The 110,802-nt window shown below is 67.1% G+C and carries 102 protein-coding genes (1 of these 102 only partly in view); 37 read left to right on the forward strand and 65 right to left on the reverse strand.

The features are described 5' to 3' along the window. Positions 1-197: 197 nt before the first annotated feature. Positions 198-1,742 (forward strand): trimethylamine methyltransferase family protein, encoded by a 1,545-nt coding sequence (locus tag GV832_RS14110; protein ID WP_168775531.1) that lies wholly within the window; start codon positions 198-200, stop codon positions 1,740-1,742. Positions 1,743-1,858: 116 nt separating this feature from the next. On the opposite strand, the gene GV832_RS14115 is transcribed toward GV832_RS14110, so the two are convergent. Beyond that, entirely contained in the window at positions 1,859-2,167 is a 309-nt protein-coding gene (locus tag GV832_RS14115; RefSeq protein ID WP_168775532.1) for a DUF6477 family protein, read from the reverse strand. Between the two features lie 210 nt (positions 2,168-2,377). Between GV832_RS14115 and GV832_RS14120 the strand changes: the two genes are divergently transcribed. Continuing rightward, the gene (locus GV832_RS14120; RefSeq protein WP_435531765.1) at positions 2,378-3,496 is read left to right on the forward strand and encodes a DUF6456 domain-containing protein; all 1,119 of its coding nucleotides are present in this window, start codon (positions 2,378-2,380) and stop codon (positions 3,494-3,496) included. 119 nt (positions 3,497-3,615) lie between these two features. Here GV832_RS14120 and GV832_RS14125 read toward each other — a convergent pair whose 3' ends face one another. Then, complete coding sequence (locus GV832_RS14125) at positions 3,616-4,542, reverse strand: hypothetical protein (RefSeq protein ID WP_227754427.1); 927 nt, start codon at positions 4,540-4,542, stop codon at positions 3,616-3,618. Between the two features lie 123 nt (positions 4,543-4,665). Here GV832_RS14125 and lipA point away from each other — a divergent pair, with 123 nt between their 5' ends. Further along, on the forward strand, positions 4,666-5,613 hold the full coding sequence (lipA, locus tag GV832_RS14130) for a lipoyl synthase (RefSeq protein ID WP_168775534.1): 948 nt from the start codon (positions 4,666-4,668) through the stop codon (positions 5,611-5,613). Positions 5,614-5,727: 114 nt separating this feature from the next. On the opposite strand, the gene GV832_RS14135 is transcribed toward lipA, so the two are convergent. The 4 genes from GV832_RS14135 to hpt form a co-directional block, all read right to left on the reverse strand. Further along, on the reverse strand, positions 5,728-6,330 hold the full coding sequence (locus GV832_RS14135) for a glutathione S-transferase family protein (protein ID WP_168775535.1): 603 nt from the start codon (positions 6,328-6,330) through the stop codon (positions 5,728-5,730). Further along, positions 6,327-7,214 (reverse strand): cytochrome c, encoded by an 888-nt coding sequence (locus GV832_RS14140; RefSeq protein ID WP_168775536.1) that lies wholly within the window; start codon positions 7,212-7,214, stop codon positions 6,327-6,329. The genes GV832_RS14135 and GV832_RS14140 overlap by 4 nt, the downstream gene beginning before the upstream one ends. A 75-nt stretch (positions 7,215-7,289) precedes the next feature. Next, positions 7,290-7,448: a hypothetical protein gene (locus tag GV832_RS14145; protein WP_168775537.1), complete on the reverse strand. Its 159-nt coding sequence runs from the start codon at positions 7,446-7,448 to the stop codon at positions 7,290-7,292. Beyond that, positions 7,445-7,984, reverse strand: a complete 540-nt coding sequence (gene hpt, locus GV832_RS14150) for a hypoxanthine phosphoribosyltransferase (RefSeq protein WP_168775538.1) — start codon at positions 7,982-7,984, stop codon at positions 7,445-7,447. Before hpt ends, GV832_RS14145 begins: the two co-directional genes overlap by 4 nt. Before the next feature lie 116 nt (positions 7,985-8,100). Here hpt and GV832_RS14155 point away from each other — a divergent pair, with 116 nt between their 5' ends. Next, positions 8,101-8,541, forward strand: coding sequence for a type II toxin-antitoxin system RatA family toxin (locus GV832_RS14155; protein ID WP_168775539.1), 441 nt, complete (start codon positions 8,101-8,103; stop codon positions 8,539-8,541). A 375-nt stretch (positions 8,542-8,916) separates the two neighbouring features. Here GV832_RS14155 and GV832_RS14160 read toward each other — a convergent pair whose 3' ends face one another. Continuing rightward, positions 8,917-9,978: an anhydro-N-acetylmuramic acid kinase gene (locus GV832_RS14160; protein ID WP_265332516.1), complete on the reverse strand. Its 1,062-nt coding sequence runs from the start codon at positions 9,976-9,978 to the stop codon at positions 8,917-8,919. Positions 9,979-10,060: 82 nt separating this feature from the next. Between GV832_RS14160 and tyrS the strand changes: the two genes are divergently transcribed. Then, positions 10,061-11,311: a tyrosine--tRNA ligase gene (gene tyrS / locus GV832_RS14165; protein ID WP_168775541.1), complete on the forward strand. Its 1,251-nt coding sequence runs from the start codon at positions 10,061-10,063 to the stop codon at positions 11,309-11,311. 185 nt (positions 11,312-11,496) lie between these two features. On the opposite strand, the gene GV832_RS14170 is transcribed toward tyrS, so the two are convergent. Both GV832_RS14170 and GV832_RS14175 read right to left on the reverse strand, forming a co-directional pair. Beyond that, positions 11,497-11,637: a hypothetical protein gene (locus GV832_RS14170; RefSeq protein WP_168775542.1), complete on the reverse strand. Its 141-nt coding sequence runs from the start codon at positions 11,635-11,637 to the stop codon at positions 11,497-11,499. A gap of 231 nt (positions 11,638-11,868) precedes the next feature. Further along, complete coding sequence (locus GV832_RS14175) at positions 11,869-12,309, reverse strand: iron-sulfur cluster assembly scaffold protein (RefSeq protein WP_168775543.1); 441 nt, start codon at positions 12,307-12,309, stop codon at positions 11,869-11,871. A 96-nt stretch (positions 12,310-12,405) separates the two neighbouring features. On the opposite strand from GV832_RS14175, the gene hisI reads away from it, so the two are divergent. Then, the gene (gene hisI / locus GV832_RS14180) at positions 12,406-12,771 is read left to right on the forward strand and encodes a phosphoribosyl-AMP cyclohydrolase (RefSeq protein ID WP_168775544.1); all 366 of its coding nucleotides are present in this window, start codon (positions 12,406-12,408) and stop codon (positions 12,769-12,771) included. A gap of 5 nt (positions 12,772-12,776) precedes the next feature. On the opposite strand, the gene GV832_RS14185 is transcribed toward hisI, so the two are convergent. Next, positions 12,777-12,986, reverse strand: a complete 210-nt coding sequence (locus GV832_RS14185) for a hypothetical protein (RefSeq protein WP_168775545.1) — start codon at positions 12,984-12,986, stop codon at positions 12,777-12,779. Positions 12,987-13,229: 243 nt separating this feature from the next. Between GV832_RS14185 and GV832_RS14190 the strand changes: the two genes are divergently transcribed. The 3 genes from GV832_RS14190 to GV832_RS14200 all read left to right on the forward strand — a co-directional run bounded on the left by GV832_RS14190 (position 13,230) and on the right by GV832_RS14200 (position 16,235). Beyond that, positions 13,230-13,865: a protein-L-isoaspartate O-methyltransferase family protein gene (locus tag GV832_RS14190; RefSeq protein WP_168775546.1), complete on the forward strand. Its 636-nt coding sequence runs from the start codon at positions 13,230-13,232 to the stop codon at positions 13,863-13,865. A gap of 61 nt (positions 13,866-13,926) precedes the next feature. Continuing rightward, complete coding sequence (locus GV832_RS14195) at positions 13,927-15,321, forward strand: TolC family outer membrane protein (RefSeq protein ID WP_227754428.1); 1,395 nt, start codon at positions 13,927-13,929, stop codon at positions 15,319-15,321. Positions 15,322-15,443: 122 nt separating this feature from the next. Then, positions 15,444-16,235, forward strand: coding sequence for a hypothetical protein (locus tag GV832_RS14200; RefSeq protein WP_168775547.1), 792 nt, complete (start codon positions 15,444-15,446; stop codon positions 16,233-16,235). Positions 16,236-16,542: 307 nt separating this feature from the next. Here GV832_RS14200 and GV832_RS14205 read toward each other — a convergent pair whose 3' ends face one another. Further along, positions 16,543-16,869, reverse strand: a complete 327-nt coding sequence (locus tag GV832_RS14205) for a DUF6280 family protein (RefSeq protein WP_168775548.1) — start codon at positions 16,867-16,869, stop codon at positions 16,543-16,545. Positions 16,870-17,124: 255 nt separating this feature from the next. Here GV832_RS14205 and GV832_RS14210 point away from each other — a divergent pair, with 255 nt between their 5' ends. Next, the gene (locus GV832_RS14210; RefSeq protein ID WP_168775549.1) at positions 17,125-17,940 is read left to right on the forward strand and encodes an inositol monophosphatase family protein; all 816 of its coding nucleotides are present in this window, start codon (positions 17,125-17,127) and stop codon (positions 17,938-17,940) included. On the opposite strand, the gene GV832_RS14215 is transcribed toward GV832_RS14210, so the two are convergent. Next, positions 17,937-18,716: a gamma-glutamyl-gamma-aminobutyrate hydrolase family protein gene (locus GV832_RS14215; RefSeq protein ID WP_168775550.1), complete on the reverse strand. Its 780-nt coding sequence runs from the start codon at positions 18,714-18,716 to the stop codon at positions 17,937-17,939. The two genes, GV832_RS14210 and GV832_RS14215, sit on opposite strands and share 4 nt — an antisense overlap. 143 nt (positions 18,717-18,859) lie before the next feature. On the opposite strand from GV832_RS14215, the gene GV832_RS14220 reads away from it, so the two are divergent. Beyond that, complete coding sequence (locus GV832_RS14220) at positions 18,860-19,924, forward strand: DmpA family aminopeptidase (RefSeq protein ID WP_168775551.1); 1,065 nt, start codon at positions 18,860-18,862, stop codon at positions 19,922-19,924. 123 nt (positions 19,925-20,047) lie between these two features. On the opposite strand, the gene GV832_RS14225 is transcribed toward GV832_RS14220, so the two are convergent. Further along, the gene (locus GV832_RS14225) at positions 20,048-21,223 is read right to left on the reverse strand and encodes a pyridoxal-phosphate-dependent aminotransferase family protein (RefSeq protein WP_168775552.1); all 1,176 of its coding nucleotides are present in this window, start codon (positions 21,221-21,223) and stop codon (positions 20,048-20,050) included. A gap of 121 nt (positions 21,224-21,344) precedes the next feature. On the opposite strand from GV832_RS14225, the gene GV832_RS14230 reads away from it, so the two are divergent. Both GV832_RS14230 and ygfZ read left to right on the forward strand, forming a co-directional pair. After that, a complete protein-coding gene (locus tag GV832_RS14230; protein ID WP_168775553.1) occupies positions 21,345-22,031 on the forward strand; it encodes a fused DSP-PTPase phosphatase/NAD kinase-like protein in 687 nt (228 codons plus the stop codon). Positions 22,032-22,040: 9 nt separating this feature from the next. Next, positions 22,041-22,778 (forward strand): CAF17-like 4Fe-4S cluster assembly/insertion protein YgfZ, encoded by a 738-nt coding sequence (gene ygfZ, locus GV832_RS14235; protein WP_168775554.1) that lies wholly within the window; start codon positions 22,041-22,043, stop codon positions 22,776-22,778. A 72-nt stretch (positions 22,779-22,850) separates the two neighbouring features. Here the strand turns inward: ygfZ and GV832_RS14240 are convergent, their stop codons facing one another. The 5 genes from GV832_RS14240 to radA all read right to left on the reverse strand — a co-directional run bounded on the left by GV832_RS14240 (position 22,851) and on the right by radA (position 27,731). After that, on the reverse strand, positions 22,851-23,522 hold the full coding sequence (locus tag GV832_RS14240; RefSeq protein ID WP_168775645.1) for an SDR family NAD(P)-dependent oxidoreductase: 672 nt from the start codon (positions 23,520-23,522) through the stop codon (positions 22,851-22,853). Between the two features lie 229 nt (positions 23,523-23,751). Then, positions 23,752-24,114, reverse strand: a complete 363-nt coding sequence (locus tag GV832_RS14245; RefSeq protein ID WP_168775555.1) for an iron chaperone — start codon at positions 24,112-24,114, stop codon at positions 23,752-23,754. A gap of 136 nt (positions 24,115-24,250) precedes the next feature. Then, positions 24,251-25,717: an amidophosphoribosyltransferase gene (gene purF, locus GV832_RS14250; protein WP_168775556.1), complete on the reverse strand. Its 1,467-nt coding sequence runs from the start codon at positions 25,715-25,717 to the stop codon at positions 24,251-24,253. A 65-nt stretch (positions 25,718-25,782) separates the two neighbouring features. Continuing rightward, positions 25,783-26,364 carry a CvpA family protein gene (locus GV832_RS14255; RefSeq protein ID WP_168775557.1) on the reverse strand — a complete coding sequence of 194 codons (582 nt, stop codon included), beginning with the start codon at positions 26,362-26,364 and terminating at the stop codon, positions 25,783-25,785. 11 nt (positions 26,365-26,375) lie between these two features. Beyond that, positions 26,376-27,731 carry a DNA repair protein RadA gene (gene radA / locus GV832_RS14260; RefSeq protein ID WP_168775558.1) on the reverse strand — a complete coding sequence of 452 codons (1,356 nt, stop codon included), beginning with the start codon at positions 27,729-27,731 and terminating at the stop codon, positions 26,376-26,378. Between the two features lie 127 nt (positions 27,732-27,858). On the opposite strand from radA, the gene GV832_RS14265 reads away from it, so the two are divergent. Next, entirely contained in the window at positions 27,859-29,031 is a 1,173-nt protein-coding gene (locus GV832_RS14265) for a calcium-binding protein (protein ID WP_168775559.1), read from the forward strand. Here GV832_RS14265 and GV832_RS14270 read toward each other — a convergent pair. Further along, the gene (locus GV832_RS14270) at positions 29,000-29,422 is read right to left on the reverse strand and encodes a paraquat-inducible protein A (RefSeq protein ID WP_168775560.1); all 423 of its coding nucleotides are present in this window, start codon (positions 29,420-29,422) and stop codon (positions 29,000-29,002) included. The genes GV832_RS14265 and GV832_RS14270 overlap by 32 nt on opposite strands. A gap of 128 nt (positions 29,423-29,550) precedes the next feature. On the opposite strand from GV832_RS14270, the gene GV832_RS14275 reads away from it, so the two are divergent. Continuing rightward, positions 29,551-30,690 carry a calcium-binding protein gene (locus tag GV832_RS14275; RefSeq protein WP_168775561.1) on the forward strand — a complete coding sequence of 380 codons (1,140 nt, stop codon included), beginning with the start codon at positions 29,551-29,553 and terminating at the stop codon, positions 30,688-30,690. Here the strand turns inward: GV832_RS14275 and GV832_RS14280 are convergent. The 5 genes from GV832_RS14280 to GV832_RS14300 all read right to left on the reverse strand — a co-directional run bounded on the left by GV832_RS14280 (position 30,687) and on the right by GV832_RS14300 (position 36,351). Further along, positions 30,687-31,454: a DNA repair protein gene (locus GV832_RS14280; protein WP_227754430.1), complete on the reverse strand. Its 768-nt coding sequence runs from the start codon at positions 31,452-31,454 to the stop codon at positions 30,687-30,689. The genes GV832_RS14275 and GV832_RS14280 overlap by 4 nt on opposite strands. Before the next feature lie 129 nt (positions 31,455-31,583). Then, positions 31,584-32,330 (reverse strand): ABC transporter ATP-binding protein, encoded by a 747-nt coding sequence (locus GV832_RS14285; protein ID WP_168775562.1) that lies wholly within the window; start codon positions 32,328-32,330, stop codon positions 31,584-31,586. After that, complete coding sequence (locus tag GV832_RS14290; RefSeq protein ID WP_168775563.1) at positions 32,327-33,103, reverse strand: MlaE family ABC transporter permease; 777 nt, start codon at positions 33,101-33,103, stop codon at positions 32,327-32,329. Before GV832_RS14290 ends, GV832_RS14285 begins: the two co-directional genes overlap by 4 nt. Continuing rightward, positions 33,100-34,146: an alanine racemase gene (gene alr, locus GV832_RS14295; RefSeq protein WP_168775564.1), complete on the reverse strand. Its 1,047-nt coding sequence runs from the start codon at positions 34,144-34,146 to the stop codon at positions 33,100-33,102. Before alr ends, GV832_RS14290 begins: the two co-directional genes overlap by 4 nt. Positions 34,147-34,248: 102 nt before the next feature. Beyond that, positions 34,249-36,351 (reverse strand): OmpA family protein, encoded by a 2,103-nt coding sequence (locus GV832_RS14300; RefSeq protein ID WP_168775565.1) that lies wholly within the window; start codon positions 36,349-36,351, stop codon positions 34,249-34,251. A 172-nt stretch (positions 36,352-36,523) separates the two neighbouring features. On the opposite strand from GV832_RS14300, the gene GV832_RS14305 reads away from it, so the two are divergent. Then, positions 36,524-37,519, forward strand: coding sequence for a glycosyltransferase family 2 protein (locus GV832_RS14305; protein ID WP_168775566.1), 996 nt, complete (start codon positions 36,524-36,526; stop codon positions 37,517-37,519). 197 nt (positions 37,520-37,716) lie between these two features. After that, positions 37,717-38,703: a phosphoadenosine phosphosulfate reductase gene (locus GV832_RS14310; RefSeq protein WP_168775567.1), complete on the forward strand. Its 987-nt coding sequence runs from the start codon at positions 37,717-37,719 to the stop codon at positions 38,701-38,703. Between the two features lie 3 nt (positions 38,704-38,706). Here the strand turns inward: GV832_RS14310 and GV832_RS14315 are convergent, their stop codons facing one another. Then, entirely contained in the window at positions 38,707-39,090 is a 384-nt protein-coding gene (locus GV832_RS14315) for a lysozyme inhibitor LprI family protein (protein ID WP_168775568.1), read from the reverse strand. Positions 39,091-39,191: 101 nt separating this feature from the next. Between GV832_RS14315 and pyrC the strand changes: the two genes are divergently transcribed. Both pyrC and GV832_RS14325 read left to right on the forward strand, forming a co-directional pair. Next, entirely contained in the window at positions 39,192-40,217 is a 1,026-nt protein-coding gene (pyrC, locus tag GV832_RS14320) for a dihydroorotase (protein ID WP_168775569.1), read from the forward strand. Between the two features lie 70 nt (positions 40,218-40,287). After that, on the forward strand, positions 40,288-40,968 hold the full coding sequence (locus GV832_RS14325; RefSeq protein WP_168775570.1) for an orotate phosphoribosyltransferase: 681 nt from the start codon (positions 40,288-40,290) through the stop codon (positions 40,966-40,968). A 317-nt stretch (positions 40,969-41,285) separates the two neighbouring features. Here the strand turns inward: GV832_RS14325 and GV832_RS14330 are convergent, their stop codons facing one another. Continuing rightward, entirely contained in the window at positions 41,286-44,294 is a 3,009-nt protein-coding gene (locus GV832_RS14330; protein WP_168775571.1) for a valine--tRNA ligase, read from the reverse strand. 249 nt (positions 44,295-44,543) lie between these two features. On the opposite strand from GV832_RS14330, the gene GV832_RS14335 reads away from it, so the two are divergent. Beyond that, on the forward strand, positions 44,544-45,230 hold the full coding sequence (locus GV832_RS14335) for a winged helix-turn-helix transcriptional regulator (protein WP_168775572.1): 687 nt from the start codon (positions 44,544-44,546) through the stop codon (positions 45,228-45,230). A 30-nt stretch (positions 45,231-45,260) separates the two neighbouring features. Here GV832_RS14335 and GV832_RS14340 read toward each other — a convergent pair whose 3' ends face one another. Next, a complete protein-coding gene (locus GV832_RS14340; RefSeq protein WP_168775573.1) occupies positions 45,261-45,692 on the reverse strand; it encodes an Lrp/AsnC family transcriptional regulator in 432 nt (143 codons plus the stop codon). A gap of 222 nt (positions 45,693-45,914) precedes the next feature. Between GV832_RS14340 and GV832_RS14345 the strand changes: the two genes are divergently transcribed. Next, entirely contained in the window at positions 45,915-47,060 is a 1,146-nt protein-coding gene (locus GV832_RS14345; RefSeq protein WP_168775647.1) for a type III PLP-dependent enzyme, read from the forward strand. Between the two features lie 42 nt (positions 47,061-47,102). Here GV832_RS14345 and GV832_RS14350 read toward each other — a convergent pair whose 3' ends face one another. The 3 genes from GV832_RS14350 to gltX all read right to left on the reverse strand — a co-directional run bounded on the left by GV832_RS14350 (position 47,103) and on the right by gltX (position 51,129). Continuing rightward, complete coding sequence (locus GV832_RS14350) at positions 47,103-48,290, reverse strand: hypothetical protein (RefSeq protein WP_168775574.1); 1,188 nt, start codon at positions 48,288-48,290, stop codon at positions 47,103-47,105. A 67-nt stretch (positions 48,291-48,357) separates the two neighbouring features. Then, positions 48,358-49,644 carry a citrate synthase gene (locus GV832_RS14355; protein ID WP_168775575.1) on the reverse strand — a complete coding sequence of 429 codons (1,287 nt, stop codon included), beginning with the start codon at positions 49,642-49,644 and terminating at the stop codon, positions 48,358-48,360. A 96-nt stretch (positions 49,645-49,740) separates the two neighbouring features. After that, positions 49,741-51,129 carry a glutamate--tRNA ligase gene (gene gltX / locus GV832_RS14360; RefSeq protein WP_168775576.1) on the reverse strand — a complete coding sequence of 463 codons (1,389 nt, stop codon included), beginning with the start codon at positions 51,127-51,129 and terminating at the stop codon, positions 49,741-49,743. Here gltX and GV832_RS14365 point away from each other — a divergent pair. Continuing rightward, on the forward strand, positions 51,113-53,347 hold the full coding sequence (locus tag GV832_RS14365) for a ComEC/Rec2 family competence protein (protein ID WP_354001967.1): 2,235 nt from the start codon (positions 51,113-51,115) through the stop codon (positions 53,345-53,347). The two genes, gltX and GV832_RS14365, sit on opposite strands and share 17 nt — an antisense overlap. 472 nt (positions 53,348-53,819) lie before the next feature. On the opposite strand, the gene lexA is transcribed toward GV832_RS14365, so the two are convergent. The 6 genes from lexA to GV832_RS14395 all read right to left on the reverse strand — a co-directional run bounded on the left by lexA (position 53,820) and on the right by GV832_RS14395 (position 59,932). Next, positions 53,820-54,524 carry a transcriptional repressor LexA gene (gene lexA, locus GV832_RS14370; RefSeq protein ID WP_168775577.1) on the reverse strand — a complete coding sequence of 235 codons (705 nt, stop codon included), beginning with the start codon at positions 54,522-54,524 and terminating at the stop codon, positions 53,820-53,822. A 92-nt stretch (positions 54,525-54,616) separates the two neighbouring features. After that, a complete protein-coding gene (locus tag GV832_RS14375) occupies positions 54,617-55,798 on the reverse strand; it encodes a molybdopterin molybdotransferase MoeA (protein ID WP_168775578.1) in 1,182 nt (393 codons plus the stop codon). Between the two features lie 80 nt (positions 55,799-55,878). Next, the gene (moaC, locus tag GV832_RS14380; protein ID WP_168775579.1) at positions 55,879-56,355 is read right to left on the reverse strand and encodes a cyclic pyranopterin monophosphate synthase MoaC; all 477 of its coding nucleotides are present in this window, start codon (positions 56,353-56,355) and stop codon (positions 55,879-55,881) included. Continuing rightward, on the reverse strand, positions 56,352-57,158 hold the full coding sequence (gene trpC / locus GV832_RS14385) for an indole-3-glycerol phosphate synthase TrpC (RefSeq protein ID WP_168775580.1): 807 nt from the start codon (positions 57,156-57,158) through the stop codon (positions 56,352-56,354). The genes moaC and trpC overlap by 4 nt, the downstream gene beginning before the upstream one ends. Then, complete coding sequence (locus GV832_RS14390; RefSeq protein ID WP_168775581.1) at positions 57,155-58,750, reverse strand: ABC transporter permease family protein; 1,596 nt, start codon at positions 58,748-58,750, stop codon at positions 57,155-57,157. The genes trpC and GV832_RS14390 overlap by 4 nt, the downstream gene beginning before the upstream one ends. A 12-nt stretch (positions 58,751-58,762) precedes the next feature. Further along, entirely contained in the window at positions 58,763-59,932 is a 1,170-nt protein-coding gene (locus GV832_RS14395; protein WP_168775582.1) for an ABC transporter substrate-binding protein, read from the reverse strand. A gap of 511 nt (positions 59,933-60,443) precedes the next feature. Between GV832_RS14395 and GV832_RS14400 the strand changes: the two genes are divergently transcribed. The 3 genes from GV832_RS14400 (at position 60,444) to clpX (ending at position 63,211) form a co-directional block, all read left to right on the forward strand. Further along, complete coding sequence (locus tag GV832_RS14400) at positions 60,444-61,067, forward strand: CDP-alcohol phosphatidyltransferase family protein (protein ID WP_168775583.1); 624 nt, start codon at positions 60,444-60,446, stop codon at positions 61,065-61,067. Positions 61,068-61,198: 131 nt separating this feature from the next. Next, complete coding sequence (locus tag GV832_RS14405) at positions 61,199-61,831, forward strand: ATP-dependent Clp protease proteolytic subunit (protein ID WP_168775584.1); 633 nt, start codon at positions 61,199-61,201, stop codon at positions 61,829-61,831. A 114-nt stretch (positions 61,832-61,945) separates the two neighbouring features. Then, positions 61,946-63,211 carry an ATP-dependent Clp protease ATP-binding subunit ClpX gene (clpX, locus tag GV832_RS14410; protein WP_168775585.1) on the forward strand — a complete coding sequence of 422 codons (1,266 nt, stop codon included), beginning with the start codon at positions 61,946-61,948 and terminating at the stop codon, positions 63,209-63,211. A gap of 409 nt (positions 63,212-63,620) precedes the next feature. Here clpX and GV832_RS14415 read toward each other — a convergent pair whose 3' ends face one another. From GV832_RS14415 to mazG, 3 genes are all read right to left on the reverse strand, one after another. After that, positions 63,621-64,568 carry a nucleoside hydrolase gene (locus GV832_RS14415; protein ID WP_168775586.1) on the reverse strand — a complete coding sequence of 316 codons (948 nt, stop codon included), beginning with the start codon at positions 64,566-64,568 and terminating at the stop codon, positions 63,621-63,623. A gap of 187 nt (positions 64,569-64,755) precedes the next feature. Next, positions 64,756-65,751: a Fe(3+) ABC transporter substrate-binding protein gene (locus tag GV832_RS14420; protein WP_168775587.1), complete on the reverse strand. Its 996-nt coding sequence runs from the start codon at positions 65,749-65,751 to the stop codon at positions 64,756-64,758. A gap of 148 nt (positions 65,752-65,899) precedes the next feature. Continuing rightward, positions 65,900-66,709 (reverse strand): nucleoside triphosphate pyrophosphohydrolase, encoded by an 810-nt coding sequence (gene mazG / locus GV832_RS14425; RefSeq protein ID WP_435531766.1) that lies wholly within the window; start codon positions 66,707-66,709, stop codon positions 65,900-65,902. Between the two features lie 79 nt (positions 66,710-66,788). On the opposite strand from mazG, the gene GV832_RS14430 reads away from it, so the two are divergent. Continuing rightward, on the forward strand, positions 66,789-67,949 hold the full coding sequence (locus GV832_RS14430; protein WP_168775589.1) for a M20 aminoacylase family protein: 1,161 nt from the start codon (positions 66,789-66,791) through the stop codon (positions 67,947-67,949). Further along, positions 67,946-68,719 carry a DUF6636 domain-containing protein gene (locus tag GV832_RS14435; protein WP_168775590.1) on the forward strand — a complete coding sequence of 258 codons (774 nt, stop codon included), beginning with the start codon at positions 67,946-67,948 and terminating at the stop codon, positions 68,717-68,719. Before GV832_RS14430 ends, GV832_RS14435 begins: the two co-directional genes overlap by 4 nt. Here GV832_RS14435 and GV832_RS14440 read toward each other — a convergent pair. The 3 genes from GV832_RS14440 to kynU all read right to left on the reverse strand — a co-directional run bounded on the left by GV832_RS14440 (position 68,716) and on the right by kynU (position 72,335). Beyond that, on the reverse strand, positions 68,716-70,188 hold the full coding sequence (locus GV832_RS14440; protein WP_168775591.1) for a calcium-binding protein: 1,473 nt from the start codon (positions 70,186-70,188) through the stop codon (positions 68,716-68,718). The two genes, GV832_RS14435 and GV832_RS14440, sit on opposite strands and share 4 nt — an antisense overlap. Positions 70,189-70,274: 86 nt before the next feature. Next, positions 70,275-71,030: a L,D-transpeptidase gene (locus tag GV832_RS14445; protein WP_168775592.1), complete on the reverse strand. Its 756-nt coding sequence runs from the start codon at positions 71,028-71,030 to the stop codon at positions 70,275-70,277. Positions 71,031-71,144: 114 nt separating this feature from the next. After that, positions 71,145-72,335, reverse strand: coding sequence for a kynureninase (gene kynU, locus GV832_RS14450; RefSeq protein ID WP_168775593.1), 1,191 nt, complete (start codon positions 72,333-72,335; stop codon positions 71,145-71,147). Between the two features lie 222 nt (positions 72,336-72,557). On the opposite strand from kynU, the gene GV832_RS14455 reads away from it, so the two are divergent. The 4 genes from GV832_RS14455 (at position 72,558) to GV832_RS14470 (ending at position 79,060) form a co-directional block, all read left to right on the forward strand. After that, complete coding sequence (locus tag GV832_RS14455) at positions 72,558-74,132, forward strand: Re/Si-specific NAD(P)(+) transhydrogenase subunit alpha (RefSeq protein ID WP_168775594.1); 1,575 nt, start codon at positions 72,558-72,560, stop codon at positions 74,130-74,132. A 12-nt stretch (positions 74,133-74,144) separates the two neighbouring features. Beyond that, positions 74,145-75,593, forward strand: coding sequence for an NAD(P)(+) transhydrogenase (Re/Si-specific) subunit beta (locus tag GV832_RS14460; protein ID WP_168775595.1), 1,449 nt, complete (start codon positions 74,145-74,147; stop codon positions 75,591-75,593). 345 nt (positions 75,594-75,938) lie between these two features. Next, complete coding sequence (locus GV832_RS14465; RefSeq protein WP_168775596.1) at positions 75,939-77,210, forward strand: DUF3422 family protein; 1,272 nt, start codon at positions 75,939-75,941, stop codon at positions 77,208-77,210. 62 nt (positions 77,211-77,272) lie between these two features. Continuing rightward, positions 77,273-79,060 carry a calcium-binding protein gene (locus tag GV832_RS14470; protein WP_168775597.1) on the forward strand — a complete coding sequence of 596 codons (1,788 nt, stop codon included), beginning with the start codon at positions 77,273-77,275 and terminating at the stop codon, positions 79,058-79,060. Positions 79,061-79,099: 39 nt separating this feature from the next. On the opposite strand, the gene GV832_RS14475 is transcribed toward GV832_RS14470, so the two are convergent. The 5 genes from GV832_RS14475 to GV832_RS14495 all read right to left on the reverse strand — a co-directional run bounded on the left by GV832_RS14475 (position 79,100) and on the right by GV832_RS14495 (position 84,835). Then, positions 79,100-80,014: an ABC transporter permease gene (locus GV832_RS14475; RefSeq protein ID WP_168775598.1), complete on the reverse strand. Its 915-nt coding sequence runs from the start codon at positions 80,012-80,014 to the stop codon at positions 79,100-79,102. Further along, a complete protein-coding gene (locus GV832_RS14480; protein WP_168775599.1) occupies positions 80,007-81,014 on the reverse strand; it encodes an ABC transporter permease in 1,008 nt (335 codons plus the stop codon). Before GV832_RS14480 ends, GV832_RS14475 begins: the two co-directional genes overlap by 8 nt. Before the next feature lie 87 nt (positions 81,015-81,101). Further along, positions 81,102-82,805, reverse strand: coding sequence for a peptide ABC transporter substrate-binding protein (locus tag GV832_RS14485; protein WP_168775600.1), 1,704 nt, complete (start codon positions 82,803-82,805; stop codon positions 81,102-81,104). Positions 82,806-82,809: 4 nt separating this feature from the next. Beyond that, complete coding sequence (locus tag GV832_RS14490; protein WP_168775601.1) at positions 82,810-83,853, reverse strand: ABC transporter ATP-binding protein; 1,044 nt, start codon at positions 83,851-83,853, stop codon at positions 82,810-82,812. Beyond that, positions 83,846-84,835 (reverse strand): ABC transporter ATP-binding protein, encoded by a 990-nt coding sequence (locus tag GV832_RS14495; RefSeq protein ID WP_168775602.1) that lies wholly within the window; start codon positions 84,833-84,835, stop codon positions 83,846-83,848. Before GV832_RS14495 ends, GV832_RS14490 begins: the two co-directional genes overlap by 8 nt. Positions 84,836-85,063: 228 nt before the next feature. Between GV832_RS14495 and GV832_RS14500 the strand changes: the two genes are divergently transcribed. The 3 genes from GV832_RS14500 to GV832_RS14510 all read left to right on the forward strand — a co-directional run bounded on the left by GV832_RS14500 (position 85,064) and on the right by GV832_RS14510 (position 88,522). Next, positions 85,064-86,416 (forward strand): NAD(P)/FAD-dependent oxidoreductase, encoded by a 1,353-nt coding sequence (locus GV832_RS14500; RefSeq protein WP_227754431.1) that lies wholly within the window; start codon positions 85,064-85,066, stop codon positions 86,414-86,416. Positions 86,417-86,612: 196 nt separating this feature from the next. Next, positions 86,613-87,764, forward strand: coding sequence for a M20 aminoacylase family protein (locus GV832_RS14505; RefSeq protein WP_168775603.1), 1,152 nt, complete (start codon positions 86,613-86,615; stop codon positions 87,762-87,764). Positions 87,765-88,180: 416 nt separating this feature from the next. Continuing rightward, the gene (locus tag GV832_RS14510) at positions 88,181-88,522 is read left to right on the forward strand and encodes a DUF1304 domain-containing protein (RefSeq protein WP_168775604.1); all 342 of its coding nucleotides are present in this window, start codon (positions 88,181-88,183) and stop codon (positions 88,520-88,522) included. Positions 88,523-88,576: 54 nt separating this feature from the next. On the opposite strand, the gene speD is transcribed toward GV832_RS14510, so the two are convergent. The 5 genes from speD to rocF form a co-directional block, all read right to left on the reverse strand. Continuing rightward, positions 88,577-89,005 (reverse strand): S-adenosylmethionine decarboxylase, encoded by a 429-nt coding sequence (speD, locus tag GV832_RS14515; RefSeq protein ID WP_168775605.1) that lies wholly within the window; start codon positions 89,003-89,005, stop codon positions 88,577-88,579. Then, a complete protein-coding gene (locus GV832_RS14520) occupies positions 89,002-89,436 on the reverse strand; it encodes a PACE efflux transporter (protein ID WP_227754432.1) in 435 nt (144 codons plus the stop codon). Before GV832_RS14520 ends, speD begins: the two co-directional genes overlap by 4 nt. A 200-nt stretch (positions 89,437-89,636) precedes the next feature. After that, positions 89,637-90,341 carry a hypothetical protein gene (locus tag GV832_RS14525; protein WP_227754433.1) on the reverse strand — a complete coding sequence of 235 codons (705 nt, stop codon included), beginning with the start codon at positions 90,339-90,341 and terminating at the stop codon, positions 89,637-89,639. A 47-nt stretch (positions 90,342-90,388) separates the two neighbouring features. Beyond that, positions 90,389-91,384 carry a GTP 3',8-cyclase MoaA gene (gene moaA, locus GV832_RS14530; protein WP_227754434.1) on the reverse strand — a complete coding sequence of 332 codons (996 nt, stop codon included), beginning with the start codon at positions 91,382-91,384 and terminating at the stop codon, positions 90,389-90,391. Positions 91,385-91,586: 202 nt separating this feature from the next. Continuing rightward, entirely contained in the window at positions 91,587-92,501 is a 915-nt protein-coding gene (gene rocF, locus GV832_RS14535; RefSeq protein ID WP_168775608.1) for an arginase, read from the reverse strand. A 475-nt stretch (positions 92,502-92,976) separates the two neighbouring features. On the opposite strand from rocF, the gene GV832_RS14540 reads away from it, so the two are divergent. Together GV832_RS14540 and GV832_RS14545 are read left to right on the forward strand one after the other, a co-directional pair. Then, the gene (locus GV832_RS14540) at positions 92,977-94,950 is read left to right on the forward strand and encodes a heme lyase CcmF/NrfE family subunit (RefSeq protein WP_168775609.1); all 1,974 of its coding nucleotides are present in this window, start codon (positions 92,977-92,979) and stop codon (positions 94,948-94,950) included. After that, entirely contained in the window at positions 94,947-95,393 is a 447-nt protein-coding gene (locus tag GV832_RS14545) for a cytochrome c-type biogenesis protein (RefSeq protein ID WP_168775610.1), read from the forward strand. Before GV832_RS14540 ends, GV832_RS14545 begins: the two co-directional genes overlap by 4 nt. 75 nt (positions 95,394-95,468) lie before the next feature. Here GV832_RS14545 and GV832_RS14550 read toward each other — a convergent pair whose 3' ends face one another. The 9 genes from GV832_RS14550 to GV832_RS14590 all read right to left on the reverse strand — a co-directional run bounded on the left by GV832_RS14550 (position 95,469) and on the right by GV832_RS14590 (position 106,225). Further along, a complete protein-coding gene (locus GV832_RS14550; protein WP_168775611.1) occupies positions 95,469-96,518 on the reverse strand; it encodes a DUF1513 domain-containing protein in 1,050 nt (349 codons plus the stop codon). 1 nt (position 96,519) lies between these two features. Next, the gene (locus GV832_RS14555; protein WP_168775612.1) at positions 96,520-97,482 is read right to left on the reverse strand and encodes an imelysin family protein; all 963 of its coding nucleotides are present in this window, start codon (positions 97,480-97,482) and stop codon (positions 96,520-96,522) included. Further along, positions 97,482-98,984 (reverse strand): di-heme oxidoreductase family protein, encoded by a 1,503-nt coding sequence (locus tag GV832_RS14560; protein WP_168775613.1) that lies wholly within the window; start codon positions 98,982-98,984, stop codon positions 97,482-97,484. Before GV832_RS14560 ends, GV832_RS14555 begins: the two co-directional genes overlap by 1 nt. A 59-nt stretch (positions 98,985-99,043) precedes the next feature. Then, the gene (locus tag GV832_RS14565) at positions 99,044-100,291 is read right to left on the reverse strand and encodes an imelysin family protein (protein ID WP_168775651.1); all 1,248 of its coding nucleotides are present in this window, start codon (positions 100,289-100,291) and stop codon (positions 99,044-99,046) included. Positions 100,292-100,570: 279 nt separating this feature from the next. After that, entirely contained in the window at positions 100,571-101,350 is a 780-nt protein-coding gene (locus tag GV832_RS14570) for an inositol monophosphatase family protein (protein ID WP_168775614.1), read from the reverse strand. Between the two features lie 174 nt (positions 101,351-101,524). Beyond that, positions 101,525-102,418: an ROK family protein gene (locus GV832_RS14575; protein ID WP_168775615.1), complete on the reverse strand. Its 894-nt coding sequence runs from the start codon at positions 102,416-102,418 to the stop codon at positions 101,525-101,527. Then, positions 102,418-103,437, reverse strand: coding sequence for a ligand-gated ion channel (locus tag GV832_RS14580; RefSeq protein ID WP_168775616.1), 1,020 nt, complete (start codon positions 103,435-103,437; stop codon positions 102,418-102,420). Before GV832_RS14580 ends, GV832_RS14575 begins: the two co-directional genes overlap by 1 nt. Before the next feature lie 285 nt (positions 103,438-103,722). Beyond that, positions 103,723-105,189: a caspase family protein gene (locus GV832_RS14585; protein WP_168775617.1), complete on the reverse strand. Its 1,467-nt coding sequence runs from the start codon at positions 105,187-105,189 to the stop codon at positions 103,723-103,725. A 7-nt stretch (positions 105,190-105,196) separates the two neighbouring features. After that, positions 105,197-106,225: an OmpA family protein gene (locus GV832_RS14590; protein ID WP_227754435.1), complete on the reverse strand. Its 1,029-nt coding sequence runs from the start codon at positions 106,223-106,225 to the stop codon at positions 105,197-105,199. Between the two features lie 212 nt (positions 106,226-106,437). Here GV832_RS14590 and GV832_RS14595 point away from each other — a divergent pair, with 212 nt between their 5' ends. Then, positions 106,438-107,892, forward strand: a complete 1,455-nt coding sequence (locus tag GV832_RS14595; protein WP_168775618.1) for a caspase family protein — start codon at positions 106,438-106,440, stop codon at positions 107,890-107,892. 611 nt (positions 107,893-108,503) lie between these two features. Here GV832_RS14595 and GV832_RS14600 read toward each other — a convergent pair. The 4 genes from GV832_RS14600 to GV832_RS14615 all read right to left on the reverse strand — a co-directional run. Beyond that, positions 108,504-109,820, reverse strand: coding sequence for a DUF4384 domain-containing protein (locus tag GV832_RS14600; protein ID WP_168775619.1), 1,317 nt, complete (start codon positions 109,818-109,820; stop codon positions 108,504-108,506). Further along, positions 109,817-110,218 (reverse strand): ExbD/TolR family protein, encoded by a 402-nt coding sequence (locus GV832_RS14605; protein ID WP_168775620.1) that lies wholly within the window; start codon positions 110,216-110,218, stop codon positions 109,817-109,819. The genes GV832_RS14600 and GV832_RS14605 overlap by 4 nt, the downstream gene beginning before the upstream one ends. Before the next feature lie 76 nt (positions 110,219-110,294). After that, positions 110,295-110,717: an ExbD/TolR family protein gene (locus tag GV832_RS14610; RefSeq protein WP_168775621.1), complete on the reverse strand. Its 423-nt coding sequence runs from the start codon at positions 110,715-110,717 to the stop codon at positions 110,295-110,297. Between the two features lie 12 nt (positions 110,718-110,729). After that, positions 110,730-110,802, reverse strand: partial view of a MotA/TolQ/ExbB proton channel family protein gene (locus GV832_RS14615; RefSeq protein ID WP_168775622.1) — the final stretch only. It continues 548 nt past the right edge of the window; only the last 73 of its 621 coding nucleotides appear in the window; its start codon lies beyond the right edge, outside the window; the stop codon is at positions 110,730-110,732.

The following is a 110,802-nucleotide window of genomic DNA, read 5'->3' on the forward strand; positions in this document are numbered from 1 at the left end:
TGCCGCCCCCCGAGCCCCCCGCCTGGAGGAGCCCGCGGGGCCCCTCCAGACCTCCCGCGGGATATTTGCGCCAAGTTGAAAGGAAGGGTCGGTTTTGATCGGTGGATATGTCGCTTTTGAGCCTTAAGCGCCGCATTTGCCGGGCGAAGGGGCGCGGTTTGGGCGCATAACGGCGGCAAACGGATCTGGAGGCTTTCATGAACGAACAAGTGGCAGGACGGCGGGCGCGCGGCGGTGGCGGGGCCTCGCGGCGGGCGGAACGGACGGCGGTTTCGTTCGAAACCGCGCGGTTCATCGAACGCAACATCCCGAACTTCGAGATCCTGAACGAAGAAGCGCTGCAGATCATCGAGCACAATGCCGAGACGATCCTGGAAGAGATCGGCGTCAACTTCGTCGAGAACGAAGCGGCGCTGCAGCGCTGGCGCGATGCCGGGGCCGATGTGCGGGGCGAGCGGGTCCATATCCCCCGGGGCCTGGCGCGCAAGCTGTGTTCCACCGCGCCTTCGAGCTTTACCCAGCATGCGCGCAACCCGGCGCGGAATGTGGAAATCGGCGGGCGGAACCTGGTCCTGGCCCCGGTCTATGGCCCTCCCTTCGTGCGCGACATGGAGGGCGGGCGGCGTTATGCCACCATCGCCGACTTCCGGAATTTCGTGAAATTGGCCTATATGTCCAAGTGGCTGCACCATTCGGGCGGCACGGTCTGCGAGCCGACCGATGTGCCGGTGAACAAGCGCCACCTGGACATGCTGCTCGCCCATATGACGCTGTCGGACAAGCCCTTCATGGGCTCGGTCACCGCGCCCGAGCGGGCGGCGGATTCGGTCGCCATGGCGAAGATCTTGTTTGGGTCGGATTTCGTCGATCAGAACACGGTGATGACCTCGCTCGTGAACATCAACTCGCCCATGACCTTCGACGGGATCATGATGGGCGCCTTGGAGACCTATGCGGCGGCCAACCAGGCCTCGATCGTCTCGCCCTTCATCGTGGGCGGGGCCATGGCGCCGGTGACGGTGGGCGGCACGCTGACCCAGGTGCTGGCGGAAGTGCTGGCGGGCGTTTCGTATTCCCAGCTGGTGCGGGCGGGCTCGCCGGTCATCGCCGGGGCCTTCGTGACCTCGATCGACATGAACTCGGGCGCGCCGACCTTCGGGACGCCGGAAGCCAGCCACATCACCTATGGCGTGGGGCAACTGGTGCGGCGTCTGGGCCTGCCCTACCGCTCGGCGGGGGCCTTCTGCGGGTCGAAGCTGCCCGACGCCCAGGCGGCTTACGAATCGGCGAACAGCCTGAACATGGGGCTTTTGTCGGGCGTGAACTTCATGCTCCATGCCTGCGGCTGGCTGGAGGGCGGGCTGGTCTCGTCTTACGAGAAGTTCGTCATGGATGCCGATCAGCTCGGCACCCTGCACCACATGGCCAAGGGCATCCTGATGGATGAAAACGGCCAGGGTATGGATGCGATCCGCGAAGTGGGTCCGGGCGGCCATTACCTCGGCTGCGAACACACCCAGGCCAACTTCAAGACCGCCTTCTGGCGCACCGATCTCCTGGACTACAAGCCCTTCGAGACCTGGGCCGAAGAGGGCTCGCGCGACACGATGCAGCTGGCCAACGAGCGCTGGAAGAAGATGCTGAACGACTATGTCCAGCCCGAGCTGGATGTCGCCAAGACCGAGGCGCTGGAGGCTTTCGTGGCCGAGCGCAAGGCTTCGGAGCCTGACGCCTTCATCTAAGCGATGTTTGAAAATGAAAAGGCCCGCCGGTTCCCCAAACCGGCGGGCCTTTGCTTTTTCGAACCCGGATTGTCGCGAGGGTGGCGACAATCCGATTGTTGTGCGATCTGCGACAATCAGACCAGGCGCAGGTCCGGCGGGTTGCGCGGCAGAAGGCTGACCTCGGCCATCAGGGCGATCATCACCTCGATATGGCGGGCGACCGAATAGCCGGCATCGCCGCGCTGACGGGTCTCTTCCATGCGCTCTTCCTCGGACAAGAGCTTGGGAATCGAGCGGTCGGGCGCCGGTTGCCCGTCGATCAGCCGCTTCAGGTCGCGGTCGCGGCGGTATTCGGCCAGGCCCAGACGGGCGGCGCGAATCAGCAATTGCGGCCGGCGCAGGTCGGCCAAGAGGGTGCGGAAATCGGTGCGGTTCGCAGACATGGGCAGCACTCCGTTTCGAATCTGGATACAATCACTCTGCCACAACTCAACCTGGCGTTGCGCAACCGCCGTTTCAACCGTGCGATGGTTACCAAGATGTTTAAGATTTCGAAACAATTATAGCGAAAGTCTCAGATTTTAACTCTTGGGTAACCAATGCCACTCACGGTTGCAGAAGTGCACAAATCGAACATGCGGTTGGAAGGGCCCATGACGGAAATGACCCAGATGCAAAATCCGAGCCTCCGTCCTGACCTGCCTGCCTGGGTGCCGGGGGCCGTGCGCCTCTACCTGGACCACACCGAACAGGGCCTGTCGTTTCGTGCCATTGCGCGCCGCGACGGCTGCCATGCCTCGACGGTCCTGCGCCAGGTGCGCCGCTACGAAGGGCGACGCGACGATCCCTTGCTGGATGAGGCGTTGTCGGCCCTGGTCAGGGCGGATGGAGAAACCCCCTGTTCAGCCATGAAGGAAGACCCCATGTCCGCCCCGATCCGCCACCAGACCCTTGATGACAAGCAAATCGCCCGCGAGGGCCTGCGCGTCCTGCGCCGCCTGGCCGAACCGGGCTCGGTCCTGGCCGTGGCGCCCGACATGGAAAAGGCTGTGGCCATGCGCGAGTTTCCCGATGGGCGCAGCGCGCGGACCGGGGTCGTGGACCGTGCCTTCGCCCAGGCCTTCGCGCTGAAGGACTGGATCTCCATCCGCAAGGCGGGGCGGGTGACGAGCTATGAGCTTTCCGCCGTGGGGCGCATGGCCCTGAAGCGGATGCTGGAGACGGAGGAGGGCACCAAACAGGGCCTGGCCGAGGCGCCCATGGTCTTTGGCCACCAACACCGCGAATGGGCCGAGCGCGAGATCGCGACCGAGGAGGGTCCGCGGCGGATGCGGTATAACCTGGCGGAAAGCCCGGTGGCGGTGCTGGGGCGGCGCCGCGACAAGGATGGCAAGGTCTTCCTGACGCCCGAGCTGGTCGATGCGGCCGAACGCCTGCGCGAGGACTACGAGCTGGCGCAGATGGGCCCCCGCGTCGCGCAGAACTGGGAGCGCTTCCTGACTGGCTCGGACCGGGGCGGCTTCCGCTCCGATGGCCTGGCCGAGGGGCCCCGCGCGGCACGCGACCGGGTGGCGGCAGCGCTGCGCGACCTTGGCCCCGGCCTTGGCGATGTGGCTTTGCGGGTCTGCTGCTTCCTCGAAGGCATCGAGGCGGCCGAGCGCCGGATGGGTTGGGCCGCGCGCTCGGGCAAGATCGTCCTGCGCATCGCGCTGATGCGCCTGCGCCGGCATTACGACGAGACCTATGGCCGCTCGGGCCCGCTGATCGGCTGAGGGTGAGGCCCCGGGTCAAGCCCGGGGCACCGCAGCACTCCGGCGCCCCGGGCTTGACCCGGGGCCTCGGCGGCAGGGACGGGGGGGGGCAAGGACGGGGGGCTTTGCCCCCGTTTCACTTACTTCGCCGACACCGCCTTTTTCAGCTCGGTGCCCACCTTCTTCAGCTCGGCATCGGCCTCGGTGACGATCTCGGGCAGGCCATCGACCAGCTTCAGGATCTTCTTGGCGTCCTTCAAGAGCGCGATCTCTTTCTTGAACTTGTCGCGTTGCGCCTTGGCCTCGGCCAGGAGCTTGCGCATCCGGGTCACATCGGTGTTGGCTTCCTTCACCAGCTGGGCCGCATTGCGCAGGTCCTCCTTCAGCGCTTCACGGGCCCCGGCGAGGGCCTTGGCCACCTTCTTGCGCAGCGCCTCGAGCTCGGCCGCGCGGTCCTCGAAAGCCTCGGCGCTGAAGCCCTCCTTGTCGGCCTCCTTCTCGCGCTGCTTTTCCGCCTCGCCCGAGCCCTTCTCGAGCTCTTTCTCGACCACATGTTTCAGCCAGGCCGGGTATTGCTTGGGAAAGGCCACGAGGAACTTGTCGACTTTGAAGCGGAAGGTCGCGGCCTCGTGCAGCTCTTTGCGGGTGGCCTCGATCTTGTCCACCATCTTGGCCTTGGGCGCAGGCGCCTTGCCGCCGCTGGACTTCAAGAGCTTGGCCACGGCATCCGAAAGCTTTTCGACCGTGTCGCCCAGGACCTCGCATTCCTTGCAAAAGGTGCTCAGCGTCTTGACCTCGGTCGTGATCTCGCGGCAATCGGCGTCCAGATCAGACTGGGCGGCCACGACGGGCTTGTGGACGGACAGCTCCTTCAGCGTGTCGCCCTTGACCCCCGCCTTGATCGCGCCCTGGATCGCGGCGCGGAAGGCTTTTTCGTGCTGGTCCAAGAGCTTGTCCCGGGCCGTCACGATGGCAAACAGCTTCTTGGCCTGGGCCAGGCCATAGACTTTGAGCTTCATTTCCAGCTTCGCCCAGTCGCGGTCGATCTTGCTCCAGTCCTCGGCCATGGTCACCTCCATCCTTGTCGATCATGCATGGCAGCCAGTCACTGCACGGAACACCTTTTCGTCTCATGGGTCAAAGGCTATGTAACGGGGAATTATCGCGGGCCTTTGGCCGGAGGAGTGGTGATGCGTGACCTGACGAAGCCCGAAGAGCGCCACCCCGAAAAGGCGCATCGCGCCGACAATCCCCAGCCGAAGAAGCCGTCCTGGATCCGCGTCAAGGCGCCGACCTCGGAGGGCTACAAGCAGACCCGCGACATCCTGCGCGAGAAAAAGCTGGTCACGGTCTGCGAGGAAGCGGGCTGCCCGAACGTCGGCGAGTGCTGGAGCCAGGGTCACGCCACGATGATGATCATGGGCGAGATCTGCACCCGCGGCTGCACCTTCTGCAACATCGCGACCGGCAAGCCCTCGTCCCTGGACGCTTTCGAGCCCGGCCGCGTTGCCCATGCCGTGGCCGAACTGGGGCTGAAGCATGTCGTTGTGACCTCTGTTGACCGCGATGACCTGGAGGACGGCGGGGCCGATCACTTCGCCCAGACGATCCGGGCGATCCGTCACCGGTCTCCCAACACCACGATCGAGGTCCTGACCCCCGATTTCCTGAAATGCCCGCCCTCGGCGCTGGAGGCGGTCGTGGCCGCCCGTCCGGATGTCTTCAATCACAACCTGGAAACCGTCCCCGGCCTTTACGCCGAGGTCCGCCCCGGCGCGCGCTATTTCCACTCCTTGCGGCTCTTGCAGCGGGTGAAGGAGTTGGACCCCACGATTTTCACCAAATCCGGCATCATGGTGGGCCTGGGCGAGGATGCGCCTGCGGTGAAACAGGTCATGGACGACATGCGCTCGGCCGATGTCGATTTCCTGACCGTGGGCCAGTATTTGCAACCGACGCCGAAACACCACGCGGTGGCGCGCTTTGTCACGCCCGAGGAGTTCAAATCCTATGAGACGGCGGCCTGGGGCAAGGGCTTCCTGATGGTCTCCGCCACGCCGCTCACGCGGTCAAGCTACCACGCGGGCGACGACTTCGCCCGGCTCAGGGCCAACCGGATGGCGGCGCTCGGGCGGTAAGGGGTGGCGGGTTGAAACCCGCCCTGGACCAGCGCAACCCATGAAGACGAGGCGGAACGTTTTTGGCCGCCCGATGGATCGGGTAGGGCGGGTGTCAACCCGCCCCTCTGCTGGTCAACTGGGCGGCAGGAAGGGCTGCGAGATCTCGGCAAAGACGGGCAGCGCCTCGGCGCGGGCGGAAAAGGCGGCCAGGCGCGGGGGCAGGGACAGGCCATGGGCCTCGGTCACAAAGCGCAGGGCGCAGGCCACCGCGATATCGGCATGACCGAGCGCGCCGAACCACCATTCCTCCGGGCAATCCTCCTCCAGCGCCGCCAGGACCTGACCCAGCTGCGCCGCACAGCGCGCCTCCCAGACCGGGGAGGTCACCTCATGCAAGCGCCGCTCGTAGAACAGCGAGACGGCCTTTTCCGCCAGCCCCGTGCCCAGCGTTGCGACTTTCAGCGCCCGGTGCCTTGCGGGCTCGTGGCGGGGGAACATCACCAGGCGCTTGTTCACCCGGTGATCGAGGTAATCCAGGATCATGTGGCTGTCAGTCAGGACGAAACCGTCCTCAAGCACCAGGGTCGGCACCCGCATCAAGGGGTTGAGCCGCGCAATCTCGGGCCCGTCGCCAAAGACCGACAGGGGGCGGTGTTCGAACGCCATGCCGTAAAGCTTCAGCGCGATGCCGACGCGGCGCACGAAGGGGCTGTCATATTGGCCGATCAGGATCATGGGCTGACCGCCGGAACGGCTTTCAGATAGGCGACCAGGGCCTTGACGTCGCTTTCCGCCAGATGGCCCATATTGTCCACCACATGGGCCATGGCCCCGCCGACAAAGTCGAAATCGGGCGTGGCCCCGGTGGTCAGATAGGTCAGGATCTCGTCCTCGGACCAGTCGAGCCCGCCCGGGGTGATGTTGGGCACCTTGGCCCCGGCCTCGATCACCCCGCCGCCCAGCCATTTCGCGGTATCGAGCCCGCCAAGCCCGTTGCGCGGCGTATGGCATTCGCCGCAATGGGCCATGGCCTCGGCGATATAGCGGCCGCGCTCGACCTCGGGGGTCAGGTTGCCGGTCAGCACATAGGAGGGGTTGCCGAACAGGAGCTTCCAGCCGCCCAAAGACCTGCGGATGTTGAAGGGAAAGCCCACCTCATGCGGCTGGCTCGCCACATCCGAGGCCGGAAGCGTGCCGATAAAGGCATGGAGGTCGACGATGTCCTGTTCGGTCATCTTGGCATAGGCCACGTAGGGCATGGCCGGGTATTCGTGGCTGCCATCGGGCAGGACGCCATCCTGGACGGCATGGATGAACTGCGCCAGCGTCCAGTCGCCGATCCCCTCTTTCGAAGGAGAGATGTTCGGCGCAAGGAAAGTCCCGAAGGCCGTGGCGAATTTCTGCCCGCCGGACAGCAGCCTCACCGCCTCGCCCTTGGCCTCTGGCGCCGCATGGCACGAGGCGCAGCCCGAGGCCCAGAAGACCGTCTCGCCATGGGCGGGGTCGGGGGTCAGGGCCTCGGCCGTGGCGGTGGCGCGGGTCGTGGGGGCGGTCAGGAACCAGCCGATCGCGGCCCCCATCACGGCCAAGGCAAGCAGGCGGCGGAAAAGTCGACCCATGGAAATCTCCTGTTTGCGCCAGCCTGACATGGGGCGCGGCTTCGGGCAAGCCATGCTCACGCGGGCGTGACGGCCTCAGGGCCCGGGCCTGCCGTTGACCCGCAGCGCCTCGGGCCAGAACCGGATCGTCTCGATCCCGACCAGCAAAAGGCAAAGGCCCACAGTCACCGGGACCACGGCCACGCGCCCGGGCGGGCGGCAGAGCCATGTGACCATGCGCCGAAAGACCGTCATTCCGAGAAGCGGACCTTGCCGATATGGGGCAGGTTGCGGTTCCTCTGGGCGAAGTCGATGCCATAGCCCACGACGAATTCGTCGGGGATCTCGAAGCCGGTCCAGTCGGCGCGGATCTCGACCTCGCGGCGCGAGGGCTTGTCCAGAAGCGCGCAGATCTTCAGCCGCCGGGGCTCCCGCGACATGAGGAGCCGCTTGACATGGGACAGGGTAAAGCCCGTGTCGATGATATCCTCGACCACCAGCACATCGCGCCCCGCGATTTCTCCGCGCAGGTCCTTCAGGATCTTGACCTCGCGCGAGGAATGCATGGCGTCGCCATAGGACGAGGCTTCCAGGAAATCGACCTCGCAGGGCAGGGGGATTTCGCGGATCAGGTCGGCGATGAAGATGAAGGAGCCGCGCAAGAGCCCCACGACGACCAGCTTTTCCGTGCCCTTGAAATGCTCGGTGATCTCGCGGGCCAGCTCTTCGACCCGGGCCGCGATGGCCTTGGCAGAGATCATCTGGTCGATCACATAGGGACGCTCTTGCATCTGGGCTCTTTCCTTTGCACCGGGGGAAATTGCGCCCCCGCTTGCGGGAGGGCCTTGATTTCCGTCTGGGCACAAGACAAATCCCGCCTGACCCCGCCTTTGCAAGGGAAAAGAACATGCGCCACGCCGAGGAGAAGTTTCTCCCCCACACGCCTGCCCAGATGTTCGACCTGGTGGCCGATGTGGCGCAATATCCGCAGTTCCTGCCCTGGACCGCCGCCGCCCGCATCCGCTCGCAAAAGCCAGTCCCGGGCGGCGAGGTGATGGAGGCCGATCTCGTGATCTCCTTCAAGCTCTTCCGCGAGAAATTCGGCTCACGCGTCACGCTCCTGCGCGAGGAGGGCCGCATCCTGACCGAGTATATCGACGGCCCCTTCCGGCATCTGAAATCCGAATGGCGTTTTGCCGAGGCTCCGGGCGGCTGCAAGGTCGCCTTCGAGGTGGATTTCGAGTTCCGCAACGCGATCCTGGCGGGCGTCATCGGCCTGGTCTTCAACGAGGCCATGACCCGCGTCGTCCGCGCCTTCGAGGCGCGCGCCAAGGCGCTTTACGGCTGAGGGGAGCGCGGGCGGAAAGCTGCGCCTCCGGCGGGAGGATTTCAGCCAATTTGAAAGGGCAGGGGGCGCCGATTGCGAGGCGACTGGGGTTGTCCTGGTCCGGCTGAGGGGAACGCTTGGGGGAAAGCTGCGCCTCCGGCGGGGATACTTGGGCCAAATTGAAAGGGCAGGGCGCGGAACCCTTGCGACTGGGGGCCAATCCGGCAAGCTGATCGCGTCGATCTCCCGGCGTCCTGGTTTCATTGGTCCAGAAATATCCCGGGGTGAGGCCGCAGGCCGAGGGGCAGCGCCCCTCTCTTCCCCGGGCGCCGCAAGCGCGCGGATTTGGGAAGCGGGCTCTCGTTTCGCTGCGTAGCCCGGGGTATACCCCGGGGCCTAGTCCGGCCAGCTGATCTGCCCCCCGCCGACCGAGGCGCGGACCCCGGTGGTCATGGGACCCGAGGTCGGCAGGCCGCGCCGCACGCGGGCCGCCAGGTAGGCGAAGGCCTGGGCCTCGAGCATGTCGCCGTTCAGCCCGGTGGCGTCGATATCCTCGACGCCGGGAAGCTTTGCCCGGAGCGCCGCCATCAGGGCGGCGTTCAGGCGGCCCCCGCCCGCCACCAGAAGCCGCGAGATCGGGGCGGGGAAATGCTCGGCCCCGCGGGCCACGGCCTCGGCGGCGGCCTGGGTTAGGGTGGCGGCCGCATCGGCATCGGAGAGATGGGCCACCCAGGGCAATAGGTCGTGAAAGGCGTTGCGGTCCAGGGACTTGGGCGGCACCTTGAAGAAATAGGGCGAGGCGAGGAACCGGGCGATCACCTCTGCGTCGGGCCTGCCCGAGAGGGCCAGCGCCCCGCCCTCGTCCAGGGCCTGACCGCGCCGCTCCTGCATCAGGTCATTGACCGGCGCATTGGCAGGCCCGGTGTCGAAGGCCAGGAGCGCGCCGGGCGCCTCGGGGGAAGTCAGGCGCGGATCGACCCAGGTCAGGTTGCCCACGCCCCCGAGGTTCAGGAAGGCCAGGGGTTCGGTCGCGCCCAGTCGGCGGCCAAGCGCATGGTGGAAAAACGGCACCAGGGGCGCGCCCTGGCCCCCCAGCGCCACATCTGCGCTGCGGAAATCCCAGACCACCGGCAGGCCGAGCGCACTGGCCAGGACCTGGCCATCCCCGGCCTGGTGCGTCCCCCGCCCGCCGGGATCATGGGCCAGTGTCTGGCCATGAAAGCCCACCAGCGCCACGTCCGCGAACCGGCTGGCCACCTCGACATGGGCGGCCTCGACCACCTCGGCCGCCGCGCGGACCGGGGGATCGCCCGGCCAGGCCCCAAAGCCCGCCGCGATGGTCGCCCGCTCGGCCTCGGCATAGGGGCGAAAGGCATGGGGGCCGAAATCCAGCACCCTGATGCCGTCGGTCAGCACCATGGCCGCATCGACCCCGTCCAGCGAGGTCCCCGACATCATCCCCAGAACCCAGAGCGGTTCGTCCTTTTCCTTCACCTGCGCCCCCGCTATACGACTTCGGTCAATAATGCATGGGGGAGCCATGACCTACCACCCGAAATCCGACTTCCTGCGCGTGATGATCGAGCGCGGCTACCTGGCCGATTGCACCGACTACCAGGCGCTGGACGAGGCCTTCAAGGCGGGGGTCGTGCCGGGCTATATCGGCTTCGACGCCACGGCCAAGTCGCTGCATGTGGGCTCGCTCATCCAGATCATGATGCTGCGCTGGCTGCAAAAGTGTGGCGGCAAGCCCATCGTCCTGATGGGCGGGGGGACGACGAAGATCGGCGACCCCTCCTTCCGCGCCGACGAGCGCCCGCTGCTGACCGATGACCAGATCGGCGACAATATCGCAGGCATCAAGCGCGCCTTCTCGCCCTACGTCACCTTTGGCGAGGGGCCGAACGATGCGGTCATGGTCAACAATGCCGAATGGCTGGACGGGCTGAACTACATCGGCTTCCTGCGCGACATCGGGCGGTATTTCTCCGTCAACCGGATGCTGTCCTTCGAATCGGTGAAGTCCCGGCTGGATCGCGAGCAGTCGCTCTCTTTCCTCGAGTTCAACTACATGATCTTGCAGGCCTATGACTTCCTCGAGCTGAACCGCCGCTACGGCTGCCTGTTGCAGATGGGCGGCAGCGATCAATGGGGCAACATCGTCAATGGCGTGGACCTGACGCGGCGGGTGGTCGAGCACGAGGTCTATGGCCTGACCTCTCCGCTTCTGACGACCAGCGACGGCAAGAAGATGGGCAAGTCGCAAAACGGCGCGGTCTGGTTGAATGCCGAGATGCTGAGCCCTTACGAGTTCTGGCAGTTCTGGCGCAACACGACCGATGCCGACGTGGGGCGTTTCCTGAAGCTTTACACCGAGCTGCCCCTGGACGAATGCAACCGCCTGGGCGCGCTTCAGGGCTCCGAGATCAACCAGGCCAAGATCGCTCTGGCCAATGCGGTCACGGGGCTCTTGCATGGGGCGGAGGCTGCGGCGGCGGCGGAGGCCACGGCGCGCGAGGTCTTCGAGAAGGGCGGCGTGGGCGATGACCTGCCCACCCTGCACCTGACGGTGGCCGAGGTGGCCGAGGGGATCACGCTCGCGCAGCTTTTCGTCCGGGCGGGCCTGGCGCCCACCGGGAAAGAGGCCAAGCGGCTGATCCTCGATGGTGGGGCGCGGGTCAATGACGAGATCGCGCTGGATGCGGGCCAGCGGTTCGGGGCAGGGGAGCTGGCCGATCCGGTCAAGCTGACCGCGGGCAAGAAGCGTCATGCCTTGGTGGTTCTGGGCTGACCTGTCGAGAGAGACCTGCGCAAAGACATGGAACGCCAAGGGGGGACCCTTGGCGTTCTTGCTTTCCCGGTTGGCGTCGCCCTTGGGCCGACCCCCGGGGAGGGTTTCACACCCTCCCCGGACCCCTCCCGTGGGAGTATTTGAGCCAAGTTGAAAGGGAAGTGGCGCCTGGTCTTGGGGGAGGTTCAGGGGCCGAAGAGGCGCGTGAGGTCGCGCGACAGGGCGGGCCAGGGTGAGAGGCGGGCGCGGAGTTCGGGCGAGGGGGTCAGGCTCTCGACGAAGCCCGCGCTGACGAGGCGCTGGAGGTTGTGGCCTTTGCCGGCCATGGCGGCGTCCAGCCTTCCGAGGAAGGCTTGCACCCCGGGCGGGAAGGGGGAAGCCGGGTTTAGGGACTGGGCAAAATCCCCAAGGAAGATATGGGGATAGAGGCCACCATTCCAGTTTTCGAATTGGGCGCGCTGGAGGTCAATGGGCGCGCAGGAGGTCCATGGCGCGCTCTTCCGCCTCGGCGCTGGCCCCGATGAAGGCATGGGCCTCGGCCAGGAAGCGGGTCTCGATCACGCGGCTTCGGCGGCCTCGATGGCGGCGATGGTGGCCTCCAGCGCCAGAAGGATCGAGGCGTGGCGGTTGCGATAGTCGCGCGCGGGCAGCAAGACCTCGTAGTCGTCGAAGGGGGCGGAGGGGGGCGGGCCGCCCTCTTTCAGCATGGAGGTCAGCTGGGTGCGGGCGGCTTCCAGCTCGGGCCGCGTGCGACCGAGGACCCTGGCCCCAAGGATCGCCGCAGAGGCCTGTCCCAGCGCGCAGGCCCGCACATCCTGGGCGAAGGCCGCGACCTTGCCCTCCTGGATCGTGACATCCACGGCGATGGTCGAGCCGCAGAGCGGCGAGCGCTTCTTGGCGCTGCCCTGGGGGCTGTCCAGCTTGCCCAGATACGGGATATCGGCCGCCAAAGCGAGGATACGGCCGGAATAGAGGGAGACGAGGTCGCTGTCGCTCATCTGGGGCGTCCTGAGGGGTTGATGATCGCTGGCCATGGTCAAGGCGGCGCTTTGACCTTAGATAGCCCCTGTTCCCGCCCGCGCCAAGGAGAGCCGATGACCAAATCCTTCGATCCCGCCAGCCTGACCTATGACGCGAACGGCCTTTTGCCCTGCATTGCCCAGGACCATGCCACGGGCGAGGTCCTGATGCTGGCCTGGATGAATGCGGCCTCGGTCGCGCGCACGCTGGAGACCGGCAAGGTCACCTATTGGTCACGCTCGCGTCAAAGCTTCTGGGTCAAGGGCGAAAGCTCGGGTCACCACCAGGCCCTGGTGGAACTGCGGCTCGATTGCGACCGCGATTGCCTTTTGGCGCTGGTCACCCAGGAGGGACCGGCCTGCCACACCAACCGGCGGTCGTGCTTTTACACCGCCATAAGGCAGGGCGAAGAGGTCGAAATCCTGGCGCCGATGGTCTGACGCCTTCAGCCCCGGTCCTGCCGCAGCCGCTGCATGGGCCAGCCGGGGCGCAGGGTCGCGACAGGCTCGCCCGACAAGAGCGCGGCCTCGCGCCGTTTGAGGCGGGCAATCTCGCGGCGGATGTCGGAAAGTTCGGTCGCGACGCGATGGGGAGAGAGGCTTTCGGCCCAAGGCGGGGCGGAGGGGGAGGGGCTGTGCGGGGTGACCTGGGTCATGGTGGGCTCCGTTCTGGACCAGGCAAGATTGGCACGCCAAGATTGGCACGCAGGGGTTAACCAAGTCTTTGCGCCCGCGCCCTGCCGAAAATTCGAACACTTTCCCGCAACTTGGCGCCCGAAGCCCGGCTTGCCCGCGCCAAGGCCTGTTGCCCCCTCGCGGCACTTGTGGCAAGACGCTGACAGCGGGTCGGGACCTTGTCCGGCCCTTCCCAGTTGTCGCAGAACATCCGGATGCCTCAGATGACCGATTTTGCCTCCCGCCGCGTGACGATGGTCGACACCCAGGTCCGCCCGCAGGACGTGACGAAGTTCCCCATCATCGCCGCCATGCTCTCGGTCCCGCGTGAGGCCTTCGTGCCCGAAGCGGCGAAAGAGGCGGCCTATGTCGGGCAGAACCTCAACCTTGCGCCCGGCCGTGTCGTGCTGGAGCCGCGCAGCCTGGCCAAGCTTCTGGACGCGCTGGATGTCGAGCCCGGCGAGCGCGCGCTCGTCGTGGCGGCGGGCTATGGCTATTCGGCTGCCGTGCTGGCCGAGATGGGGGCAAAGGTCACCGCGCTGGAAAGCGATGCCGCCATGGCCGAGGCTGCCAGCGCGCGGCTTGGCTCCGGGGTCCAGGTGGTCACCGGGCCGCTGGCCCAGGGCGTCAAGGGCTCTTACGACCTGATCCTGATCGAGGGCGGCATCGAAACCCTGCCCGAGGCTTTGGCCGCACAATTGAACGAAGCGGGCCGCGTCGGCGCAATCTTCATGGAAGGTGCCCTTGGCATTGCGCGGATCGGGCTTAAGTTGGATGGCAAGATCGGCTGGCGCCAGGCTTTCAATGCGACGGCGCCTGTCCTGCCCGGGTTCGAAGCCCGTCGCGGGTTCGTGCTTTAAACAGGGTCGACCAAGACCCGGGCAGGTTGGCGCCGCGACGGGAAGCCGCCGGGTGCCTCAGATGAGGTGGATGATGCGCAAGCTCGTGGCAAGATTGATGATGGGGGTCGCGCTGATGGCCCCCGCGATGGCCTGGTCCGAAAGCCTGAGCGATGCCTTGGTCGCGGCCTATCGCAACTCCCATCTCCTGGAGCAGAACCAGGCCGTGCTGCGCGCCGCCGATGAAGACGTGGCGACCGCCGTGGGCTCGCTCTTGCCGGTGTTGAGCTTCCAGGCGAAATACGGGTTCTCGCGCAATTCGGACCCGAGCTTCTTTTCGGCAGCGGAATCGACCTCGGGCAGCCTGACCCTTGCGCTGAGCCAGACGCTCCTGGATTTCGGGCGCGGCAAGCTGGGCGTCGAGATCAAGGACGAACTGGTCCTCGCTGCCCGCGCCTCGCTGGTCAATGTCGAGCAACAGGTGCTGCTGGACGCCATTTCGGCCTATGTGAACATGTCCCTGCAGACCGACCTGGTCGCGGCGCAGCAATCCAACGTCCGGCTGAACTCCGAAGACCTGAAGGCCGCGCAAGACAAGTTCGACGTGGGCGAGGTCACCAAGACCGACGTGGCCCTGGCAGAGGCGCAACTGGCCTCGGCCAAGGCGGCCCTGGCCTCGGCCCAGGGCAATTTCAACATCGCGCGTGAGCGTTACAAGGCCGCCATCGGCCATTACCCCGATGCGCTTTCCCCGGTGCCCAATGCCAAGATCGCGGTCCGCACCGTCGAAGAGGCGCGGGCCCTGGCGCTGCGCAATCATCCGGTGATCGAGCAGGCGGGCCACCAGGCCAAGGCGGCCGATCTGGGCATCGAACTGGCCAAGGCGCAGTTCCGGCCCGAGCTTTCGGGCACGGTCTCTATCTCGCGCAGCCTGGATGAAGAAGGGTTCTTCAACTCCAATGAGAATCAGTCGCTTGGCCTGACGCTGGACCAGACGATCTATGCCGGGGGGCGGCTCTCTTCGGGGCTGCGTTCGGCGGTGGCCTCGTCGCAGCAGGCCCATGCGGCGCAGTTGCAGACCGGGGTCCAGGTGTCCGAGGCCGTGGGCAAGGCCTGGTCGAACATCCTGGTGGCCAATGCCTCGCTGATCGCCAACCGCGAGCAGATCCGTGCCGCCCAGGCCGCCTATGACGGGGTCAAGCAAGAGGCCGACCTTGGCAGCCGGACCACGTTGGACGTGCTGTCGGCCGAGCAGACCCTCTTGTCGGCCAAGGCGGCCGCGCTGCAAGCCCAGGCGAATCTCTCGGTCAGCCAATATGCGCTTTTGTCGGCGATGGGGCTTCTGACCGCCGAAGACCTGCGCCTTGGCGTGCCGACCTTCGACCCGGAGGCCTATTACAACGCGGTCAAGACGGCGCCTGCGACCTCGACCCGGGGTGCGAAACTTGACAGAATTTTGAAGACTCTCGGCAAATAAAGCGCAATCTGCGTGGAAAATTAACCAAAGCCGGGCTTAGCTTGAAGGCGGGGTCCGGCTGTCCTATTCTGGCGGCAGGCTCCAGAGTGGGCGAATGAACAGGCGACGGGCGAGGCTAACCCATGTCGGATGCAAAGACGGCGGCTGAGATCGAGGATATCCTTTCGTCGATCCGGCGACTCGTCTCTCAAGACCGCAAGCAGGCGACAGCTCAGCGCCCGCAGATCCTGTCGCGGCTGGTGGTCGAGGATCGGTTGATCCTGACCCCCGCGCAACGGGTCAAGCCTGCGCCGAGCCGTCCGGTCGCCACCGTCACGCCGCTGAAACGGCCCGAGGCGCCCTTTTGGCCGGAAACCGCCGAATCGGTCGCTCCGCGCCCCGTGGACGAAGCGCGCGTGGTGAAGCCGGCCGAGGCACCGAAGCCGCAGGTGGCCCCGGTCGCAAGCCCCGAGCCCTTGGGTCGTCTGCATCTGAAGCCCGCCCCGGTCGAGGCGAAGCCCGCCGATGCCCTGGCCTGGGAGGCCGAGATGGGCGATGCCGCCCCCGACCTCGCCAGCCTCGACTGGTCCAGTTTCACCTTCGCGCGCCGCCCCATGGCCGAGACCTATGCCGCCCGCAGTCGCGCGGCCGAGCGCCTGGTCGCAAGTCAACCTGCGCGGAGCGCGCCCAAGGTGCAAGAGGTCCCGCCGACCGACCTCTCCGCCCCGCCCTCCGCCGCCGAAGAGGCAGAGCCGGTCGAGCCCATCCTTCAGGAAGAGGACAGCATCTTCTCCGAAGAGGTCTTGCGCGAACTGGTCCGCGACCTGATCCGCGAGCAGTTGCAAGGCGACCTGGGTGAGCGGATCACGCGCAACATCCGCAAGCTGGTCAAGGCCGAGATCGCCCGTGCCATCTCGGTCCAGTCGCTGGAATAGGGGCAGGGTGCCCGCAAGCCCTGTTGCACCGCCCAAGGCGCCCGAGAGGGCGCCTTTTGTTATCCATCAAGCCTTTGGATGCTTTCCTTCATGGTTTCTTTAGGCTGCGGGGTCCAAGCCACGGCTTGGCGCCATTGGACATGACCTGTCCGAGAGCGCTGCAAGGGATCTTCCGTTAGGCAAGGCGCGGCGTTCCGGCAGGGATCCCGCTCTCGGAACAGCCCCCGTTTTGCCCAAGCCCATTCGCCACAATAAAAAACGCGCCCCAAGCGGGGCGCGTGAAACGGCAATCTCTGTGGCGCAGCCCTCAGGCGGCGTCGGCATGTTCCAACTCGGCGGCGTGACGACGCTCGCTCTCTTCGCGCGAGAGGGCGACCGAGGTGCGCACGCCCTTGGCCACGAATTCCATCAGACCCTTGACCACGCGCTCGTTCGGGTCGATCCCGGCGCAGGACAGCACTTCGCGCCCATCGCGCGAGCGCGCCCAACGGGCGATCTGGTCCGGGCCATTGCCATATTTTTTGTCATCCGCGATCGCATCGTCCAGGGCGGCAAGCACGACGGCGGCAAAAAGCTTGCGCGCGCGCTGACCCTGTTCGAAGTTGAATGCCGTGCTGTCGACGAAATCGGCCATGGCGGTTCCTGTTCTTCCTTGCTCTTGTCTTTCCCGACGTTCCGCGCTTGTAACGGTTTGGCGACGATTCGTCATACCACTCAGGACAAGCCCGCCTTGCGTCTGGTGCATGGCTTCCGAGCGGTTAACCACAATCTGGTTGCCAAGGTGGCGCGGAACCCACGATATATGGGGCTGCGCCCAAATCTTTCAAGATTGCGCCGCATTTTCGCCATTTTCCGGATTGTCCCCATGACCCAAGCCCCCGCAGCCCCCTTGACGATTCCAAAGGAGGCGATCCGTGCCGCCGTCCAGGAGGCCGCGCGCAAGGCGATCCTGCCGCGCTTTCGCCAGCTGACCGCGGCCGAGGTCGCAACCAAGACCGGCCCGCAGGATATCGTGACGGCCGCCGACCTCGAAAGCGAGGCGCTGATCACCGAGGCCCTGGCCCGCGAATGGCCCGGCATGGCGCTTCTGGGCGAAGAGGGCGTGGCGCGGGATGCCTCTTTGCGCGAGAGGATGGGGCAGGAGACCTGCGTGATCCTCGATCCCGTTGACGGGACTTGGAATTTCGCGGCTGGCCTTGGGCTTTTCGCGGTGCTTCTGGCGGTGGTGCAAGAGGGCCGGGCGGTTTGGGGGATGAATTACGATCCCCTTCTCGGCGACTGGATCGAGGCCGATGCCGAGGGCGCCTTTTGGGTCACGGCTCAGGGGCGGCGGCGCCTGCAGACGGCGCCCGCAAAGGCGGCGTCCCAGCTGATCGGCTATGTGCCGCATGGGCTTTTCGCCGGGGCGCAACGGCGGGCCTCGCTCCTGGCGGGGGAGGGCTATGCGCGGGTGACCTCGCTGCGCTGTGCGGCGCATGAATACCGGATGCTGGTCTCGGGCCAGGTCGATTTCATGATCTCGGGCCCCGTGGCGCATCCTTGGGACCATGCGGCGGGGGTGCTGGCGGTGCAGGCTGCGGGCGGCGTGGCGCGCTTCCTGGACGGCTCCGACTATACGACCGCGCGGCGTGAGGGCGCGATCCTTGCGGCCAGCAGCCCCGAGGTCTGGGCGCAGGTGGCTAAGGACTTCGCCGCCCTGCGCTAGGCGATGAGCCGCAGGGGCGCGCCCTGGGCCCAGGCCCGGGCCGCCTCGCCAAAGGCCTGGAACAGCGGGCGCGAGACCGGGTCATCGGCCGCGTTCCACTCCGGATGCCATTGCACGGCAAGCGTAAAGCCCTTGGCGTCGCGGACATGGATCGCCTCGGGCGTGCCATCCTCGGCCTGGCCCTCGATCACGATGCGGTTGCCGGGGCGCATGATGCCCTGGCCATGCAGCGTATTGGTCATCACCGAGGTCGCGCCGAAGAGCCGGTGGAAAATCCCGCCCTCGGTCAGCTGGACCACATGGCGCAGCGCGAATTGTTCGTGCAGCTGGCCATCGGGCGGCATGCGGTGGTTCATCCGCCCCGGAATCTCGCGGATTTCGGGGTGCAGGGTGCCGCCCATGGCGACGTTCAGCTCTTGAAAGCCCCGACAGATACCGAGGAAGGGCTGGCCGCGGTCGACGCAGGCCCGGATCAGGGGGAGCGTGATGGCATCGCGGGCGCGGTCGAAGGCACCGTGGGCGGGGGTCTCTTCCTCGCCATATTCGGACGGGTGGACGTTGGGCCGCCCGCCGGTCAGAAGGAAGCCGTCGCAGGTCTCCAGGAGCTCCTCGACCGAGACGAAGGCGGGGTCGGAGGGGATGATCAGCGGCATGGCGCCCGAGACCTCTGCCACGGCGGCAGCGTTCATCGTGCCGCTCGAATGGATCGGGTAGCGGTCGTTGAACAGGCTGTAGTTGCCGATGATGCCGATGACGGGACGTTTTTTGCGGTTCATGATGATTTCACGACGGTTTCAGCGAATCTAGGTCAGGAAGCCTGGAACGAAAAGCCTTGAAATTGCGCAAAGCGGCCCTGATGGCTTGATCATGGGCGCACAATGGCGCCAAATCGGGCGAAATCCCCGTGATGGAGCCCAATATGCCCAAACCCCGTGCGCGCGATCTTGGCCTGCCCTTCCCGGGCACGCCTGGGCCCTTCAACGCGATCACCGATGTGGCGGGGGTCGAGGTGGGTTTTTGCACCCTGACCGATCCGGCCAAGGCGATGCGGACCGGCGTGACGGCGGTCTTGCCTCGGCGCGAGGTGGGGGCTCCGGGGCCGGTCTGGGCGGGGCAGTTCACGCTGAACGGGAACGGAGAGATGACGGGGACGCATTGGATCAACGATGCGGGCTATTTCATCGGGCCGATCTGCATTTCGAACACCCATGCCATCGGCGCGGTGCATCATGGCGTGACGGAATGGATGATCGAGACCTATGCCGACTGGTTCCAGACCGAGCATTCCTGGGCCATGCCCGTCGTGGCAGAGACCTATGACGGCATCCTCAACGACATCAACGCTTTGCATGTCGGGCCCGATCACGCCAAGGCGGCGATTGCAGCGGCGAAGGGGGGCTATGTCGAAGAGGGCTCCACCGGCGGCGGCAATGGGATGATCGCCTATGAGTGGAAGGCGGGGACGGGGACCTCGTCGCGCAAGATCACGCTGGGAGGGCAGGGGTTCACGGTGGGGGCCCTGGTGCAGGCCAACCATGGGCGGCGGCCCTGGTTCCAGGTGCTGGGCAAGCCTGTGGGCCAATTGATGCCCGAGGGGGCCTGGCGAGAGAAGGAGCAGGGCTCGATCATCGTGGTGATCGCCACCGATGCACCCCTGTCGCCCCTGACGCTGCGGCACCTGGCGCGGCGGGCAAGCATGGGGGTGGCGCGGGGGGGCACGCCTTCGGGCAATTCCTCGGGCGATATCTTCCTGGCCTTTTCGACGGCCAATGCCGGGCCCATGCCGCAAGCCGGCTGGCCTCTGATCAGCCGGACCGAGATCAACCAGGAGATCTGCGACCCGCTATACCTCGCCGCGACCGAGGCGGTGGAGGAGGCCATCGTCAACGCCATCGTGGCGGGGGTCGATGTGGCGGCGGTCAAGCCCAAGGGGATGGTGGTCAAGGGCATCGACACCGCGCGGCTTGCGGCGCTGTTCAGCTGAGCTCTTTGCAGGCTCTGCCGTCCCGGGCTTGAGCCCCTGGACCTCGACCCCAGGGGCGTGACCTTGCCGTCGAGGCCCCGGGGCTCAAGCCCGGGGCGGCGGGGAGTGGGGGATGCGGCAGCGTCAGATCACCTTGGCGGCAGCCTCCAGCGCGCCTTGGCCATGCGGGATGCCAAGCGCCTGCAAGCCCGCCTCGATCACCGCCAAGGCTCCCAGCGTCATATGTCCATTCACATGGCCCATATGGGCGATGCGCAGCCAGCCCGAGGCCTTGGGGTCTGCCTCGGTCCCCATGCCAAGCCCCACGCCCAGCGTCAGGCCATGGGCCGTCACCCAATCGCGCAAGGCGGCCGCATGGGGGGCGCCGAACTGCACCGAGGTGACCGAACGGCCCCGCGCCTCAGGATCGGCGACGTTCAGGCGGATCTCGGGATTGCCCCTTCCCCAGGCCTCGACCGCGGCCCAGACGGCCTGGGCCAGCCGCTCATGCCGGGCCCAGAGCGCGGGCAGGCCCTCTTCGCGCAGGATCATGGTCAGGCTCTCCCGCAAGCCGTAAAGGTGATGGGTCGGCGCGGTGCCGAACCAGTATTGCCAGAACTCGGCCGGATCGGCGCGGCGGGTCCAGTCCCAATAGGGCGTGCGCAGCCGCGCGCCCTCTCCTGCCGCCCTGGCCTTGTCGGAGAACCAGACAAAGCCCATGCCGGGCGGCGTCATCAGCCCCTTTTGACTGGCGCCGAGCAGGACATCGACGCCCCAATCATCCATCCGCACCTCGTCGCAGCCGAGAGAGGCCACGCAGTCCAGCGCCAGGAGCGCATCGGAGCCCGCCGCATCCATGGCCGCCCGGATCGCCGCCACATCGCTGCGGACCGAGGTCGCGGTATCGACATGGGTCACCAGCACGGCCCGGGTCGCGGGGGCCGCGCGCAGGGCCTTGGTCACCGCCTCTGGGTCGGCGGGGCTCCGCAGGCCGAAGTCGATGACCTGCGGGTCAAGCCCCAGGCCCCGCAGCACATTGGCCCAGCCATGGCCGAAGGTGCCGCAGGCCAGAAGCAGCACGGGATCCCCCGGCGAGAAGAGGTTGGTCGCCATGGCCTCCCAGGTGCCGTGGCCATTGCAGAGATACATGGCCAGGTTGCCCCTGGTCCCGGCCAGGGTCTTGAGATCAGTGGCGATCCCGGCCGCCATGGCCTCGATCTCGGGCGCATAGATATCCGGCGCGGCGCGGTGCATGGCGGCCAGCACGCGGTCGGGCAGTACAGAGGGGCCGGGGATGGCGGTGTAATGGCGTCCGGTCATGGGGCTTCCTGCGCAACGGGGGATGGGCCAAGGGGTAGGGTCTGGCGCGGGCAAGGTCAACTGAGGTTGCGAGCCGGCGCAGAAGTGCCTAAGTCGGGGTCTGACCAAGGAAAGGGCTGCAATGGGACTGCGCGAGAGGTTTCTGGACTGGCAAAGGCAGCTGACGGCGGCCTATGGCAGCGACATCTCGACGCCAGCGGCGCGGCGGGCGGCCTGGTGGCATTTCCAGCTGATGGACCATGCCTTCCTGCGGGTTCTCTGGAGCAATCTGCACCAGATCGCGCCGGGGGTCTGGCGGTCGAACCAGCCCTCGCCGGGGCGGCTGGCGACCTGGGCGCGGCGGCTGGGATTGAAGACGGTGATCAATCTGCGCGGGCGGCCGCAGGAGGGGTTCTTCCTCTTCGAGCAAGAGGCGACCGAGCGGCTGGGTCTGACGCGGATCGACCTGAGTTTTTCGGCACGCCGCGCGCCCCATGGCTGGCAACTGGTCGAGCTGGTCGATCTCTTGACGGGGCTGCAGAAGCCTGTCCTGATCCATTGCAAGAGCGGGGCGGACCGGACGGGGCTTGCGGCGGCGATCTATCTCCTGGCGGTCGAAGGCAAGAGCCTTCAGGAGGCCATGGGGCAATTGTCGCTGCGCTATCTGCATCTGCGGCGGTCCAAGACCGGGATCATGGACGAGATCCTTCTGTGCTATGGCGAGGAGGCGCGGGGGCGCAGTTTCCGGCAATGGGCGGAAGAGGATTACGACCGGCTGCGGATCACCGAAAGTTTCAAGCGGCGGCTCGGTGGAGCGCCGCGGTTCTGAGAGGGCAAGATGGAACGGCGCATCGTGGGGCTGGAGGGGGCGGATGTCCTGCCCTTCCTGCAGGGTCTGGTGACGAATGACGTGCTGCCCCTGGCCAAGGGGAAGGGTCTGGTCTGGGCGGGGCTTCTGACGCCCCAGGGCAAGTACCTGGCGGATTTCTTCGTGGGAAACGACGGGGGGGGGCTCTTCCTCGACCTGCCCGAGCCCATGGCCGATGGGGTTTTGCGGCGGCTGACGATGTATCGGCTGCGGGCGGATGTGCGCTTTGTGGCCCGCGAGACGGGCGTGGTGCGGGGCCTTGGGGCGGCGCCCGAAGGCGCGCTGGCCGATCCGCGCCATGAAGCCCTGGGCTGGCGGCTTTACGGCGCGGGGGCAGAGGCCCAGGTCGATTGGGACGCGATAAGGGTCGAGGCAATGGTGCCCGAAAGCGGCATCGAACTGGTGCCGGAGGAAAGCTATCCGCTGGAACTGGGCTTCGAGCGCCTGCGCGGCGTCGATTTCCGCAAGGGCTGCTATGTGGGCCAGGAGGTCACCGCGCGGATGAAGCACAAGACCGAGCTGCGCAAGGGCCTGGTGCGGGTGGCGCTGGAGGCGCCTGTTCCCGTGGGGACGCCGGTCACCGCTGCGGGCAAGGAGGCGGGGGCGGTCTATACGCAATCGGGCGGGCGGGGCCTCGCTTGGCTGCGCTTTGACCGCACCGAGGGCGCGATGGAGGCTGCGGGGGGCGCTGTCCGGCTCGCGCCCTGATTTTTCTGCGAAAAATCGGGGCTCGCCGGAGGGGGGCGATTTTTCTGCGAAAAATCGGCAGCTGAGCGGGGCTCAGCTGCGGGACAGGATCTCGTCCAGCAGGCGATTGGCCTCGGTGGCGGGGGCGACCAGCTTGCTGCGGTCCTCGCCGGGGAAGAAGCGGGCGCGGGTGGCCGTGGGCATCGGGCGCGGCGATGCGATGACCACGCGCGGACCGATCTTGACCGTTTCGGCCTGCCAGGAGCCGGCCAGCGCGATTTGCGCCGCCTTGGAGGCACCATAGGCGCCGAAGAACTTCTGCCCCGCGCGCGGGTCGTCGAAGAAGACTGCCGTGCCCTGACCGATCTTCAACAGCGGCTCGACCATCGGGATCAGTTGCCCCGTGGCGCGGATATTGGTGGCCAGCGCCTTCTCCCAGTCCTTCTGCGCCAGGGAGCCCGCCGGGGTCAGGGGGGTGGCATGGATCGCGGCATGGGCCCAGAGCTGGAGACCGCCCCAGCGCTGATGGATGGAGAGGCAAAGGTGGCGCATGGCGTCGTCACTGGTGATGTCCATCGGCGCCAGGGTCAGGGCACCCGCGCCGGGCAGTCCATGGGCCTTGACGCGGTCATCGAGTTCCTCGAGCCCGCCCACGGTGCGCGCCACCGCCACGACATGCCAGCCGCGCAGCGCCAGCGTCTCGGCGAGCGCCGCGCCCAGACCCCGCGAGGCGCCGGTGACGAGGGCGAGTTTGGTCTGGGTCATCATGCGCTCCGTCTGACGGCAGGCCCCGGGGGATCGCACCCCCGGATCCAAGTGGGATCTTTGGGAAAAGGTGAGAGGGAATTAGGCCGGGGGCGCGGAAAGCGCAAGGGCGGGTGGAGGGCCCCACAGCGGGAAGCGGGGGACTGCCGTCCCCCGCACCCCCTGCCTCGGGGGCTTTCACAGCCCCCGAGACCCCCGTGGGATATTTGGGCCAATGTGAAAGGGGGGGCTACTTGCCGGTCTGGGCGATCTCGGCCAGGCGGGCCTCGACCAGGGCCAGGACGAGGGGCTCGGGCAGGGGATGGGATGGGGTGAAAGAGATGGCTCCGGGCGTGGTCTTGAAGGCGGCGGTCAGGTCTGGGAACTGGGGGATGACGGTGCCGGAATGGGGGTAGTAGCCGCAATTCCGCGCGAAGGCGGCATAGCCTGCGACCATGCGGCCCTTGGGGCCGGGCTGGCGGAAGCCGGGCATCTTGTAGGAGATCACCTCCAGGTGGTCGGGCAGCCGCGCCTTCAGGATGGCGCGCAGGCGGGTCAGAGCCTGGGTCTGATCCTCGGGCAGGGCGGAGATATAGGCATCGACGTCGGACACGGGGCTCTCCCTTTGCGCCAAGGATCGGCGCCAAGGGGGGGCGGGTCAAGCCGGGATGAGGGCGCCCTTGGGCCGATCAGGGCGGGCCCCTGGAGCCTGGCGAAGCTGCGCCCGCGCAGGCGGGCGCCTCCTTGGCCTACTCGGCCGCCTTCATCTCGAAACCCTCTTCGACCTTGTCCGAGGGCACTATCGGGTAATCGCCCGAGAAACAGGCGTCGCAGAACTTGGGCGCCTTGGGGTCGCGGCCACCCGCCTCCCCGGCGGCGCGGTAAAGCCCATCCAGCGAGATGAACTTCAGCGAGTTGACCCCGATCCAGTCGCGCATCTCGTCCTCGGACATGGTGGCGGCGAGGAGTTTCGAGCGTTCGGGCGTGTCGACGCCGTAGAAGCAGGGCCAGGCCGTGGGGGGCGAGGCGATGCGGAAGTGGACCTCTGCCGCGCCGGCATCGAGGATCATGTCCTTGATCTTGCGGGACGTCGTGCCGCGCACGACCGAATCGTCCACCAGGATAACCCTTTTGCCCTTGATCAGCGCGCGGTTGACGTTGAGCTTCAGCCGCACCCCCATGTTGCGGATCGACTCGGTCGGTTCGATGAAGGTCCGGCCCATGTATTGGTTGCGGATGATGCCCATGCCGAAGGGGATGCCGCTTTCATGCGCATAGCCGATGGCCGCAGGCGTGCCCGAATCGGGGACCGGGCAGACGAGATCGGCCTCGACCGGCGCCTCGCGCGCCAGCTCCACGCCGATCTGGCGGCGGGTCTCATAGACCGAACGTCCGCCGATGATCGAATCGGGGCGCGAGAAATAGACCTGCTCGAAGATGCAGAACCGGCTGGCAGGCGCGCCGAAGGGCCGGGTCGAGGTGATCTTGCCATCCTCGATCACCACCATCTCGCCCGGCTCGATTTCGCGGACGAATTCGGCGCCGACGATATCCAGCGCGCAGGTCTCCGACGACAGCGCCCAGGCCTGGTCGCCCAGACGGCCCAGCACCAGGGGCCGCACGCCCAGGGGGTCGCGCACGCCGATGAGCTTGGTGCGGGTCATGGCGACGACCGAGAAGGCGCCTTCGACGCGGCGCAGCGCGTCTTTCATGCGTTCGGGAATCGTCTTCTGGATCGAGCGCGCCATCAGGTGGATGATGCATTCCGAATCCGAAGAGGACTGGAAGATCGAGCCGCGCTCGATCAGCTCGCGCCGCAGCGCCGCCGCATTGGTCAGGTTGCCGTTATGCGCAATCGCCGCCCCGCCCATCGAGAACTCGCCGAAGAAGGGCTGGACGTCGCGGATCGCGGTGGCGCCCTTGGAGCCTGCGGTCGAATAGCGCACATGGCCGATGGCCAAGGGCCCCGGCAGGGTCGACATCACATCGGCCTTGGTGAAATTGTCGCGGACATAGCCGAAGCGGCGGGCCGAGTTGAAACCGCTGTTCGGATCATGGGAGACGATCCCGCCCGCCTCTTGCCCCCGATGTTGCAGCGCGTGAAGCCCCAGGGCCACGAAGTTGGCGGCATCGCCAACCCCGATCACGCCGAAAATCCCGCACTCTTCCTTCAGCTTGTCATCATCGAACGGATGGGCGAGGGGGGGGCGCTTCATGGGACCTCCAAGGCTGACTTGGGGTTCCTTTAGGCTTTTGCGGGGGCAGTGTCACCCCCGAAACGTCAGCCGCCGGTGGTGGGGGTCGTCGAGCCAGCGGGGGCTGCACAAACCGCGGTCAGGCTGTCGTATTGCGCGGTGACCTGGGCCATCAGGTTTTCCGGGATCATGTCCTGGACATCGCCCGTGACCCCCGCAAAGACCGAGGCCGAGCGGGACTTGGCGACCATGTCGATGGTCTGGCCGGCCATGTCATAGACGACGAAGGCGGCGGCGACCAAGAGGATGCCACGTGCGGCGCCGAAGAAGAAGCCAAGCGCCTGGTCGAGCCCGCCCAGGACCGAACGCTGGACGACGGAAGAGAACAGCGGCGTGAAGAGCGAGGCCAGGATCAGGCCCACGGCAAACACGGCGAGGAAGGCCGCGATCATCGACAGCTCGCAATTGTCGCCGATCATCCCGCTCAGCACCGGGATCTCCTTGACCAGCGGTTGGGCCGTGCCCGCGAAGAGAAATGCCAGCACTGCCGCGCCGACCCAACCCGCGATGGCCATGATCTCGCGCACGACGCCCCGCGAATAGGCGAGGATCGCCGACAGAAGGATCACACCGGCCACGACGCCGTCGATGATGGTAAAGCTGTCCATAACTCTCTCCGTCAGCCTGCGCCGAACATTTCCCCCACGAAAGCCGTGAGGTCCGCCATCTCGCGCAGGGTTATTCCCGCCTGAGACTGAACCTTGGCCGCACGTGGCGCGACGGCTTGGTTGAAACCAAGTTTCGCCGCTTCTTTCAACCGGTTTTCCATCTGACTGACCGGTCGCAGGGCGCCGGAGAGAGAGATTTCGCCGAAAAGCACCATGTCTGGCGGAATTGCCACATCCTCGCGGGCCGAAAGAATCGCCCCCGCGATGGCGAGATCGGCGGCGGGTTCATTGACGCGCATCCCGCCCGCCACGTTCAAAAACACGTCGAGACCTGCGAAGGTGATGCCAACCCGGGCCTCCAGGACGGCGAGGATCGTGGAAAGCCGCGCCCCGTCGATGCCCACGACGGTGCGGCGGGGCGAGGCCAGGGTCGAGGGCGCGACCAGGGCCTGGATCTCCATGAGCATGGGCCTGGTGCCCTCGATCCCGGCAAAGACTGCGCTTCCGGGCGTGGCGCGCTCGCGGTCTGACAGGAAAAGCGCCGAGGGGTTGGTGACCTCCGAGAGGCCGCCGCCGGTCATTTCAAACACGCCGATCTCGTCGGCGGCGCCGAAGCGGTTCTTGACCGCGCGCAGGATGCGGAACTGGTGGCCGCGCTCGCCCTCGAAATAGAGGACCGTGTCGACCATGTGCTCGACCACGCGGGGGCCTGCGATCTGGCCCTCCTTGGTCACATGGCCCACGAGGATGACCGAGACGCCCTTCTTCTTGGCAAAGGTCACCAGCTCATGCGCCGCCGCGCGGACCTGGGAGACCGAGCCCGGCGCGGCCTCGATCGTATCGAGCCACATGGTCTGGATCGAATCGATCACCGCGAGGTCGGGCTTTTCGCGGTCCAAGGTGGTCAGGATGTCGCGCAGGTTGGTCTCGGCCCCAAGACCCACCGGGGCCTTGGTCAGGCCAAGCCGCTCGGCCCGCATCTGGACCTGGGCCGCCGCCTCTTCGCCCGAGATGTAAAGACATTTCAGCCCCTTGTTGGCAAAGGCCGAAACCGCCTGCAACAGAAGCGTGGATTTCCCGATCCCCGGATCGCCGCCCACCAATATGGCCGAGGCGGCCACAAGGCCCCCGCCCAGCACCCGGTCGAGCTCTGAAATCCCCGAGGAGGCCCGGGGCGGCGCCGCGCCTTGGGTGGCCAGGTCGGTCAGGGGAATGCTTCGCCCCTTGGCCAGCGATCCCTTGGGGCCGGTCGAAAGCGCCCCGTCTTCGACGATGGTGTTCCAGGCCCCGCAGGCCTCGCATTGGCCGTTCCATTTGCGGTGGGCGGCACCGCAGGCGGTGCAGGTGAAGGCGGGTGCTTTGCTCATGGCCCCTTGATGGCGCTTTGGGACAGGCCACGCAAGGGGCCCGCGCGGGGAAGCCCCGACGGCAATTCCCCGCGCGGTCCGGCACCGACCATGCTATAACCGTGCCATTCGGATTCGAGGTGCTTTCATGGTCACGCTGACGCTTTCCTTCTCTGCCGATTTCTCCCAGACGGTCCTGGCAGATGTGAACTGGATCACCTTCCTCAATCTGCGGGCCACGACGCTGACGGCGACCTTCGGCGGCCACCAGATCGACGGGGTCCAGATCAACCGTTTCGCCACGATCGAGGGCTCGGTCGGGATCAACCACTTTCAGATCGTGGGAAGCCTGATCCATGCGGAAACCCTGTCCTATATCAACTGGACCTCGGTGGACGAGGCGCTTTACCTCGGCACCACGGGAGACGACCAGATCTATGGGTCCTTCACCTCCGAGGTCCTGTCAGGGCTGGAGGGTGCCGATTCCCTGGTGGGCAATGGCGGCGAGAACACGCTTTATGGCGGGGCGGGGGATGACCGGCTGATCACCGACAGGGGGGTGATCGACGGCGGCACCGGGCGCGATGTGGCGATCTTCGACGTCTCGGCCAGCCTTGCGGCCGTCACGGTGGATATCACCCAGGGCGGGGCGGGCAGGGACATCGGCGCGGGGCTGACGCTGACCGGGGTCGAGGGGCTGAGCGCGACGCTCACCAGCCTGGGCGATCTGGTGCGGGGCGGGACCCTGGGGGATGTGGTCTTTGCAAAGGCGGGCCATGACCTTGTGGACGGGCGGGCCGGGGCGGACACGCTTCTGGGCGAGGACGGCAACGACACGCTTCTGGGCGGCGCGGGCAATGACTTTCTGGATGGCGGCTTGCTGAACGACCTCCTCCGGGCCGGGGTCGGGGATGACACGCTCAAGGGCGGTGCGGGCGCCGACACGCTGATCGGCGACGACGGGGCGGATCTCTTGCTGGGCGGCGTCGAGGGCGACCGCATGACCGGGGGCGCGGGGGCCGACCGTTTCATCTTTACCGCCATGACCGAAAGCGTCCTGATCCCGGGCTCGACCCAGCCCGACACGATCACCGATTTCCAGCAGGGTCTGGACCTGATCGACCTCAGCCGGATCGAGGCCGTGGGCGGCATTCACTTCATCGGCCAGACGGCGTTTTTCGACGGCAACGAGGTCCGGTGGCGGCAGACGGCGACCGATACCTGGATCGACATCCATGTCAGCGCGGGCATCTTTGGCCAGGTGGCGACGATCAAGCTTTCGGGCCTGATCACCCTGACGGCTGCGGATTTCGTGCTGTAAGCCCCGCCAGCACGCAGGCGGTGAAAAGCCAGAGCCCCCAGGCGGTTTCCACCGTCACCCCGCCCGCGCCCTTGGCCAGCACGATATAGAGGGCCACGAGGAAGACATCGGCCATGGCAAGGCGGCCGAGGTGGTGCAGCACGGGCGCCACCTGCGGCGCCATCAGGCCGCGGTCCACCATCACCAGGCCGATGACCTTGGCATAGGGCACGAAGATCGCCAGCGACGTGACCACCAGCGCAAGCCCCGGGTCCGTGCCCCAAAGCGAGGCGAGGCCCGAGACGACGCTGATCTCCTCCATCCCGAAGATCGGCAGCAAGGCCGCCCGCATCAGGGGGGCGAACCAGGCCACGGGGTAGAGGATCAAGAGGGCATAGGGGATCAGGCGCATGGGGCCAAGATCGGCCAATCCCGGCCGGGTTCAAGGGGAAAAAGGGGCAAAGCTTGCCGCATGGGCCGGTCGGGCGTAGGTTTGTGCCATTCCCCTGTCCCGGCCTCTCCTCCTTGAAGGATTTGCGCATGACCAACCTGACGCTTTCGACCACGACCGATTATTCCCTTGCCGCGGTCACCGACGTGACGCTGATCACCTTTGCCAACCCGACCCGCAGCCTGGTCACGGCGACGATCAACGCCTCGCAACTGCATTTCACCGGGGTGTTCTCCAAGTATGACACCGCCGTGACCGGCAGCGCCGGAACCAATGTCCTGATCGTCAAGGTCGATACGACCATGCGGCTGGCGGGGGACGCCTTCGTCTTCACCTCGTGGTCCGGCGCCGACCGCATCCGGTTCCTGGGCGACGGCCAGAACAACTACATCACCGGCACGATCCTCAACGACAGCATCTCGGGCGGAGATGGCAACGACACGATGTTCGGCGGCGCGTCCGGGGTCGACCTCTTGTTCGGCGATGCCGGGGACGACGAATTCTCGATCCGCGACGGAAGGGTCGATGGCGGCGCCGGCAACGACTTTCTGCACCTTTCACTGGAAAGCCTTGGCGCCTTCACCCTGGACCTGCGCGACGGCGGAGGGGGGCGGCAGGTCGGCGCGGTCACGATCACCAGCATCGAAGGCATGGACCTCCTGGCGGGCAACGAGGCCGACACGCTTTTTGGCGGGCTGCGGAACGACTGGATCCGGGCGGCGAATGGAGACGACCTGGTCTCCGGGGGCGTCGGGCGCGACCTGCTGGAGGGCGGTGAGGGCAACGACACCCTCTTGGGCGGGGCGGATGCCGACACGGTGAAGGGTGGCGCGGGGGCCGATCTGCTGACGGGCGCGGGCGGGGGCGATTACCTGGCAGGCGGCGAGGGAGCCGACACGCTGACCGGCGGCGCGGGCGCCGACCGCTTTGTCTTTGCCTCGGCGGGCGACTCCTACATCACCCTTGGCATCGACACGATCACCGACTTCAAGGCCAAGGTCGACAAGATCGACCTGATCGGGTTGGAATATGGCGCCCCGCCGAACTTCGCGGCCTTCTTCTACATCGGCCAGGCCGAGTTCGGCCCCGGCTCGGGCACTTATGGCGAGGTGCGGTGGTTCAAGGACGCCACCACGACCCATATCGAGGTGCGCAACCCTGGCGGTGCGGTGATGCAGATCGACCTGACGGGCCTGATCACCCTGACCCGCGAGGACTTCATCCTTTAGGGTTGCTTGACCGGCAGGCTGACCACGTTGTCCGGCACCGGCTCGTCATGGTCGAGCATATAGCCGATCTCGGGCAGGACCTCGCGCAGGTCGGCCTCGAGCCTGGCGATCTGCGCCTCGGCCTGGCGTTCCTCGGCCTCGACATCCGAAAGCCAGCGCTTCAGGTCGGCGCAGACCCGCCGCGCCGTGGCGATGCGCTCTGACACCATGTGGACCTCCTCCTGCCGCTGCGCCAGGAAGCCCTGGGCGCGGGCGACCTTGTCGGCCGCATAGGTGCGCGCCAGGTCGCGGGAGATATGGGACATCTTGGCGGCAAGCTCCAGAAGCTCGGGCTCCAGCTCGGCCAGGTCGGGATGGGTCTTGAGGTGGTCGAAGCGGGTCTTGACCGATTCGAACTCGCCCGAAAGCGCAAAGGCACCCTTGCGGTCGGCGGCATGGGCGCGGACATAGGCTGCCGCCACGTCATCCATCCCGATGGAGAAACTGCGGTGGCTGGCCTCCAGCCGCGCCATCCGGCGATTGGCGGGCAGGTGGAAACACAGCGCGACGAAAAGCGCGGTTACCCCCAGTTGCAGCCAGACCCCCGCCTGCGGCACCGGGGCGCCGCCCCAGGAAAGCGCCAGTTCCGGCCAGGGCAGGGCGCCCAGACACGCCGCCACGCTTGCCGCCACCAGGCCCAAAGCCGTCAGAAGAATCAGCCCCTCGGTGACCCTGCGCCAGCCATCGGCCAGGGACCGCAGGGTCTCTGCCATCGAAATCGCCATTCACACCCCCGTGTCAATCATGGCGATTTCATGGCATCCGGCGAAGATTGCAACGTTTTTCGGGTCTTGGCCCGCGATGGCCGCGAAATCTGCCGGGGATAAGGTTTACTGTTTCCCGGGGCGAACCAATCAGCGGACAGATTCGATGGGCCCCTCGGCGCGGCCATGGATGAACTGCTGCAGATAGGGGTCGACGGCCTGATCCATCTCGGCCACCGGGCCGGTCCAGCGGATGAGCCCGTCATGCAGCATGGCCACCCGGTCGGCAATCGCGCGGACCGAGGTCATGTCATGGGTGATCGTCATGGCGGTCACCCCAAGCTCCACCACGATCTCGCGGATAAGCTGGTTGATGACGCCCGACATGATCGGGTCGAGGCCCGTGGTGGGCTCGTCAAAAAAGATGATCTCGGGATTGGCGGCGATGGCGCGGGCCAGGCCCACGCGCTTTTGCATGCCGCCCGAAAGCTCGGCGGGGAAGAGGTCGGCGACCTGGGGTTTCAGCCCGACGCGGCGGATCTTCTCGATGGCGATCTCGCGCGCCTCGGCCTTCGGCAGCCGCCCCGGGCCACGCAGGAGGCGGAAGGCCACGTTCTCCCAGACACGCATGGAGTCAAAGAGCGCCGCGCCCTGGAAGAGCATCCCGAAGCGCGCCAAAAAGGCATCTCGGTCGCCCTGGGTCACGTCCTGGCCGCCCACGGTGATCTGCCCCTGGTCGGGCCGCACCAGGCCCAGGACGCATTTCAACAGCACCGACTTGCCGGTGCCCGAGCCGCCGATGATGACCATGGACTGGCCCTTGGGCAAGCTCAGGTCCACGCCCCGCAAGACCCGGTTGGCCCCGAAGGCCTTATGCACGCCGGAAAGCTGGATCATGATGTGAAGAAGACCGCCGTCAGCAGGTAATTCGCCGCCAGGATCAGGACCGAGGCCGAGACGACCGCCGCCTTGGTGGCAGCCCCAACCCCCTGCGCCCCGCGCCCCGAGTTCATCCCGAAATAGCAGCCCATCGTAGCGACGATAAACCCAAAGACCGCGCCCTTCACCAGGCCCGAGCCCACGTCCCAAGCCTCGAGGAAGTCACGGGTATTGGCGAGGTAAGTGGCCGAGTTGAAGTCGAGCTTCGTCACCCCCACCAGCCAGCCGCCCGCGATGCCGATCGAGTCGCCTACCGCCACCAGCACCGGAACGGCCAGGGTCGCGGCCAAGACGCGCGGCACGGTCAGGTATTTCATCGGGTTGGTGGAAAGCGTCACCAGGGCGTCGATCTGCTCGGTCACTTTCATCGTCCCGATCTCGGCGGCAATCGACGATGCCACCCGCGCCGCGACCATGAGGCCTCCCAGCACCGGCCCCAGTTCCCGCGCCATGCCGATGGCCACGATCTGCGGCACCACGGCCTCGGCGTTGAAACGGCTCCCGCCGGAATAGATCTGCAAAGCCAGGGCGCCGCCGGTGAAGAAGGCCGTCATCGCCACCATGGGCAAGGAGAACCAGCCGATCTGCAAGACCGCCACGCCGAATTCGCGCAGGTAAAACGGCGGCGTCACCAAGTGGCGCAGGGTTTGCAGCGCAAAGAGCGTCACCCGGCCAAAGGCGGCCAGAACCGCCAGGACCGGACGCCCCAGGCTTGCGAGGAACCGGGTCATTTCGCCCCCAGAAGCACGCGGTTCAGGCGCGGCGCCATGCGGGTCAGAAGCTCATACCCGATCGTGCCGGCCACATCGGCCAGCCGGTCCACCGATTGATGCGGGCCGATCAGGTCCAGGGCCTCGGGCACCTCGTCCAGATGCGAGACATCCACCGTGATCAGGTCCATCGAGACGCGACCCACCAGCGGGCAGGGCACATCCCCCGCCCAAAGCGTGGCGCGGCCCGAGAGCGAGCGGATGATCCCATCCGCATAGCCGCCCTGGACGGTGGCAATCAGAGCAGGCTTGTCCGCGACCCAGGCGCAGGAATAGCCCACCGCCTCTCCCGCTGCCACGGAACGGGTCTGGATGACCGGCAACGAGAGCCGCACGACGGGCGCCGCGCCCTCATAAGGACGGCCGCCGTAAAGACCGATCCCGGGGCGGGTCAGGTCGAAGTGATAGTTGGGCCCGAGGAGGATTCCCCCGGTGGCCGCCAGCGAGCGCGGCACTTCCGTCCCATCGGTCATGGCGCGGAAATTCGCGAGCTGCACCTCGTTCAACCCATGGTCCGGGTCATCGGCACAGGCCAGGTGCGACATCAAGAGCACCGGGGAGGCTTCCAGCACGAAGGGCGCGGCGGCCTCCCATTCGGCCTCTTCCATGCCCAGCCGGTTCATGCCGGTGTCGAGCTGGATGCCGAAAGCATGGCCGGGCAGGGTCTCGAGGTGCCGCGTCACCTGGTCGAGGCTGTTCAGCATCGGCGTCAGGTCGTGGTCGCGGATCAGTGGCGCGTCGCCCGTCATGTGACCGGAGAGGATATTGATCTGCGGCCCGGGGCCCAGGGCGCGGCGGACAGCCACGCCCTCTTCGGCGGCGGCGACGAAGAAGCGGCGCGCGCCGGCCTCGGCCAGGCGGCGGACGACGGGGGCCACGCCCAGGCCGTAAGCGTCGGCCTTGACCACGGCGGCGGTCTGCACGCCCGAGGCAGAGGCACGGTCCAAGGCGCGCCAATTGGCGGCGATTGCGTCAAGGTCGATGGTGAGGATTGCGGTAGCCATGGCGGGGGTTTTGACAGGCGCGCGGGCGGGGTCAAGCAAAAAGAGCGGGGCGCCCGGCGAGGGGCGCCCCTTTGGGCTTTCATGGGCAGAGTTGCGCCAAGGTCACTTCTGCAAAAGCGGCGTGATGATGCGCACCGAGACGCGGCGGTTGGCGCGCTCATCCCCCGCGGTCGGGATCAGGAGCTCGCTTTCGCCATAGCCCTGGACGACCATGTTTTCCGGCGGCACGCCGAAATACTGGGTCAGGGCCTTGGCGACGGTCTCGGCGCGGCGGTCCGACAGGGTCAGGTTCGAGGCGGCAGAGCCCACGGCATCGGTATGGCCCTCGATCAGGAAGACCTCGCCGGGGTTTTGCGCGATCATCTCGCCGATGAACTTGCCCAGACCATTCAGCGACCTGGCCTCGGTCGCATCCAGCGCGGCAGAGCCCGACTTGAAGGTGATCTCCTTGACATCCACCGTCGGCGCCAGGTGGCGAACCTCGGGGATGGAGCGGATCTGGCGCAGCGAGAACTTGGCGCCGTAATCCTCGACCTGGGCGGCCAGGAGGGCGGCTTGCAGGGCGGCATCGGGATTGGCCACGTCGATGCGCTGGGGCTTGGGCTTGGGCAACTGGCTGACCACGATGGGCTGTTCCGGCCGCAGGTCGTCGATCAGCACCGTGGCACGGCCCTTGGTGTCATAGGCCACGCGTTGCAGCACCCGGCCCGAGGCATCGCGGATCGTGGCGATCTGGCTGCCGTCCTTGCGGGCGACGATGGTGCGGGTCGAGCCGTCCTGGAAGGTCTGGGTCGTGACTTTCGATCCCGGCTCGCGCAGAAGCGCATTGTCGTCCTTGTAGATCTGGTAAGAGCCATCGGGCTGGCGCACGACGACGCGGTCCCCGGTGTTCTGGACGACCTGCTTGACGCCTTCGGTATTCCCGCCGTTCTGCGCGCCATGGATGATCGTGCCGATGGCCAGGGCGCCCAGGGCGACGAGGCCGGCCTTTTCCAGGTTCGAAAGGCCGGATTTCTTGCCCGGAGCCACCTGGACGGGGGCAGCGGCGAATTCCTGGTCGGCCGAGCGGGTCTCGGTCTCCGTCACGGTCTCGGTTGTGACAGTGGCGGTTTCCGGGACGGGCTGGTCAGCCGGGGGCGTGGTCGGGTCGATGGCGGCGGCGGTGGCCGCCTCGGTGACCGGGGGAGCGGCTGCGGGCGCGGTGCCCTCGGCGGCGGGCTCGGAGGTCGCAGCGGTCACGGGGGCATCGAGGACGGCGCCGAGGGCTTCGGCCGCCTGTTCCTCGACGACGGGGGCCTCGACCGGTTGCAGGTTCGGATCGGCCAGCGCGGCGGCCGCGGCTTCTTCCTGCGCCTTCTGCGCGGCCTCGATGGCGGCCTGGTCCTGGGCGACCTGCTCGGTCACCTGCTCTTCGGTGAGGGTGACGGTCTCGGGCTCGGCCAGGGGAGCGTCGGGGGTGGTCTCTTCGGCGACCGGCTCTTCCGTTGCAGGCTCTTCCGTTGCGGTTTCGTCGGCCGCAGGCTCTTCGGCGGCAGGCTCTTCCGTTGCGGTTTCATCGGTCGCAGGCTCTTCGGCGGCAGGCTCTTCGGCGACGGTGTCTTCGGCGGCAGGCTCTGCCGACTGATCCGTGGCGCCCTCTTCCGTGGCGGGCTCCGCCGACTGATCCTCGGTCGCGGTGTCCTCGGTCGCCTGCTCTTCGGCGATGGGCTCTTCGGGAGCGGCTTCCTCGGGGGCAGCTTCCTCGGCGGTCATTTCCTCGGGAGCAACCTCTTCGGGGGCGACTTCCTCGGGAGCAGTTTCTTCGGGGGCAACCTCTTCGGGGGCAACCTCTTCGGGAGCGACCTCCTCGGGAGCGACCTCTTCGGGGGCGGCTTCTTCGGGAGCGACCTCCTCAGCGGCGGGCTCCTCTGCCACGGGCTCCTCGGCCACGGGTTCTTCCGCGACGGGCTCTTCGGCCACCGGTTCCTCAACCACGGGTTCCTCGACCGGGACGCCATAGGTCGCCTCGGCGGCGGCCTGGCACTCCTCGGCCCCCGCGATCACGCAGGCCGTGCCATCGGGGCAGGCGGTCTGGTCGTCTGGCAGGCAGATCACCTGCTGGCCGCCGACATCGGCCATGGGCAGGTCTTGCGCCTGAACGGCAAAGGGCGGGACGATATAGAGTGTCAGCGACAGGATCGCCGTGGAATTGATGAGAACCTTCATGCCTGGCCTTTCGATCTTCGACAGGGGCGTCGACGGGGGCGTTTGCGGGGGCCTCGACGCCCCTCTGGTCATTCCTTACCCCGAATGGCCCCGGATATGCGATAGCAAGCGCGTGTCAGGTGGCAACAAGGTGCCGGTTGCCCTTGGGCGCGCCAGGGGCTAGCACTTCTCCATGCGCGCCACCTTGATCACAACGCTCAAGAACGAGGCTTCGTTCCTTCTGGAATGGGTGGCCCATCACCGGGCCCTGGGCTTCACCGACCTGGTGATCTTCACCAATGATTGCGAGGACGGGACGGATGCCATGGCCGAGCGGCTCCAGGCCCTGGGGCTGGCGCGGCATCTGCCCAATCCGGGCCCCTGGCCCGAGGGGCCGCAATGGGCGGCCTTGAAGCGGGCCGAGAAGCTGCCCGAGGTCACCGGGGCCGATTGGGCGCTGGTCGCCGATGTCGACGAATTCGTGAACATCCATGCGGGCGAGGGGCGGCTTGCCGATCTTGTCGCCGCCGTCCCTGGGGCGGATGCCGTGGCGCTGACCTGGCGGATGTTCGGCAATGCGGGGATTGCTTCCCATGCGCCGGGGCTGGTGACGCGGACCTTCCTGCGGGCCGCGCCTGCGACCCTCGCCTGGCCCTGGCGGGCCCAGATGATCAAGACGCTTTTTCGCCCCCAGGCCTTCGGCAAGCTGGGGGTGCATCGGCCGAAACAGCCCAAGGGCGAGCCGCGCTGGTTCGACGGCTCGGGCCGCGCGGTGGACCTGGGCGGGCGGCTCTTCAGCGACTACCGGCAGGACAATTACCGGCTGGTGCAGATGAACCATTATGCGCTCGGCTCGGCGGAGGGCTTTGTCGTGAAATGCGACCGGGGGCGGGCCAACCGCGAAGCCGGGGCCTTCGACATGGGCTATTGGGTCGAGCGCAACCTGAACCAGGTCGAGGACCGCTCGATCCTGCGCCATGACATCGCGGGGCCCTTGGCAGCGCTTTTGGCTGATGCGGAACTGGCGCGGCTCCAGGCCGCGGCCGAGGCCTGGCGCCAGGCGCGAATCGCCACGCTTCTGGCGCAGGAGGACTGGCGGCAGTTCTTCGGACGGCTTCTGATGGCGGGGCCCTCGCGGCTGCCCTCTCTGCCAGAGGTTGCGCTGATCCAGAGGCGCCGCAACCCCTGAGTGCGGACGAAAAGCGGCCCATCGGCCCCTTGCGCCCTGGGCGAAAAGCGGCCCAGGGCAACAATCGCCCCGGATTGTCCCTTTTGGCGCCTTAATTTTAACCCTCTTTCGCTTGATCCCTTGGGCACCGGGGCGATAATGGCCCCAAAGGTCTGGCCTCGGCCGAGGCCTGCTTTGCGCACCACGGATGGCCCTTGATGGATGACCTCGACGACGACCTGCTCGATGCCTCCGCCGCCGCCTCGCCCGAGGCCTGGGCCGAGCGCATGGCCGAGATCGGCAGGTCGGGCGGCTGGTTCCGCAGCCTCGCGCATGACCACCAGGCGCTGTTTCTCGACAATGGCCGCAGCCTTTTGGTGACCTTCGACACCCATCGCGCGGCCTTTGAACGTCCGCGCAAGCTGCCCGTGGGCATGGACCTGGCCGATGAATGCGACTGGTCGCATCTCTGCGTCCTGGCGCGGAAACATCCCTGGTTCCGCTCGGAAGGGGTCTATGCCTTTTTCGACAGCCTGATCGACGAGGGCTTCTTCGAGGGCTTCGACCGTGTCCTGTTTTACGGCGCGGGGCCCTTGGGCTATGCGGCGGCCGCCTATTCCGTGGCCTCTCCGGGGGCAGAGGTTCTGCTTCTGAACCCGATCGCCAGCCAGTCCCCCGCCGTGGCAGGTTGGGACGACCGCCACCGCGAGGCCAAGCGGATGGACTTTACCTCGCGCTATGGCTTTGCCCCCGACATGGTCGATGGGGCGGCTGCGGTCACCGTGATCTCGGACCCCTGCCAGAAGATCGACGCTATGCATGCGGCGCTGTTCCTCGGGCCCCATGTCCGGCATTTCGCGGCCCGGCGCGGGGGAGGCGACCTCGAGGCGCAGTTCAGCCGCATGGGGAACCTGAACCACCTCTTGGCCGCCGCGATGGAGCGCGGCCTTGGCCTGCAACGCTTCGCCCAGCTCTGGCGGCGGCGGCGCAGCGACGGGACCTATCTGCGCCACCTGCAACTGGCTTGCGCCACCCATCCGGCGCGCGAAATCGCCGTCTGCCGCAATGTCGTCGCGCGGCTGGACCAGAAGCGCTTCCGCAGGCGCCTGGCCGAGCTGGTCCCGGGCGAGGTGCCCGCGGCTCCCTCGGCCCTGGCCCAGGCCGCGGCGCAAGAGATCGCCGCCACGGGCCCCGAGGCGAGCTGAGCCCTATTCCCCCTCGGCCATGGCGCGCAGCTCTTCGGCGCGTTGGCGGGTCAGGCGTTCAAGACAGGCGAGCCCCACCAGGGGCGCAATCGAGCCGTCCTTGTAGAAGAAGACCTCGTTTTCGCAGACGGCATCGCGATAGGGCAGCCAGGCGCGTTGGGCTTTGCGCAGGGCCTCTTCGGCGCCGCGCTGGTCCTTGGGCAGGTCGGCATCCCAGGCCTTCATCGCCGCCATGGCCAGCTTGTAGGTCGCGTTCAGGTCCTCGTCCGCCGCCTGATAAGCCTGGCCCGCGCATTCGGTCATCTCGACCTGGTCGACAGGGTCGGCGCAATTGGCCAGGGCGGGCAGGGGAAGGATCAGGGCAAGGGCCAGAAGGGGGGCGCGCATCGGGGTCTCCGGGGTTTTGCCGCAGGGTGGCGGGGCGCGGGGGGCCTGTCCAGCGGGAAATGGGCTGGAATTGAGCGGGCTTTTCGGCTAGGGCGGCGGGCATGACCCAGATCACGATCCGCCGCCCCGACGACATGCACCTGCACCTGCGCGATGGCGCGATGCTGCAGGCCGTGGCCCCCGAAAGCGCCCGCGACTTCGCCCGGGCCATCATCATGCCAAACCTCGTGCCGCCCGTGGTGACGGGCGCCCAGGCGGCCGCCTATCGCGACCGCATCCTGGCCGCCGCGCCAGGCTTTACGCCCCTGATGACGCTCTATCTGACCGAGACGACCGACCCCGCCGATGTGGCGGCTGCGGCGGTCTCGGGTCTGGTGAAGGCGGTCAAGCTCTATCCGGCCGGCGCCACGACCAATTCCCATGGCGGGGTGCGGGATTTCGACAAGGTCATGCCGGTGCTGGAGAAGATGGCCGAGATCGGCCTTCCCCTCTGCACGCATGGCGAGGTCACGACGCCCGAGGTCGATATCTTCGACCGCGAGGCGGTCTTCATCGACACGGTGCTCGACCCGCTGCGCCGCCGGATCCCGGAGCTTCGCGTGGTGATGGAGCATATCACGACCGAAGAGGGCGTGGCCTACGCCGGGCAGGGCGGCAACCTCGCCGCCACGATCACCACCCATCACCTGATCATCAACCGCAACCATATCCTGGTGGGCGGCATCAAGCCGCATTACTACTGCCTGCCGGTCGCCAAGCGCGAGAAGCACCGCCTGGCCCTGCGCCGCGCGGCCACCAGCGGAAGCCCCGCCTATTTCCTCGGCACCGACAGCGCCCCCCATGTCGATGCGCTGAAGGAACACGCCTGCGGCTGCGCGGGCTGCTTCACGGCGACCAACACCATGCCCCTCCTCGCCCATGTCTTCGAGGAGGAAGGCGCGCTCGACCGGCTCGAGGCCTTTACCTCCCTGAACGGCGCCGCCTTCTACGGCCTGGCCCCCAACGAGGCGACCCTGACCCTGGTCAAGGAGCCCGCCCCCGTGACCTTCCCCGCCAAGATCGAAACGGGCGCCGGCCCGGTCACCGTCTTCGACCCCGGCTTCCCGCTCCACTGGCGCTGCGCCTGATTTCACCTTTGCACAAATATCCCCGCCGGAGGCCCCGCTGTCCTCCCGCGTGCCCCTCGCAGGAGTTGCCATGATCCCCTCGTCCTTCCCCCCCCGTGAGGAAATCGCCCGCCTGACCGCCCGCGCGCTCCTGGAAATCAAGGCGGTGCATTTCAACGCCGAGACGCCCTTTACCCTGGCCTCGGGCCTGCCCTCCCCCACCTATATCGACTGCCGCAAGCTGATCTCTTACCCCCGCATCCGCTCTGTCCTGATGGATTTCCTGACCGTGACGGTCCTGCGCGATGCCGGCCTCGAGGCCTTCGACAATATCGCGGGCGGTGAGACGGCGGGCATCCCCTTCGCGGCCCTCGTGGCCGAGCGCATGGCGCTGCCCATGACCTATGTCCGCAAAAAGCCCAAGGGCTATGGCCGCAACGCCCGCATCGAGGGCGCGATGACCGAGGGCCAGCGCGTCCTCCTGGTCGAGGACCTGACGACGGATGGCGGCTCCAAGCTCTCCTTCGTCGATGCGATCCGCGAGACGGGGGCCACCTGCGCCCATACGGCGGTGATCTTCTACTACGGCATCTTCCCCGAGACGACCCAGCGCCTGGCCGATCACGGCGTGGCTTTGCACCACCTCTGCACCTGGTGGGATGTCCTGGCCGAGGCAAGGGCGCAGGGCGCTTTCGATGCCGCGACCCTGGCGGAGGTGGAAAGCTTCCTCCAGGACCCGCGCGCCTGGCAGGCAGCGCGCACGAAGGGTTAAGGCTGGGGGAGCCTCGGCCCCCCCCCGCGTCCATCGGTGCTCGAACCGATGGCGCATCGCTGGACGCACCCCGAGGATATTTGGGCCAGTATGAAAGACCAAGGGGCGCAGCCGGGAATGGCGCGCCCCTTTGTTTTTGCCTGGCGTGATTTTCGCTTCTGCCAGCCCTCTTCCCGGGCCTTCACACTGGCCGAAATACTCCCTTCCCCTTGTCAATCTCGGCCGCTTTCAATTTGGCCCAAATACTCACGGGGTTTCTCAAGGGGAGCGTGCTCCCCTTGAGGCAGGGGGTGCGGGGGGCTTGCGGCCCCCCGCTTTTACCCGAGTTCGGCCAAGCGCTTCATGGCGGCTTCAAGCTTGCCGGCCTCGTCTTCGCGGGCGGCGAGGTTGGCCTTGGCTTCTTCCACCACGTCCTCGGGCGCAGAGGCTGCGAAGTTCGGGTTGTTCAGGCGGCCTTTGAGGCCCCCGATCTCTTTCGCCAGCTTTTCCAAGGACTTCTTCAACCGCGCCTTCTCCTCGGCGATGTCGATGAGGCCCGCGAGCGGGATGGCGAAGCTGGCTCCGGGGGCGCCCAGCGTGATGGAGCCCTTGGGGGCCGCGCCCTCGGTGAAACCCTCGACCCGGGCGAGGCGCTTGATCAGGGCCTCGTTGCGGGTCCAGGCGGCGCGGGCCTCATCGGAGAGGCTCATGGCCACCAGGTCGATCTTGAGGCCAGCAGGCACATGGACCTGGGCGCGGGCCGAGCGGATTTCGTCGATGAGGTCGGTGACGAAGCCCATCTCGGCATCGGCCTTGGCATCCGAGAGGTCGCCCAAGACCGGCCAGTCGGTGTGGACCAGTAGTTTGGCGCGGCTTCCGGTGTTGCCCCAGAGGTCTTCGGTGAGGAAGGGCATGAAGGGGTGCAGGAGGATCATCGACTGATCCAGCACCCAGGCCATGGTTTGCCGCGTCTCGGCGGCGTCTTCCCCGTCGAAGAGCGGCTTGGCGAATTCGACATACCAGTCGCAGACCTTGCCCCAGACGAATTTGTAAAGCGTGTCGGCGGCGAAGTCGAAGCGGAACTCGCTCAGCGCTTGCTGGACCTCGGCGGCCGCGCGGGCGGTCTCGCCGATGATCCAGCGGTTGGCGGTGGCCTTGGCCGTTGGGGGCGCGCTTTGGGTCGCGTGACCCTCCCAGACCTGGTTCATCTCGGCAAAGCGGCAGGCATTCCAGAGCTTGGTGCCGAAATTGCGATAGCCCGCAATGCGTTGCGGGTCGAACTTGAGGACGCCCCCCAAAGAGGCCATGGCCGCATTGGCAAAGCGCAAGGCATCGGCGCCGTATTCGTCGATGACCTCCAGCGGGTCGACGACATTGCCGAGCGACTTGGACATCTTCTTGCCCTTGGCGTCTCGGACGAGGCCATGCAGGTAAACCGTGTGGAAGGGGATATCCTCGACCACGGCCAGCTGCATCATCATCATCCGTGCGACCCAGAAGAAGATGATATCGGCCCCGGTCACCAGGACCGAGGTGGGGAAGTATTTCTGTAGCTCCGGCGTCTGCTCGGGCCAGCCGAGGGTGCCAATGGGCCAAAGGCCGGAGGAGAACCAGGTGTCGAGCACGTCGGGGTCGCGGTAGAGCGCAAATGTCCCGCGATGGTCCGCGATACGGCTATTGAAATCCAGAGCTTCCTGTTTGTCATTGCATTCGAAGAAGAACGGACCGTATTCCGCGTCACATTCCTCGTAGTAGTTCGCGGCTTGTTCGAATGCTTCTTCTGCAGTCGCTGCGCAGAATGCCTTTGAAAGGTTCGAAAGGTCGAACTTCTTGTCTATCACGTCCGGCCCGTACCAAACCGGGATCTGGTGGCCCCACCAGAGCTGGCGCGAGATGCACCAGGGTTCGATATTCTCCAGCCAGTGGAAATAGGTCTTTTCGCCGCTCTCCGGCATGATCCGGGTGCGACCCGACCGGACGGCCTCCAGGGCGGGCTCCACGATCTTGGCGGTGTCCACGAACCACTGGTCGGTCAGCATGGGTTCGATGACGACCTTGGAGCGGTCGCCATGGGGCTGCATGATCAGCTTGTCCTCGACCACCGGCACAAGGCGCAGGTGCTCGGAATGGGTCTCTTCGTCGATCTCCGAGACCATGACGGTCACCGCCAGCCCCGCCGCGTTGATATCGGCGATGACCAGCTTGCGGGCCTCAAACCGGTCCAGCCCACGGTATTTCTCGGGCACGAGGTTCAGCGCATCGACCTCGTTCTCGTCGGTCGGCGAGCCCGCCGCGATCTCCCGCGCCCGCGCCACGCAGACGTCATAGGCGGCCCCATCGGCGCGCATCTTCCCTTGCGTGTCCATCAGGCGATACATCGGCAGGCCCGCCCGCTTGGCGACCTGGTAGTCGTTGAAGTCATGCGCGCCGGTGATCTTGACCGCGCCCGAGCCGAAGGTCGGATCCGGGTATTCGTCGGTGATGATCGGGATCAGGCGGTCACACAGAGGCAGGTGGACCATCTTGCCGACGATGGGCGCATAGCGCTCATCGGAGGGATGCACCGCGACCGCGCCATCGCCCAGCATCGTCTCGGGGCGCGTGGTGGCGATGGAGATATAGTCGCGGGTCTCGCGGAAGGTCACCGCGCCCTCGGCGTCCTTTTCGACGTATTCATAGGTCTCGCCGCCCGCGAGGCGGTATTTGAAGTGCCACATATGGCCCTTGACCTCGATGTTCTCGACCTCAAGGTCGGAGATCGCGGTCTCGAAATGCGGGTCCCAGTTCACGAGGCGCTTGCCGCGATAGATCAGGCCCTTGTTATACATATCCACGAAGACCTTGATGACGGCGTCGTGGAAGTTGCCCTCTTCCCCCGCCGGAGCCCCAGGCGCCCCCGACATGGTGAAGGCCTCGCGGTCCCAGTCGCAGGACGCGCCGAGCCGCTGCAACTGGCCGATGATCGTGCCGCGGCTGGCCTTCTTCTGCTCCCAGACCTTCAGCGTGAAGGCCTCGCGGCCCATCTCGCGGCGGGTCATGTTGCCCGCCTTGGCCATCTCGCGCTCGGTCACCATCTGGGTCGCGATCCCCGCATGGTCGGTCCCCGGCTGCCAGAGCGTGTCATGGCCCTGCATGCGGTGCCAGCGGATCAGGATATCCTGCAGCGTGTTGTTGAAGGCATGGCCCATGTGCAGGGAGCCCGTGACATTGGGCGGCGGGATCATGATCGAAAAAGCTTCCGCCCCGGGCTTGGCATTGGCCCCCGCCGCCCCCACCTTGGCATCCAGCCAGAGCTTCGAAATCCGGGCCTCGGCCTCGGCCGGGTTGAAGGTCTTTTCCATGGGCATGGGCGTGATCCTGCGTTGCGTCGCAAGCCTCTTACCGAAGTGTGGCGGCTTGGAAAAGCCCAATGCAGGCCTTGGGGCCAAAGCGGCCCGCAAGTCACGTTGTGCAACAAGGCTTGCTCTTTCGCCAGCCTGCCCCCAGATTACCAGCTATACGAATGGAAAGTTTCGCCCGCCTCGCCAAAGGGATAGTCTAGTTCCTCGCCGTGCCGAAAGCCTCCGCCTCACCTCATTGACCCAAATGGTTTGCAGATGTCCCAGATTTCCGCCTCCCAAGACCTTGGCCGCCGCCGCTATGACATGGCCTGTCCCATCGCGAGCGCCCTTGACCAGGTGGGCGAACGCTGGACACTCTTGATCCTGCGCGAGCTTCTGCCCGGGCCCCTGCGCTTCAGCACGCTGAAGTCGACCATCTTGGGGATCAATGCCACGATCCTGTCGCGCCGCCTCGACCAGATGGCGACCGAAGGCCTGGTCCGGCTGGCCGATGGCGGCGATCAAACCGGCTATGCGGCCACGGCGCGGGCGGCCACGCTCTGGCCGATCCTCGTGGCGCTGGCGGGCTGGGGCTTGACGAAAAGCCTGGGCGGGGCACCGGGGCTCGAGGGCGCGACGGTCGAGACCGGGCTGACCCCCGCCGCCGCCGTCACGGCCTTTGTCGCCCTGCGCCCCCCCTCCGCCCCGCGCCGCCCCATCGGCTTCACGCTTCAGGGCCCAAGGCTGGAATGGAGCCCCGAGCAGCCCATGCCCCTGGTCCGCTGCCCCGGCCGTTCCGCGCTCGAGGTCACCGCCAGCCCCGAGACACTGCTGTCCCTCGTCGCGGGGCGGCTCTCCCTGGCCGAGGCCCGGGCCCGCGACCTCATCGCGCTCGAGGGCGAGGCGGGGCTTCTGACCGACCACCTGCCCGAGCCGGTTGGCCGCAGGCCAGAGGCGAGATGAAAGACTTGCGGCGCCAGCCGCTCCTTTGGGTCAGACGGCGCGGTCGATGCGGGTGGAGAGATGGATCAGGCTCTCCGAACTCTTGACCCCGGTCAAGGCGCCGATCTGATCGAGCACGCCGTCCAGCACCGTCGTATTGGTCGCTGCCACCTGCAACAAAAGATCGAATCGCCCCGAGGTGGAATGCACCCGCTCGACCTCCGGTATGGCCTTGAGCCGGCTGAGGATCCCGGCCTGCGCCCGCGGCTCGATCGTCAGAAGCACCGAGGCCCGCAAACGCCCCTCCCGCGCGGCCTCGCCGAGCTTCAACGTGTATCCGGCGATGATTCCGCCGGTCTCCAGGCGCTCCAACCGGGCCTGTATGGTGGACCTCGCAACCTTCAGCCTTCGGGCCAATGTGGCCACCGACATCCTCGCATCGGCCCCCAGAAGCCCCAGAATGTTCCGATCCAGCTCATCCATGCAGTTTGCCTTCCTTTTTCGTCATTATGACGACCGATTGCTTCACTTATATAGTTTTGTTCGGTGAAGTTGTCACCCATATGCAGCATCCTCAGTTGCAGGAAAAGGGCGGCTCATACGCACCTGGCCTGGTTGGAAAAACCGCGCGGGTGCCAAGGCCGATTGACCCATTTCGGGCAACGGGGAGGGACACGCATCTTGTTGGCAGAAAGGACTATGCTGATGGGACTGTCCAAGACGATCTGGACCAATCCGACCGAATTCCTCCGCAAAGAGCAGCCGGAAAACCCGGTCCTGTTTTTCGCGCCCCAGGTCGTGCAGGCCACCGCCCGCCGCTTTCTCGCCGGTTTCCCCGGCCTCGTGACCTATGCGGTCAAGTCGAATCCTTCGGAAGAAGTGGTCGAGAACCTGATGGCCGCGGGCATCAAGGGTTTCGACTGCGCCTCTCCGTTTGAGATCGACATGATCCGCCGGCTCGACCCCGATGCGGCGATCCATTACCACAACCCGGTCCGTTCGCGCGCCGAGATCGCCTATGCGGTCGAGCGCAACGTCAAGACCTGGTCGGTGGACAGCAAGTCCGAGATGGCCAAGCTGATCGAGATGGTCCCGACCGAAGGCTGCGAGATCTCCGTCCGCTTCAAGCTGCCGGTGAATGGCGCGGCCTATAACTTCGGCGCCAAGTTCGGCGCAACCTCCGAGCTGGCTTCGGAAATCCTGGTGATGGCGGCCGAGGCCGGTTACATCCCCTCGATCACCTTCCACCCGGGCACGCAATGCACCGACCCCGAGGCCTGGGCGTCGTACATCCGCGAAGCCGCCGTCATCGCGGCCCGCGCGGGCGTCAAGATCCACCGGCTGAACGTCGGCGGCGGCTTCCCGAACACGCGGCAAAAGGGCCAGGTCGTCGACCTGGAAGCGATCTTCGACACGATCGACCGCGTGACGGGCGAGAGCTTCGGCGCTGACCGCCCCGCCCTGGTCTGCGAGCCCGGCCGTGGCCTGTGCGGCGATGCCTTCGCCGTGGCGGCGCGCGTCAAGGGCGTGCGGGATGACAACCACATCTTCCTGAACGACGGGCTTTACGGGTCGATGTTCGAATTCGGCCAGATCGGCTTCATCGACCGCGTCGAGGTCCTGGACCCCGCCTGCAACCGCCGCATGGGCGCCATCCGCCCGCGCGTCTGCTTTGGTCCGACCTGCGATTCGGTCGACCGCATCCCGGGTGAAGTGCCGCTGGCCGCCGACATCGCCGAGGGCGATTTCGTCGTCTTCCAGGGCATGGGCGCCTATTCGACCGTGACCAACACCAAGTTCAACGGCTTTGGCGAGCTGGGTCTCTGCACGGTCCTGTCGCTGAAGCTCTAAGCCCCTGGCTTGCGGCCCCGGAGCCATGCTCCGGGGTCGTTTTCATTCGTCCTCGCCGTCGGGGCCATCGCTCAGGTCCATGTGCTGTCCCGAGGCGATATTGGCCTGCAACTCGGCCTGCATGGCCAGGAGCGCGCGGCCCGAGGGGCGTTGCAACAGCGCCAGTTCGACCAGCCGCAGCGCCCGCACCGGAGCCGTGGCGGCCAGGGCACGGGCCGCTGCGCTGAGGTCATCGAGCCGAGGCGGGGCGCTGGCATCGATCAGGCGCTTGACCACCGTGACGGCCGAGCGCATGGCGCGGTTGAACTCTTCGTCCGACCAGGTCTGCATCGGTTCATCGGGCAGGTCGTCGAAATCGTCGTCGAAGAGCTCTGGGATTTGGGAGATGCCAAGCCGCGCATTCAGCGCCCGGTTGCCTGCGACGTAGCGCGCCAGGAAGCCCTTGGCCACCAGCCGCCCCGGCCTTGCGGGGGTCTTGGAATTGGGCGTCGCGCGCAAGAGGGCCTTGGTCACCTCCTCGTTCCCGGTCATGGCATTGGCCATGTGCCCGATCCGCGCCTTGACCCGGTCGAGCGAGGTGTTGACCGTTTCCGGCGTCGAGCAGCCCTCGGCGTCGATGCCCAAGGTGGTGAGGAAATCGGTGACGATATCGCCCCCTTCCAGACGCGCCCGGTCAAAGACCCTGACCCGCAAAGCCTTGCGACCAAAAGCCTTTTCCCATTTCGCCAGCCGCTTGTCATAGTCGAGGTAAAGCGCTTGCAGCGGGTTGACCTGGGGCAGGGCGCCGAAGCCATGGCCCCAAAGCTCCCATTCCGGCGGACGGGCGGGACGCGCGCCTTCCATGTGATGGGAGACCGCATGGCGGTCCTGGCGGCGCAGGTAGCACAGGACCACGACCTCGTCGAAGAGCGGCTTGACCAGCCGCGCCAACTGGCCGATGGCCTTCTGCTCGAAGAAGAACGAGAAGTTCTCCGAGCTGACGATGACCCGCTCGGCCTGAACCGCCGCCAGCGCCTCGGCGAATTCGGCCGGCTTGTCCAGCCGGAAGCCCCGGGGGAAGATGGGTCCCGGCTCGTCCCAGGTCAGGAAGCCATGGGCATTGGGCTCTTCGCCGAAGGACAGGTCGGCGATGCCGCGCCGGGCCAGGACATCGCGGTTGGCCGCGATCCAGTGCTGGATCGCCGTGGTTCCGGTCTTGTGAGAGCCGATGTGAAGGATCAGTTGCCGCATGGTTCGTCCGAAAATCAGACAGCCGAACCCTGAAAGGGTTCGGCTGCGCTTGCGATGGGTGAAGGCCTCAGCGGTGCTTCACATCGACATAATCGCGCCGCGCGGGCCCGACGTAAAGCTGGCGCGGACGGCCGATCTTGCCATTCTCGGCGATCATTTCCTTCCACTGCGAGATCCAGCCCACGGTCCGCGAGATCGCGAAGATCGGCGTGAACATCGAAGTGGGGAAGCCCATGGCCTCGAGGATGATGCCGGAATAGAAATCGACGTTCGGATAGAGCTTCTTCGAGATGAAGTATTCATCCGAGAGCGCGATCCGCTCCAGCTCCTTGGCGACCTGCAGAAGCGGGTTGTCATGGACGCCCAGAAGCTCCAGCACCTCGTCGGCCGATTCCTTCATCACCGTCGCGCGGGGGTCGAAGTTCTTGTAGACGCGGTGGCCGAAGCCCATCAGGCGGAAGCCCGAATTCTTGTCCTTGGCCTTGGCGATGAACTCGGGGATGCGGTCGACGGTGCCGATTTCCTTCAGCATCTCCAGGCAGGCCTGGTTGGCGCCGCCATGGGCCGGGCCCCAGAGGCAGGCGATGCCCGCCGCGATGCAGGCGAAGGGATTGGCCCCCGAAGAGCCCGCCAGGCGCACGGTCGAGGTCGAGGCGTTCTGCTCGTGATCGGCATGGAGCATCATGATGCGGTCCATGGCCTTTTCGAGGATCGGGTTGACCTCGTAATCCTCGGCCGGGACGGCAAAGCACATGCGCAGGAAATTGCCCGCATAGGACAGCGAGTTCTTCGGGTAAACGAAGGGCTGGCCGACGGAATACTTGTAGGCCATCGCCGCAATCGTGGGCAGCTTGGCGATCATCCGGATCGCCGAGACCTCGCGGTGCCAGGGGTCGGTGATGTCCAGGGAGTCGTGGTAAAAGGCCGACAGCGCGCCCACGACGCCCACCATGGTCGCCATCGGATGCGCGTCGCGGCGGAAGCCCCGGAAGAAGTTGTGCATCTGCTCGTGCACCATCGTGTGCTTCGTCACACGCGTGGTGAAATCGGCCAGTTGCCCCTTGGTCGGCAATTCGCCGTAAAGCAGCAGGTAGCAGGTCTCGAGGTGGCTCGATTCCTTGGCCAATTGCTCGATCGGGTAGCCGCGATAGAGAAGCTCGCCCTTGTCGCCATCGATATAGGTGATGGCCGACTTGCAGGACGCCGTCGAGGTGAAGCCCGGGTCGAAGGTGAAGACATCGGCCTCGTCATAGAGCTTGCGGATGTCCAGCACGTCGGGGCCTGCGACGGGGGACATGACGGGGAGGTTGAATTCCTTCCCGTCGAGATGGAGCGTGGCTTTGCGTTCGGTCATTTCATTACCCCCGTTGGGCCCCCCGGTCCCGCATGGGCGGCCCGAAGGGTGGTTCGCCGCTGTCCGCGGCAGGCAGCTTAGGGGGCCGAGTGGGCGTCAGTCCGCCGCCTCGCTCAGCCTCGCAATCGTCTCGTCCCGGCCGATGACAAGCATCATGTCATAGACGCTGGGGGTCGCAGTCCGCCCGGCAAGCGCGGCCCGCAGGGGCTGCGCCAGCTTGCCGAATCCAATCCCCGCCTCGGTCGCGGCGGCGGTCAGGATAGACTCCAGTTCCGCCTTTTCCCAAGTAGCATTTTGCAGCTGCAGCGTCAACGATTTCAGTATACCACGGGATACCGTATCCAGCGCGGCCGCGCTGGCCTCATCGCGCTGCACGGGCCGCGAGACCAGGGCAAACCGTGCCTTTTCAAGCAGTTCCGGCAAGGTCTTCGCGCGTTCCTTCAGGCAATACATGCCCTTCAGCATCAGCGCATGCTGGGTCTGCGTCAGCGCAGGCTCCCCCTTGGCCTCCAGATAGGCTTCGATCTCCTGCAGCAGTGCGGCATCTTGTGCCATGGCGATATGCTGGCCGCAGACATGTTCCAGCTTCTTGAAATCGAGTCGCGCCGGGGCCCGGCCGATGCCAGAGAGGTCGAACATCCCCTTGGCCTCGTCGCTCGTGAAGATCTCGGCATCGCCATGCGCCCAGCCCAGACGGGTCAGGTAGTTGCGCATTCCCGCCGCCGGATAGCCCATGGCCTGGTATTCCTCGACCCCAAGCGCGCCATGGCGCTTGGAGAGCTTCTTGCCGTCCGGCCCATGGATCAAGGGGATATGCGCCCAGACCGGAACCGCCCAATCCATCGCCTGGTAGACCATGGTCTGGCGTGCCGCATTGGCCAGGTGGTCATCCCCCCGGATCACATGGGTCACCCCCATGTCGTGGTCATCCACAACGACAGCCAGCATGTAAGTCGGGGTCCCATCCGAACGGAGAACGATCATGTCGTCCAATTGATCGTTCTGAAAGGTAACGATTCCCTGAACCTGATCCTCGATCACGGTCGCCCCCTCACGCGGGGCCTTCATGCGGATCACGTAAGGCGCATCGGGATAGGTCGAAGGGTCGGCATCGCGCCAGGGGCTTTGAAAGACCGCATAGCCGTCATGGGCGGCGCGGAAGGCCTCGATCTCTTCCTTGGTCGAGAAGCATTTATAGGCCGTGCCACGCGTCAGCATTTCATGGGCGACCTCGGCATGGCGGTCCTTGCGGTCGAACTGGCTGACCACCTCGCCGTCCCAGTCCAGTCCCAGCCAGGTCAGGCCCCTCAGGATGGCTGCCGTGGCCTCGGGGGTCGAGCGTTCGCGGTCGGTATCCTCGATCCGCAGAAGGAACTTGCCGCCCCGGCCCCGCGCGTAAAGCCAGTTGAACAGCGCCGTCCGCCCGCCGCCGATATGCAGGTAGCCGGTGGGCGAGGGGGCGAAGCGGGTGACGACCTGGGACATCGGCGGACCTTTCGGAGGCGTTAACCTTTGGGAAACCATGTTCGGCCAGGATGAGGCCGGACTTCAGGGGCAGGGTTTAGACTTGGACACGGGGGCTGGCAAGGTGGCGCCGTTCTGGGCGCGGGGGCTCGGGGGGCTTTGGCTCGGGCCTCAGCGCCTGGCCGAGGCCGTGGCTGCGGCGCCGGTCGACCTGTTTCTCTTCCTGCCGATCTTCATGGCAACAGGCATCGGTCTCTGGTTTCGCCTGGTGCTGGAGCCGGGGCCGGGCTTCTATGCGGCGCTTGGCCTTGGGGTGGCGGTGCTTGGGGGCCTGGCCTGGCGCGGGCCCTATCTCTTGCGGGCCCCGGCCCTGGCGCTGGCCTTCGTGGCCCTGGGGGCCCTGGCCTGCGGGGTCCGGGTCTGGCTCGTGGCCTCGCCCATGCTGGCCGCGCCCTATTACGGCCCGATCCAGGGCCGCATCATCGAGATCGACCGCAGCCAGACCGATGCGGTGCGGCTGACCCTGGACCGGGTGGTTCTCTTGGAGCTTCCGCCCGACCAGACCCCGCTGACCGTGCGGGTCAGCCTGAAGGGAGAGGTCAAGACCTATGACCCCGGCGCGACGGTCCTGGTCACCGCGCGCATCGCGGCCCCCGAGGCGGCGGTGGAGCCCTCGGGCTTCGATTTCCGCCGCATGGCCTGGTTCCAGCAATTGGGGGCGGTGGGCTATACGGCGAGCCCCGTGGTGATCTGGGCCGAGCCCGGGCCCTGGGAGGCCTGGATCAACCGCATCCGGTCAAGCCTGTCGCGGGCCATCACCGACCGCGTGCCGGGCGATGCCGGGGCCTTTGCCTCGGGCGCGCTGACCGGGGATCGGGCGGGGATTTCGGCCCAGGTGGTGCAGGATCTGCGCGATTCCTCGCTGGCGCATCTGCTGGCCATCTCGGGCATGAACATGGCCTTCATCGTGGGCTTCGTCTTCGGCCTGATCCGCTATGGCCTCGCCCTGGTGCCGGTCGTCGCCCTGCGGGTCGAGGCGAAGAAGGTTGCCGCCGTGGTGGCCTTTGGCGTGGCGGCGTTTTACCTGGCGCTGTCGGGGGCCAATGTGGCGACGACGCGGGCCTTTCTGATGGTGACGATCATGCTGGGGGCCGTGCTTCTGGACCGCCGCGCCATCACTTTGCGCTCGGTGGCCTTGGCGGCCCTGGCTCTGATGACCTATGAGCCCGAGAGCCTGTTGAACCCTGGCTTTCAGCTGAGCTTCGCGGCCACCGTGGCGCTGATCGCGGGCTTCGGCCCGGTGGAGCGCTGGATGAAGGGCCATCACTGGCCAAGGCCGGCGGAGTGGTTCGGGCTCTTGGTGGCGACCTCGGTCCTGGCGGGGCTGGCCACGACGCCCTTTGCGGCGGCGACCTTCAACCGGACGGCGCCCTGGGGGCTGGTGGCCAACCTGATGACCGTGCCGGTGATGAGCGTGGTGATGGGGGCAGGGGCCATGGCGCTCTTGCTGGCGCCCTTCGGGCTGTCGGGACCGGCGCTTTGGGTCATGGGCAAGGCCGCGGAGTGGATCTTGTTCGTGGCGCATTGGGTCTCGGGCTGGGGCGGGGCGGTGACACCGGTGCCGCAGCCCGGGCCCTGGGTCATCCCGCTGATCACGCTGGGGGGGCTTTGGCTGGTGATCTGGAGGGGGCGGGCGCGGCTTTGGGGCCTGGCTCCGGTGGCCCTGGCGCTGGGGCTATGGGTCATGGTCGAGCGGCCGGTGCTCTTGATCTCGTCGGACGGCGTTCTGGCGGGGGTCCTGGGGCCAGAGGGCCGGGCGCTGAGCACCTCACGCGGGGCGGGCTTCGCGGCGGAGGCATGGCTGGCCGATGATGGCGACCTGACGCCTCCGAAAGAGGCGGCTTTGCGGGCGGGGATGGAGGGGGAAAAGGGCAAGGACAGGCGGTTCCAGGTCGGGGAGTTGCGCGGGGTTGTGTTGGCGGGGAAGGGGGCCCTGGGCCGGGTCGAGGCGCTTTGCCAGGCCATGGACCTGGTGATCCTGCCCATGGATTTCGGCGAGGCAGGGGTCTCGGGCCCCTGCACGGTGGTGGACAAGAGGCTTTTGTCGCGGAGCGGGGCCCTGGCGGGTCACCTGGTCGAGGGCGGGTTGGTCCTGGTGCCGGTGCGGGCCCAGGCGCGGCCCTGGACGGGGAATGCCGAGCCGGTGGAGACTGTCTTCGTGGCGAAAGTGACGCGCTGAGGTCTCGGGCTTGTCCAGCCGGGCTGAAGCCCGTCAGGATGCGCCCGACCAAGGCAGGGAGGCTGCCGCCCCCCTGACCCCCCGCCCAGGGGAGGCGCGCCTCCCCTGGAACCCCAGCAACCTGGGGGGGGTATGCTGGGGGCATGGGCGCTGATTTGCAGGCATCGATCCTCGGGAGCAGCGGTCTGCCGAGAGGCGCGATTGTGTTTTGGGGGACTTCTGAGGGGTTTCCCTTGGCTTCCCAAGGGGCAATGCCCCTTGGGAAGCCAAGGGACCCATGCGGGGGGCTTTGCCCCCCGCACCCCCCCATCCGCTTCCCGGAGGGCTCCCCTGGCGCCGAGCCGGTTGGCCGCAGGCCAGAGGCGAGACAAAAAGAATGCGCGCCCTTGGGCGCGCTCCATTGGATCAGGGTTGGCTTGCGGCGATGGCCTTCGGGCGGGGGAGAGTGACCCTGCTGCCAGGCAGATCTGCCTCAATAGGTGCGGATCAGCCCCACGAGCTTGCCCTGGACCTTCACCATGTGATCGGGGAAGACCCGCGTCTCATAGGCCGGGTTCGCGGCCTCAAGCGCAATCATGTTCCCCCGGCGACGGAAGCGCTTCAGCGTCGCCTCCAGATCCTCGACCAGCGCCACGACGATGTCGCCATTCTCCGCCGAGACCTGCTCGCGGATCACCACGACATCGCCATCGTTGATCCCGGCCTCGATCATCGAATCCCCTTTGACCTCAAGCGCATAATGCGCCCCGCGCCCGGAGACCATGGCATTGGGCACGGTGATGTGGTCGCTGACATGGGCGATGGCCTCGATCGGCACGCCGGCCGCGATCCGCCCCATCAAGGGGATCGCCATGGCATTGGCCGCGCTCTCGACCTCGACCGGGAGGGCCGTTGAGGGGCGCGGCGCCGGGTCGACGCGCGAGCCTTCGACCACACGCGGCTTGAAGCCGCTGCGCTCCGTCGTCTCGGGGAATTTCACGATCTCCAGCGCCCGGGCGCGGTGGGCCAGGCGACGGATGAAGCCGCGTTCTTCCAGCGCCGTGATCAGGCGGTGGATGCCCGATTTCGACTTCAGGTCCAGCGCATCCTTCATCTCGTCGAAGGAGGGCGGCACGCCCTCGGCCTCGACCCTCGTGCGGATGAAGTCCAAAAGCTCCAACTGCTTGCGTGTCAGCATCTGCCTACCCCAAGTTATAGGCAGGCCCCCGCCCGCCCTGTTTGAGGAATGTTCTGCCCGCGTTCCCGGTTTGTGTCAAGAGTTTTAGGGAATTACAACGGCAGGTAGAAAACCCTGTCGCCTTTCTGCCGCGCCACATCCTCCTTGGGGCGGATCAGAAGTGCATTGGCCTCGGTGAGGACCTGGATGAGCGCGCTGTCTTGCCGGGCGAAGGGGGTGATGACGCCGCCCGCGACCCGCGCCCGCATGTAAAGGGTGCGAGGGCCGGTCGGGGCCACGTCCTCGGCCAAGACGGCCTCGACAGCCTCGGGGGCGACATCGGGGCGGCCCTGCATCGCGCGCAGCATGGGCAGAAGGAAGAGATGGGCGCAGACGATGGAGGAGACCGGGTTGCCGGGCAGGCCCAGCATCGGGCGGCCCAGGACGCGGCCCGCCATCAGGGGCTTGCCGGGGCGCATGGCGATCTTCCAGAAGGCGCGTTCCAGTCCCAGGCTCTGGGCGACCGGCCCCACGAGGTCATGATCCCCCACCGAGGCGCCGCCGATGGTCAGGATCAGGTCGGCCCCCTCGCCCTGAACCCCTGCTGCGAGGTGGAAGGCGGCGGTCAGTTCTTCGACCCGGTCGCGGGCGATGGGCAGGATGCGGGCCGTGGCGCCTTCGGCCTCGGCCAGGGCTGCGAGGGCAAAGGCGTTGGAGCAGATGATCTGGTCGGGGCCGGGACTGTCGCCGGGCATCACCAGCTCGTCCCCGGTGGCGAGGATGGCCACCGAGGGTTTCCGCGTGACCGAGACGCGGGGGATGTTCATCGCGGCCAAAAGCGCCAGGTCATGGGGGGAGAGGCGGCGGGGGGAGAGCGCATCGCCTGCGCGGAAATCCTGGCCCCGGGGGCGGATGTGGCGGGCGGCATCGGGTTTGGGGCCGATGGTGATCGTGTCGCCTTCGCGGGTCACGTCTTCCTGGATCACGACGCGGGTGGCGCCCTGGGGGATGGGGGCGCCGGTGAAGATGCGGATGGCCTCTCCCGGCCCCAGCGCCAGTGCCGCCGCATGTCCGGCCTGGGCCTCGGCGATGACGGTGAAGCGGGCGCCGGGCTCGGGGTCGCCGCCCAAGGCATAGCCATCCATGGCGGAAGCGTCGAAGGGCGGCTGGTCGCGGGTCGCAAGGGCGGGGGCGGCCATCATCCGGCCTGCGGCCTCGCGCAGGGGGACCTCTTCGGCGGGCAGGGGGGAGACGAGGGCCAGGCAGCGGGCCAGGGCCTCTTCGACGGAAATCATGGGGGCAACCTTTGTCAGACCTGAATTTGCGGGGGAAATCCGGCCCCAACTTCCGGGCGGAGCGGATTCCCTGCGAAAACTCAGGGTTGCGCGTCGTAGACCCCGGATTTGCCGCCCTCTTTGTGGAGAAGCCTGATCCCCTCGATCCGCATGCCCTTTTCGGCCGCTTTCAGCATGTCATAGATCGTGAGGCAAGCGACGGAGACCGCCGTCAGCGCCTCCATCTCGACCCCGGTCTGGCCGGAGGTCTTGACGGTCGCCGTCACCCGCACGCCGGGCAGGGTCTCATCGGGCACAAGGTCCAAGGACACCTTGGTCAGCGCCAGGGGGTGACAGAGGGGGATCAGGTCGGCGGTTTTCTTGGCGCCCATGATCCCCGCAAGCCGCGCGATCCCCAGGACATCGCCCTTCTTGGCCGTGCCTGCCATGACGAGCGCCAGGGTCGCAGGCTCCATCACCACGGCGCCCGCGGCCACGGCCATGCGGGACGTATGGGCCTTGTCGCCCACATCGACCATATGGGCCTGACCCTGGGCGTCGAAATGCGTCAGGCTCATGCGCCCCCCCGCAGGGGATTGGCGAGAATCGCCTTGGTGGCCGCCGTCACATCCGCCTGCCGCATCAGGCTTTCACCGATCAGGAAGCAGCGGGCACCGTAGCGGGCCATCTCGGCCAGGTCCTCGGGCGTGAAGAGCCCGGATTCCGACACGATCATCCGCCCCTCGGGCACATGACGCGCCAAGGCCTTCGTGGTCTCCAGGGTGACCTCGAAGGAGTGCAGGTTGCGGTTGTTGATCCCGATGAGGGGCGATTTCAACAGGACGGCGCGGTCAAGCTCTTCGCGGTCATGGACCTCGATCAGCACATCCATGCCATGGGCGAAGGCGGCGGCCTCGAGCTCGGCCGCCTGGGCGTCAGAGACCGAGGCCATGATGATCAGGATCGCATCGGCATGCAGCGCCCGCGCTTCGGCCACCTGGTAGGTGTCGTAAAGGAAATCCTTGCGGATGCAGGGCAGTTTCACGGCCTGATGCGCGGCGGTCAGATAGGCATCGTCGCCCTGGAAGGAGGGCCCATCGGTCAGAACCGAGAGGCAGGTCGCCCCCCCGGCCTCATAGGCGCGGGCAAGCTGGGGAGGGTCGAAATCGGCGCGGATCAGGCCCTTGGAGGGCGATGCCTTCTTGATTTCGGCAATCAGCCCATAGCCTTGCTGGGCGGCCTCGGAGAGGGCCCTGGCAAAGCCGCGCGGGGCGGGGGCGGCGAGGGCGGCCTCTTCGACGGCAGAAAGGGGGCGCGCGGCCTTGCGGGCGGCGACCTCTTCCAGCTTGTAGGCCTTGATCGTGTCGAGAATGGTGGTCATGGCCTCTCTTTAGGACCTTGGGGGCGGGAAGGGAAGAGTTTGACGCGTGCGGCCAGTGCAAAGGCCACAAGCGGCAGGGCGGCCTGGGCCAGGGCCAGAGCCGCCACAAGCGCGCGGTCGGGGCCGGTGGAGAGCGCCACGGCCTCGGTCGTGAGCGTGGGCAGGCGTCCGCCCGACATCAGAAGCGTCGCCAGGTATTGCCCGGTCGAGACCGCGATGCCGATGGCTGTGGCAGCGGCAAGGCTCGGGGCCAGCATCGGCAGGCGCAGGCGCCACAGGATGCGGGCGGGGCTGGCGCCGAGGGTGGCCGCGACCTGCGCCAGGCGCGGGTTCCAGGCGCGCCAGGGGCCGGCGAGGCTCAGCCAGAGATAGGGCAGGGCAAAGGTCACATGGGCGGCAAGCGTCGCGCTCCAGGGCTCGACCCCGATCATCAGCCGGGCGATGCCGGGCAGGAAGACGACCTGGGGCAGGATCAGGGGCAGCCAGATCAGCGCCTCCAGGCGGGAGCGGCCCTGCAGGGCGATCAAGGCCAGGGCCAGCGCCAGGGCGGTGGAGGCGAGGGCCAGGGCCAGGCTGTTGGCGGCCAGGGGCGGCAGGGCGGGCAGGGTCTGGCCCAGGGGCCGCAGCGAGAGCAGGGGCACAAGGTCGGGAAAGGGCCAGCGCAGGGTCACGACCCGCAGCGCCAGAAGGCTCAGGGCGGCCAGGGGCAGGGCGATCAGGCTCCAGGCGGCCAGGGTGGCCAGGGCGCGCAGGGGTGCGTCCCAACCGACCCCGCGCGCGCCCCGGGCGACCAGGGCGCGGGCCAGGGCGGCGGCCAGGGCCTCGACCCCGCGCCACAGGGCCAGCGCCAGGGCCACAAGGGCCAGCTGCATCAGCGCAAGCGCCGCAGCCAGTCCCTCTCCGCCCAGGTCGGCGCGGGTGGCGGCCCTTGTGACTTCGACCGAAAGGGGGGCGGGCAGACCCGGGCCCAGGATCGCCCCCATGTCCACTGTCGTCATGCCATAGGCCAGGACCGCCAGGACCGGCAGGCGCAGGCGGCGATAGAGCAATGGCGCCTCGATCAGGGCAAAGCGCAGGGCGCGGCCATGGCCGAAGGTCGAGGCCACGAGGTCGAGCCGTCGCAGGTCAGGCCCGCGCGCGGCCAGGGCCAGAAGCAAAAGGAAGGGCGTCTCTTTCAGGATCAGCCCAAGGGTCAGGCCAAGGCCGTTCGGGTCCCCGACCGTCAAGAGGTCGGGCGGGGCCTGCCAGCCCATCAGCGGCGCGACCAGCCGGGCAATGGGCCCCGAAGGCGCGGCGAGGAAGGCCAGGCCCAGGGCCAGCGCCGCATGGGGCAGGGCGAGGAAGGCCGCCAGGAGCCGAAAGAGCGTCCTTGTGCCAGGCGGCTCCAGCGCGAGGATCAGCCCGGTCAAGGTCAGGGCCACCAGGGTTGCGGCCAGCCCGGGGACGAGAGAGAGCCTTGCTGCCCGCATCAGCCCCGGCAGGGCCCAGGCCTCGCCCCAGGCGCCCTGTGACTGGATCACGGCCACAAGAAGCCCCGCCGCCACGGGCAGGGCCAAAAGCACCAAGGGCAGCCGCGTCAGGACCGCGCGCATGGGCCGATGCGGTCATCCCGCGCCATAACGCCGCGTCCAGGCCCCGGAAACCGCCGCCATCCAGGAGGCATGGGGCTCCAGGAGCACCGGCCCGAGGTCGGCGGGCGACAGGGTCGCGGGGCCAAGGGGCAGGGCCTCGAAAAGCGCGCGGTCGGCCTCGGGCAGAGAGGCCACATCCAGCACGGTCTGAAAGCCCAGGACCGTGGCATCCTGCGCCCGGGCCTGGACCTTGGGGGACAGGATCAGGTTGGCCACCACCTGCGCGCCCTCGGGCGCCGAGGCGTTGAAGGGGATGGCCACGAAAGAGGCATTGCCGATCGTGCCGCCCTCAAGGACAAAGGTCCGCACCGTCTCGGCCAGGCGCCCGGCCGCGATTTCCGCGCTCGCCCGGCCCGGGTTGAAGGCGAAGGAGATCAGGGTCTCGCCCTCGGCCAGGAGCTGGCCCAGGGCGGGCTCGTCCCTGGGGAAGGCGCGGCCCTGGCGCCAGAGATGGGGGTGGAGCGCGTCGAGGAAGGGCCAGAGCGGGGCCTCGGCGCCTTCGACCCAGGGGGATTGCAGGATCGCGGGATCGGGAAGCAGGGCGTAAAGCACCTGTTTCAGGAAGGTGAGGCCAAGGTAATCGGGCGGCTGGGGATAGGTGAAGCGCCCCGGGTTGGCCTTTGCCCAATCGGCCAGGGCCAGGATCGAGCGCGGCGCCTCGGTCTGGGCGCTGTCATGTTCGAAGACCAGTTGCGCCATGGCCCAGGGGCTCTCGTAGCCCTCGGTGGGCAGGGTGAAATCGGTGACGGTGGCGGGCTTGCCCCTGGTGTCGACCAGGGGCCAGTTGGGCAGGCTTTCCGCGAAGGGGCCGAACAGGAGCCCTTCGGCCTTCATCGCGGCAAAGTTCTCGCCGTTGATCCAGATGAGATCGACGGCGCCCTTTGTCGCTCCGGCGGCCTTTTCGGCGCGGACCCGGGCCACGGCATCGGCGGTGGCGGCAAGCTTCACATGGGTGAGGGTGATGCCCAAGGCGGCGGCCTCTTCCCCCAGCCAGGCGATGAAATCGTTGATCTTGGGATCGCCGCCCCAGGCGTGGAAGAAGACCTCTTGCCCCCGGGCCCGGTCGAGGAGGTCCCAGGTCTGGGCGAAAGCGCGCGCAGGCAGGAGGGCGGCAAGGAGGGCGAGGGTCTGGCGGCGGTTCATGAAGGCTCCGGGCTTTTGGGGGAAGCTGGGGCAAAGGGGGGGCGGTTGCAAGGGGGGCTTTGGGGGCGGGGCCGGGGCGGCTGCGGGGGGAGGGGCGGGGGCGTTTGCGGCGCTTGGTCCTTTGGGGGCGAGGCCCCGGGTCAGGCCCGGGACGCGGCGGAGCGGCACTGCGCGGCCTTGCCGGAAGCCTCCGCGCCTTGGTGGGAGGGCTTCGCTCGGGCTGCGTAGCCCGGGGTATACCCCGGGTCTTGGGAGCTTTGCCCTATGGGGTCGGGGCCCCGGGTCAGGCCCGGGACGCGGCGGAGCGGCACTGCGCGGCCTTGCCGGAAGCCTCCGCGCCGTGAAAGGAGGGCTTCGCTCGGGCTGCGTAGCCCGGGGTATACCCCGGGTCTTGGGAGCTTTGCCCTATGGGGTCGAGGCCCCGGGTCAGGCCCGGGGCGCGGCGGGGCGTGGGTGGGGGGGCTTGCCCCCGCCCCCGGTCCGCGCCACCTATGGCGAAAGCGGAGGCGAGATGCTGGACACATGGATCAGGCCCAAGATCGACCCCGGGCTGAACCGGGCGGGGCTTTGGCTGGCCGCGCGCGGGGTGACGGCCAACCAGGTCACGGCGCTCGGCCTCGGGATCGGGCTGGCTGCGGGGCTTGCGGTGGCGCTCGGGGCCCATGGGCTGGCCGCGGGGCTGATCATCCTGGGGCGGCTGGCCGATGGGCTCGACGGGGCCATCGCGCGTGCGGCTCAGCGCCGGGGGCTGCCCAAGTCCGACCTTGGCGGCTATTACGACATCGTGGCCGATTTCGCCTTTTACGCGGCGCTGCCCCTGGGATTCGCCTGGGGCGGCGATGCGCTGCCTGCGGCCTTTCTTCTCGCGGCCTTCTACATCAACGGCGCGAGCTTCCTGGCCTTTGCCATCCTGGCCGAAAAGCGCGGGATCCAGACCAGGGCCCAGGGCGAGAAGTCGCTTTACTACTCGGCCGGGCTGATGGAGGGGACCGAGACCATCGGCTTTTTCCTGGCCATGTGCCTCTGGCCCGGGGCCTTTGCGGCCCTTGCCCTGATCTTCGGCACCTTGTGCCTGGTGACGGCGGCGGGGCGGGTCGCGCTGGCGGCGCGGGTCTTTCGCGAAACGGCGGGTTGAAACCCGCCCCGCGCCTCGCCCGGCCGTTGCAGTCACATTTTTCCCGCGCCCTTGCGGCTCCCGGCGCGGCTCACTAAGACTCTGCTAATACTCCGTGGATAAAGCTCGGGCGACAGAAGGCAGGATTGCACATGCGTGACCCCATCGACACCTATATGAATACCCTCGTCCCCATGGTGGTCGAACAGACCTCCCGGGGCGAGCGCGCCTATGACATCTACTCGCGCCTCTTGAAGGAGCGGATCATTTTCCTGGCGGGCCCCGTCCATGACGGCATGTCCTCGCTGATCTGCGCGCAGTTGCTGTTCCTCGAGGCGGAAAACCCCTCGAAAGAGATCTCGATGTATATCAACTCGCCCGGTGGCGTGGTGACCTCGGGTCTCTCGATCTATGACACGATGCAGTATATCCGGCCCAAGGTGTCGACCATCGTCATGGGGCAGGCGGCCTCGATGGGCTCGCTGCTCCTGTGCGCGGGCGAAAAGGGGATGCGCTATTCGCTGCCCAATTCCCGCGTTATGGTCCACCAGCCCTCGGGCGGCTACCAGGGCCAGGCCACGGATATCATGATCCATGCGCAAGAGACGCAGAAGCTGAAGGATCGGCTGAACGGGATCTATGTCAAGCACACCGGCCAGACGATGGAGAATGTCGTGGCCGCGCTGGAGCGCGACAATTTCATGTCGGCCGAGGATGCCAAGGCCTGGGGCCTGATCGACGAGATCGTGCAGGCCCGCGGCAAGGCGGATGACACCGCCAAGTGAGGCCTTGCGCCCCGACCGACCAGGCCGGGGCGTGTTTTGAGATTGTGGCGGCTTGGGTCCTGTCCTAAGCTGCCCCCCATGCGCCCGAAACGGCGCGGAAGGCAGAGGACCACGATGGCGACCAATTCGGGAAGTGACAGCAAGAACACCCTCTATTGCTCGTTCTGCGGCAAGAGCCAGCATGAGGTGCGCAAGCTGATCGCGGGTCCGACCGTGTTCATCTGCGATGAATGCGTCGAACTGTGCATGGACATCATCCGCGAGGAGACCAAGACCTCGGGCCTGAAATCGTCCGAAGGTGTGCCGACGCCGCGCGACATATGCAAGGTGCTGGATGATTACGTCATCGGCCAGATGCATGCCAAGCGGGTCCTGTCCGTGGCGGTCCACAACCACTACAAGCGGTTGAACAATGCGACCAAGCAGGACGTGGAGCTGGCGAAGAGCAACATCCTGCTGATCGGGCCGACCGGTTGCGGCAAGACTTTGCTGGCCCAGACGCTCGCGCGGATCCTGGACGTGCCGTTTACCATGGCCGATGCGACGACGCTGACCGAGGCCGGTTACGTCGGCGAGGACGTGGAAAACATCATCCTGAAGCTGTTGCAGGCATCGGAGTATAACGTCGAGCGGGCACAGCGCGGCATCGTCTATATCGACGAGGTCGACAAGATCACCCGCAAGAGCGACAATCCCTCGATCACCCGGGACGTCTCCGGTGAGGGCGTGCAGCAGGCGCTTCTGAAGATCATGGAGGGCACGATCGCCTCCGTGCCGCCGCAGGGCGGGCGCAAGCATCCGCAGCAGGAATTCCTGCAGGTGGATACGACGAATATCCTCTTCATCTGCGGCGGGGCTTTCGCGGGGCTGGAAAAGATCATCGCGCAGCGCAACAAGGGCACGGCCATGGGCTTTGGCGCCGATGTGAAGGACCCGGAATCGCGCGGTGCGGGGGAGCTCTTCAAGGAGCTCGAGCCCGAGGATCTCTTGAAGTTCGGCCTGATCCCGGAATTCGTCGGCCGTCTGCCGGTCCTGGCGACGCTGGAGGACTTGGACGAGGCGGCCCTGGTCACGATCCTGACCGAACCGAAGAATGCCCTGGTCAAGCAGTATCAGCGGCTTTTCGACATCGAGGGCGTGAAGCTGACTTTCACCACGGATGCGCTGTCGGCGATTGCCAAGCGGGCGATCAAGCGCAAGACGGGGGCCCGGGGCCTGCGGTCGATCATGGAGGATATCCTCCTCGACACGATGTTCGAGCTGCCGGGGATGGATGGCATCCAGGAGGTCGTGGTGAACGAGGAATCGGTGGGCGCCAAGGGCCAGCCGCTGATCGTTCATTCCGACAAGAAGGAAAAGAAGCCGGCCTCGGCGGGCTGATCGGATCGCCGGGGCCGGATGCCGCATCCTTGATGGGGGTGGCCCAAGACCTGGCCTCGGGGCGGTCTCGACAGACACCCCGAATGGGGTCCAAGAGAAAAGGGCGCGCCGCAGGCGCGCCCTTTTCTCTTGGAGGTGGCGCCATTTTCCGCAGGAAAATGGCGCCACCCCTCCCGGGGAGCGCGGCGGCTTTGCGGCTTGCCGCAAAGCCGCCGCGCCCTGCCTTCCCTAGGCGGGATGGTGGCGCGGGGCGAAAGCCCCGCGCCACCATCCCGCCGGGGTCCCACGGGAAACGGCGCCCCCAAGGGGGGCGCCGTTTCCCGTGGGAGGGGGCCGTTTTTCTGCGAAAAACGGCTGGGTCTCCGACTTTCAGAAGCCTTGCCCCCAAGCGCAGCCCGGGATCATGGTGTCACAGCCGGCCGAGGCGCTCGGTCAAGAGGTCGAAGAAGCCCTGCGCATCGACATCGCCCACGAAATAGGCATTGGCCTTGCGATCCGTCACGCCCCACCAATCGGCCACCGTCATGCCAAGCGTCAGCTCCGAGAGGGTCTCGATCTCGACATTGATCAGCCGCCCCGAGAAAAGCTCGGGCTTCAGAAGATAGGCCACGACGCAGGGGTCATGCAGCGGCCCGCCCTCGGAGCCGTATTTCGCAACGTCGAAGCGCTCGAAGAAATCCGCCCAGGCGGCTGCGACCCGCCCCACCTCGCTCCCGAGGTTGCGGATCTTCTCGACCCGGGCGCGCGTCGTCAGAACCTTGTGCGTCACGTCCAGGGGCATCACGACCAGCGGCACGCCAGCGCGGAAGACCACCTCCGCCGCCTCGGGATCGACATAGATGTTGAACTCGGCCGCGGGCGTGATGTTGCCCACCTCGAAATAGGCCCCGCCCATCAGGACGATCTCTTGCACCCGGCTCACCACATCGGGCGCCTTCAGGAAGGCCGCCGCGATATTTGTCAAAGGCCCGAGCGGGCAGAGCGTCACGGTGCCGGGCGCCTCGCGCCGCAGGGTCTCGACCAGGAAATCCACCGCGTGCTGCGCCTGCAACTCCATCCTGGGTTCGACCATCTCCGGCCCGTCGAGCCCGGTCTTGCCATGGACATGTTCCGCCGTGACCAGCTTGCGCTTCAAGGGCCGATCGCAGCCCGCAAAGACCTTCACGTCGCGCCGCCCCGCCAGTTCGCAGATGATCCGCGCATTGCGCTCGGTCAGGGGCAGGGGGACATTCCCCGCCACCGCCGTGACGCCCAGGACCTCGAGCTCATCGGGGCTGGCCAGCGCCAGAAGGATCGCGAAGGCGTCGTCCTGCCCGGGGTCGGTGTCGATGATGATCTTCCGCGGGGCCTTGGACATGCCGGATTCCTGTCTCTGTCGATGTTCGCACGCAAATGGAACATCTTCGCGGCGCTTTGTCCATCCGGTCAGGAAATTTTACGACTGAAATCATGGCGACCGAGGCGATGGAACGCCAAAGGGCGGCGCTCCGGATGGAGCAGCCGCCCTCGGTCTTGCAGGGGTCAAGAGAGCGTCAGGGACGAAGTCAGTTGTCGAAATCGACCTCTTCGATCAGCTTCACCGCCGCCGGACGGGCCGCCGCGATATCGGCCAGGCTCAGGGTGTCGGGGGTGAAGTCACCCCAGCTTGCCACCAGCGCCGAACGCTCGACCCCCGGCTTGACCGGGAATTCGTGGTTCGTCTCGGCATAGATCTTCTGCGCCTCATCCGAGGAGAGCCATTCCATCAGCTTCAGCGCGGCTTCCTTGTTCGGCGCCGACTTGGTCAGGGCCATGCCCGAGATGTTCATGTGGCTGCCGTCGCCCTCGAAGGTCGGGAAGACGACATTGACCGCCTCGGCCCAGTCCTTTTGCTCGGGATCGGCCAGCATCTGGCCCATGTAATAGGTGTTGCCCAAGGCGATGTCGCATTCGCCCGCCCAGATCGCCTTGGCCTGGTCGCGGTCGCCGCCCTGGGGCTTGCGCGCGAGATTGGCCTTCAGCCCCTCGACCCAGGCCTTGGTCTCTGCCGCATCATGGTGCAGCGAATAGGCGGCAACCAGCGCCACGTTATAGTCGTTCAGGCCCGAACGAACGCAAATCCGGCCCTTCCACTTCGGATCGGCCAGGTCCTCATAGGTCGTGACCTCGCCCGGCTTCACGCGGTCCTTGGAGGCATAGACGACGCGGCTCCGCGAGGTCAGGCCGAACCACAGATCGCCGGGGTCGCGGAATTCGGCCGGGATATTGGCCTCCAGCACCGGGTCATCGACCGGCTGCAGCACATCGGCCCCCACCAGCTCCATCAGCCGCCCGATATCGACGGTCAGCACCAGGTCGGCGGGAGAGCGGGAACCCTCGGCCTTCAGACGCTCGGCCATGCCCTTGTCGACGAAGGCCAGGTTGACGGTGATCCCCGTCTCGGCCGTGAACTGGTCGATCAGGGGCTGGATCAGCTCGGGCTGGCGGTGGGAATAGACATTGACCTCTTCGGCGAGGACAGGGGTGGCGAAGAGAAGGGCCAGGAGGGCGATGCGCGACATGGGTGAGTCCTTTTGTCAGGAATGGCCCTCTATCGGGCGGAAAGTCCGCCGCGTCAATAGTTGACTAAATCACTTTTTCTTTTCGCGGGTGGAATTTTCGCCAAGGCCACGGGGCCTGGCCCCTGTCTCGCAGCCAGTTGGATGGCGCTCAGTCCCCGCTGGCTTCCGAGGATGCAGACTTCGCCGCCTTCTTGGCCTTGTCCTCGGCCTTGGCGCGATTCCACAAGGCGTCCATTTCGGCCAGGTCGCTGTCGGAGGGCTTTTTGCCCGCCTCCGCCAGCCAATCCTCGATGCGGTTAAAGCGCCGGGTGAACTTGGCATTGGCGCCCCGCAGGGCCGCCTCCGGGTCCACCCCCATGTGGCGTGCGAGGTTGGCCATGACGAAGAGGAGGTCGCCGAACTCCTCCTCGACCTCCGCAGCGCCCAAGGTGTCGCGCGCCTCGACCAGCTCTGCCATTTCCTCGCGGAGCTTTTCCATGACCTCATCCGTCGAGGGCCAGTCAAAGCCTACCCGCGCCGCGCGCTTTTGCAGCTTGACCGCCCGCATCAGGGCAGGGAGCCCCAGGGCCACGCCGTCCAGAACCCGCGCCTGACCGCGCTCTGCCGACTTCAAGGCCTCCCAATCCTTCGTCTGCTGCTCCGCCGACTTCTGGTTGGACTCTGACCCGAAGACATGCGGGTGACGCGCGATCATCTTGGCGTTGATCGCCTCCACCACGTCGTCAAAGGTGAAAAGCCCGGCCTCCTCGGCCATCCTTGCATGGAAGACCGATTGAAAGAGCAGGTCGCCAAGTTCGCCCGGCAGCTCTCCCCAGGCCTGGCGCTCGATGGCATCGGCGACCTCATGGGCCTCTTCGATCGTATAGGGCGCGATGGTGGCGAAGCTTTGCTCCAGGTCCCAGGGACAGCCCGTCACGGGATGGCGGAGCGCCGCCATGATCGCGCGCAGTTTCTCCATTCCCTCCAAGTCATCCAAGCCTGCCATTGCCCTCGCCCCGGATTTGAGATTTGATCAAAGGCCAAGAAGGAGACCTCCCATGCCCGTTCTGAACCGTATCGCCGCTTATGCGGAAGAAATGAAGACCTGGCGGCGCCATCTGCACCAGCATCCGGAGCTTTCCTTCGACTGCCCCGAGACCGCGGCCTTCATCGCCGCGCGTCTGCGCGAAATCGGGGTGGATGAGATCCATGAGGGCATCGCGAAGACCGGGATCGTGGCGGTGATCAACGGCACGGGCGCAGCGCCGACCATCGGGCTCCGCGCCGATATGGACGCCCTGCCGATCCTAGAGACGACGGGGGCGGAACATGCCTCGAAGGTTCCCGGCAAGATGCATGCCTGCGGCCATGACGGCCATGTCACCATGCTTCTGGGCGCCGCGAAATACCTGGCCGAGACGCGGCGCTTTGCGGGCCGTGTCGCCTTGATCTTCCAGCCGGCGGAGGAGGATGGCGCGGGTGGCCAGGTCATGGTGCAAGAGGGCATCATGGACCGGTTCGAAATCGGCCAAGTTTACGGCATCCACAACGCGCCGAACCTGCCCTTTGGCCATTTCTACACCACGCCCGGCGCGCTGATGGCCTCGGTCGATACGGCCTTTGTCTATATCACCGGCAAGGGCGGCCATGGCGCCACGCCGCATGAATGCATCGACCCGGTCGTGGCCACCGTGGCCATGGTCCAGGCCGTGCAGACCATCATCCCGCGCAATGTCTATGCCCTGGACGAGGCGGTGATTTCGGTCACGCAAATCCACACCGGCACGGCCAGCAACATCATCCCCGAAGAGGCGATGTTCTGCGCCACGATCCGTTCCTTCAAACCCGATGTGCGGGCGCTTTTGAAAAAGCGCTTCTACGAGATCGTCGAGGGCCATGCCCTGGCCTTCAACGTCACCGCGCGGGTCGATTACGACTGGGGCTATCCCGCCACGGTCAACACGCCCGACGAGGCGGCCTTTGCCTCTGCCGTCGCGGCCGAGGTCTCGGGCGAGGAGGCCAGCCACCCCAATTCCAACCGCGAGATGGGGTCGGAGGATTTCTCCTATATGCTCGAGGCCCGCCCCGGCGCCTATCTCTTCCTTGGCACCGGGCCGGGGGCGGGGCTGCACCATTCCGCCTTCGATTTCAACGACGAGGCCGCCCCCATCGGCGCCTCCTTCTTTGCGCGCCTGGTGGAAAGGGCCCAACCGCTGTGAAACGCTTCGCCCCCCTGATCCTGCTGGCCGCCCCCGCCTGGGCCGCGCCCCTCGAGACCGTGATGACCAATGACAAGGGCGCGATCCTGGACATTTATGGCGTCACGGATCAGGGCTTTGACTTCACGCTGTCCTCTGCGCCATGCCCCGAGGGCGAGACGACCTGCCTGGTCGTCGTGGGCCATGCGGCAGCCACGGCCAAGGGCTATACCTATGTCGATCCGAACGATGCGACATCCCGCATCTTCTTCGCCGATACGCCCGATGGGGTGAAGGTGCTTCAGACCGCCGGAGACCTTGGGTCGGGCACGGCCAACCGCGCGGCGAAGCTGGTCTTCCCCGGCGCCTATCTCCCCGATGCCGAGGCGGCCGAGCAGATGGGCGACCCGGGCGATGGCGATGCCGATCCGGCCCCGGCGGAGTTCTTCAGCTTTCAGACCCCCACCGGCAATATCGGTTGCCAGTTCATCGTGAGTGACGCGGTCGAGCTGCGCTGCGACCTGGGGGACTATATCCCGACCTTCAAGGACCAGCCCAGCGACTGCGAATTCGACTGGGGCGGGGCTTTTGGGACCAGTTCTTGGGCCGATGTGGGCGAGGTCCTGTGTTATTCGGACACCGTCCGCGACCCGGGGGCCGAGGTCCTGGACTATGGCTCCAAGGTGACCCATGGCGACGTCACCTGCTGGTCGGAAAAGACCGGGGTGATCTGCGAGAACTCCATGGGCCACGGCTTCCAGATCGCCCGCAAGGTGCAGACGGTCTATTAAAGCAGGAAATCGGCGGCGGTCAGGGCGTGGATGCCGCTCAGGCGGATCGCCGCATCGGCCAGCCCGTCGCCGTTCACATCCATCAACAGAAGCGTGTCGCCGCCCAGGGTGGTGACCGCCAGCTCTCCGGCCTGGCCGGTCAGGGCCTGGACCAGAGTGAAGGCGTCGTTGGTCCCGCCATTCCCCTGGACCGCGTCCATCGACGAGATGTCGATCACATCGGCATCGCTGAAATCGGTGACCAGGTCGGCCGAGGCCGCATCGGTGCCGGTCTGGCCAAAGGCAAAGACGAAGACATCCGCCCCCGCGCCGCCCGTCAGCACATCGCGCCCCGCATCGCCGTTCATCCGGTCATCGCCCTCGCCGCCCTGCAAGAGGTCATCGCCCAGGCCGCCGCGCAGCCAGTCCTGGCCCTCGCCGCCCGAGAGCGTGTCGCGCCCCGCTGCGCCCCAAAGGTAATTGTCGCCGGCATTGCCCGAGATCGTGTTGCCCAGGCCGTTGCCCAGCCCCATCGTCGCCCCGACGCCCTGAAGCTCCAGCACCTCCAGCCCCGAGGCCAGGCGCAGGCTGACCCAGGAGCGCACCGTGTCGCGTCCGCCCAGGTCCTCGATCGTCACATCGCCATCGACCAGGTAAAGGTCGTTGCCGCCTGCGTCGCGGATCACATGGGCCGCGCCCCCGCGCGCATCCACCGTGTCATTGCCAAGCCCCATGTCCAGATCGCCCGTCAGCCGCCCGGCAAAGCGGTCGTTGCCCGCGCCGAGGGAGACATGGCCGGTGATCAGCCCCGCGCCCGTCACCACATCGCCCGAAGCTCCACTCGTCAGATTGCCGACCAGGCTGCCGGCATTGGCCAGCCAGAAGCGCGAGGCGCCCTGCACCAGGTCGACATCCAGCGCGCCCAGCATCATTCCGCCGTTGGTGACCGTGACCGTGACCGGCGCCCCGGTGCCATCTCCCAGGACCGCGATGCCGCCCCGAATCGTGCCGGTGTTTTGCAGGCTGGCATCGCCGCCACCGAGGCTGATGCCCAGGGCGCTGCCCGCGACCTCGCCCGAGATGGCAAGGCTGGCGCCGCGTGCGGTGACCGCAATCCCGGTCTCGGCGCTGATCCGGCCCGCAAGGTCCAGCCCGCCGCCCGCGCCCATCAGCGCAACCCCGGTGCCCTGCGATGCGGTGACCGTGCCCGTGACCACGCCCTGGGCGCCGTCCCAAAGCCCCAGCGCCGCGCCTTGGCTGTCCGAGATCAATTGCCCCGAGACGCTCAGCGTCGTGCCGCCCTCGACCACCAGGCCCTCAAGCCAGGTGAAGCCCGCCAGGGCCACTCCGGCAGCCCCGGTGCCGCGCAGGTCGAAGATGGTCTCCGGCAGGATCAGCGCGCCCTGGGGCGCCACGATCAGGCGGTCGCCTGCTCCCAGAGTCTGGAAGCCGACCCAGGTGGCCGCATGGTCGATCAGATAGGTGGTCATCGCCAATTCCCCTCAAATCCGCTTCCGGACGTTAAGGGGATATTAAGCCAGGATGAGAACGGAACAAGAAAATCCTGAAGACTTCGTTAACCGGCGGGAGGGGGCGCTGGCACCGGCTCGGGCGCCGGGGGCGTCAAATTCACAGTCTTTCCAGGCAGATAGAGCGCGTCCGGCAAAGTGCCGTCGGGGTTCAGGACCACGACCTTGGCGCCATCGGGGACGCGGGTGTAAAGATCCATCACGTCCTGGTTCAGCATGCGGAAACAGCCCGAGGAGGCGTCCTTGCCGATGCTCTCCCATTCCGGCGTGCCGTGGATTCGGTAGCCGTAATCGACGCCGTTGGTCTTGAGATAGATGGCGCGGGCGCCGAGCGGATTGGTCGGCCCCCCGGCCTGGCCGTCGCGATAGCGTTCCAGCTCGGGGCGCCGCGCGATCATCTCGGGCGGCGGTGTCCAGCGCGGCCAGGTCGTGCGGCCGGTGACATTGGCCACGCCCGACCAGCCGAAGCCCTCGCGGCCGACCGCGATGCCATAGCGCAGCGCGCGGCCCGGGGCGGTCACCAGGTAGAGATGCTTGTGGGCGGGGTCGATGATGACGGTCCCAACAGCCTCGCGAGAGCGGTAGACGACCTCCTGGCGCAGGAACTCCGGGGGGACCTCGGCCACGGGGATGGCCTTGACGCGAAAGCCATTGTCGGTCGTCTCGCCATAGCGGGTGAGGTCGGGCGCCTGGGTGACGGCCGTCGCCTGGGAGGCAGCCTCGGCGCCCCCCGCCTGGCGCGCAGCGTATTCGGCATCCATCTGTCGAATGGTCGCCTCGTCGCAGGCGGTAAGACCAAGCATCAACAAAGGCAGACAAAGACGCGCAACCAAAGACATTTCCGATATGATCCCCCCATGGATTCTCTGCCAAGCCTAGACCCTGCGCGGGCCAAGGTCAAAGGGGAGAGCGGGGCCTCAGGTCACCTTGGCGCGAGTCTTGAATTCGGGCCGGTCCCAGGCGCCAGTCGTCATGATCCGGCCCAGCACCGCCACCGCACCGTCCACGTCCTCGAAGGTCGTGTAAAGCGGCGTGAAGCCAAAGCGCAGGATGTCGGGGGCGCGGAAGTCGCCGATGACGCCCTCGTGGATCAGCGCCTGCATGATGGCGTAGCCCTCGGGATGGGAGAAGCTGACCTGCGAGCCCCGGCGCGCATGGTCGCGGGGGGTCACCAGGGTGAGCCCGGGGCAGGTGGCCTCGACGCCTGCGATGAAGCGGTCGGTCAGCTCCAGGCTGCGGGCGCGGAGGTCATCCAGGTCGACCTGATCCCAGATGTCCAAGGCGGCCTCTAGCGCGGCCAGTTGCAGCACGGGCGGGGTGCCGACGCGCATCCGCTCGATGCCGCGCCCGGGGCGGTAGTCGGTGTCGAAGGCAAAGGGCGCCTCGTGACCCAGCCAGCCGGACAGGGCAGGGCGCGCGGTCTCGGCATGGCGCGGGGCCACGTAGATGAAGGCCGGGCCGCCCGGGCCGGAGTTGAGGTATTTATAGGTGCAGCCCACCGCGAAATCGGCGCCGCCCTCGGCCACGCCCACCGGGAAGGCGCCCGCGCTATGCGCGAGGTCCCAGACGATCAAAGCGCCTTTCTCATGCGCGCGCGCGCTCAGAGCCTTCATGTCATGGCGCCGCCCGGTGCGGTAATCGACCTCGGTGATCAGCACGACGGCGACGGTCTCGTCGATAGCCTCCAGCACCGCTTCGGGCGCCACGGTCTTGAGGCTGCGGTCGCCCAGGGTCGCGCAAAGCCCCTGCGCCATGTAAAGATCGGAAGGGAAGTTTCCAGTATCGGACAGGATGACTTTCCGGTCCGACATCTGCAAACACGAGGCCAGGGCCTGGTAGACCTTGATCGAGAGCGTATCGCCCATCACCACATGCCCCGCCTCGGCCCCGATGAGCCGCGCGATCCGGTCGCCCACGCGCGAGGGCTGGTCCATCCACCCCGCCTTGTTCCAGCCCCGGATCAGCATCTCGCCCCATTCCTGGCCGATACAGCCCGCAACCCTTGCGGCTGCCGCATGGGGCAGCGGCCCAAGGCTGTTGCCGTCAAGGTAGATCACCCCCTCGGGCAGGTGAAACTGGGCGCGGGTCTTGGCGAAATCTGTGGGCATGGCATCTCCTTGCGCTATCTGGATAGACGGGCGCGGCGCTTCTGTCCAGATGTTTCAAGCTTGAAGTATCTGCGGGTTTCCTGTCAGGAAACGACGCTTTGTGCATCGGCAGCGAAATTTCCGGAATGGTGCAGCTAGGCATTGCATCACAAAATTTTGCTGTTATGCGGGAAAAGGCAGTTAACGGCCCTTTGGCTCGGGCCGGTTGAGAGGGGGAATGGCGTGAAGATAGGCGCGTTGACGGAAGTCTTTCCGGGCGAGAACCGGGTGGCGATGACGCCGGATTCGGCGGTCCAGCTGGTGAAGCTGGGACATGTTTGCGTGGTGCAGGCCGGGGCGGGGGCCAAGGCGGGCTTCTCGGATGCGGCCTATGCGGCGGTGGGGGTCGAGGTCCTGGCCGATGCGGCGGCGGTTGTCGCGGCGGCGGATGTGCTGGTCAAGGTGCGCGGCCCCGAGAAGGCCGAGGCCGAGGCGCTGCGCGAGGGCCAGACGCTGATCTCCTTCTTCTGGCCCGCGCAGAACCCCGACCTTTTGGAGACGGTGAAGTCTCGCGGCGCGACGGCGATTGCGATGGACATGGTGCCGCGCATCTCGCGCGCGCAGAAGATGGACGCCCTGTCCTCGATGGCCAATATCGCGGGCTATCGGTCCGTGATCGAGGCCGCCAACAACTTCGGCCGCTTCCTGACCGGCCAGGTGACGGCGGCGGGCAAGGTGCCCCCTGCCAAGGTGCTGATCGTGGGGGCTGGCGTGGCCGGTCTTGCCGCGACGGGCACGGCGGTCTCGCTTGGGGCGATTGTGCATGCCTTCGACGTCCGCCCCGAAGTGGCCGAGCAGATCGAGTCCATGGGCGCGAACTTCGTCTTCCTCGACTTCGCCGAGCAGGCGCAGGACGGGGCGGCGACGGGCGGCTATGCGGCTCCGTCGTCCCCTGAGTTCCGCGAGGCCCAGCTGAAGAAGTTCCGCGAGCTGGCGCCCGAGATGGACATCGTCATCACGACGGCCCTGATCCCGGGTCGGCCTGCGCCCAAGCTCTGGCTGGAGGATATGGTCGCCGCGATGAAGCCCGGAAGCGTGGTGGTCGACCTCGCCGCCGAGCGCGGCGGCAACTGCGACCTGACCGTGCCGGATCAAAAGGTGGTCTCGCCCAATGGGGTGAAGATTGTCGGTTACACCGACTTCCCCTCGCGGATGGCGACGCAAGCCTCGACGCTTTATTCCACCAACATCCGCCACATGCTGACCGACCTGACGCCCAAGAAGGACGGCGTGATCTTCCACAACATGGAAGATGACGTGATCCGGGGCGCCACCGTGGCGCATCAGGGCGCAGTGACCTATCCCCCGCCGCCGCCCAAGGTGGCCGCCATCGCGGCGCAAAAGCCCAAGGAGAAGGTCAAGGAACTGACCGCCGAGGAAAAGCGCGCGCAAGAGACCGCAGCCTTCAAAGCCCAGACCCGGAACCAGGTGGCCATGCTGGTCATCGGCGGCGGCCTGATCCTTTTGGCCGGGCTCTTCGCGCCTGCCTCCTTCATGAGCCACTTCATCGTCTTCGTCCTCTCGGTCTATGTCGGCGTCCAGGTCATCTGGAACGTCAGCCACAGCTTGCACACGCCGCTGATGGCCGTGACCAACGCGATTTCCTCCATCATCATCCTCGGCGCCCTGATGCAGATCGGCTCGGGGTCGTGGCTGGTGGTCGTCCTGGCCGCCCTGTCGGTCTTCATGGCGGGGATCAACATCTTCGGGGGCTTCATGGTCACCCGGCGGATGCTCGCCATGTTCCAGAAGTCGTAAGGGAGCGCCGGAATGGAATTCGGATTCACCACCGCCGCCTATGTCGTTGCGGCTGTTCTTTTCATCCAGTCCCTTGGCGGGCTGTCGGGCCAGGAAAGCGCCAAGCGCGCGGTCTGGTATGGGATCGTCGGCATGGCTTTGGCCGTGGCGGCGACGTTGTACGGCCCCGGAGCGGGCAATTGGGCGCTGAGCCTGGTCATGGTCCTCGCGGGTGGCGTGATCGGCTGGTATGTCGCGCAAAAGGTCCAGATGACCGAGATGCCGCAACTGGTGGCCGCCATGCACTCGCTGGTTGGCCTGGCCGCAGTCTTCATCGGCTACAACACCCATATCGAGCTGGCCGCCGTTTCGGCCATGGATGCGGCGGCGCAAGAGGCCGCCACCGGCTTTGCCGCGACCCTGGTCCACAAGCTGCATGACCCGATGGCCGGCGCGCTGATCTCGATCCTGCGGGTCGAGACCTATCTGGGCGTCTTCATCGGCGCCGTGACCTTCACCGGCTCGGTCATCGCGTTTGGGAAACTCGCGGGCAAGGTCGATGGCAAGGCCAAGAAGCTGCCGGGCGGCCATGTGCTGAACGCAGGCGCTGCCTTGATCTCGCTGGTGCTGCTGGTCGTCTACCTGCAAAGCGGCTCGACCCTGGCTCTGCTGGTGATGACGCTCGCCGCGCTTTTCATCGGCTATCACCTGATCATGGGGATCGGGGGCGCGGACATGCCCGTCGTGGTCTCGATGCTGAACAGCTATTCCGGCTGGGCGGCGGCGGCGATCGGCTTTTCGCTCTCCAACGACCTCCTGATCGTGGTTGGCGCGCTGGTCGGCTCCTCGGGCGCGATCCTGAGCTACATCATGTGCAAGGCGATGAACCGGAGCTTCGTCAGCGTCATCCTCGGCGGCTTCGGTGGCACCACCGGCCCGGCGATGGAGATCACCGGCGAGCAGGTGGCCATCGACACCGAAGGTGTCGCGGCGGCGCTGAACGATGCGGATAGCGTCATCATCATCCCGGGCTATGGCATGGCCGTGGCCCAGGCGCAGCAGTCGGTCTCGGAATTGACCCGCAAACTGCGCGCCAAGGGCAAGACGGTGCGCTTCGCCATCCACCCCGTGGCAGGCCGCCTGCCGGGCCATATGAACGTACTCCTGGCCGAGGCCAAGGTCCCCTATGACATCGTCCTCGAAATGGACGAGATCAACGAGGACTTCCCCTCGACCGACGTGGCCATCGTCATCGGCTCGAACGACATCGTGAACCCGGCCGCCCAAGAGGACCCGAACTCCCCCATCGCGGGGATGCCGGTCCTGGAATGCTGGAAGGCCAAGATGGTGATCGTCTCGAAGCGCGGGCAGGGGACTGGCTATTCGGGCATCGAGAACCCCTTGTTCTACAAGGACAACACCCGGATGTTCTATGGCGACGCCAAGAAGAGCCTCGACGCCCTTCTGCCGCTGATCCAGTAAAGCGCGCGCGGAAAGCAAGAGGCTCCGGGTCAAGCCCGGAGCACCTCATCGCCAAAGGCCCCGGGGGAGACCTCGGGGCCTTTCCCTTTTCACCGAGGCGCCCCCTCCCCAAACTGGCGCGCCCCATGCCTTTTCATCTTTTCACAAATATCCCACGGGAGGGTCCGGGAGGGTGTGAAACCCTCCCGGGCGTGTCGCCCAAGCACAGGACGGGGCGCGAAAGCCCCCCGCCGACCCCCATGGCATGCGGGCAACACATCCATTGCATACCCCGGTATCCTGCCGAAACCCATTGCTCTGGCCTGTCCCGCCTCTAGGTCTAACCCATTGACCCCCGAGGCCCTGATGACCGATCACCCGCTCCGCTACGCCCTTGTCAACGAACTCCACGCCCGGCCCTTTCCCGTGGTGCAGGCCCCCGCGACGGCGGTCTTCATGGCGCTCATGCCGCCCGAGGGTGCCGCTCGGAACAAGGCGGCGGACCTCGCGCATCTCGTGGCGCTCCTCGACCGTCACGGCGGCTCCCATCCCCAGCCCGATGCCAACCACTGGTCCGGCCCCATCGGCCGATCCGAGCTGAAATGGGAGAGCCATACCGAATTCGTCACCTTCTCGGCCTTCACCCCCGGCGTCTCGGCCCGGCCCTTCGACCCTTTCGAGGCCGAGGTCTTCCCGCAAGACTGGCTGGCCGATAGCCCCGGCCTGCGCGCCACCTCGGTCCTGATCCGCGTCCTGCCCGAACCCGCCACCGAGGCCGAGATGCTGAGCCTCCTCGACGGCTGGATGGTGCGGGAAAGCCTGGCCGTGGCCCGGGTCGTCGACGGCGCGGCGATCATCGCGGGGGATTTCCGCATCGACCCGGCCGGCCAGATGCGCTTTGCCGTCTTCGTCCGCGCGGGCACGGGGGAGCGCCGCATCGGCCGCATCGTCCAGCGCCTGTGCGAGATCGAGACCTACCGCGCCATGTCGATGCTGGGCCTGATGAAGGCGCGGGAGCTGACCACGCGGCTGAATGCGCTGGACCCAAGGCTTTCGGCGCTGATCTCCGAGCTTGACCGCGGCGACCGCCCGGCCGAGGCGGCGCTGCACGAGCTTCTGACCATCGCCTCCGAGCTGGAAAGCCTCGCCGTCCAAAGTTCTTTCCGATTCGGCGCCAGCGCGGCCTATGAGGCCATCGTCAACCAGCGCATCCTGGCCTTGCGCGAAGAGCGGATCGGCGGGCGCCAGACCTTTGGCGAATTCATGATGCGGCGCTATGACCCGGCCATGCGGACGGTGAAATCGACCGAGGTTCGGCTGAAGGCCATGTCCGAGCGCGCCCAACGTGCCGCCGAGCTTTTGCGCACCAGGGTCGATGTCGAACGCTCGGCGCAGAACCAGAAGCTCTTGGCCTCGATGGATGCCCGCGCCGATCTGCAACTGCGCCTGCAACACACGGTCGAGGGCCTGTCGGTCGTGGCCATCAGCTATTACGCGGTCAGCCTCGCGGCCTATCTCTTCCATCCCCTGGCCGAGGCCGTCCACCTGGCCGAGGGTCTGGACAAGGCCATCCTGACCCCCCTGGTGATCCTCGGCGTCTGGTTCGCCCTGCGCCGGGTCCGGGCGCGGCTGCACTAGGGGCGCTTGACAGTCCCCGGGGCCTGTGGCCTCAAGCGTTTGCGCGCAAACAGGAATTCGACATGACCCGATCCAAGTCCCAACTGTCCCCGGTCAAGGCCAATGGGGGCCTTGCCCAACCCCTGGCCGAGCCCACCGTCATCGTGGTGACCACGCCCGGTCAAACCACCTATGGTTCGGCGCTGAACGAGGTCTTCCAGGGCACCTCTGGCGACGATCAGATCGTGGGCCTTGGAGGGGCGGACCGGATCGAGGGCGGGGCGGGCAATGACAAGCTGCATGGCAACCGGCTGGGGCTGGATTTCTTCGACGATCCCTTTGCCGACAGCCTTTATGGCGGGTTGGGCGATGACCTTCTGGTGGGCGACCGGGGCGATGTGATCGATGGCGGGGCGGGGCGCGACCTCTTCCAGTCCACCTTCCGGGCCAGCGTGATGCCGGCCCTGTCGTTGAGCCTGAGCCAGGACAGCTGGATCCGGTTCGGCGGCGCGCAAAGCATCCGCCTGGTGGGAATCGAGGTGATCGAGATGACCGGGTCTTCGGGCGCGGACACGATCACGGCCGGAGCGGGCAATGACACCTTCCTCGGCCGAGGCGGCGCGGATGTCGTGGCGCTGGGGGGCGGCAACGACCTCTTCGAGGGCGATTTCCAGGCGGCCTTCGTCGCCGATGGCGGGGCGGGCAATGACCGGATCGACATCTACGGCATCGTGGCCGATGTCACCGCCACCTCGATCGGCGGGGTCTCGGTGACCTCGGGCGGCGTGACGCGCATGGCGCAGAACTTCGAGAGCCTGGGGCTTTATTTCGGCCTGGTCAACGTGACCTTCACCGGCGGGGCCAGCCATGACCTGCTCGTCGGAGGCGCAGAGACCTCGCGGCATGTGATCGACATGGGTGCGGGCGATGACCGGGTCCAGATCACGGGCCAGGCGCGGATCGACCTGGGCTATGGACATGACACTGCGACGCTGACCGGCTCCGGTCGGGTGGTGGGGGGCTATGGAAATGACAGCCTCTGGGGCAATGGCGACGGCGGAAAGACGCTTCTGGGCGGCATCGGCAATGATGACCTTTTCCTGTCGCAGGGCAGCGGGGCGCTTTACGGCGGGACGGGCAACGACACCTTGTCGGCCAGCGCCGGCATAGCGGCGGGCGCGATCCTGGATGGTGGAGCCGGTATCGACACGGTCTTCCTTGCGGGTCCCTCGCCGGTGACCGGGTCCTTCGTCGGCGCCGATTACGTCAGCGGAAGCCTGCGCTTCACCACTGTGGAGCGGGTCCATCTCTCGGGCTCGGCGGGGGCGGATTCGGTCTCGGGCGGAGCCTACGGGGATTTGCTGGCGGGCGAGGGGCTCTTTCCCTCCGGCGCGACCGATGCCGATACGCTCTCGGGGATGGGCGGCGATGACACGATCCTTGGCGGGGCCGGGCGGGATGTGCTGACGGGCGGCGAGGGGGCGGACCGGATCGAGGGCGGCAGCGAGGGCGACCGGCTGCAGGGCGATGCGGGCAACGACACGCTGACCGGCGGCACGGGCATCGACACGCTGATCGGCGGGGCCGGGGCGGATGTCTTCGCCTTTGCCGCGACCGAGCGCCTTTCGATGGGGGCGGGGGATGTCATCTCGGATTTTGCCCAAGGGGTGGACCGCATCGACCTGACGGCGCTTGGGCCGATGACCTTCATCGGGGCTGGGACCTTCACCGGGCGGACGGGAGAGCTGCGCGGCTTCGTCCAGGGCGGCGTGACCTATCTGCGGGGCGACATGGATGGCAATGGCACCGCCGACTTGGCCATCGTCCTGACCGGCGCCTTCACCCTGACCGTCGGCGATTTCATCCTGTAACGAAACCGCCCGCCAGGGAGACCTGGCGGGCGGTTTCCGTCAGCGCCCCCTGACCCGCGGGTCCAGGGCGTCGCGCAAGCCGTCGCCGATATAGTTCACCGCCAGCACGGTCAGCGAAATCGCCAGGCCCGGCCAGATCACGCGTTCGGGGTAAAGCTGCATGTATTGCAGCCCGTCGAACAACAGCCGCCCCCAGGTCGGGAAATCGGGCGGGAAGCCGAGGCCGAGGAACGAGAGCACGCTTTCGGTGATGATCGCCTCGGCAATCCCCAAGGTCGCGGCCACCATGATGGGCGAGACGATATTGGGCAGGATATGCCGCAGGATCACCCGGCGCGGCGGCGTGCCGATCGACCGCGCCGCCAGGACATATTCGCGCTCCTTCAAGGCCAGGACCTCGCCCCGCACGATCCGCGCCGCCTGCATCCAGCTTGTGATGCCGATGGCGAAAACGATGAGGGTAAAGGCGCCAAGCTCGGGCCCGATCAGCGCCGCCACCTTGTCGCGGAACAGCATGACCATGACCAAGAGCAGCGGGATCAGCGGCAGGGCCAGGAACATGTCCGTCAGCCGCATCAAGGGCCCGTCCAGCCGCTTGAAATAGCCCGCCAGCACCCCGATGAAAGTGCCGAAGAAGATGGCGATGGCCATGGCGACGAAGCCCACCGCCAAGGAGACCTTGCCCGCCAGGATCATCCGGCTGAGCATGTCGCGCCCGATCTGGTCGGTGCCCAGCGGAAATTTCAGCGAGGGCCCGAGGTTCTTGGACTTGATCGCCTCGACCACGGTCAACTTGGGCGGCTGCCACAGAAGCGGCCCAAGGACGACGAAGGCCACGAGCAGGGTCAGCACGGCCAGGCCGAAAAGCGCGCCCTTGTGGCTGCGGAACTGGCTCCAGATCGCGCGAAGCTGGCTTTCCGGCTTGTCGAGGGCCGAGGATTTGGTGTCAGTCATAACGGATCCTCGGGTCAAGCAGGCCGTAAAGGATGTCGGCGATCAGGTTGAAGACCACGATCAGCACGGCAAAGATGAAGGCCAGCGTCTGAACCATGGGCAGGTCGCTGGCATGGATGGCCAGGATCAGCGCCGCGCCGATCCCGTTCACGCCAAACAGGTTCTCGGTGATGATCGCGCCGCCGAAGATCGAGGGGATGCCAAGGGCGATCACCGTCACCACCGGGATGAGCGAATTGCGCAGGACGTGCTTCAGGACCACGGTCTTTTCGCGCATCCCCTTGGCGCGGGCGGTGCGGACATAGTCCTGGACCATGTTCTCCAGCATCGAGGAGCGCATGTAGCGGCTGATCGTGGCGGCATTGGCCAGCCCCAGGGTCAGGACCGGAAGTGCCATCTGGCGAAGCTGTTTCAGGAAGCTCTCCCAGTCCGTGACCTCCATCATCGTGTCGTATTTGGTCGGGAACCAACCCAGCCAGACGGCGAAGATGATGATGAAGAGCGTGCCGGAAAAGAAGGTCGGGACCGAAAAGCCGATCATGGCAAAAAGCGTGCCAAGCTGGTCGAAGACGGAATACTGCCGATAGGCGGAGTAGATGCCGATGGGCAGGGCGATCAGGATGCCCACCAGATAGGCCGTGCCGATGACGGTCAGGGTCTGGGGCAGGCGCTGGCCGATGACGGTGAAGACGGGGCTGCGCGACTGCCAGGACAGGATGCGCTGTTCGCCGGCGGCGAAATCGGTGCCGAACCAGTGGTTGATCACCTGGGCGGGCTCCACCCAGAAGAACTGCCGCAGCCACAGGACATAGCGGACAAAGACCGGCTGATCGGCGCCCATGGCCTCAATCATCCTCTGGCGGACATCGGGGGGCACGGTCAGGGGGATCTCGGACATGGGCGAGCCCGGGGCGAGATCGACCAGGAGAAAGATCACCAGCGAGATGGCCAAAAGCGTCGGTATGGCGAGCAAGAGCCTGCGAAGGGTGAAGGTAAGCATGTGCTGCGGCGCCTTGGGTCAAGTCGGTGGGGGAGGGCGGCCCCCGAGGGGACCGCCCGGATCACGGCCGGGATACGGCCGTCAGGATCACTTCACGCGATACCAGTCGGCGATGTTCCACAGCTCGGTGTCCCAGGCGTTCATGACGACGCCGCCCAGGGTGTTGGAATGGGCCGAGAGCGTGCCGCGGTGAACCAGCGGAACCACGATCATGGAGTCCTTGGTCACCATGTCGTTCAGCTTCTTGGCCAGTTCCTGGCGCTTGGCGATATCGGTCGTGCCTGCCAGTTCGGCGATCATGGCGTCATAGGCCGGATCGCAGAAGCGGTTGATGTTCTCACCCTGCCACTGGCTTTCCGGGGTCGGCGCGTTCTTGCACTGGTACTGGCCCAGGTAGACTTCCGGGTCCGGCGTGTCGGAGTTGTTGGCATACATCTCGACATCGGCATAGAACTTCTGGAACGTGTCGGGCGAGCCCGGGTCACCGCCGAAGAAGACGCCCGGGTCGATGGCCTTCAACTCGACCTCGACGCCCAGCTCGGTCCACCAATCCTTGATCAGCGCCTGGAAGTCCTGGCGGATCGGGTTGACGGTGGTCTGATAGAGGATGTGCAGCTTCTTGCCATCCTTGTCGCGGATGCCGTCGCCGTCGGAGTCTTTCCAGCCCGCCTCATCCAAGAGCGCCTTGGCGCCTTCCATGTCCTGCGCGATGCAGCCGGTGTTGTCGGACGCCCAGGCATCGGGGCCGGGGATGACGTTGCAGGTGGGCTTGCCGCCCGCGCCATAGCCCACTTCGACCAGGATCGAACGGTCGATGGCCTTGGACAGAGCCGTGCGGACCTTGATGTCCGACAGGATCGGGTGGGGATGCTTGGCGGTCGAACGCTCGCCTTCGGGCAGATCGGGCGAGGGGTCGGTCGTGTTCATTTCCAGGCGCTCGACCAGGGTGCCGAAGGCCACCACGAACTGGCCCTTGCCGGCAGCGGTCATCGCGGCCTGGCTGTCGGGCGGGATCTGGGTGTTCCAGGCATAGTCGAACTCGCCGGTCTCCATGACGGCGCGGGCCGAGCCCTCGGCATCGCCACCGCCCTTGATCACGGCGGTCGCGAAGGCGGGCAGGGCCGCGTCACGGTAGTTCGGGTTGGCAGCCAGGGCCACGGTGTCGTTGATCGTCATGGCGGTCACCATGAAGGGACCGGTGCCGATGGGCATGTTGTTCGCATCGGTGCAGGTCGGAGCCGCAGCGCCGGTGCAGGCTTCGAACTGCTTCTTCTGCAGGATGGGCGAGAGGGCGCCCACGAAAGCGGTATAGGGATTGGGCTTCGGCGCCTCGAAGGTCACCTTGACGGTCGATGCATCGACGGCCTCGACCGACTTCACGCCTTCGTACTTGGTGGCCTGGCTGCAACCGCCGGCCGGGTCCATGCAATAGGCCGCCGTGAAGACCGCGTCATCGGCGGTGACCGGCGTGCCATCGGACCACAGGAGGCCCGGCTTCAGCTTCCAGGTGATCGAGGTCATGTCGGCCGAGATGCCGCCATTTTCCAGCGTCGGGATCTCGACGGCCAGCTTGGGGATCAGGTTGCCCTGGGGATCGATGCCCGCCATGGGCTCGACCACCATCGAAGAGGCCCAGATGTCCTTGGTGCCGCCCGAGAGATAGGGGTTCATGATCGAAACGGCTTGCGGGAAGGTCAGCTTCAGCTCGCCATCCGTGCCGCGGTCGGCAAAAGCCGCGCCCGCCAGCACCATGCTGGCCGCAGCGCCGAGCAATGCGGTTTTCAGTCTCATCGGCTTAGACTCCTTGTTGTTGCAGTCGGGTTTCTCCGGGCCCGTTGGACGTGTTGGGCACGGTTTGGGGTTGGAAGAGGTGGCAGGCAACCTGGCGACCGGGCGCGACCTCGACCAGGGCGGGGCGGTCGCTGCGGCAGCGGTCAAAGACCTTGGGGCAGCGCGTGCAGAATGCGCAGCCCTTGGGCGGATTGGCCGGAGAGGGCACATCGCCCTTCAGGATGATCCGCTGCCCCTTCTGTTCGGGGTCGGCCTCGGGGACGGCAGAGAGCAGCGCCTCGGCATAAGGATGCAGGGGGCGGGCGTAAAGGTCGTCGCGGGGGGACAGTTCCACGATGCGGCCCAGGTACATGACCGCGACCCGGTCGGCGATGTGGCGCACCATCGACAGGTCGTGGGAGATGAAGAGATAGGTCAGGCCAAGGCGGTCCTGCAGGTCTTCCAAAAGGTTCACGACCTGGGCCTGGATGGACACATCGAGCGCGGCAATCGGCTCGTCGCAGACGATGAACTTGGGGTTCAACGCCAGCGCCCGGGCAATCCCGATGCGCTGCCTTTGCCCGCCCGAGAATTCATGCGGATAGCGGTTGGCAAAGCGGCGGTTCAGACCCACCTGGTCCATCAGCTCGTAAATCCGCTCGAGCCTTCTGTCGGGCGAAAGCGTGGTGTGTTCGACCAGGGGCTCGCCGATGATCTGCGCGAGCGTCATGCGCGGGTTCAAACTGGCCTGCGGGTCCTGGAAGACCATCTGCATCTGGGGCCGCTTCTTGCGCAGGGCCTCGGGCGGCATGGTGGTGATCTCGTCGCCCGCGATGGTCACGCTTCCGGCGGTGGGCTCGTAAAGCCGGATCAGAGCGCGGCCCACGGTCGATTTGCCGCAGCCCGATTCGCCCACCAGGCCCAGGGTCTCACCGGCGCGGATGTCGAAAGAGATCCCGTCGACGGCTTTCACCGCCCCGGTCTGGCGGCGCAGGACGCCGGAATGGATCGGGAAATGCATCTTCAGGTCGCGGACCTGGACCAGGGGGGCAACGGTTGCGTCAAGCATGGGGCGCCTCCCAGTGGCAGGCCACGTCATGGCCCGGGTTGAGGTCGCGCCTTTGCGGGTTTTCCACGCGGCAGCGGTCATGCACATGGGCGCAGCGCGCGGCAAAGGGGCAGGAGGAGGGTTCCGCCATCAGGATCGGCGGTTGGCCCTCGATGGCCATCAGGCGATCCGCACGGGCTCCGTGCAGGGCGGGGACGGTTTTCAATAGCGCCCGCGTATAGGGATGGGCCGGGTGCTTGAAGACCTCGGCGACGCGGCCCTGTTCGACGACCTGGCCGCCATACATGACCATGACCCGGTCGGCGATGCCCGCGATGACGCCCAGGTCATGGGTGATCCAGACGATGGCCATGCCCAGCTTCTGGCGCAGTTCCTTCACAAGCTCCAGGATTTGCGCCTGGATCGTTACGTCCAAGGCCGTGGTGGGCTCGTCGGCGATCAGGACATCGGGGTCGCAGGCCAGGGCAATGGCGATCATCACCCGCTGGCGCATGCCCCCCGAGAACTGGTGCGGATAAGAGCTCATCCGCGCGGCGGCATCGGGGATGCCCACCAGCTCCAGAAGCTCGATGGCCCGGGTCCTTGCCTGGGCCTTGGTCAGGCCCATGTGGCGGAGAAGCGGCTCCATGATCTGGTCGCCGACCTTGAAGACCGGGTTCAGGCTGGTCATCGGGTCCTGGAAGACAAAGCCCACGCGGGCCCCCCGGATGTCCTGCAACTCGGGCAGAGAGATCTTCAAGAGGTCGCGGCCATCCAGCAGCACCTGGCCGCCCCGCACCTCGGCCGGAGGCTGCGGCAAAAGCCCCACCAGCGACATCATCGTCACCGACTTGCCCGAGCCGCTTTCGCCGACGACGCCCAGAAGCTCGCCCTTTTGCAGACTGAAACTGACATGATTGACCGCATGCACCTCGCCGGAACGAGTGCGGAACACGGTCTTCAGGCCCCGGACATCAAGAACGGGCGCGGCCCCATCGGGCATATGTCTCTCCCCACGACCTTGTTTTTTCGGTCTGATTCAGGGCCGGGTCCTTCGCGGGTCCCGTGCCATGGCGCTAGTTTGACGATTTTGTCCTTTCGATCAACCTTAAATCTTTTACGGCGCCCTGACGTCGGTTTCGGCAGAATGACAGGTCGATGCTGCAAAATGCCGAAAAGCGGTGGCGGGCGGGGGCGGGCTTGGGGATGATCGGGGCAAAGGGAGATCGAGATGACAGAGCCAATGGGTCCGGTGGGCATGGGGTCAGCGATCGGCCATCCGGGGCCGGTGCCCAAGGCTTGCGACGTGGTCGTGGTGGGCGGCGGCATCATCGGGGTGATGACCGGCTGGTTCCTGCAACAGCGCGGATTGAAGGCCGTGGTCATCGAGAAGGGCCGCATCGCGGGCGAGCAATCCAGCCGCAACTGGGGCTGGATACGCCAGCAGGGCCGCGATTTCGCCGAATTGCCCATCATGATGGAGTCTTTGCGTCTTTGGCAGGGATTCGCGCTGCGCCTGCCGGGCCTGGGGTTCCGGCAAGAGGGGGTGATGTACCTGGCCCGCACGCCCGAAGAGATGCGCGGCTTCGAGGCCTGGGCCGATGTGGCGCGGGGGGAATACGGGCTGGACGTCGGGCTGCAGTCTCCGGCCCAGGTCTATGAGCGCATCGCCGAGGCCAGCGCGCCTTGGGTGGGCGGGCTTTTCACCGCCTCGGATGCGCGGGCGGAGCCCTGGGTCGCGGTGCCGCTCCTGGCCCGGGCGGCGGCGGCCGAGGGGCTGGCCGTGGTTGAAAATTGTGCAGTGCGCCGTCTGGATGTGCAGCGCGGCCGCGTGAAGGGGGTCTTCACCGAGCAGGGCCGCATCGCCTGCGACCAGGTCGTGGTGGCGGGGGGGGCCTGGTCCTCGCTCTTCCTGGCCGCCCATGGCGTGAAGATCCCGCAGCTTTCGGTCCTGGCCTCGGTCGCGGCCACCGTGCCGATGCCGGAGGTCTTTGCCGGCAATGCGGCCGACGACCGTTTCGCCTTTCGCAGGCGGGAGGATGGCGGCTATACCCTTGCCCCCGGCGCGCATCATGACTTCTTCATCGGGCCGGATGCCTTTCGGCATTTCTGGCCCTTCGTCCGCATGCTGAAGGCCGATTTCCGCAAGACCAAATTCCGGATGCGGGCGCCAGAGGGCTTCCCGGATGCCTGGGGCACGGCGCGGGCCTGGGGCGGCGACGAGGTCTCGCCCTTCGAAGCGGTCCGCGTGCTGGATCCCAAGCCCAATATGAAGGCGCTTGCCCGCGTGCAGGACGACTTCGCCCGCGCCTTCCCCAAGCTCGGGCGGCCCGAGATCAAGGCGGCCTGGGCGGGGATGATCGACACGATCCCCGATGTGGTCCCGGTGATCGACCGGGTGGAGAGGCTCCCGGGCCTCGTCATCGCCACGGGCATGTGTGGCCATGGCTTCGGCATCGGGCCGGGGGTCGGGCGGGTCGTGGCGGACCTGGTGGCGGGCAACAAGGTTGGGCATGACCTGGGCCGCTTCCGGCTCTCGCGGTTTACGGATGGGACCAGACTTGTGCCGGGGCCCTCTTTGTAGAGGGTTGGTCTTCCGGCTCGGAGCCGGGGGGGCTGCCGCCCCCCCGGACCCCCCGTTCGGGGGACTGCCGTCCCCCGAGCCCCCTGCCCAAAGGGGAGCACGCTCCCCTTTGGAAACCCCGTGGATATTTGCGCCAAGTTGAAAGGGGTTGCGGGGGGCAGGGCTTTGGGGAAGCATGGGGGAAAGGAGTCTCATCATGCCCGTCAAGAACCGCTTCGCCGAGATGCTGCCCGAAATCACCGCCTGGCGGCGGGATTTTCATGCCCATCCGGAGTTGTTGTTCGATGTGCATCGCACGGCGGCCAGGGTGGCCGAGCTCTGCCGCAGCTTTGGCTGTGACGAGGTGGTGGAGGGCGTGGGCAAGACCGGGGTCGTGGCGGTGATCAAGGGGCGGGGGCCGGGGCGCACCATCGGGCTGCGCGCCGATATGGACGCCCTGCCGATCCATGAGCAGACCGGGCTGCCCTATGCCAGCCAGACCCCCGGCAAGATGCATGCCTGCGGCCATGACGGCCATACGGCGATGCTTCTGGGCGCCGCGAAATACCTGGCCGAGACGCGGAATTTCGACGGGGTGGCCGTTTGCATCTTCCAACCCGCCGAAGAGGGCGGCGGCGGGGGCCGCGAGATGGTGGCCGATGGCATGATGACCCGCTGGGGCATCGACGAGGTCTATGGCATGCACAATATGCCGGGCATCCCGGTCGGGACCTTTGCGATTCGCCCGGGCGCGATGATGGCGGCGGCCGATCAGTTCGAGGTCGTCATCACCGGCAAGGGCGGCCATGCCGCCAAGCCCCAGGACTGCGTCGATACCGTCGTCGTGGCGGCCCATGTCATCACCTCTGTCCAGACCATCGCCTCGCGCAATGTCGATCCCCTGGGCCAGGTCGTGGTCTCGATCTGCGTGGTCGAGACGGATTCGACCGCCTATAACGTCATCCCCCAGGTGGTGAAGCTGAAGGGCACGGTGCGCACCATGGATCCCAAGGTGCAGGATTACGTCGAGCGCCGCCTGGCCGAGGTGATCGAGGGCACGGCGCTCGCCCTGGGCGCGCGGGCGGATGTGGACTATCAGCGCGGCTATCCCGTGACGATGAACGCGCCAGAGAACACCGCGCATGCGGCCGAGGTCGCCCGGGCGATCTCGGGACGTGTCGATGAGGATGTGGCGCCGATGATGGGGGCCGAGGATTTCAGCTATATGCTGAACGAACGCCCCGGGGCCTATATCTTCGTCGGCAACGGCGACACGGCCATGGTCCATCACCCGGCCTATAACTTCGACGACAATGCGATCCCCTTTGGATCGAGCTGGTATGCGGCCATGGTCGAGGCGCGGGGGTGACCTCGCTCCGGCGTGTTGGGCTGCGGCTGTTTCCGCCCCTGGCCATATGTATATCCTGGCTTGCCTTTGCGTCCGTTGACACGCCTCCGGATGGAGGCGCGATAGAGACCCTTATGCGAGAGCAAGGGGTCTCACATGTGGCAGCTTATCACATGCTGAGGACGGGAGCCGCGTTCTGGGGCGGGGCCATTCTGGGGTCCTACCTCCTCGGCATTGCGGTCGCTTTCTGGTTGACCTCACGAGAGCCGATGATCTGGTGGAGGGTCTTCGATTGGGTCGTGCTGATTAGCTGCTGTCTTCTTCTCATTCTTGCTGTTTTTGGGGCATTAGTGGGACCAATCATTCCTGGCTGAGGGCGGCGCAAATGAAACAGGTGCCAGGTCCAGCGCAGGTTGAAGAGTGAGGGAAAGAGACCAATGATCACCACCAGCCTCATCGCAGCCATCGCCCTGCTGCATGTCTATATCCTGGTCCTCGAGATGTTCCTCTGGACCACGCCCCGCGCCCGCAAGGCCTTTGGCACCACGGCGGAGTTTGCGGCAGCGACTCGGGTGCTGGCCGCCAACCAGGGGCTCTATAACGGCTTCCTGGCGGCGGGGCTCTTCTGGGGGCTTTGGCGCAGCGATGTCGCAGTGTTTTTCCTCGCCTGCGTCCTGGTGGCCGGGGTTTACGGCGCGATGACGGCCTCGCGGCGGATCCTCTTTGTGCAGGCGGTTCCGGCGGGATTGGCCTTGTTGGCGGTGGGCTTTGGGATTTGACGCAGGGTGCGTGATCTCACGCACCGCCCCGGCAGGTGCGTGCAAGCACGCAGCCTAGGCCAGCGCGAGGTCCTCGGCCGGATAGCGCAGGCCCCGCTCTTGCACATGGATATCGGCATCCATAAGGCCAAAGGCCGCCATCAGCCGCGCCGTCACCGCCCTTGTGTCGAGGTCGTTCTGGCAGGTGTAGAGATCGATCGTCACGAAGCCCCGCCCGGGGAAGGTGTGAAAGCTGATGTGGCTTTCGGCGATCATCACAAAGCCTGAAAGCCCGCCCGGGTCTTTCTTGCAGTTCGGGCCCACCTCGACCACCACGGGGGTGCAGATCGCATGCATCCCCATCTCGGCGGGCAGGGTCTCCAAGAGGCGGCGCAGCGCCAGGGGCTCGGTCATCGGCGCCCCCTTGGCCGCATAGCCGTCGATCATCAGGTGGACGCCGAAGGGCATTGTGCCGGGCGCGCGGGGCGCATGGGTCAGGGTCATTCGGTGCTCTCCGTCAAGGGGTGGAAGCGGTCATAGGCCAGGTGAAAGACCCAGGCCCAGGTGGCGTAAAGCAGGGTCAGCGCGAGATCGGCCACCAGGGCCTCGGCCCAGCCCAGCCCGCCGAGCAGGACAAGCAGCGGCAGGGTCACGAGGATCGAGGTCGCCTCCAGCAGGACCGCATGGAGGAGGCGCCAGCCCCAGGGCCGGTCGCTGGAGAGCCTGTCGGTCAGGCGGTGTTCGGCCCAGTCAAAGGCGGTGCTGAAGAGGCCCGACCAGAGGAGGACGGCGAGGGAAAGCGCCACGAGCAGCCCAAGGCTCTGCCCCGCGCCGAACTCGGCCCAGGCCATGTAGAGCGGGACGGAAAGGCAGAGGCCGCCCGCCTCGTAAAGCAGCGATTGCAGCGCCCGGTCGCGGGCAGAACGAAGGGTCATGAAAAGGCTCCGCATCAAATTGCGGACAGTATGGCAGAGGCCGGGTGAAAGCGGCGTCAAACGGGGGTGAACGGGGCGTGAAATCGGCGGGGGCGCGGCGTCTTGGCTTTTCGGTTGCCGCGTTTGCCCCGGGCGCTGGGCCTGCGACGCCGGGCTGGAGCGGCCCGTCAGCGGCGCGTGAGATCACGCACCCCACGGCCTCACCCGGGCGGCAGGGTCAAGCAGGCAGCGAAGTCTTGCGACAGCTGGCGGATGCGGTCCAGCTGGTCCAGCTGGTTCCGGCGAAAGCCAAGGATGTTGATTTCCCATTGCGCGGCCTTTTCATAGACTTGGCAACTTGGGTTGAGTTCCGTGCCCGGCTTGTCGCAATTCATCACCGAGATGACCTCGTCGCCGACGGTCTGGACATAGACATCTCGTTCGGCCTTTGCCCAATCTGCCGCCCCCTCGACCTCGACGCGCGTGTAAGGCCCGATGGTCTCGCCTGTCTTGACCCAGGTGCGGGGGCGCGGCCATTCCCAGGCGAGGGGCGCAGAAGTAACGCTGTAGACGATCCGTTCGATGGCACGATCCCCTGCGCCCCCCGACAAGAGCACGGTGAAGAAGCTCTTGGTCATCGGGTTGGCGCTGTTGCGATAGGCCTTGGGCAGGGGCTGGCCATCGGGCAGGTTGATGTCGACGAGCAGGCTGCGGTTCGGCAGGCCGTCAGGGCCACCGCTTGGGCCGCCGAAGTCGTAGTCGGGGCGATACCAGAGGTCCAGCCACCGAGTCTCGCGCGCATCATTCGTCGGACGCCCGGCATAGGTCGCGAGCCTGTCGTGCTGGAGCGGACCCTGCCGGAAGATCGCGCAGCGCTCGGCCGAAGGGGAAGCCTCCGCCACGGCGCGGGCGGGACTGAGGGCCATACCTGCGGTGAGGGCCATAAGCGTGGTGAGGACCCAAAGGCGCATCCTCACCCCCCCGTATGGCTCATGTGGCGCGTCATCTGCCCCGCCACTTTCTGGCGCGAATAGTCGAAGTCGTGGCCCTTGGGCTTGCGTGAGATCGCCGCCCGGATGGCGGCCTCGAGGGGCGCGTCGTCAGGGCTGGCCCTGAGCGGCGCCCTCAGGTCGGCCATGTCCTCCTGGCCGAGGCACATGTAGAGCTCCCCCGTGCAGGTCACCCGCACCCGGTTGCAGCTTTCGCAGAAGTTATGCGTGAGCGGCGTGATGAAGCCCAGCTTCTGCCCCGTCTCTTCCAGCCGCACATAGCGCGCGGGGCCCCCCGAGCGCTCGGCCAGGTCGGTGAGCGTATAGCGCTCCGCCAGCCGGGCGCGGAGGTCCTTCAGCGACCAGAACTGGTCGAGCCGATCCGCCTCCATCTCGCCCATCGGCATGACCTCGATCCAGGTCAGGTCATGGCCTTCCTTTGCGGCCCATTCGGTGAGGGTGAAAAGCTCGCCCTCGTTCACGCCCTTCAAGGCCACCGCGTTGATCTTGACCCGAAGCCCCGCCTCCTTGGCGGCGGCGATCCCGTCCAGCACCTGGTTCAGGCGGCCCCAACGCGTCACCTCGGCGAACTTGGCGTCGTCCAGCGTATCCAGCGAGACATTGATCCGCCGGACCCCCACCTCGGCCAGCGCTGCCGCGTATTTGCGCAGCTGGGAGCCATTGGTCGTCACGGTCAGCTCTTTCAGCCCGTTCCCCAGCTGCTTCCCCATGGATTCGAAGAAGGTCATGATCCCCTTCCTCACCAGGGGCTCGCCCCCGGTGATCCGCAGCTTTTCCACCCCCAGCCGCACGAAGGTGCTGCATAGTCGCGTCAGCTCCTCCAGGGAGAGCAGCTCTGCCTTGGGCAGGAAGGTCATGTGCTCGGTCATGCAATAGGCGCAGCGGAAGTCGCAGCGGTCGGTGACCGAGACGCGCAGATACGAGATCGGGCGGGCGAAGGGATCTATGAGCGGTGCCATCAGTCCAAGATAGACCCTGTGGCCCGCGATACAATCCCGAAACCGCAGATGGGGGGGCTGCCGCCCCCCCAGCCCCCCGCCTCAGGGGGAGCACGCTCCCCCTGAGAACCCCCGTGAGTATTTGGGCCATATTGAAAGGGGGGAGGTCTGGAGGGGCCCCCGGGGTCCCTCCAGCTGGGGGTGCGGGGGAGAAGTCCCCCGCTTACGCCGTGGGCCGGTCGAAGACCTTGCGCCCCATCAGCGAGCCCACGAGGTCCACCATCAGCTTGGCCGTCATTCCCCGGTCGTCGAGGAAAGGGTTCAGCTCCACCAGGTCCAGCGAGGTCACGAGGCGGCTTTCGTGGAGAAGCTCGCAGACAAGATGCGCCTCGCGGAAGGTGGTCCCTCCCGGCACGGTCGTCCCCACGGCGGGGGCGATGGAGGGGTCGAGGAAATCGACATCCAGCGAGACATGCAGCATGCCGCCCGCCGCCCGGACCCGGTCGAGGAAAGCGCGCAGCGGGGCCACGATGCCGTGTTCGTCCAGGACGCGCATGTCGTTGATGGCAATGTCATGGGTCAGAAGCGCCGCATGCTCGGCCGGATCGACCGAGCGGATGCCGTAAAGGCAGATGCGCTCGGGCGGGAGGGCGGCGGGGAAGGGGCCGAAGGCGTCGAAACCCTCGCGGCCGGCGATCCAGGCGACGGGCGTGCCATGCAGGTTGCCCGAGGTCGTGGTCAGCGGCGTGTGGAAATCGGAATGGGCATCGAGCCACAGAAGGAACAGCGGCCGCCCGACCGAGGCCGCATGTTCCGCCGCCCCCGCAACCGTGCCCAGCGCCAGGGAGTGGTCTCCGCCCAGGATCACCGGCATCCGGCCCAGGGCCAGCTCCGCGCCGACCGCGCGGCGCAGGGCCTGGGTCCAGCCCAGCACCAGGTCGAGGTCATGCACCACCGGATTGGCGCAATGGGCGCCCTGGACCGCATCCGGGCCCAGGTCGCCCCTGTCCTCGACGCCGTGCCCAAGCTCGGCAATCGCCGCTCCCAGCCCCGCCACGCGATAGGCCATGGGCCCCATGATGCAACCCGCCCGCCTTTGCCCCGCGTCGATGGGCGCCCCGATCAGACTGACTTCCATAAGACCCTCCGTTTCCCCCCTTATCCCGCGCCATATGCTCCCGGTCCACCGTCATTCTGCCCGGTCCTGGTGCAGAAGGGCGGCAGATCGCCCGGCCTTTGCGGCAGTTGGCCCGGGGGACGCCGGGGCTGCCGCCCCGGACCCCGCCCGGAGGGACCCAGGGGGCCCCTCCGGACCTCCCCCGGAATGAATTGGGGGCATGAGCAGTGGGGGGGGCGATCCCTGGCATTCATCTTTTCCCGATACCCACGGGGTTTCCCAAGGGGAGCGTGCTCCCCTTGGGGCAGGGGGCTCGGGGGACGGCAGTCCCCCGAATGCGGGGGTGCGGGGGCGGCAGCCCCCGCTTCCTCCCGGAGCCCCCAAGGCTGCCAAGCCGCCAGGGGGCTCCGGAACCACGCCCCCCCTCCTCACGACCCCGTGCCTTCCCTCTGCCGCGCAAAGCCCCTATGCTGGTCCAAATCCAAGGGGAGCCTCCATGATCACCGAACTCGGCCACTTCGCCCTGATCCTCGCCCTTGTGACGGCCCTCCTGCAAAGCACGCTTCCTCTCATCGGGGCCCAGGTCGGCGACCGCCGCCTCATGGCGCTGGCAGGCCCCGCGGCGGCCGTGCAATTCGCCCTCATCGCGCTGAGTTTCGGGGCCCTAACCTGGGCCTTCGTGACCTCGGACTTCTCCCTCTCCCTCGTCGTCGCCCATTCGCATACCGAAAAGCCCCTGCTCTACAAAGTCGCGGGCGTCTGGGGCAATCACGAGGGCTCGCTGCTCCTCTGGGTCCTCGCGCTCTCGCTCTTCGGAGGCTGCGCCCATTGGTTCGGGCAGAACCTGCCGCTCCGCCTCAAGGCCAGGGTCCTGGCGGTGCAGGGGGCCATCGGCGTGGCCTTCCTGAGCTTCATGCTCTTCACCTCGAACCCTTTCCTGCGCCTTGTCACCCCGCCGATGAACGGCAATGACATGAACCCGATCCTCCAGGACCCCGGCCTCGCCTTCCACCCGCCCTTCCTCTACCTGGGCTATGTCGGGCTCTCGATGTCCTTCGCCTTCGCCGTCGCCGCCCTGCTGGAGGGCCGCGTCGACGCCGCCTGGGGGCGCTGGGTCCGGCCCTGGACGCTCGCCGCCTGGATGTTCCTGACCATCGGCATCATCATGGGCTCGCTCTGGGCCTATTACGAGCTCGGCTGGGGCGGCTTCTGGTTCTGGGACCCGGTGGAAAACGCCTCCTTCATGCCCTGGCTCATCGCCACGGCACTGTTGCACTCCGCCATCGTCGTGGAAAAGCGCGAGGCCCTGAAGTCCTGGACCATCCTCCTCGCGATCTTCGCCTTTGGCTTCTCGCTCATCGGCACTTTCATCGTGCGCTCGGGCGTCATCACCTCGGTCCACTCCTTCGCCTCCGACCCGACGCGGGGCATGGCGGTCCTGGCGATCCTCGGCATCTTCATGGGCGGAGCCCTGACGCTTTACGCCGCCAAGGCGGGTGATCTCGAGGCCAAGGGGGTCTTCTCCATGGTCTCGCGTGAAAGCGGGCTCGTGGTGAACAACCTCCTCCTGACCGTGGCGGCCTTCGTCGTCTTCGTCGGCACCATCTGGCCCCTGGTGGCCGAGGTCCTCCTGGGCCGGGCGCTCTCGGTCGGCGCGCCCTTCTTCGATGCGGCCTTCTCGCCCTTCGTCGTGGTCCTGGCCCTGGTCTTGCCCATCGGCGCGGTCCTGCCCTGGAAGCGCGCAGAGCTCTCGCGTGCCATGCGCCCCTTCCTGCCCGCCCTGGTCCTGGCCGTGGCGGCGGGGCTCCTCGCCTGGGCCGTGGGCTCGGGCCGATCGACGCTGGGGCCCCTGGGCGTGGCGCTGGCGGCCTGGCTGATCTCCGGCGCGCTGGTCGATCTCTGGGGGCGCTCTGGGCGCGGCGCCTTTGCCGCGCGCCTCTCGCGCCTGACCCGCCTGCCGCGCGCCGATTGGGGCCGCGTCACCTCTCATGCGGGCCTTGGGCTCACGATCTTCGGCGTCGTCGCCCTGACCTCCTGGTCGGTCGAGGATATCCGCGTGGTGAAACAGGGCGAGAGCTTCACGCTCGGCCGCTATGAGATCACCTTCGAGGGCATCCGCGAGGAAGCGGGGTCCAACTTCACCGCCCAGGTCGCCGATATCGCGGTCAAGCGGGATGGGCAGCTCATCGACAGGCTGCATCCGGCGAAAAGGGTCTATCCCTTCGCCCAGATGACGACGACCGAGGCCGCGATCCGCCCCGGCGTGCTGGGTGACCTTTACGTCGTGGTGGGCGACGAGCAGGACGGCGGCGGCTATGCGATCCGCTCTTACCTCAAGCCCTTTGCGCTCTGGCTCTGGATCGGCGGCGTCATGATGGGCCTGGGCGGGCTTCTCTCGCTGACCGACCGGCGCTATCGCCTGGCCGCAGGTGCTGCCCGCGCCAAGCCGCAAGGAGTGCCGACCGAATGAAGCGCCTTCTCCTGGCCCTGGCGCTCCTCGCCTCTCCGGCCTTCGCCGTCCAGCCCGACGAGATCCTGCCCGACCCGGCGCAAGAGGCCCGCGCCCGGGCGCTGTCCAAGGAACTGCGCTGCCTCGTTTGCCGCAACGAGAATATCGACGACAGCGATGCGCAGCTGGCCCGCGACCTGCGGCTTCTGGTCCGCGAGAGGATCGCGGCAGGCGACAGCGACGATGAGGCCATGGCTTTCATCACCGCGCGCTATGGCGAGTTCGTGCTGTTGAACCCGCCCGCGACGGGGGCGAACCTGGTCCTGTGGCTCGCAGGCCCCGCCGCGCTTCTGGCGGGCGGGGGCCTGGCCTTTGCCGTCATGCGCCGCCGCGCCGCTGCCTCCGAGGTCAAGGGGCTCAGCGCCGAGGAAGAGGCGCGGTTGCGGGATATCCTGAAGGACTGAAGGTTCTCCCGGGGCCCCGGAGTCGCACGCGGGCTTGCCTTTCCACCCGCGCCTGACCTTCCGCAGTTCAGGCGATCACAGCGCCACCATGTGATTGTCCCAAGCAAGATCCAGCTTGGCCAGCGGCCGCAGGCCCTCATCCAGCGCGCAGATCCCGCCCGCGCCGTCGCTGGTGACAAAGCCCGGCCCCAGCGCCGCCAGCCCGCAGACATCGGCCCGCGCATGGGTGGCCAGGAACTGCCCCTGCGCATCAAAGACCTGCACCACCCCGCCCTTGGGCGAGCTGATCGCCAGCCGCCCGTCCGAGGCCCGGGCGATCGACCCCGCATAGCCCTTCATCCGCTCGGCCTCGCCCTCCGGCGCCGCATAATGCTCCGGCGCCTGACCCGGCACCCAATGGCCCAAGAGCGGCACGACCTCCGCCGGATCGCCCTCCCATTGCATGGCAAAGGCCACGCCCGTCGCGGTCAGCACCAGGTGGCGGATCGAGGCCTGGTGCAGGTCCGGCAGCGTCACCTGCTCCAGCACGGTCCCCCCCTTGGAGATCAGCGTCAGATTGGGTCGCATGGTCTCGATGTTCAGCTTGCTGCGGTCGGTCGGATCGGTCTGGATCCCGCCATTGGCGATGATCAGCCGCCCATCGGCCAGAAGCTTCAAGTCATGGGGCCCGATGCCGCCGCTGGCATATTCCCCCATCCGCGTGAAGCCCTCCGTCTCCCAGATGCCCACGCGACCCTCTGACCCCTCGGCCACGACCTCGGAGGTGTAAAGCACCCGCCCATCGGCGGAAAAGGCGCCGTGGCCGTTGAACTGGCGCCCCGGGGGCGGAGAGAAGCGGTGGGTCTCGGCGCCCGTCACGCAGTCGATCACCAGGGCAAAGGTCCCAGGGCGCCGGGCAAAGGCCACGGCCAGGGGCTTTTCGGGATGGGCCGCCGCCGCATGGCCCCGCGCGGGCAGGGGCAGGGCAAAGAGGCTCTCGCCGCTTTCCGAGAGCCCATGCAGGCAGTAGTCCTCGCCCTCCTTGGCGGCGGCGAGCCAGGCCGGGCTGCCCGCATCGGCCCAGGAGGGGCGCGGCAGGGCCAGGGCGGCAAGGCCCCCCAGGAAGAGGCGGCGGTTCGGGCGCATCTCAGTCTCCGTCGGCAGAATTGAACCCGATGCCCACATCCATCTCGGGCGCGACCTCGGAAAGGGCAAGCTCGCGCAGGCGGGTCACCGATTGCGCGAGGATTTCCAGTTTCAGCCGGCCCTGCGGTTCGGTGATCCCGGCAAGGATCGGATCGTCCATCGCCTCGGCCTGGGCGATGGCGGCGTCGAAAGCGGCCAGGGTCTGGGGCGCATCGGGGGTCAGGCTTTCGGTGAAGTCGCGCAAGGCGCTCAGCGCCAGGGTGATGTTGCGCAAGCTGCGGCCCGAGGCGCGGGCCTCGGCGCGTTCGGGATGGGGGGCCTCGAAACTGCCCAGGGGGCGCCCGATGCGCCCGTCGTTCAGGGTCTCGAGCCCGGCGGCGAGTTGCGTGAACAGCGCCTGGCGTGCCTCGGTGCGGGAGAGGAAAGCGGTGTTGCCGGGCTCTCCGGCCGTGGTCAGAAGCTGGGCATAGTCCTGCCAGCCCGCCGCGATTTCCCCCGTCACCCGGGCGAGGTCCGCCGTGGTGGCGGCGATCAGCGGGCAGGGATCGGCGGGCAGGGGCTTTTCGGGATAGATCAGCCGCTCCAGCGCCAAAAGCCCGCGTGCGGCGACGGATTGCTCGGCGAAGGCCTCTGGCTCCAGCTTGGCCGGATCGCCCTTCAGCAGCGCCATCTGCGCCTTGGCCCCCATGCCCTTGGGATCGGGCCAATAGAGCACCGCAAGGCCGCGCCCCTCTTCCTCGGTGGGGCCGAGATGGAGGTGCTGCACCGCCATCCAGGCATCATAAGTTGCATGAAACCCGTCCTGCAAGGCCTTGGTGTCGCAGGTATTTCCCGCATCTCTTAAGGTCTCGGCGGAGGCTTGCAGCTTGGCCATCCCCGGCAGGATGTGATCCTGCACCGCCTCGGCGATATCGGCCCTTGCGGGGGCGGCCAGCAGGGCGAGGGTCAGGAGAAGGGCGCGCATCACAGGCTCTCCAGAAAGGCCATAAGGGCATCGCGGTCGGTCTTGGACAGGCCCACCACGGTATCGCGGGAGGCTGCCGCCTCGCCACCATGCCACAGAACGGCCTCCAAGAGCGAGCGCGCGCGGCCGTCGTGCAGGAAGCTGGCACGGCCGGTGACCTGTTCGGTCAGGCCGATGCCCCACAGGGGCGGGGTCTTCCATTCCGACCCGCTGGCGCGACCCTCGGGGCGGTTGTCGGCGAGGCCCGGCCCCATGTCATGGAGAAGCAGATCGGTATAGGGCCAGATCAGCTGGAAGCTCTGCTCGGGCTGGCCCTCCAGCCGGTTGGTCACGAATTTCGGCACATGGCAGGACTGGCAGCCTGCCGCGTAGAAGACCTGTTTGCCGGCCAGGACCTGGGGGTCATCGACGCCCCGCCGCGCGGGCACGGCCAGGTTGCGGGAGTAGAAGGTCACCAGGTCCAGGCTTTTCGCATCGACCTCGAGCCCGTCGCGGACGCCTTCTTCCTGGCCATCGGGCGCCGTGCGGCAGGTGGTCTGGGCCTCGGTGCAGTCCCCCAAGGGCGCCGGATGCAAGGGCGTCGACAGCCCCATGTCGCCCGAGAAAGCCCCGGCCGATTGCGCCTTGATCGTCGGCGCCCCGGCCTTCAGCCCGAACCGCCCCAGCATCGGCACGCCGAACTCCTCCGAGGGCAGGATCTGCGCCCGGCCCGAGATCCCGTCGCCATCGGCATCCGCCTCATCGGCATGGGCCAGGATATCGGCCGCGGGAATGGCCTCGAGAAGCCCCAGCCCGATCATCTGCGGCGCCACCCGGGGCGACAGAAGCGCTGGCCCTGGGTCGGGGAGCATGGCATAGGTCGGCGCCTTCAGCACGACCACGGTCCCATCCGCCAGGGTCACGGGTTGGTCTGCATAGGTCACCACCATCTCGCCCTCGGGCTCCAGGCCCGGCGTGGCGAGGTCCTGCACCTGGCCGCCATAGACCGGATGCGGCTGGGTGGGGAGCCAACCCTCGATCCCCATGGGCACCGCGCCGCCCGGGACCGAGATCCGCAGGAACATGCCGGTGCGCGGCCCGTCCTGCGTATCGGGCGGATGGCCGCGCCCGTCCTTCAGGTGGCAATCCTGGCAGGCGCGGGCGTTGTAGAAGGGCCCCAACCCGTCCGAGGCGAGCGTCGAAGAGGGAGAGGCGATCCAGGCCTTGCGGAAGAGCGCATTGCCCAGCTTGAACCCCATCTCGGCCTCGAAGGACATATTGGCCGAATGTTGCGAGAAGGCATCCGCCGTCTCCAGCGCCCTGACCGTTGCCGCGCCACCGGGCTTGTCCTCGAATTTCTCGGGCTTCGAGAAATCCTGTGGCGGGGCGAGGACGGCGGCGATGCGGGCCGCCTCGGCCTCGGTGCGGGGGAGGACCGAGAGGTGGCGGTCGTTCAGCGCCTGGGCCCCTGCGGCCTGCGCGACAGAGACCAAAAGCAGGGCGGCGATGCGGGTCTGCATCATGTCCTTTCCGGGCCTTGGGCCCTTGGCTTCGGGCCCGGGGGCCCATGGCTGGGGCAGGCTTACTGGAAGACGGCGTCGGGGCTGTCGAGGCTGTCCGACCCCTCGAAGGCGATCTGATCGAGCCCCAGCGCCTTGACCGCGCGTTCGATCGAGGCGGTCTGGTCGACCAGCGCCGTGACCGCGCCCATGATCAGCGCCTCGCCCTCGGCATTGCCCGCTTCCAGCATCTGGTCATAGGCCATGCCGCTTTCGGCCCGCGCCTTGACCGCCCCCAGGGCCGCGACCGAAGCGTCAAGCTTGCCCGCAAGCTCCGTGGCCACCGCGGGATCGGCCGCCGTGACGAGGTCCGAGAGCGACGGTCCGGCCAGCACCGTGCCATCGACCCGCGTGTAGCTGCCGGTATAGACGTTCCGAATGCCGACCCCGTCGTAATAATGGCTGTTGTGGGTGTTGTCCGAGAAGCAGTCATGCTCTTCCTCGGGGTCGTTGAGCATGAGGCCGAGCTTCATCCGCTCGCCCGCCAGCTCGCCATAGGACAGCGAGCCCATGCCGGTCAGGATCGCCATGACGCCCTGGGTCGGGTCCTGGGTCACGACCTTGCGGGCGGCACCCTCGGGGCCCCAATCGGCGGCCATCTCGGTCAGGTCCGCGACCAGGAGATCGGTTGCCGCCACCAGGTAGGCCGCGCGGCGGTCGCAGTTGCCGCCTGTGCAGTCGCTGGTCGAGAAATCGGTGAAGGGCCGCGCCCCGGCCCCCGGCCCCGTGCCGTTCAGGTCCTGGCCCCAAAGGAGGAACTCCACCGCGTGATAGCCCGAGGCGACATTGGCCTCGATGCCCTCGGCCTCGTGCAGGCGATGGGCGATCAGGTCGGGGGTGATGGCGGCGGCATCCACCACCTCGCCCGAGAGGGTAAAGGTCGGCGTGGCGATGACATTCAGCCCGGCCTGGGCGTTTTCCTCGTTGGTGGCCGTGCCCTCGGCCACATAGTCGATCAGCCCCTCGTCGAGCGGCCAGGCGTTCACCCGGCCCTCCCAGTCATCCACCACCGGATTGCCGAAGCGGAAGGCTTCGCTTTGCTGATAGGGCACGCGGGCGGCGATCCATGCGGTCCGGGCGGCCTGCAGGGTGGCGTCCGAGGGCTGGGCCACGAGGGCCGCGACGGCCGCCTGCAGGGCCTGGGCCGTGGTCAGCGCATCGCCATAGGTCGCCTGGGCGATGTCGGCGTAATGGGTCGTGACCTCCTCCGGCGTGGCGGCGAAGGCGGGCAGGGCAAGGGTGCAAAGCGCGGTGGAGAGGAGCAGGCGCATGGGGTCATCCATCGGGTTGGGGCCCGGGGAGATCCGGGGCAGGGCTGCCTGTTATTTCTGACAAAAATACTTTTCTGTAAAGCCGATTCTTTTGCTTGGGAAATGGGACGCGTGATCCAGGCGCCCGGCAAGGCGACGAGGCGGAGGAGCGGTGGGTTGACACCCACCCTACGCTTTCCCCAAGGCCAGCACAAAGCGGCACCGTACCGCTTGGCGGAGCCGGAGGGCGCAGGCCCGCAGGCGACAGGAAAAACTTGCGGCGAAGCCGCTCCGCTAAGCTTAAAGCCCGTTCATCCGGGCGAGCTCTTCATAGACCCCCGGCACCCCCGCCACGATGGGATTGCCCCTGTGCAGCCCCTCACCGGCCAGGAAGTCGTTGACCTTCAGCCCTGCCGCCTCGATCACCGCAATGGCGCCAAGGCAGTCCCAGGAGTTGATATGCGGCTCCATATAGCCCAGGAACCGCCCCGCCGCGACGTAGGACAGGTTCAAGGCGCCCGAGCCGTCGCGGAAGAACATGCCGCCGCCTTCCAGGAGCTGGGTGAAAGGGCCGAGGAACTGCGCCCCCGACACCCGGGGGGAATAGCCCGTGGCCACAAGGCCACCCCGGATCGTCCGCCCCGGATGGCGCTTGACGGGTTTGCCGTTCAAGGTCGCGGGGAAGCCGCGGCCGCCCGCGAAAAGCTCCCCCCGCGCCGGGGCAAAGACCGTGCCGAATTGCAGGACCCCGTCCAGCACGAAGGCGATGGAGACGCACCAGGACGAGAGCCCCGAGAGGAAAGGCTGCGTGCCGTCGATCGGATCGACCACCCAGACGCCCTGACCCTTTGCGATCGCCATGGAACCGGTCTCTTCGCCGAAGAAGGCATCGCCCGGAAAGGCCTCGGCCAGCCGCGCCTTGATCAGGAGCTCGGTGTTCAGATCGGCCTCGGAGGCCATGTCCTGCAGGCCCTTGGACTGCACGGTCAAGGAGCCGAGGTCGTTGAAATAGCCAAGCGCCAGGGCGCCCGCCTCTTGCACGAGGGAGAGGGCGAAGGTGAAACGCGGGGTCAGGTCCATGGGGCGCGGGTCCGGGAAAGAGGGATGGGGGCCAGGCTAAAGCTTGGGCGGTTCTTCTGTTCGGGTCGAGGTCCCGGATCAAGTCCGGGACGGCGGGGAAAGAGGGGCGGTTCCACTGTTCATGTCGAGGTCCCGGGGCTCAAGCCCGGGACGGCGGTGAGAAGGGGGCCTCGGTCACTTCCACAGCCAGGCCGCGCCGCGGACGCCCGAGGCATCGCCATGGACATTGCGCTTGATCGGCGTGTGAAAGACGGTCGAGAAGGTGCGCCGCGCCAAGGCCGGGGGCAGGTCGGTGTAAAGCTCGTCCACGTTGGACATGCCCCCGCCCATCACCAGGACATCGGGGTCCAGCGTGTTGACCACGGTGGCCAGGCCCCGCGCCACGCGGTCGATATACCGCTCCCAGAGCATCCCGGCCAGGCGGTCGCCCTGGCGCTTCAGCGCCATGATCTCGCGGGCCTTCAGCGCGGCACCGGTGTGCTTCGTCCACTCCGCCTCGAAGGCGCGGCCCGAGACCCAGGTCTCCATGCAGCCATGCCGCCCGCAATAGCAGGGCGCGCCGGGGATCTCGGTCGTATCGGGGAAGGGCAGGGGGTTGTGGCCCCATTCCCCGCCCGAATTGTTCGGCCCGTGATGGGCCCTTCCCCCCACCGCGATCCCCGCCCCGGCGCCAGAGCCCAGGATCACCGCGAAAACGACGTTATACCCCGCCCCCGCGCCATCCACGGCCTCCGACGCGGCAAAGCAATCGGCGTCGTTCTCCACCCTGATCTCGCGCCCGATGGCCTCGCGCAGGTCGGCCTCCACCGGCTGACCCAAAAGCCAGGTCGAAGAGGCGCCCTTGCCCAGACGGCTCACCGGCTCGAGGCTTCCGGGGATGCCGATCCCGACCGAGCCCCTTTGCCCCGTCGCAGCCTCGGCGCGGCCGATCATCGCCACGATCTCGGAGAGGCAGCCCCGGTAATCGCCGCGCGGCGTGTCGACCCTTTCGCGCCAGAGCTCGGCCCCCGAGGGCGCCAGCGCCACGCCCTCGATCTTGGTGCCGCCCCAGTCGATGCCGATCAGCATCAGCCCGCCAGCCCGTTCAGATCGACCGCCATGACCAGGATGTTCAAGGCGACATAGATGCTGCCCAGGACCCACATGGCCCGGCGGTCCAGCGCCAGGCTTGCCTCCTCCATGTCGCGGTAGCGCAGCCGCAGGCTCCAGATCGAGACGAAGACCGCGATGAAGATGATGGCCACGGCGATCAGGTTGATCTGTTCGGCCAGGGTGACGGCGGTGGTGGGCGGCAGGCTTCCCGTGATCACGAAAGTATTGGCGCTGGCGGCAAAGATCGAACCCACGCCCATGCCGAAGCGGGCATCGAGGTCATCGGCCTTGATCAGGAAGGCCAGGAGGCCCAGAAGCACCGAAAGCGCCGAGATCCAGAAGCTCTTGAACAGGGGCGCCCAGGAGGTGCGGTCGAGCGCGACATAGAAGGTCAGCCGCGAATAATCGCTCGCCGCATCGCCCGCGCTGCGCAACCCATAGTTGGTGGCGTATTTGTGGACCTCGATCCCCGGGGTCTGCATCGCGACCTTCCAGCCCGCGACCTCCACCGAAGGGTCGATCGCGGTGCCCTCGTCGGCGACATAGGACAGGTCGCGGTCGATGGAGACGCCGTCCTCGATGATGATCGGCAGGACATGGTTGTCCAGGGGGAAGCGGCGGACGTCGAAATCGTGGAAGACAGTGGCCTGGACCCGGACCGTGGCATATTGCATGCCATCGTCTTCCTGGACCTGGGGCTCCGAGCGGCTGGAGATGACGCCGTTGACGATCTCGAAGCTTTCATAGGGTTTCAGATCGCCGCCCTTCCAGCGGAACCAGAGCCACATGTCGACATCGTAAGAGCCGGTCTGGGGCGAGACATTGGACATGCGCAGGATATAGGCGCCGACCGACACCTCCAGGTGGCCGGCCGGGGCTGCGGCGGGGGTCTCGGTGGTGGTGGCCTCGGTGGTCGTCGTGCTGGTCTGGGCCAGGGTCAGGCCGGGCCAGAGCAGCGAGAGGGCGAGGACAAGCCGGGAAAGAAAGGCGCGCATGGGGTTTTCCGCTTCGCTTTGGGGTCGGCGCCAGATTGGCGCTTGCGATGCGCTCTGGCAAGGGGCTCGACGCCCCGCGAAGGCCACGATTTCTCTGCGAAAAATCAGGGCCTCGGCATCAGGCCGCAGGTTGGGGGCAGGGCGCGTGAGGGGAGGAGAGGGCCCCGGGGGGGGAGGTCAGCCTGCCTTTGTCGTGAGTGAGCCAGGGCGACACTGGCCCCAAGGGGCGCTGAGATCGGCTTGTGTCTGGGCCCTCGCGCCCTCAGACCAGCAAAACCCTGGGGCCTAGTCCTTCAGACCATAGGCCAGGCGGATCGCCGCAATCGCCCCGGGGCCGAATTTGCCATCCGCCTTGCCCTCGAGGAAATTGTGTTCCTTCAGGATCTTCTGCAATTCCACCCGCGTTTTGGGAGAGAAGGCCTCGGCATTGGTCGTCAGCTGGTTCAGCACATCGGCGCTGCCTGCGCGGAGCGAATCGTAAAGATAGGCCGCCGCGTCCTTGGGCCCCTTATCCCTGAGAAATCCGCCGTCGATCATGCCCGCCATGTTGAACATGGCCTCGGGGTGACGCAGCGCCGCCGCCTTCTGGAAATACTCGATCCCCTTGGCCTGGTCGGGGACCAAGCCCAGACCGCCCTGGAAATAGAGGAAGCCCAGGTCGTTCAGCGCATCGGCAAAGCCCTGGTCGGCAGCGGCCTGGTACAGCTCCAGCGCGCGCTTGGGGTCAGGGGGCACGCCCAGGCCCTGTTCATAGATCTTGGCCAGTTCGAACTCGGCCTCGGCCTCGCCCGCCGCCGCAGCCCGGGTCATGTAGTCCAGCGCGAGCTTGGGGTCATAGCGGCTGTCGTTGGGGTTCTGCGCGATATAGGCGAGCCCCAGCATCGAGCGCGGGTCGCCCTCTTCGGCCAGGGAGCGCATCCGTTGCTCGGCATCGGGCTTGATCCCGGCCCAGGCCACGCGCGGGTCAGCCGCCGCCTCCGGATCCGCCACCCCGTCGCTGGAGCCCGCGAGGTAGAAGGGCGTGCCCGACAGCGAGCCATTGGTCCAGGGCTCCTGCTTGTTGTCGGTGGCCTTCAGGACCTCGTCGCGGACCCGGCGGAACATCAGGCCGATCTCCAGGTCGGGCTCGGTGATCGACTCGGTCAGGGCCAGGGCATAGGGGCTGTTGTCGCCCGCCCCGTCCAGCGCCACCTTGTTCTTCTGCTGGGCAAAGGCCACCAGCGTCCCCTGTTCGGGATTGACCGGGGCGAGCCCCTGTTCGGCCACCCCGCCCTCACCGATATCCGAGGCCGAGAGGAGCTCTCCGAAAGGATTGTTGCGGCAGGCGTCCAGGATCACGATGCGCATCTTGCGCGCATGATCCACGGCGGCCAGCATCTGATCGAGCGAGACCGAGACCCGTGCCACGTCCTTGATCGAGCGCACCTTGGCATCGACCGGGATCAGGAAATTCTGCCCCGAAGCCTCGACGCCGTGCCCCGCGTAATAGACCAGCGCCACATCCGCGGTTTCCGAGGCGAAGGAGAAGCTGTCCATCGTGTCCAGAAGCTGCTGTTGGGTCGCGTCCAGCACATAGGTGACCTTGAAGCCCACCTGTTCCAGCTTGGCGCCGACCCGTTTCGCATCGTTGATCGTGTTCTTCAGCCCGGGGACGCTTTCATAGGCCGCCATGCCGATGACCATGGCGATCTTCTCGGCCATGGCCGGGACCGCAAGGGCGAGGAACATAAGGAAAGAGGCCAGGAGTCGCATGTCACACTCAGTCCAGGATCTTGAATTCGATGCGGCGGTTGCGGGCGCGGTTCTCGGCGCTGTCATTGGGCAGAAGCGGAGCGGCCTCGCCATAGCCCTTGGGGGTCAGGCGATCCGCCCCCGCGCCGCGCTCTGCCAAATAGGCCGCGACCGCAGCCGCCCGCGCCTCGGAGAGGGCGAGGTTGGCGGCATCGGGGCCCACGTCATCGGTATGGCCGCCGATCTCGATCTTCATCTCGGGGCAGCGCGTGACCACGTCCAGAAGCGTGTCCAGGACGGCAGAGCCCGCCACATCCAGCCGCGCCGAGCCCGAGCGGAAGGTGATGTTGCCGGCCTGGGAAAGCGTGTCAAAGCGCGTGGCGCAAGCCTCGGCATCGAAGGCGCCCCGGGTCTCCTTGGCGGCATCGGCCCCGGTCGTCAGCGCCGCGACCATGGGCGCCGCCCCGTCGCGGGTGAAGATCCAGTCGAAGGAGACCGAACCCACCGGCAGAAGCTTGACCTTGGCGGCATCCTCGAGCTTGGCCACGCCTTCGGTCAGGGCGAAATCCTCCGCCACCACCGGAATGACCCCGACCGAGGCCACGGCGACCGTATCCGGCCCCAGTTGCGTGATCGAGATCGGAGCCGACATCTCCTTGGTGACGCCATGCAGCGTCAGGGTGAAGGGCAGGACGGCAAAGGTGCGCGGACCGTCCTTGAGGCCCTCAAGCACCAGGGGGTCGACCTTGGCCGTGACCGTGGCGGTCGGGAACTTGAAGGTCTCGAAGAAGAGGAAGCGCATCCGCACATTGCGCAGGTCGATATGGGTGTCGATGGAATCGAGCGCGATCTGCACCTCGGCCATGCCATCGGGCGCGATATGACCGCCAAAGGTGGCGATGTTGTTCATCTCGACCTTGGTGCCGTTCTTGACCGACTGGAAGCCCAGGGTCGAGCCCAGGGGGTTCAGCGTCCAGCCCGGGGCAAAGGGGTTGTCCTCGGCCAAGGCAGGCGCGGCCATCAGGGCGATCAGCGGCAAAAGGCGAAGGGCGTTCATCGGGGTCTCGCGCGGAGGTGCAGGCATCGGGACTATGCGCCTTGTGCAAGATAAAGCAACAGGATCGCGGCTTTGTCATCCGGAAATGCGGTGGGAAATGCGAAGGGCTTTTCCCCCTCTGGCTGCGCCTGCCGTCTTGTCAGGGGGCGCCGAATGCAGCACCTTGGCGCCAAGAGACCGGGGGCAGGGCGCTTCCCGGACAGGAGAAGAGAATGCGGCATCTGTGGCTTGCGGCTTTGGCCTGGGTCTTGGGCTTGGGGATGGCCATGGCAGAGCCCCGTGTGGCGCTGGTCATCGGCAACGGGGCCTATGCCACGGTCAACCCGCTGAAGAACCCGGGCCGCGATGCCGCCCTGATCGCGGGCGCCTTGCGCAAGGCGGGCTTCGAGGTGACCGAGGTCCCCGATGCCGACCTGGCCACGATGAATGCCGCCATCGCCAAGTTCGGGCGCGCGCTGCGCGAGGCGGGGCCGGAGGCGACCGGGCTCTTCTATTACGCGGGCCACGGCGTGCAAAGCTTTGGCGAGAACTATCTTTTGCCGGTGGATACCGCCCTGACCGATGCGGCGGACCTCTCCTTGGTGGCGGTCGATGCCCAGGTCGTGCTGCGCCAGATGGCCTCGGCGAGGAACCGCACCAATATCGTGATCCTGGACGCCTGCCGCAACAATCCCTTCGCCGATGTGCGCGACCTGACCGACCAGGGCCTGGCCGAGATGTCGGCGCCGACGGGGACTTTCCTCGCCTATGCCACCGCGCCCGGATCGGTGGCGCTGGACGGCACCACGGGCAATTCCCCCTTCACCGAGGCGCTGGCGCGGCGCATCGCGGAGCCGGGCCTCGCCATCGAAGAGGCCTTCAAGGCCGTGCGGGTCGAGGTTCTGCAAGCCACCCAGGGCGCCCAGACCCCCTGGGACACCTCCAGCCTGACCGGGCCCTTCACCTTCACCGAGGCCGTGCAGCAGGATGCCGATGCGCTCTGGGCCAATGTCTCGGTGTCGCGCGATCCGGTTCAGATCATGCTCTTCCTGCGCGCCTATCCGGGATCGGTGCATGAGGCCGAGGCGCGGGCGCTCTTGACACAGGTCATGCAGGCCGAGGTCGCGGGTGGCGCAAAGCCCACGCCGGCGCCGGTGACAGGCAGCCCGGTGACGGGCGCCGATCCGGTCGAGACGGCGGCCTTCGAGGCCGCGCAGCGCGATGGCAGCCGCGTGGCCCTGCAAGCCTTCCTCGACGCCCATCCTTCCAGCCCCTTCGCCCCCGCCGTCCAGGCCGAGATCGCGGCGCTGGATCACCCGATCACGGCGAGCCCCGTGGTCGAGGCCCCGGCGGCGGGCGAGGTCGATGCCGCGATGGTCGCAGCCATCGCCGGGGCGACCGTGAGCTTCGAGGCGCCGCTGGAGCAGGGCGACGAGGCCATCCTCGGCCGCTCCATCGCCGAGCTGATCCAGACCCAGCCGCTCTTCCCGCCCATCGAGGGCTTGCCGAAAGAGGCCTGGGAGGGCCAGGCCTGCAAGACCTGCCACCAATGGACCAAGCCCGCGCTGTGCGACCAGGGCAAGTTCTATGGCAAGGAGGGGGCGGCCTCGGCGCGGATCGACCAGCACCCCCTGGGCGGGGCCTTCAAGCTGAACTTGAAGGCCTGGGCGGCAGCAGGCTGCACTTGAGGGCAGGGGCGGCGGGGGCAGTCCTGCCGACTGAGCAGCTTGCGACCAAGGCCCGGCAATGGCTCCGCCGACTGGAGTGGCACTTGGCCCCTCCGTTCTCAGCCCTGGCTGGGCGTCTTGTCAGCTTTCCCCCTCCCGCGCCGACTTACCCGCGCGCCCTGCCGACTGGGCGATCAGGGTCCCCATCGGTCAATTCGACCCGCGCGCCCCGCCGACTGACCCCGCCCGCACCAGGCCCAGCCTCGGCCCCGCCGACTGTGCTCCGGTTCCCTTCGTCAGGGTTTCCGGGGGCAGCGTGCCCATTGCGCTAACCAAACCCCTGCGACCTGCCTCCTGCTTTCAACTTGGCCCAAATATCCCGGGGTGAGGGCCGCAGGCCCGAGGGGCAGAGCCCCTTCACCTCCGCCTCGGCCCACCAGAACCGCAACCCGCCAGAACCGAAACCTGGCCCCGAGTCTGGGGACGAGACTGGGGCCGTGCCTCACGGGACGACGAAAGAGGCGAGGCCCGCCCCCTCTCCGCCCCCTTTCCCCTTTCACACTGGCCCAAATATCCCGGGGTGAGGGCCGCAGGCCCGAGGAGCAGCGCCCCTCTTTCCGGCCCCCTTGCGTTCAGGGATGGGTGACCACCATGAAATAGACCCATTCCCCCTTGAACTCCGGGTCCTTGGCCCTGGCCTCGGCGACCTTGGCCTTGAGCGCCTCGAGATAGGGACCGGCGGGCTCCATCAGGGGCCGCAGCCCCTCGAACAGCGGCGCGGAGGCAGCGAAGGCCACGGCGATTTCCTGGCCATAGGGCGGGCCCACGGTGATCTGAAGAAAGGGCTCGCCCTGGTCCCCGGCTCCGACCTTCAGCGCGGTCTTCGCTTCCCGCAGCCGCAGGGGCACCTGGTCATTGGGCGTCAGGTGGATCACATTCCCCCCGGCGTCAAAGTAATCGACATAGAGATAGGCGTCGTAATCGGGCGCGGCGAGGTCCAGCACCAGGCTCTGCCCCGCGCCATAGGTAAAGGTCCGGGCCTGGGCATCGGCGCCGATCAGGCGCGGATTGGTCAGCTGGTCCTGGCTTTGCGGCAGCCCCACATCGGCGATACCCGCCAGCGCGCCGCATTGCGGGCGGGGCAGGATCGCGAGCTCGGCGCGCACCGCGATCCCCGCGCCGAGCTGCGCCTGAAGCGCCTCGAGCAGCGGCGCCTTCAGCCCCTCCTCGGGGATATGGCCCCGCAGCGCCAGGCCCCCGGTGGCCGGATCGAACTCGGCCTGGACCCTTCCGCAGGGCACCGAGGCCAGGAGCCCCTCGAGCCCGTCGCGGACCTTGTCGCCCTGCACCTCTCCGGGGCGCATGAAGCTGGCAATGGCCTGGACCGAGACCGGGTCCACCGTGCCCTCCCCGGACCAGGCCAGTTCGGCGGTGACGGGGGAGAGGTCGGGGGTGACGGGGGCAGAGGCCCCGGGCGGAGGCGCAGCGGCGGCGAGGGGGGCGCCCTGGGGGGCGGCCGCGGCAAGGGCGGGCCCCGGCGCCGGGGCTGCGGCCAAGGGCGGGGCTGCGGCCACGGCGGAGAGCGCAGCCGAGGAGGGCGCTGCGGCGGTCAGGGCGGGCGCCCCTGGCCGGACCGCGGGCGCGGGCTCGGCCAGGGGGGCGATCGCCTCGGCGGTCGAGACGGGCAAGGCGCCCTCCGCCAGGCGCTGCGCCTGGGGCGCGCGCTCGGCCAGGCGCTCGCCCGGGGCGGCCTTGGGCTTGGCGCGGTCTTCGGTCAAGCCCTGGGTCTCGATCCGCAGCTCCGACTTGGGCAGGGGCTGATCGGGCAGGGCAGAGGGCCCGGCCAGGGCGAGAAACAGCGCCGCCCCCAACCCATGCAGCACCACCGAGCCCAGAAAGCCCGCGGAGAGGCCAAGCGCCCCCGGTCCCTGCGGCGCCAGCGCGGTCATGGCGCGCTCACCTCGGGCGAGACGACGATGGCGACGTTCTCGGCCCCCATGGCCTCGAGCCGGTTCACAAGGCCCAGGATCACCCGCACCGGCGTCGCCTGGTCGGCATTGATCCGGATCAGCCCTGCGGGTTTGGCGGCGATCCGGGGGGCAAGTTCGTCCAGCCCGGCGACGGGCGCGCCATCCAGCGCCAGGGCGCCGTCCTCTGCGACCGACAACGTCGCGCCACCGCCGGGCAGGTCGGTCCCGGTCTCGGCCCGAGGGGGCAGGACGGCAAAGGGCGCGGTGGCATCGAGCCGCCCCACCATCATGAAGAAGACCAGCAGGAAGAAGGTCACATCGACCAGCGCCACGACCGTTTCGCGCTCGGCCCGGGGCGGGGGGCGGCGGATCTTCATGGCCTGGCCCCCCTGCGGACTGTCGCCTCCCCATGGCGCCGGTCAAGGCCGCGCCCTGCGGTGTCGCGGGCAACCGTCATGGCTGAGCCTCGATCCGGATGACCTTGACCCGCGTCGCCCCGGCCCGGGTCACCGCATCCATCGCCAGGACCAGGCCCTGAAGCGGCGCGGCTCCCGAGGGGAAGATCAGGACCTCGGTCAGCGGGGCCTCGGCCAGGCGGCGGGCGACCATGGCCTCGCAGTCGGCAGGGCTGAGCTTCTGGCCCTGGACGCTGAGGGAGCTGTCGGCAGAGACCCGGATCAGCAAGGGCGCAAGCCCCGCGCCCGGGGCGGCGCCTTCGAGCCGGGCCTCGGATTTCTCCAGCGCGGGCACCATGTCGAGGTTCAGGTAAGACGAGGTGATCATGAAGAAGAAGAGAAGGATCATCATCACGTCGATCATCGAGACGACCGAGACCCCCAGGCGGCGCGGTGGCGGGCGGCGCAGCGCTATGGCCATCCCCGCCCCCTCTCAGCGCCGCTGCGCCAGGGCGATGAGCCGCCCCGTGGCGCTTTCGATCCTGAGCGCCGCCGTCTCGACCCTT

Origin of the sequence: Stagnihabitans tardus (assembly GCF_009925085.1) — a bacterium.
In the GTDB taxonomy this organism is placed as follows: domain Bacteria; phylum Pseudomonadota; class Alphaproteobacteria; order Rhodobacterales; family Rhodobacteraceae; genus Stagnihabitans; species Stagnihabitans tardus.

Bases quoted from the DNA above. Each gene is read 5' to 3' on its own strand.
- GV832_RS14110 (WP_168775531.1), top strand. From the start codon at position 198: ATGAACGAACAAGTGGCAGGACGGCGGGCGCGCGGCGGTGGCGGGGCC.
- GV832_RS14115 (WP_168775532.1), bottom strand. From the start codon at position 2,167: ATGTCTGCGAACCGCACCGATTTCCGCACCCTCTTGGCCGACCTGCGC.
- GV832_RS14120 (WP_435531765.1), top strand. From the start codon at position 2,378: ATGACGGAAATGACCCAGATGCAAAATCCGAGCCTCCGTCCTGACCTG.
- GV832_RS14125 (WP_227754427.1), bottom strand. From the start codon at position 4,542: ATGGCCGAGGACTGGAGCAAGATCGACCGCGACTGGGCGAAGCTGGAA.
- lipA (WP_168775534.1), top strand. From the start codon at position 4,666: ATGCGTGACCTGACGAAGCCCGAAGAGCGCCACCCCGAAAAGGCGCAT.
- GV832_RS14135 (WP_168775535.1), bottom strand. From the start codon at position 6,330: ATGATCCTGATCGGCCAATATGACAGCCCCTTCGTGCGCCGCGTCGGC.
- GV832_RS14140 (WP_168775536.1), bottom strand. From the start codon at position 7,214: ATGGGTCGACTTTTCCGCCGCCTGCTTGCCTTGGCCGTGATGGGGGCC.
- GV832_RS14145 (WP_168775537.1), bottom strand. From the start codon at position 7,448: ATGACGGTCTTTCGGCGCATGGTCACATGGCTCTGCCGCCCGCCCGGG.
- hpt (WP_168775538.1), bottom strand. From the start codon at position 7,984: ATGCAAGAGCGTCCCTATGTGATCGACCAGATGATCTCTGCCAAGGCC.
- GV832_RS14155 (WP_168775539.1), top strand. From the start codon at position 8,101: ATGCGCCACGCCGAGGAGAAGTTTCTCCCCCACACGCCTGCCCAGATG.
- GV832_RS14160 (WP_265332516.1), bottom strand. From the start codon at position 9,978: ATGATGTCGGGGACCTCGCTGGACGGGGTCGATGCGGCCATGGTGCTG.
- tyrS (WP_168775541.1), top strand. From the start codon at position 10,061: ATGACCTACCACCCGAAATCCGACTTCCTGCGCGTGATGATCGAGCGC.
- GV832_RS14170 (WP_168775542.1), bottom strand. From the start codon at position 11,637: ATGGCCGGCAAAGGCCACAACCTCCAGCGCCTCGTCAGCGCGGGCTTC.
- GV832_RS14175 (WP_168775543.1), bottom strand. From the start codon at position 12,309: ATGAGCGACAGCGACCTCGTCTCCCTCTATTCCGGCCGTATCCTCGCT.
- hisI (WP_168775544.1), top strand. From the start codon at position 12,406: ATGACCAAATCCTTCGATCCCGCCAGCCTGACCTATGACGCGAACGGC.
- GV832_RS14185 (WP_168775545.1), bottom strand. From the start codon at position 12,986: ATGACCCAGGTCACCCCGCACAGCCCCTCCCCCTCCGCCCCGCCTTGG.
- GV832_RS14190 (WP_168775546.1), top strand. From the start codon at position 13,230: ATGACCGATTTTGCCTCCCGCCGCGTGACGATGGTCGACACCCAGGTC.
- GV832_RS14195 (WP_227754428.1), top strand. From the start codon at position 13,927: ATGAGGTGGATGATGCGCAAGCTCGTGGCAAGATTGATGATGGGGGTC.
- GV832_RS14200 (WP_168775547.1), top strand. From the start codon at position 15,444: ATGTCGGATGCAAAGACGGCGGCTGAGATCGAGGATATCCTTTCGTCG.
- GV832_RS14205 (WP_168775548.1), bottom strand. From the start codon at position 16,869: ATGGCCGATTTCGTCGACAGCACGGCATTCAACTTCGAACAGGGTCAG.
- GV832_RS14215 (WP_168775550.1), bottom strand. From the start codon at position 18,716: ATGAACCGCAAAAAACGTCCCGTCATCGGCATCATCGGCAACTACAGC.
- GV832_RS14220 (WP_168775551.1), top strand. From the start codon at position 18,860: ATGCCCAAACCCCGTGCGCGCGATCTTGGCCTGCCCTTCCCGGGCACG.
- GV832_RS14225 (WP_168775552.1), bottom strand. From the start codon at position 21,223: ATGACCGGACGCCATTACACCGCCATCCCCGGCCCCTCTGTACTGCCC.
- GV832_RS14230 (WP_168775553.1), top strand. From the start codon at position 21,345: ATGGGACTGCGCGAGAGGTTTCTGGACTGGCAAAGGCAGCTGACGGCG.
- ygfZ (WP_168775554.1), top strand. From the start codon at position 22,041: ATGGAACGGCGCATCGTGGGGCTGGAGGGGGCGGATGTCCTGCCCTTC.
- GV832_RS14240 (WP_168775645.1), bottom strand. From the start codon at position 23,522: ATGACCCAGACCAAACTCGCCCTCGTCACCGGCGCCTCGCGGGGTCTG.
- purF (WP_168775556.1), bottom strand. From the start codon at position 25,717: ATGAAGCGCCCCCCCCTCGCCCATCCGTTCGATGATGACAAGCTGAAG.
- GV832_RS14255 (WP_168775557.1), bottom strand. From the start codon at position 26,364: ATGGACAGCTTTACCATCATCGACGGCGTCGTGGCCGGTGTGATCCTT.
- radA (WP_168775558.1), bottom strand. From the start codon at position 27,731: ATGAGCAAAGCACCCGCCTTCACCTGCACCGCCTGCGGTGCCGCCCAC.
- GV832_RS14265 (WP_168775559.1), top strand. From the start codon at position 27,859: ATGGTCACGCTGACGCTTTCCTTCTCTGCCGATTTCTCCCAGACGGTC.
- GV832_RS14270 (WP_168775560.1), bottom strand. From the start codon at position 29,422: ATGCGCCTGATCCCCTATGCCCTCTTGATCCTCTACCCCGTGGCCTGG.
- GV832_RS14275 (WP_168775561.1), top strand. From the start codon at position 29,551: ATGACCAACCTGACGCTTTCGACCACGACCGATTATTCCCTTGCCGCG.
- GV832_RS14280 (WP_227754430.1), bottom strand. From the start codon at position 31,454: ATGGCGATTTCGATGGCAGAGACCCTGCGGTCCCTGGCCGATGGCTGG.
- GV832_RS14285 (WP_168775562.1), bottom strand. From the start codon at position 32,330: ATGATCCAGCTTTCCGGCGTGCATAAGGCCTTCGGGGCCAACCGGGTC.
- GV832_RS14290 (WP_168775563.1), bottom strand. From the start codon at position 33,103: ATGACCCGGTTCCTCGCAAGCCTGGGGCGTCCGGTCCTGGCGGTTCTG.
- alr (WP_168775564.1), bottom strand. From the start codon at position 34,146: ATGGCTACCGCAATCCTCACCATCGACCTTGACGCAATCGCCGCCAAT.
- GV832_RS14300 (WP_168775565.1), bottom strand. From the start codon at position 36,351: ATGAAGGTTCTCATCAATTCCACGGCGATCCTGTCGCTGACACTCTAT.
- GV832_RS14305 (WP_168775566.1), top strand. From the start codon at position 36,524: ATGCGCGCCACCTTGATCACAACGCTCAAGAACGAGGCTTCGTTCCTT.
- GV832_RS14310 (WP_168775567.1), top strand. From the start codon at position 37,717: ATGGATGACCTCGACGACGACCTGCTCGATGCCTCCGCCGCCGCCTCG.
- GV832_RS14315 (WP_168775568.1), bottom strand. From the start codon at position 39,090: ATGCGCGCCCCCCTTCTGGCCCTTGCCCTGATCCTTCCCCTGCCCGCC.
- pyrC (WP_168775569.1), top strand. From the start codon at position 39,192: ATGACCCAGATCACGATCCGCCGCCCCGACGACATGCACCTGCACCTG.
- GV832_RS14325 (WP_168775570.1), top strand. From the start codon at position 40,288: ATGATCCCCTCGTCCTTCCCCCCCCGTGAGGAAATCGCCCGCCTGACC.
- GV832_RS14330 (WP_168775571.1), bottom strand. From the start codon at position 44,294: ATGCCCATGGAAAAGACCTTCAACCCGGCCGAGGCCGAGGCCCGGATT.
- GV832_RS14335 (WP_168775572.1), top strand. From the start codon at position 44,544: ATGTCCCAGATTTCCGCCTCCCAAGACCTTGGCCGCCGCCGCTATGAC.
- GV832_RS14340 (WP_168775573.1), bottom strand. From the start codon at position 45,692: ATGGATGAGCTGGATCGGAACATTCTGGGGCTTCTGGGGGCCGATGCG.
- GV832_RS14345 (WP_168775647.1), top strand. From the start codon at position 45,915: ATGGGACTGTCCAAGACGATCTGGACCAATCCGACCGAATTCCTCCGC.
- GV832_RS14350 (WP_168775574.1), bottom strand. From the start codon at position 48,290: ATGCGGCAACTGATCCTTCACATCGGCTCTCACAAGACCGGAACCACG.
- GV832_RS14355 (WP_168775575.1), bottom strand. From the start codon at position 49,644: ATGACCGAACGCAAAGCCACGCTCCATCTCGACGGGAAGGAATTCAAC.
- gltX (WP_168775576.1), bottom strand. From the start codon at position 51,129: ATGTCCCAGGTCGTCACCCGCTTCGCCCCCTCGCCCACCGGCTACCTG.
- lexA (WP_168775577.1), bottom strand. From the start codon at position 54,524: ATGCTGACACGCAAGCAGTTGGAGCTTTTGGACTTCATCCGCACGAGG.
- GV832_RS14375 (WP_168775578.1), bottom strand. From the start codon at position 55,798: ATGATTTCCGTCGAAGAGGCCCTGGCCCGCTGCCTGGCCCTCGTCTCC.
- moaC (WP_168775579.1), bottom strand. From the start codon at position 56,355: ATGAGCCTGACGCATTTCGACGCCCAGGGTCAGGCCCATATGGTCGAT.
- trpC (WP_168775580.1), bottom strand. From the start codon at position 57,158: ATGACCACCATTCTCGACACGATCAAGGCCTACAAGCTGGAAGAGGTC.
- GV832_RS14390 (WP_168775581.1), bottom strand. From the start codon at position 58,750: ATGCGCGCGGTCCTGACGCGGCTGCCCTTGGTGCTTTTGGCCCTGCCC.
- GV832_RS14395 (WP_168775582.1), bottom strand. From the start codon at position 59,932: ATGAACCGCCGCCAGACCCTCGCCCTCCTTGCCGCCCTCCTGCCTGCG.
- GV832_RS14400 (WP_168775583.1), top strand. From the start codon at position 60,444: ATGCTGGACACATGGATCAGGCCCAAGATCGACCCCGGGCTGAACCGG.
- GV832_RS14405 (WP_168775584.1), top strand. From the start codon at position 61,199: ATGCGTGACCCCATCGACACCTATATGAATACCCTCGTCCCCATGGTG.
- clpX (WP_168775585.1), top strand. From the start codon at position 61,946: ATGGCGACCAATTCGGGAAGTGACAGCAAGAACACCCTCTATTGCTCG.
- GV832_RS14415 (WP_168775586.1), bottom strand. From the start codon at position 64,568: ATGTCCAAGGCCCCGCGGAAGATCATCATCGACACCGACCCCGGGCAG.
- GV832_RS14420 (WP_168775587.1), bottom strand. From the start codon at position 65,751: ATGTCGCGCATCGCCCTCCTGGCCCTTCTCTTCGCCACCCCTGTCCTC.
- mazG (WP_435531766.1), bottom strand. From the start codon at position 66,709: ATGGAGAAACTGCGCGCGATCATGGCGGCGCTCCGCCATCCCGTGACG.
- GV832_RS14430 (WP_168775589.1), top strand. From the start codon at position 66,789: ATGCCCGTTCTGAACCGTATCGCCGCTTATGCGGAAGAAATGAAGACC.
- GV832_RS14440 (WP_168775591.1), bottom strand. From the start codon at position 70,188: ATGACCACCTATCTGATCGACCATGCGGCCACCTGGGTCGGCTTCCAG.
- GV832_RS14445 (WP_168775592.1), bottom strand. From the start codon at position 71,030: ATGCTTGGTCTTACCGCCTGCGACGAGGCGACCATTCGACAGATGGAT.
- kynU (WP_168775593.1), bottom strand. From the start codon at position 72,335: ATGCCCACAGATTTCGCCAAGACCCGCGCCCAGTTTCACCTGCCCGAG.
- GV832_RS14460 (WP_168775595.1), top strand. From the start codon at position 74,145: ATGGAATTCGGATTCACCACCGCCGCCTATGTCGTTGCGGCTGTTCTT.
- GV832_RS14465 (WP_168775596.1), top strand. From the start codon at position 75,939: ATGACCGATCACCCGCTCCGCTACGCCCTTGTCAACGAACTCCACGCC.
- GV832_RS14470 (WP_168775597.1), top strand. From the start codon at position 77,273: ATGACCCGATCCAAGTCCCAACTGTCCCCGGTCAAGGCCAATGGGGGC.
- GV832_RS14475 (WP_168775598.1), bottom strand. From the start codon at position 80,014: ATGACTGACACCAAATCCTCGGCCCTCGACAAGCCGGAAAGCCAGCTT.
- GV832_RS14480 (WP_168775599.1), bottom strand. From the start codon at position 81,014: ATGCTTACCTTCACCCTTCGCAGGCTCTTGCTCGCCATACCGACGCTT.
- GV832_RS14485 (WP_168775600.1), bottom strand. From the start codon at position 82,805: ATGAGACTGAAAACCGCATTGCTCGGCGCTGCGGCCAGCATGGTGCTG.
- GV832_RS14490 (WP_168775601.1), bottom strand. From the start codon at position 83,853: ATGCTTGACGCAACCGTTGCCCCCCTGGTCCAGGTCCGCGACCTGAAG.
- GV832_RS14495 (WP_168775602.1), bottom strand. From the start codon at position 84,835: ATGCCCGATGGGGCCGCGCCCGTTCTTGATGTCCGGGGCCTGAAGACC.
- GV832_RS14500 (WP_227754431.1), top strand. From the start codon at position 85,064: ATGACAGAGCCAATGGGTCCGGTGGGCATGGGGTCAGCGATCGGCCAT.
- GV832_RS14505 (WP_168775603.1), top strand. From the start codon at position 86,613: ATGCCCGTCAAGAACCGCTTCGCCGAGATGCTGCCCGAAATCACCGCC.
- GV832_RS14510 (WP_168775604.1), top strand. From the start codon at position 88,181: ATGATCACCACCAGCCTCATCGCAGCCATCGCCCTGCTGCATGTCTAT.
- speD (WP_168775605.1), bottom strand. From the start codon at position 89,005: ATGACCCTGACCCATGCGCCCCGCGCGCCCGGCACAATGCCCTTCGGC.
- GV832_RS14520 (WP_227754432.1), bottom strand. From the start codon at position 89,436: ATGACCCTTCGTTCTGCCCGCGACCGGGCGCTGCAATCGCTGCTTTAC.
- GV832_RS14525 (WP_227754433.1), bottom strand. From the start codon at position 90,341: ATGGCCCTCAGTCCCGCCCGCGCCGTGGCGGAGGCTTCCCCTTCGGCC.
- moaA (WP_227754434.1), bottom strand. From the start codon at position 91,384: ATGGCACCGCTCATAGATCCCTTCGCCCGCCCGATCTCGTATCTGCGC.
- rocF (WP_168775608.1), bottom strand. From the start codon at position 92,501: ATGGAAGTCAGTCTGATCGGGGCGCCCATCGACGCGGGGCAAAGGCGG.
- GV832_RS14540 (WP_168775609.1), top strand. From the start codon at position 92,977: ATGATCACCGAACTCGGCCACTTCGCCCTGATCCTCGCCCTTGTGACG.
- GV832_RS14545 (WP_168775610.1), top strand. From the start codon at position 94,947: ATGAAGCGCCTTCTCCTGGCCCTGGCGCTCCTCGCCTCTCCGGCCTTC.
- GV832_RS14550 (WP_168775611.1), bottom strand. From the start codon at position 96,518: ATGCGCCCGAACCGCCGCCTCTTCCTGGGGGGCCTTGCCGCCCTGGCC.
- GV832_RS14555 (WP_168775612.1), bottom strand. From the start codon at position 97,482: ATGCGCGCCCTTCTCCTGACCCTCGCCCTGCTGGCCGCCCCCGCAAGG.
- GV832_RS14560 (WP_168775613.1), bottom strand. From the start codon at position 98,984: ATGATGCAGACCCGCATCGCCGCCCTGCTTTTGGTCTCTGTCGCGCAG.
- GV832_RS14565 (WP_168775651.1), bottom strand. From the start codon at position 100,291: ATGCGCCTGCTCCTCTCCACCGCGCTTTGCACCCTTGCCCTGCCCGCC.
- GV832_RS14570 (WP_168775614.1), bottom strand. From the start codon at position 101,350: ATGGACCTGACCCCGCGTTTCACCTTCGCCCTCTCCCTCGTGCAAGAG.
- GV832_RS14575 (WP_168775615.1), bottom strand. From the start codon at position 102,418: ATGCTGATCGGCATCGACTGGGGCGGCACCAAGATCGAGGGCGTGGCG.
- GV832_RS14580 (WP_168775616.1), bottom strand. From the start codon at position 103,437: ATGCGCGCCTTTCTTTCCCGGCTTGTCCTCGCCCTCTCGCTGCTCTGG.
- GV832_RS14585 (WP_168775617.1), bottom strand. From the start codon at position 105,189: ATGCGACTCCTGGCCTCTTTCCTTATGTTCCTCGCCCTTGCGGTCCCG.
- GV832_RS14590 (WP_227754435.1), bottom strand. From the start codon at position 106,225: ATGAACGCCCTTCGCCTTTTGCCGCTGATCGCCCTGATGGCCGCGCCT.
- GV832_RS14595 (WP_168775618.1), top strand. From the start codon at position 106,438: ATGCGGCATCTGTGGCTTGCGGCTTTGGCCTGGGTCTTGGGCTTGGGG.
- GV832_RS14600 (WP_168775619.1), bottom strand. From the start codon at position 109,820: ATGACCGCGCTGGCGCCGCAGGGACCGGGGGCGCTTGGCCTCTCCGCG.
- GV832_RS14605 (WP_168775620.1), bottom strand. From the start codon at position 110,218: ATGAAGATCCGCCGCCCCCCGCCCCGGGCCGAGCGCGAAACGGTCGTG.
- GV832_RS14610 (WP_168775621.1), bottom strand. From the start codon at position 110,717: ATGGCCATAGCGCTGCGCCGCCCGCCACCGCGCCGCCTGGGGGTCTCG.